Below are 115101 nucleotides of genomic sequence, written 5' to 3' on the forward strand. Positions count from 1 at the left end.
AAGACCCTGGGCAGCAGCGCCGCCTGACGCCCGCTGCCGGCACCGCTCCGCAACCGGAGCGGCGCCGCGGCAGTCCCGTCGGCGTTCATCGCCGGCGGCTGAATCGCCCACAAACGCCTGCTTGCCGTGCTTGCGTGGCGGTGATAGTGTCGATGCATCCGGTGGCATTCGCACACCGCACCCCCTCTGGAAGATTCTCTCCCAGACCTCCTCCCAACCCCGTATGCCCCCACGCTGGGCGCTCGCACTCTTAGCGAGGAACACCACTTGTCCGATCACACCATGTCCGAACCCGGGAGCGCCGACGCCCCCGCCGAGAAGCGCGTGCGCAAGCCGCGCGTCAGCAAGGCCGCAAGCGGCGCGGAAGGCGCCGCCGAGCACGGCGCGCCGGCGCAGCCGAACTTGCCGCTGAACCCCGCGCCCGTCCAGGCCGAAGCACCGCGTCCCGCAGCGCCGGAGTCGGCCCCGGCCGCGAGCGGCGGCCAGAGCCACGGCGGCGGCGACGCGCCGGCCCATCAGGGCGGCGGCCAGGCGTCCGAAGGCGGCGAACCGCGCGAAGGCCGTGAGCCGCGCGACGGCGGCGGCAACCGCTTCAACAACCAGAATCAGAACCAGAACAACCAGAACAACCAGCAGGGCAACCGCCGCGATCGCTTCCGCAATCGCCGCGACCGCGACCGCAACCAGCGCGGCGGCGACCGCTTCCAGGACAACGGCCTGCCCAGCGACAACGGCGCCAACGAGCCGTTCGTGCCGCGCCCGCACGCCAACGTGCCGGAAGGCTTCCCGATCTACTCGCTGAGCGACCTGAAGAAGATGCCGGCGCAGAAGCTGCTGGACATCGCCGAGCAGCTCAACATCCAGGACGGCGTGGCCCGCGCGCGCAAGCAGGACGTGATCTTCGCCCTGCTGAAGGTGCTGACCCGCCACGGCGAAGGCGTCGCCGCCGATGGCGTGCTGGAAATCCTGCCGGACGGTTTCGGCTTCCTGCGCGCGGCCGAGGCCAGCTACCTGGCCGGTCCGGACGATACCTACATCTCGCCCAGCCAGATCCGCCGCTTCAACCTGCGCACCGGCGACCACCTGTCCGGCCGCATCCGCTTCCCGAAGGACGGCGAGCGCTACTTCGCGCTGTCGATCGTCGACACCATCAACGGCGAGCCGCTGGAAGCGAGCAAGAACAAGGTCCTGTTCGAGAACCTGACCGCGCTGTTCCCGCGCAAGCGCTTCACCCTGGAGCGCGGCAACGGCTCCTCGGAAGACATCTCCGGCCGCATCCTCGACCTGATGGCGCCGCAGGGCAAGGGCCAGCGTGCGCTGATCGTTTCCCCGCCCAAGGCCGGCAAGACCATGCTGATGCAGCAGGTGGCCACGGCGATCACCACCAACCATCCGGACGTGCACCTGATCGTGCTGCTGATCGACGAGCGCCCGGAAGAAGTGACCGAAATGCAGCGCACCGTGCGCGGCGAGGTCATCTCCTCGACCTTCGACGAGCCGGCCGCGCGCCACGTGCAGGTCGCCGAAATGGTGATCGAGCGTGCCAAGCGCCTGGTCGAACACAAGAAGGACGTGGTGATCCTGCTCGACTCGATCACCCGCCTGGCCCGCGCCTACAACAACGTGGTGCCGTCCTCCGGCAAGGTGCTCAGCGGCGGCGTCGACGCCAACGCCCTGCACCGCCCGAAGCGCTTCTTCGGCGCGGCGCGCAACGTCGAGGAAGGCGGCTCGCTGACCATCATCGCCACCGCGCTGGTGGAAACCGGCAGCAAGATGGACGAGGTGATCTACGAAGAGTTCAAGGGCACCGGCAACAGCGAAGTGCACCTGAACCGCCGTATCGCCGAGAAGCGCGTGTACCCGGCCATCGACATCAACCGTTCCGGCACCCGCCGCGAGGACCTGCTGATCGAGCCGGAACTGCTGCAGAAGATCTGGATCCTGCGCAAGCTGCTGCATCCGATGGACGAGATCGCGGCGATGGAGTTCCTGCTGGACAAGATGAAGAACACCAAGTCCAACGACGAGTTCTTCGGTTCGATGAAGCGCTGAGTCCAGGCGCCGGTTCGACCGCAACGCCCCGCTTCGGCGGGGCGTTCGCGTTTGTGGCGCCGGCACTGCGCCGCCCCGCGCCTGACGGGCGCGGGGTCCGACGGTCTTTCGACGTGGGCGCGGGTGAGATGGGCGTCATTCGCCCCGCCGCGTCCGCCGCCATGCCCACCACTGCCAATAGCGCCGTCAGCAAGGTCGCCCCGGTCACCCTCGGCTTCTGGGTGATGAAGAGTTGCGCCACCACCCTGGGCGAGACCGGCGGCGACCTGCTGTCGATGACCCTGGACATCGGCTATGCGCTTAGCAGCGTGCTGCTGCTGGCGGTGTTCCTGGTCTCGCTGTGGGCGCAGCTGCGCGCACGCCGGTTCCAGCCGTGGCGGTACTGGTGGGTGATCCTGACCACCAGCACCGCCGGCACCACGCTGTCGGATTACATGGACCGCAGCCTGGGCCTGGGCTACGCGCAGGGCGCGCTGCTGCTGGTCAGCCTGCTGGTCGCGGTACTGGCGAGCTGGTGGCTGTGCGAACGCAGCCTGTCGGTCGAGCGGATCGGCAGCGGCCGCGCCGAGGTCTTCTACTGGCTGGCGATCCTGGTCTCCAACACGCTGGGCACCGCGCTGGGCGACTACCTGGCCGACAGCTCGGGGCTGGGCTTCGCCGGCGGCGCATCGCTGATCGCCGCGCTGTTGGCGGCGATCGCCCTCGCCTATGCGTTCACCCGCGTCTCGCGCACGGCGTTGTTCTGGGCGGCGTTCGTGCTGACCCGTCCGTTCGGCGCCACCCTCGGCGACTTGCTGAGCAAGCCGGCCGGCAAGGGCGGTCTGGATCTGGGCACGGTCGGCGCGTCGCTGCTGCTGGCCGGGCTGTTGCTGGCGGTGCTGGTCGTGTCGACCCGTCGCCGCGACGGCGATCGCCGCGCGGCGCGCTAGCGTCGGCCGGTCGTTGCCGACGCGGCCAGCTTGGCCGTGCCTGCTTCCAGGCGCACCTGGCCGCCGCTCAGCCGCCCTGCAGCGGCTGCAGCGGCGTCAGCAGGCGCGGGCCGGTGCCGTCGGCCATGTACACGCCGCCGGCCGGCAGCAGGTCCGGCGAGAAGCCGGCCGCATCCTGGCTGGTGATCCACGGCGCACGCTGGCGCGGGCCGGGCACGTAGCTCGTCCAGCGGCCGTAGGACGACGACGCGTCGCGGCGAGTATCGCTCAGCGCGTAGTTGACCGGCACGCGCACGGTCCAATAGGGCGCATCCACGTCCTTGCCTTCGCTCGGCGGCCGGAAGGTCCATTTATGGGCCGCGCCCAGCGCGCTCTTGCCCAGCACATCGCGCAGTCGCTGCATTTGCTGCTCGGACGCCACCACGCGCAGATTGACCTGCTCCACCGCGGCATCGACGACGCGGCCATCCCGGCCCACCTTGAGCACCAGGTAGGCATCGCCCGCGGCGCCGACGCTGAAGGCCGCTTCCGGATAGGCCGGCGGCTTCATCTGAATTCCGGTCACCACGCTGCGATCGTTGGAATCGTAGCGAGTGAAATCGGCGCCGCGGATCTCGACTTGGTAGTCGTCTCCGCCCTCCAGCCGCTTGGCGACCAAACGCAGGGTCATCGGCGTGCGCGCCGGCACCGGCTTGCCGTCGCGCATCCCCGGCTCGAACTTCCACTGCATCACGCTGTTGCGGACGAAGCCGACCACGCCCTTGGGCAGGCGCTCCTGCTGGTCCAACGCCAGCGCCGACACCTTGCCGCTGGGCTCGATGTCGATCGTGCCGCTCACCAGCATGCTGCTTTCGATCTGCTTGCGTACCGCGCCGGGCCCGACCCCGTCGGCGGCGACGGCGACGGCGGCGAACGCCAGCAGCAGCGAGACCATGGCGCTCCAGCGCCACCACGAACGGAGGGATCGGCGGTGCATCGTGCATTCCTTGCTTGAGATGAGGCGCCGATTACAGCGCACTGGCGGCTGGGCGGCAACTCAGGCCAGGCGCAGCGCGTCCGGGTAGGGCGGCGCGTCCGGATAGTCGTCCTCGCGCAGCCGCGTCTGCAGGTCACGCCACCACTGCGGATCGAACAGTTCGCCATGGGCATGGCGCACCGCCTCCAGCGAGGCCGCGGGCAGGCCCATGAACATCGCGAAGCGCTCCGGGAACACGTCGCGCGGGGCGACATGGAACCAGGGTTCGGCGGCCATCGCCTCTTCCTCGTTGCGCGGCTGCGGCCAGTCGCGGAAGTTGCAGTCGGTGACCAGGCACAGCTCGTCGTAGTCGTAGAACACCGCGCGGCCCTGCCGCGACACGCCGAAGTTCTTCAGCAGCATGTCGCCGGGGAAGATGTTGTTGCGGGCCATGTCCTTGATCGCCTGCGCGTAGTCCAGCGCGGCCTCGCGCGCGGCCTCGGCACCCTGCTCGCGCAGGTACAGGTTCAGCGGGCGCAGGCGCCGCTGCACGTAGCACAACTCGACGATCAGGTCGTCGCCGTCCTCGCGCAGGCTGCGTGCGCAACCCTCCATCAGTTCCTGCAGCAGCGCCGGCGCGAAGCGCGCACGCGGGAAGCGCAGCGAACGGTACGGCTGCGCGTCGAGCAGGCGGCCGACGCGATCGAGGTTGAACACCAGCGCGTATTTCTCTTCGACCTCTTCGCGGCTCATCGTCTTCGGATAGGCGAAGCGGTCGCGGATCAGCTTGAACACCAGCGGATAGCTGGGCAGGGTGAACACCGCCATGACCATGCCCGGCGTGCCCTCGGCATGCACCAGTTGTTCGTTGGGATGCGCCTGGAAGTGCCGGAAGAAGGTGCGGAAGCGTTCGGTCTTGCCCTGCTTGGCGCGGCCGAGCATGGTGTACAGCTCGTCGATCGGCTTGTGCGGCAGCAGGCTGCGCAGGAACACCACCGCATCGCCGACAGTGGACAGATCGGCCTGGAAATAGCTGCGCGAGATGCCGAACAGCTGCGCCACGTCGTTGCGCTTGGTCAGCACCGCTTCGGCGCGGAGGCCCTGCGCGTCGTTGACCAGGGCGATCACGCACGGCGAGAAGCGGTGCTCGCCGAACACGCGGCCGATCAGGTAGGCGCGGCGTTCGCGGTAGAACACGGTCTCCAGCAGTTCGATGCCGCGCACCGGGTTCTCGCCCCAATGCGCCAGATCGTCCTGCAGCCGCACCGCGATGGCCGCCGCGCAGCGCGTGCGGTGCGCGTACGGCACATCGAACCGGTAGTCGCCGAGCACGCGCACGAACGCGTCCACCGGCCGCGCCTCGGACACCACGTAGTTGTGCCGCGCCACCGGGTGGGTGATGGCGTCGGTGGGCTCGATGTCCAGCGCCACGAACTCGATCTGCGCATCCACGCCCTGGGTACGGAAGAAGCGCCGGGTCAGGGTGTTGTAGAAGGTCTTGTACAGCTCCTGGTCGATCAACCCATGCAGTTGCGCGGCGAAGCTGTCGCGAACCTGCGCCCACAGCGTGCGGTCGTGGGCCTGGCCGAGCAGCAGCGCGCGCAGGCGCAGCATGCACTCGCCGATGCACTGGTCGTACAGGGCGATGCGTTCGACCGCATCGTTGCGCGCAGCGTTCCAGTCGCGCGTCTCGAAGCGGCGCCGCGCGCGCCGGGTGATCTCGGCGAAACGCGCATGGTAGTCCTCGAATGCGTCGTGGATGCCGCGTGCCACCGCGATAGCGGCGGGTTGGGGGCATGGGGAGACGGGCGCGTCGTGGGTCTCGGTCATGGGCCGCAGTCTACCCGCAGCGCCCCACCGCGCCCCGGCGCGCACGGCGCTGCCGCGCCCGCGGTGCCAGCACGATCTGTCGCACGAACCGTCATCGGCACGCAACACACGCGTCAATGGCACGTCGTCATCGGCCGCCAGACTATGCCGATTTCGTCATCCCGGCCGCTCGCCGACCCGGCTCCCATCGCCCCCTCTTTCGTCCGGAGTTCCTTTGAATCGCCTCACTCACCGCCACCTGGCGACCGCCATTCTGGCCCTTTGCGCCGGCAAAGCCGCCGCCGCGACGTCCATGCCGGCGGAACCTGCCGACACCCCCAGCACGACCCTGGACAGCGTGGTGGTGACCGGCACCCGCGGCGCCAACCGTACCCAGTTCGGCACGCTGGCGCCGGTGGACGTGATCGACGCGCAGGAGATCCGCGCGGTCGGCAGCGCCGACCTCAACACCGTGCTGGCGGCGCTGGTTCCGTCCTTCGTGGTGCAGCGCCTGCCGCTGGCCGACGGCCAGATCTTCGTGCGTCCGGCCACATTGCGCGGGCTCTCGCCGGACCAGACCCTGGTGCTGGTCAACGGCCACCGTTTCCACCGGTCGGCCCTGCTCGGCGCACGCGGCGCGCAGGCGCCGGACCTGGCGCAGATCCCGGTCACGGCGATCAAGCGCATCGAAGTGCTGCGCGACGGCGCCGCCGCACAATACGGCTCGGACGCCATCGCTGGCGTCATCAACATCATCCTCGACGATCGCATCGGCACCGAGATGGGCGCGGACATCTCCAGGTACAGCGCAGGCGATGGCCTCGCCCGCACCTATTCGCTCAAACGCGGCTGGGATCTCCGCGATGGCAGCCTGGTGGCGTTCGCCGAACACAGCGCCTCCGATCCCACCGACCGCGGCGTGCAGCGCGCCGACGCGATCGCGTTCCAGGCCGCACACCCGGGCGTTGCCGTCCCCGACCCGGTGCAGCGCTGGGGCAAGCCGGAACAGCACAGCACGCATCTGGGGATGAACCTGGATGTGGCGCTCGACGACAGCGTCAACCTCTACGGCTATGCGTTGTTCAACGACGGCAGCGGCGTTTCCGACTTCAACTGGCGCAACCCCGATACCAACGCATCCATCTACAAGACCACCCCGGCGTTTCCCGGTTTCGACCTGCGCCGCGTGTATCCGGCCGGTTTCACCCCGCGTTACGGCAGCGACTACCGCGACGCGCAGACGCTGGGCGGCCTCAAGGGCGCCTTCAACGAGCGTTTCAGCTGGGACGTCAGCGCCGCCTACGGCATGAACCGGATCGCCTATTCGCTGGGCGATTCGATCAACGCCTCGATGGGACCGGGCAGCCCGACCGCCTTCCACCTTGGCTCCCTGCAGCAGCGCGAGGTCAACCTCAACGCCGACTTCGTCTATGCGCTGCCGCTGGCGATGCTGCAGGACCCGGTGAACATCGCCTTCGGCGCCGAGCGCCGCAACGAAGCCTATTCCATCGGCGCAGGCGATCCCGCCTCCTACGCCATCGGCGCCGGTGCGCGCTACGGGCTGGCGCCGAACGCCAATGGCGCCCCCGGCTTCAGCCCCCAGCAATCGGGCAGCTGGGACCAGACCAGCTACGCCGCCTACGTGGACGTGGAAGCGCCGCTGACCGCGCGCCTGAGCGTCGGTGGTGCGGTGCGCTATGAAGACTTCTCCAGCTTCGGCAGCACCCTCAACGGCAAGCTGTCCGCGCGCATGGAACTCACCTCGTGGCTGGCGCTGCGCGGCGCCTGGTCCAACGGTTTCCGCGCGCCCACGCCGGCGCAGTTGTACAGCACCCAGATCACCCAGGGCCTGGATACGGTGAGTCTGCAGGTCTTCAATGCGGGCCGGCTGTCGCCGCAGGACCCGATCGCCGTCGCGCTGGGCGCAAAGCCGCTGAAGCCCGAGGAATCCGATTCGCTGAGCCTGGGGCTGGCCTGGCAGGCGCCGATCGGGCTGTACGGATCGCTGGATCTCTACCGGATCGCGGTCAACGACCGCTTCAGCACCTCGGCCAGCTTCGCGGTGCCGGCCAATCTGCCCAACCCGATGCACTACACGTCGGTCAACTATTTCACCAACGACTTCGACACCACCACCGAAGGCGCGGACCTGGTGTTCGGCTACCAGCATGCGCTCGGGCCCGGTCGCCTCGGCGCCACTGTGGCCTACAACTACAACCGCACCAAGGTCGACGGCGGCAACACCGCCGTGGCGGCCAATCCGACTCAGCGCATCCTGTTCGAGCAGCTGTTGCCGCAGCACAAGGGCAGCGTCGGCCTGACCTGGGACCAGGGACCGCTGCAAGGCCTGTTGCGGGTTCGCTACTACGGCGCCTGGACCGACAGCAGCGGCAACAGCACCGGCGACATCTTCCAGCGCTTCGGCGCGATCGCCCTGCTCGACCTCTCGGCCACCTATGCGCTGAGCGAACGTCTGTCGCTGCGGATCGGTGCGGACAACGTGCTCGACACGTATCCGGACAAGGCCACCTTCCAGGCCAGCCGCGGCCTGGTGTATTCGCGCAACGCGCCCTACGACACCGACGGACGCAACGTCTATGCACAACTCCGCCTGCGCTTCTGATCGGCCCGACCCGCGGCGGCGCGCCCTGCTCGCCGCCGCGCCGATGCTGCCGCTGCAGGACATGCTGCGCCAGGTCGGCAGCCAGGCGCTCGCTGCGCCGGGCGCGATACCGGCAGCACCGACAGGCATCGCGCCGCGGCGCCTGGCGCAGGACGAGGGCTACTGGGCGCAGGTCGCCGCCGCCTACGACGTGGACCGGAACGTCGTCGCGCTGGAGAACGGCTATTGGGGCGCGATGTCGCAACCGGTGCTGCGCACCTACCTGCAGCGCGTGCAACAGGTGAACCGCGACAACGCGCATTACGCGCGCCTGCAGTTCCCCGACGACTACCGAGCCTTGCGCGGGCGCGCCGCCACGGTGCTGGGGGTGGCGCCGGGCGAGCTGGCGCTGACCCGCAACGCCACCGAATCGCTGCAACTGCTGATCGGCGGCTACAACCGCCTGCGGCAGGGCGATGCGGTGCTGTTCGCCGACCTGGACTACGACGCGATGATTGCGGCGATGAAGTGGCTGCGGCAGCGCCGCGGCGTCGAGGCGATCGGCATCGACCTGCCGGAACCGGCCACCCGCCAGAACCTGATCGACGCCTATGCGCAGGCGCTGCAACGCCATCCGCAGGTGCGGTTGATGCTCGTCACCTGCATCAGCCATCGCACCGGCCTGGCGCTGCCGGTCGCCGAGATCGTCGCCATGGCACGGCAGCGCGGCGTGGATTGCATCGTCGATGCCACCCAGGCAGTCGGCCAACGCGATCTGCGCCTGCCGGACCTCGGCGCGGACTTCGTCGGCTTCAATTTCCACAAGTGGATCGGCGCGCCGCTCGGCGTCGGCGGGTTCTACATTCGCCACGACCGCATCCCCGACATCGACCCGCAGATGGGCCAGGAGGGCCCGGCCGACAGCATCGACACCCGGGTGCATACCGGCACCGTGGATTTCGCGGCCCTGCTCGCCCTGCCGGCAGCGCTGGATGTGCACGAGCGCATCGGCGCGGCCAACAAGCAGGCACGGCTGCAATTCCTGCGCGACCGCTGGGTGCATCGCGTGGCCGACCTTCCCGGCCTGCAGATCCTCACCCCCGAGGATCCGCAACTGTACGGGGCGATGACCTCGTTTCGCCTGCGCGGGCAGAACAGCGAACAGCAGAACGCCGCCCTCGCACAGCGCCTGCTGCAGCAGTTCGGGATCATGACCACGATGCGCAGCGGCGCGGCCAGCGGTGCCTGCGTGCGGGCCACACCGGCCCTGTTCACCCGTGTGGAGGAACTGGACCGCTTCGCGCAAGCCCTGCGCCGCATCGCCGGCTGAAGCGGCCGCGGCGCGACCCGGCGCCATGCACCCGCCACCGCGCGCGGCGGTGGCGGGTGCGATCCGGGAGCGTCAGGCCGTCAACGTCGCCAGCGCGTCGTTGAGCGTCTTGCTCGGCCGCATCGCCTTGCCGACCAGTTCCAGGTTCGGGCGGTAGTAGCCCTGGATGTCGACCGGCTGGCCCTGCACGCCGTTGAGCTCGGCGACGATGGTCGCTTCCTGCTCGGCCAGCTGCTTGGCCAGCGGGGCGAAGCGCGCCTTCAGCGTGGCGTCCTCGTCCTGCGCAGCCAGCGCCTGCGCCCAGTACAGGGCCAGGTAGAAGTGGCTGCCGCGGTTGTCCAGCCCGCCGACCTTGCGCGAAGGCGACTTGTCGTTGTCCAGGAACTGGCCATTGGCCTGGTCCAGGGTGCGCGCCAGCACGCCGATGGCGGCGTTGTGGTGGCGCTGGCCCAGGTGCTCCAGCGACGCGGCCAGGGCCAGGAACTCGCCCAGCGAATCCCAGCGCAGGTAGTTCTCTTCGACGAACTGCTGCACGTGCTTGGGCGCCGAGCCGCCGGCGCCGGTCTCGAACAGGCCGCCGCCGGCCATCAGCGGCACGATCGACAGCATCTTGGCGCTGGTGCCCAGCTCCATGATCGGGAACAGGTCGGTGAGGTAGTCGCGCAGCACGTTGCCGGTGACCGAGATGGTGTCCTCGCCCTTGCGGATGCGCTGCAGCGAGAACGCGGTGGCTTCCACCGGCGGCAGGATGCGGATGTCCAGGCCGTTGAGGTCGTGGTCCTGCAGGTAGCGCTCCACCTTCTGGATCATCAGCGCATCGTGGGCGCGCTGCGGATCCAGCCAGAACACCGCCGGGGTGCTGCTCAGGCGCGCGCGCTCGACCGCCAGCTTGACCCAGTCCTGGATCGGCGCGTCCTTGGTCTGGCACATGCGCCAGATGTCGCCGGCTTCCACCGCGTGCTCCAGCAGCACCGTGCCACCGGCATCGGTGACGCGCACGGTGCCGTCGCTGGCGATCTGGAAGGTCTTGTCGTGGGAACCGTATTCCTCGGCCTTCTGCGCCATCAGGCCGACGTTGGGCACGCTGCCCATGGTCGCCGGGTCGAACGCACCGTGCAGTTTGCAGTCCTCGATCACCGCCTGGTACACGCCGGCGTAGCAGCGGTCCGGGATCACCGCCTTGGTGTCCTGCAGCTTGCCTTCGGCGTTCCACATCTTGCCGGAGTCGCGGATCATCGCCGGCATCGACGCATCGACGATCACGTCGCTGGGCACGTGCAGGTTGGTGATGCCCTTGTCGGAGTTGACCATCGCCAGCGCCGGGCGCTGCGCGTACAGCGCCTGCAGGTCGGCCTCGATCGGCGCGCGCTGCGCCTCGGGCAGGCTGGCGATGCGCGCGTACAGGTCGCCGATGCCGTTGTTGGCATCGAAGCCCACCTGCTTGAGCGTGGCGGCGTGCTTGTCCAGCACGTCGCGGTAGAACGCCTCGACCACCACGCCGAACATGATGGGGTCGGAGACCTTCATCATCGTCGCCTTCAGGTGCAGCGAGAACAGCACGCCCTGCTGCTTGGCATCGGCGATCTGCGCCTGCACGAAGGCGGCCAGCGCGCGCTTGCTCATCACCGCCGCGTCGATCAGCTCACCGGCCTGCACCGCGGTCTTTTCCTTCAGCACCGTCACCGCACCGTCCTTGCCGACCAGCTCGATCTTGACGCTGCCGGCCTGCGCGATCAGCGCCGAGCGCTCGCTGCCGTAGAAATCGCCGGCGTCCATGTGCGCCACGTGCGACTTGGAGTCGGCACTCCACGCGCCCATGCGGTGCGGGTGCTTGCGTGCGTAGTGCTTCACCGAGGCCGGCGCGCGGCGATCGGAATTGCCCTCGCGCAGCACCGGATTGACCGCGCTGCCCTTGACCTTGTCGTAGCGCGCCTTGGCGTCCTTCTCTTTCTCGTCCTTCGGTTCGTCCACGTAGTCCGGCAGCGCGTACCCCTGCTGCTGCAGTTCCTTGATCGCGGCCTTGAGTTGCGGCACCGAGGCGCTGATGTTGGGCAGCTTGATGATGTTGGCTTCCGGCGTGGTCGCCAGCTGGCCCAGTTCGGCCAGGTCGTCGGCGATGCGCTGGTCCTCGCGCAGGTAGTCGGGGAACTGCGAGATCAGGCGGCCGGCCAGCGAAATGTCGCGGGTCTCCACGGCGATGCCAGCGGTGCCGGCGAACGCGGAAACGATCGGCAGCAGCGACTGCGTCGCCAGGTACGGGGCTTCATCGGTGAGCGTGTACAGGATCTTGGGCGTATTCGACATGACGCGACGGATGACCTCTGGCAGGGGGAAATAGGCAGCACCGACAGTACGGCGGCGTATGTTTTCTTGTAGGTTTCGCGATGCCGCCAAACGCGGACATCGGCCGTCCATTGTCGCGTGTCTGCCGGCTGCGGGCAAAGCGCGGGGTGTGATGTGCTGTCGGCAAGCGCTACGCAACTTCGGCATCCGTCGGGCGTCCGATCTGGCGCAGAATCCGCGCGGGCGTGCATGCCCGATGGCTGTCCTGCGCGACAGCACAGGACATCGCGCAACACACCGTGCTGTACACGACATCAGCCAAGCCGCTATGCAGCGGTCACGCACCCCTCTCCGCACGGGATGCGTGTCTTCCCGTGGCACGCCGATAGGCGGCCTGCGCTGGGACGCTCCCATCGCACCATGCATAAAAAAGGCGCAGCCTCGCGGCTGCGCCAGCGTGCCGCACGTGCCGGGAGAGAGGCGGCGCGTGCGACGCGTGACCGGGACTCAGCCCAAGATCACTTCACCTGGAACGTCTGCGGCGTTCCCGCCGCCTGGCCGTTCACGGTGACCTCGGCCTTGTACTGGCCGGCCGGCCAGCCCTTGGGATTGGTGAACTCGAAGTTGGTGGTGTCCGCACCGCTGGTATTGAGCGTTTCGGTGCGCTCGCCGGCGGTCTGGCCGTCCTGGAACACCAGCTTGGCGCCGACATTGGCATTGGTGGCCGAGCCCTCGGTCTTCACCGAGACGATGATCTTGTCCTTGCTGGCGAGCGTGGTCAGCGGCGCGACCGACTTGTCCGCGGCGGCGGTGTTGCCGACCGCGACGGCAGCGACATTCACCGCATTGGCACCCGCAGCGGCCGGCGCCGGCTGTTCCGCCGGGGCCGCGGCCGGACCCGGCATCTGCTCGGTGGGCGCGGACGAGGTGGGATCGGACGACACGTGCTGTTCCTGCTCCTGCTTCTTGCAGCCGGCCAGCGCCAGTGCACCCACCAGGGCGATCAGCAGCGGCGAGAACGAGGACATCGAACGGGTTTTCATCGGGACGGGACTCCTGTCGGAAGAGCGGGAATTGGCAATGAGGGCGGGTCAGGCGCCGGCGGGCAGCTTGAGCGTCTGACCGGGATAGATCTTGTCGGGGTCGACGAGCACGTCGCGGTTGGCCTCGAAGATGCGCGTCCAGGCATTGCCGTCGCCGTAATGCAATTTGGCGATCTTGGACAGCGAATCGCCGGGCTTGACCACATACACCTGCTGCACCTGCTCGGCCGTGCTGTCCACCTTGCTCTGCACGTCGGAGAAATCCGCCTTCTGCACGACGTCGGCGGTGGTATCCACCTTGGCGGTGACTGCCGAGAAGTCGGCGCGCTTGTCGCTGTTCATCGCGTGGCTCCCTGCGTGATAGGACGCTGCCACGGTGTCACAGGATTTGTTAAAAAAAGATAGCGCGGCCGTGAACCGCGCGGACGCGGTTCAGGCGCGTAGCGCGCAGCGCATGTGGCGACACGTATTGTCATTCGAGCGATTCGGGACACATGCGCGGGGCGCGCGTCGCAGGCACGCTCAGCAATCCGATCGCATGCGGACCGCAGGCACAGCATGAGCCGTGCCATGCGGCGAGTACGTCGCCGCGCCTGCCTACTGGCGCAGATCGCGCAGGAAGCTCAGCGGTTCGGCCACATCCGGAGTGGCGCGCCAGGGATTGATGTCCAGGCCGCCGCGGCGGGTATAGCGCGCCTCCACCTGCAGCGACTGCGGGCGGCAGCGCGCCATCAGGTCGTGGAAGATGCGCTCGACGCACTGCTCGTGGAAGCCGGCATGCTCGCGGAAACTGATCAGGTAGCGCAGCAGGCCTTCGCGATCGATGCGGCCGCCGCGATAGCGCAGATGCAGCGAAGCCCAGTCCGGCTGGCCGGTGACCGGGCAATTGGACTTGAGCAAGGCGCTGGTGAGGGTTTCCTCGACCACGTCGCCGGCGGTAGCGGACAGGAAGTCCGGACGCGGCGGGCCGTAGCAATCGATGGCGATGTCCAGCGCGTCCAGCGACTCGCCCTCGCCCAGCGTGTCCATCGGCGGCAGGCCGAACTCCATCGCCACGTCGGCGCCGGCGCGCGCCGACAGGTCGGTGACGATGCAACTGCGCAGCGCTTCGGCGCTGTTGAAGCGCATCGCGTTGAGCGAGTTGAGATAGAGCTTGAGCGACTTGGATTCGATCAGGTTCGGCGAGGCGCACGGCACCTGCAGGGTCGCGGTGGCGACACAGGGCTTGCCCTGCGCATCGAGCCAGCTCAGTTCGTAGGCATGCCAGCGGTCCACGCCGAAAAACGGCAGCGCCGCGGGGTCGAGACCGATCTCGCTGCGTGCCGCGGCACGCGGGATGGGAAACAGCAACGCGGGATCGTACTGCGACGGGTAGGCGACCTCGCGGCCGAGGCTGGAATCCTGGGGGGTGTTCATGCGCTGCAGTGTAGCGGGGGCGTTCTGGCTGGGAGGTGTATGGGGCGGGGATTTGGGAGTGGGGATTCGGGGTTGGCGAAAGCAAAATCGGGCTTGCTTGCGTCGACTTGTTTGCGTCGATTCGATGCTTCGCGCGTCGCGGCTGAAGCCGCTCCTACAGCTGCAGGGCTCGCAGCAGGCGCGATGAGCGTTGTGGGAGGGGCTTCAGTCCCGACTGCTGCCGAAGCAGCACCTCGGTTCAGGGCTTCATGCGTCGCGACTGAAGTCGCTCCTACGGGGAGCGATCGAGCACGGCTCTTGTAGGAGCGGCTTCAGCCGCGACAGCCTTCCCGGTAAAGCCTGTCGCGGCTGAAGCCGCTCCTACGGGTGTCCATCCATGCCGGACATGTGAGCGATTCCGCCTACGCCGCTGCACCCACGCCCTTGCGAATCCCCACTCCCCACTCCCCAATCACTGCTTCAAGTAATCCAACGTCACCTGCAGCATGGCGCGCAGGCCGACGTCCAGGGCGGTCTCGTCGAGCAGGAACTGCGGCGAGTGGTTGCTGGACGCGGTCGCGGGGTCGATGCCGGGGGCGGTGGCGCCGACGAAGAAGAACATCGACGGCACCTGCTGCGCGTAGTACGAGAAATCCTCCGCGCCCATCTGCAGCGGCGGTTCGTAGACGTTGCCGGCGCCCACCACCGCCTGCAGGCTGGGCAGCATGCGCGCGGTCAGTGCCGGGTCGTTGACCGTGGCCGGGTTGCCGTCCTGGTCGGGCACGTGCGCTTCGGCCTTGGCGCCGTGCGCGGCGGCGGTGTGCTCGGCCACGGTCTTCAGGTCGGCGAAGATCTGCTGGCGCATGCCTTCGTCGAAGGTGCGGATGGTGCCGACCATCTCCACGTCGTCGGGAATGATGTTGTAGCGGATGCCGCCCTTGATCGCGCCGAAGCTGAGCACCGCCGGTTGCTTGGACAGGTTGGCGCGGCGGCTGATCACCGTCTGCGCGGCGCCGATCAGGTCGGCGCTGGTCACGATCGGGTCGATGCCGTTCCACGGCGCCGAGCCGTGGGTCTGGCGGCCGATCACCTTGATGCTGAAGCGATCCGAGGCGGCCATCAGCGGGCCGCCGCGCACCGCGATCTTGCCGGCCTGGACGCTGGAGAACACGTGCAGGCCGAACATCGCCTGCGGCTTGAAGTCACGGAACAGGCCTTCCTTGAGCATCAGCGAGGCGCCGCCCTCCTCGTTGCCCGGCGCGCCCTCCTCCGAGGGCTGGAACACCAGCATGACCTCGCCCGGCAGCTGCGCGCGCATCGCCACCAGCGCCTCGGCGACGCCGAGCAGGATCGCGGTATGCGCGTCGTGGCCGCAGGCGTGCATCACCCCCACGGTCTCGCCGCGGTACTCGCCAGTGGCCTTGGAGGCGAACGGCAGGCCGGTCTGCTCGGTCACCGGCAGCGCGTCCATGTCCGCACGCAGGGCGATCTTCGGCCCGGGCAGCGCGCCTTTGACGATCGCCACCACGCCGTGGTGGGCGATGCCGGTCTGCGGCTTCAGGCCGAGCGCGCGCAGCCGCTCGGCGACCTTGGCGGCGGTGCGCTCCTCGCGGTTGGACAGCTCCGGGTGCTGGTGGAAGTCGCGCCGCCACTCCACCACCTTGGCCTGCAACTTGGCCGCGGCGGCCGTCACCTCCGGGCGCTCGGCGCTCTGCGCCCAGGCCAGGGCGGGGACGGCGAACAGCATCGCGGACAGCAGGCGGGACAGGCGCGGCATGGCAGGGCTCCAGGTCGGGACGCAACGGGCGTTCAGTCAATGTAGTGCATCGGCGGCCGGCCGGGGGCGGCCGTGGATCCCGCCGCGGGGAAAAAACCCTTGCGAATCCGTGTCAACCGATGCACCGCCGGTGCGTTGCGAGAGCGGACGACCAGCCTTGCCCACCCGCGGGGCCTGTCCCTTCAGTCATGGTCCAATCGCAACGCGCCGGCGATATGCTTCCTCGCTCGTCACCAGCCACTGCGGGAGGGCCCTCCACCCCGCCTCGCCACAGGAGTTTCCCCGGATGTCGCGTTTCTGGAAGATTGCGCTGCTGATCCTCGCAGCGGTGGCCCTGGTGGTGGTGGGCACGCGCTTCATGCGCGGCGGTGGGCATCACAAGGGCGGCGGCGCCGGCGACGGCATGGGCGACGACAGCGATGCCACGCCGGTCCCGGTAACGGTGGTGGCCGCGACCAGCCAGACGGTGCCGATCTACGCCACCGCCACCGGCACGGTGACCGCGCTGAGCACCGTCACCGTCAACCCGCAGGTCAGCGGCCAGCTGATGAGCCTGAATTTCCGCGAAGGCCAGGAAGTGAAGAAGGGCGAGCTGCTCGCGCAGATCGACCCGCGCTCGCTGCAGGCCAGCTACGACCAGGCCGCGGCGAGCAAGCGCCAGAACCAGGCGCTGCTGGCCACCGCGCGTTCCACCTTCCAGCGCTCCGACTCGCCGGCCTACCGCCAGTACGTGGCCAAGACCGACCTGGACACCCAGCGCAACCAGGTGGCGCAGTACGAAGCAGCGGTCGCCGCCAACGACGCGCAGATGCGCGCGGCGCAGGTGGAGCTGCAGTACACCCGCATCCTCGCCCCCAGCGACGGCATCGCCGGCATCCGCGGGGTGGACGTGGGCAACATCGTCAGCACCAGCAGCAGCATCGTCACCATCACCCAGGTGCATCCGATCTACGTGATCTTCAACCTGCCGGAGATCCAGCTGCAGGACGTGCGCCAGGCGCAGGCGGCGGCGCCGCTGCCGGTGGCCGCGCTGGACCGCACCGACGCGCATCCGATCGCCAGCGACGGCCAGGTCGACGTGATCGACAACCAGATCAGCGCCGACACCGGCACCTTCAAGGTCCGCGCGGTGTTCCCGAACGACGACCGCGCGCTGTGGCCGGGCCAGTTCGTCAACGTGCGCCTGACCCTGCGCACCGTGGCCGACGGCGTGGTGGTGCCGACCCAGGCGGTGCAGCGCGGCCCCAACGGCGACTACGTGTACGTGGTGCAGGCCGACAACACGGTCAAGATGCAGACGGTCAAGCAGGGCGCGGAAGTGGGAGACAGCCAGGTGCAGCTCACCGAAGGCCTGAAGGCCGGCGAGCGGGTGGTCACCGAGGGCCAGTTCCGGCTCAAGCCCGGCACCAAGGTGACCGCGCTGAAGCCGGGCGAGGCGCCGCCGGAGCCGACCGAGGCCGAGCTGAAGGCCGCCGAAGGCAAGCAGCAGCAGCGCGGCGGCGGACGCCGCGGCGGCGGCGGGCCGCGCTGAGCGCATCGCGCCAGCAGGCGACGGTAGCCGTGCCGAGCCCGCGTGGCCGGCACGCGCCGGGTCGCCCGCTGGCGGCGGCGTTCCCGTCTCACGTCGCGATCGCGGCACGGGGTCACGGCCGCCGCTGATTCCGCCGTCTTTCCCGGCGCCGGCACGGCCGCGCCGGACTCTCACCAGCAAGGATCTTCCCCGTGGGCTTTTCGACGATCTTCATCCGCCGCCCGATCGCCACCACCTTGCTGATGGCAGGCGTGCTGCTGCTCGGCATCCTCGGCTACCGGCAGCTGCCGGTGTCGGCGCTGCCGGAAATCGACGCGCCCAGCCTGGTGGTGACCACGCAGTACCCCGGCGCCAACGCCAGCACCATGGCCTCGCTGGTGACCACGCCGCTGGAGCGGCAGCTCGGGCAGATCTCCGGGCTGCAGATGATGACCTCCGACTCGTCGGCCGGCCTGTCCACGATCGTGCTGCAGTTCGCCATGGACCGCGACATCGACATCGCCGCGCAGGACGTGCAGGCGGCGATCCGCCAGTCCACCCTGCCCTCCTCGCTGCCCTACCAGCCGGTCTACAACCGGGTGAACCCGGCCGACGCCGCGATCCTCACCCTCAAGCTCAGCTCCGACACGCTGCCGCTGCGCGACGTCAACAACTACGCCGACTCGATCCTGGCCCAGCGCCTGTCGCAGGTGCCGGGCGTGGGCCTGGTGTCGATCGCCGGCAACGTGCGCCCGGCGGTGCGCATCCAGGTCAACCCGGCGCAGCTGTCGAACATGGGCCTGACCATGGAGGCGCTGCGCAGCGCGCTGACCCAGACCAACGTCAACGCGCCGAAGGGCTCGCTCAACGGCAAGACCCAGTCCTACAGCATCGGCACCAACGACCAGCTGTCCAGCGCCGCCGAGTACCGCGACACCGTCATCAGCTACAAGAACGGCGCACCGGTGCGGCTGTCGGACGTGGCCAAGGTGGTGGACGGGGTGGAGAACGACCAGCTCGCCGCCTGGGCCGACGGCAAGCCGGCGGTGCTGTTGGAAGTGCGCCGCCAGCCCGGCGCCAACATCGTGCAGACGGTCGAGCAGATCCGCGCGATCCTGCCGCAGCTACAAGGCGTGTTGCCGGCCGGCGTGCACCTGGACGTGTTCTCCGACCGCACCGAGACCATCCGCGCCTCGGTGCACGAGGTCAAGTTCACCCTGATCCTGACCATCGGCCTGGTGGTGGCGGTGATCTTCGTGTTCCTGCGCCGGCTGTGGGCCACGGTGATCCCGTCGGTGGCGGTGCCGCTGTCGCTGGCCGGCACCTTCGCGGTGATGGCCTTCGCCGGCATGTCGCTGGACAACCTGTCGCTGATGGCGCTGGTGGTGGCCACCGGCTTCGTGGTCGACGATGCGATCGTGATGATCGAGAACATCGTGCGCTACATCGAACAGGGCAAGAGCGGCCGCGAGGCCGCGGAGATCGGCGCACGCCAGATCGGCTTCACCGTGCTGTCGCTGACCGTGTCGCTGGTGGCGGTGTTCCTGCCGCTGATCCTGATGCCCGGCGTCACCGGCCGCCTGTTCCACGAGTTCGCCTGGGTGCTGAGCATCGCGGTGGTGATCTCGATGCTGGTGTCGCTGACGCTCACGCCGATGATGTGCGCCTACCTGCTCAAGCCCGACGCTCTGCCCGAGGGCGAGGACGCGCACGAGCGGGCGGCGGCGGCCGGCAAGACCACGCTGTGGTCGCGCACCGTGGCGCTGTACGAGCGCAGCCTGGACTGGGTGCTGGGCCACCAGAAGCTGACCCTGCTGGTGGCGCTGGCGACCATGGTGCTGACCGTGCTGCTGTACGTGGTGATCCCCAAGGGCCTGCTGCCCGAGCAGGACACCGGGCTGATCACCGGCGTGGTCCAGGCCGACCAGAACGTGGCGTTCCCGCAGATGGAGCAGCGCACCCAGGCGGTGGCCGAGGCGCTGCGCCGCGACCCGGCGGTGACCGGCGTGGCCGCCTTCATCGGCGCCGGCTCGATGAACCCCACCCTCAACCTGGGCCAGCTCAGCATCGTGCTGAAGCCGCGCAGCGACCGCGACAGCCTGGAAGACGTGATGCCGCGGCTGCAGAAGGCGGTGGCCGGGCTGCCCGGCGTGGCGCTGTACCTGAAGCCGGTGCAGGACGTGACTCTGGACACCCGCGTGGCCGCCACCGAGTACCAGTACTCGCTCTCGGACGTGGACAGCGCCGAACTGGCGACCCAGGCCACGCGCCTGACCGAGGCGCTGCGCAAGCGCCCGGAACTGGCCGACGTGGACAACAACCTGGCCAACCAGGGCCGCGCGCTGGAACTGCGCGTGGACCGCGACAAGGCCAGCGCCCTCGGCGTGCCGATGCAGACCATCGACGACACGCTGTACGACGCTTTCGGCCAGCGCCAGATCTCCACCATCTTCACCCAGCTCAACCAGTACCGCGTGGTGCTGGAAGTGGCGCCGGAATTCCGCACCAGCACCGCGCTGCTGAACCAGCTGGCGGTGGCCAGCAACGGCAGCGGCGCGCTGACCGCCAGCAACGCCACCAGCTTCGGCCAGACAACCTCCAGCAACTCCTCCACCGCCACCGGCATCGGCGCGCAGAACACCGGCATCACCGTCGGCAGCGGCGGCACGGTACCGCTGGCGGCGGTGGCCGAGGCCAAGCAGTCGACCACGCCGCTGGTGGTCAGCCACCAGCAGCAGCTGCCGGCGGTGACGGTGTCGTTCAACCTGGCGCCGGGCTACTCGCTGTCGCAGGCGGTGTCGGCGATCGAGGAGACCCGCGCGCAGTTGCAGCTGCCGCCGCAGCTGCATGCCGAGTTCATCGGCAAGGCCGCCGAGTTCACCGGCAGCCAGACCGACGTGGTGTGGCTGCTGCTGGCCTCGGTGGTGCTGATCTACATCGTGCTGGGCGTGCTCTACGAGAGCTACATCCACCCGCTGACGATCATCTCCACGTTGCCGCCGGCCGGCGTCGGCGCGCTGCTGGCGCTGATGCTGTGCGGACTGAGCCTGTCGGTGGACGGCATCGTCGGCATCGTGCTGCTGATCGGCATCGTCAAGAAGAACGCGATCATGATGATCGACTTCGCGATCGACGCGCGCCGCGAGGGCGCCAGCGCCCACGACGCGATCCGCCGCGCCTGCCTGCTGCGCTTCCGCCCGATCATGATGACCACCGCCGCGGCCATGCTCGGCGCACTGCCACTGGCGCTGGGCGACGGCATCGGCTCGGAACTGCGCCGCCCGCTGGGCATCTCCATCGTCGGCGGCCTGCTGCTGTCGCAGTTGGTCACCCTGTACACCACGCCGGTGATCTACCTGTACATGGAACGCGCCTCCGAGCGCGTGCGCGCCTGGCGCGAACGCCGCGCGGCGCGGCATGCGACGGCGGCGGAGGGGCGGGCGTGAAAAGCCGGGATTGGGGAGTGGGGAGTGGCGCATCGTGGCGCGCGCGCGGCGTCGGGTTTCCGGGCATCCCACATGGAGTCACTGAGCCAGTAGCGCGCGGGAATGCCGCTTCCCGAATCCCCAATCCCGAATCCCCAATCCCGGCCCCATGAACATCTCCGCGCCCTTCATCCGCCGCCCCATCGGCACCGCGCTGCTGGCCATCGGCCTGTTCGTGATCGGCATGATGTGCTACCTGCGCCTGGGCGTGGCGGCGCTGCCGAACATCTCGATCCCGGTGATCTTCGTACAGGCCAGCCAGGCCGGCGCCGACGCCGCGACCATGGCGTCCACGGTCACCGCGCCGCTGGAACGGCACCTGGGCCAGGTGCCCGGCATCGACACCATGCGTTCCTCCAGTTCGGAGGGGAACAGCCAGGTGTTCATGGTGTTCCAGAGCAACCGCAACATCGACTCGGCGGCACAGGACGTGGAGAGCGCGATCAACGCCGCGCAGGCCGACCTGCCCTCCGGCCTGGCCACGCCGCGCTACCAGAAGGCCAATCCCAACGACGATCCGGTCATCGCCATCGCCCTGACCTCCGAGACGCAATCGGCCGACGAGCTGTACAACGTCGCCGATTCGCTGCTGGCGCAGCGCCTGCGGCAGATCAGCGGCGTGGCCTCGGTGGACATCGGCGGCGCCTCCACGCCGGCGGTGCGGGTGGACGTGAACCTGCGCGCGCTCAACGCCATGGGCCTGACCCCGGACGACCTGCGCAATGCGGTGCGCGCGGCCAACGTCACCTCGCCCACCGGCTTCCTCAGCGACGGCGCCACCACCACCGCCATCGTCGCCAACGATGCGGTGGCCAAGGCCGCCGACTTCGGCCAGGTGGTGATCAGCCAGCAGCAGGGCCGCACGGTGCGGCTGCGCGACATCGCCAACGTCTACGACGGCCAGCAGGACGCCTACCAGGCGGCCTGGTTCGGCGGCAAGCCGGCGGTGGTGATGTACGTGTTCACCCGTGCCGGCGCCAACATCGTGGAGACGGTGGACCGGGTCAAGGCCGAGATCCCGATGCTGCGCACCTATCTGCAGCCCGGCGCCAAGATGACGGCGTACTTCGACCGCACCCCGACCATCCGCGCCTCGCTCAACGAGGTGCAGGCCACGCTGATGATCAGCCTGGCGATGGTGGTGCTGACCATGGCGCTGTTCCTGCGCCGCCTGGCGCCCACGCTGATCGCCGCGGCCACCGTGCCGCTGTCGCTGGCCGGCGCGGCGCTGGCGATGCACGTGATGGGCTTCACCCTCAACAACCTGAGCCTGCTGGCGCTGGTGATCGCGATCGGCTTCGTCGTCGACGATGCGATCGTAGTCATCGAGAACATCATGCGCCACCTCGACGAGGGCATGTCGCGGCTGGATGCGGCGCTGGCCGGCGCGCGCGAGATCGGCTTCACCATCGTCTCGATCACCGCCTCGCTGGTGGCGGTGTTCATTCCGATCCTGTTCGCCAGCGGCATGATCGGGGTGTTCTTCCGCGAGTTCACCGTCACCCTGGTCGCGGCGATCTGCGTCTCGGCGGTGGTCTCGCTCACACTGACCCCGGCGTTGTGCAGCCGCTTCCTGTCCGCGCACGCCGAGCCGGAACAACCGGGCCGCTTCGGCGCCTGGCTGGAGCGCATGCACGAGCGCATGCTGCGCGTGTACACCGTGGCCCTGGACTTCTCGCTGCGCCACGCGCTGCTGCTGGCGCTGACCCCGCTGCTGCTGATCGTGGCCACGGTGTTCCTGGCCGGCGCGGTCAAGAAGGGCTCGTTCCCGGCGCAGGACACCGGCCTGATCTGGGGCCGCGCCACCTCCAGCGCCACCGTGTCCTTCGCCGACATGGTCAGTCGCCAGCGCCGCATCACCGACATGCTGATGTCCGACCCGGCGGTGAAGATCGTCGGCGCGCGCCTGGGCAGCAGCCGCCAGGGCTCCAGCGCCAGCTTCAACATCGAACTCAAGCGCCGCGACGAAGGCCGCACCGAGACCACCGCCGAGGTCCTGGCGCGGCTCAGCGCCAAGGCCGACCGCTACCCGGACCTGCAACTGCGCCTGCGCGCGATCCAGGACCTGCCCAGCGACGGCGGCGGCGGCACCAGCCAGGGCGCGCAGTACCGCGTCTCGCTGCAGGGCAACGACAACGCGCAATTGCAGGAGTGGCTGCCCAAGCTGCAGGCCGCGCTGAAGCAGAACCCGAAGCTGCGCGATGTCGGCACCGACGTGGACAACGCCGGCCTGCGCCAGAACATCGTCATCGACCGCGCTCTGGCCGCACGCCTGGGCGTATCGGTCGGCGCCATCGACGGCGCGCTGTACGGTGCGTTCGGCCAGCGCCAGATCTCCACCATCTACTCCGATCTCAACCAGTACAGCGTGGTGGTCAACGCGCTGCCGGACCAGACCGCCACGCCGGCGGCGCTGGACCGCATCTACGTGCCCACCCGCAACGGCACGATGATCCCGCTGACCGCGGTGGCGCACCAGGTGCCGGGCCTGGCGCCGTCGCAGATCACGCACATGAACCAATACACGACGATGGATCTGAGCTACAACCTGGCGCCGGGCGTGAGCACCGGCGAGGGCGATGCGATCATCAAGGCCACGGTCGACGGGCTGCGCATGCCCGGCGACATCCGCATCGCCGACGGCGGCGGCTTCGGTGTGCAGCTGCAGCCGAACTCCATGCTGGTGCTGGTGCTGGCCGCGATCGTGGTGGTCTACATCGTGCTGGGCATGCTCTACGAGAGCCTGGTGCACCCGGTGACCATCCTGTCCACGCTACCGGCGGCGGGCATGGGCGCGTTGCTGGCGCTGTGGGTCACCGGCACCGAGCTGTCGGTGATCTCGATGATCGCGCTGGTGCTGCTGATCGGCATCGTCAAGAAGAACGCGATCATGATGATCGACTTCGCCCTGGTCGCCGAGCGCGAGCACGGCAAGACCCCGCTGGAGGCTGCGCGCGAAGCCTGCATCGTGCGCTTCCGCCCGATCATGATGACCACCATGGTGGCGATCCTGGCCGCGGTCCCGCTGGCGGTGGGCCTGGGCGAAGGCTCGGAACTGCGCCGCCCGCTCGGCATCGCGATGATCGGCGGCCTGCTGATCTCGCAGAGCCTGACCCTGCTCAGCACCCCGGCGCTGTACGTGATCTTCTCCTGCCTGCGCGAACGCTGGTACGCGCGCCGTGCACGCCGGCGCGAGCGGCGGCAGCTTGCTGCGGGGATTCGGAATTAGGGATTTGGGATTCGCAAAAGCGGGTGTCCGTACGGCGTTAGGGCTGGCGTGATCCGCTGTGCCTCAAGCGCTCGATAGAGCCGCCTTTACGAATCCCCAATCCCGACTCCCCAATCCCCGCACCTCAGCCACACCCCTCCACGTAATCCACCTGCGGCGGCAGGCCCACGCGCCAGGCGACGGCCTTGCCGGCCGCGTCGGTCTCGAACACCAGCACACCGGGCTGGCCGGCCTCGCCGCGCACGCGCAGCACCTTGGCGCCCTCCACGTACTTGTGCGGCTGCTCCTGCAGGCGGCCGGCGTACAGCGCGCGCAGTTGCGCCAGGTCCATGCCGACCTTGCCGCCACCCGGTGCGGTTTCCTTGGCGGTGCGCACGTCGTAGCGCACCAGCTTGTCGCCTTCGACCATCAGGCCGAACTGGTTGTTGTCCTTGGCCCAGCGCGGACGCAGCACGTAGCAACTGCTGCCGGCACTGGGCTGGCCATCGAGTTCGCCGCCCCAGGCGGCGCGCGCCTGCGCCACTGGCATGCCCAGGCGCAGATCGCCGTAGCCGTCGATGCGCGCCAGTTGCCGGTCGCCCGCGGCCAGGTCCGGCGGAAGCGCCGAGGCCGGCGCCTGCGCCGGCGGCACGTCGCCGTCGGGCTGGTCGATGTCCGGCGGCGGCAAGGCGCCATCGTCGGCCGCGGCGGGCGCCGGCGCGGATGGTGCAGGAGGCGTGGCCGGCGGCGCGGGCGGCTGCCGGTCGCAGGCCACGAGCGCGAGCAGCAACACCGCCACGCCTGGTTGAATCGGCTTCATCGCACTTCCTCGCTGGACCAGCGCATAGGCTAGCGTGCATGCCATCGCGCTGCACGGCATCACTGCCGCGATGCGCTACCGCGCAGGCGCAGCATCCCGGAAAAAGCGTTCGATCAAGTCGATGGCAAGGCGGCTACCGGGACCGACACGCCAGCGCATCGCACCTGTCATCGGCATTTCACCGCCGCGAGCCAAACTGCGCGCCTACCGACCCCGCCGCCATGCATCCGCGCAAGACCGCCCTCGCCCTTGCGGCACTGCAATCGCACGATGCGCCGCTGGACATGCGCCAGCGACGCGTGCTGATCCTGGCCGACGGCCAGCGCAGCATCGAGGAACTGGCCACGCTGGGCGGACGCGGTGCCGATGCGATCGTGCAAGCGCTGCTGCAGCAGGGCTACCTGGACGACGGCCGCAGCGTCGCCGCCGCGCCGGTGGCGGCAAGCGCGCCGCCCCCACCCGCCGACCCTCGCCGCGCGCTGCTCAATGCGCGCATGTATCTGCTGGACCTGCTGCAACTGCAGCGCCATCCGGCCTCGCCTGCCCTGCAGTCGCAATTGCGCGCCGCGCGCGAGGAACACGACACCCTGCGCGCGATCGCGCTGGTGCTGCGCACGATGCCGGAGATGACCTCCGAGCGCTACGCGCAGCGCATCCGCGAGCGCGTGGTGGAGATCCTGCCGGCATCGCTGCACGGCGCGCTGACGGCCGCGGCGGAGGCCGCCTGAACGCAGCGCCGCCGTCCATGGCGGTGCCAGCGTCGGCAACGGCAACAGCCTGAGCGGCGCGGCCGCGCCGGCGCGTGCTCAGGGCGCGCGGAAGTGCCGGCGCAGGCCCTGCCAGCACTGCTGGTAGTCGCGCTGGCGGTGCGCGGCGTCCAGCGCCTGCGCGGTCGGGCGCAGCACCGCGCGCGTCTCGAACATGAAGGCCATGGTGTCGGCGATGACATCCGGGCGCGACAGGTCGGCCTGCGAGGCCTTGTCGAAGGTGGCCGCGTCCGGCCCGTGTCCGCTCATGCAGTTGTGCAGCGACGCGCCGCCCGGGGCGAAGCCGTCGGCCTTGGCATCGTAGACGCCGTGCACCAGGCCCATGAACTCGCTGGCCACGTTGCGGTGGAACCACGGCGGCCGGAAGGTGTGCTGCGCCACCAGCCAGCGCGGCGGGAAGATCGCGAAATCCATGTTGGCGGTCCCGGGCGTGTCGCTGGGCGCGGTCAGCACGGTGAAGATGCTCGGATCGGGATGGTCGAAACTGATCGAGCCGATGGTGTTGAAGCGGCGCAGGTCGTACTTGTACGGGGCGTAGTTGCCGTGCCAGGCGACCACGTCCAGCGGCGAATGCCCGATCGGCGCGCGCCACAGGTGGCCCTGGAACTTGGCGATCATTTCGAATTCGCCCTCGTCTTCCTCGTAGGCGGCCACCGGGGTCAGGAAGTCGCGCGGGTTGGCCAGGCCGTTGGCGCCGATCGGCCCCAGGTCCGGCAGCCGCAGCAGGCCACCGAAGTTCTCGCACACGTAGCCGCGCGCGTTGCCGTCGGGCAGCTCCACGCGGAAGCGCACGCCGCGCGGGATCACCGCGATCTCCTGCGGCGCGACCTCCAGCGTGCCCAGTTCGGTGCACAGGCGCAGTTGGCCGAGCTGCGGCACAAACAGCATTTCCGCGTCGGCGTTGTAAAAGAAACGTCCCTGCATCGAGGCGTTGGCCGCATACAGGTGCACCGCCACGCCGTGCTGCGCTTCGGCCGAGCCGTTGCCGGCCATGGCGTACAGACCATCGACGAAGTCCACCGGCGTTTCCGGCAGCGGCAACGGGCTCCAGCGCAACTGGTCCGGCGGCACCGGCCCGCGCTGGAAATCGTTGTGGAACGCGCCGGCGCGCTCGTAGGCGACGAAGCCGCCATGCAGTACCGCCGGGCGGATGCGATACAGCCAGCTGCGGCGGTTGACCCCGCGCGGCGCGGTGAACGCAGTGCCCGACAACTGCTCGGCGTACAGGCCGTGGGCCACGCGCTGCGGCGAGTTCTGCCCGACCGGCAACGCGCCGGGCACCGCCTCGGTGGCGAATTCGTTGCCGAAGCCGGACATGTAGCGATGATGGTCATGCATATGCTTGAGCCTTGGGTATCAAGCCCCTCTCCCACCGGGAGAGGGGTTGGGGTGAGGGTACGGCGCCCCGGTCGCGTCACAAATCGCCTGGATCACGGCATCTCTCGAAAGCAGCACATCGTTGTTCCAGAAGCGAACGATCCGCCAGCCTCGCGATTCGAGCCAACGCCTTCTTGTGACATCGCGTGGTTCGGTGTGTTGCGCACCATCGATTTCGACAATCAGCTTTGCTGACACACAGCAGAAATCAGCGATGTAGGGAGGGATCGGGTACTGCCGCCGGAACTTGAAACCTTGCAACTGCCCACTTCTCAGAGACCTCCACAGTGCGCGCTCGGCATCGGTCATGGTGCGACGTAGCTGGCGTGCGTGTGTCAGCGTGGCTGTGGGTAAAGGCGGCTTGATCGTCATGATCTTTACCGTACCCTCACCCCAACCCCTCTCCCGGTGGGAGAGGGGCTACACCGGCTGTCGGAAGTCTCCGCGATGCGCTGTCAGCGTCCGCTCGCTGTCAAAACCTGTTGTCAAAACCCGAAGTCAGAGCACGCCGCGCTTCATCTGGTCGCGCTCGATGCTCTCGAACAGCGCCTTGAAGTTGCCTTCGCCGAAGCCTTCGTTGCCCTTGCGCTGGATGATCTCGAAGAAGATCGGGCCGATGCAGTTCTGGGTGAAGATCTGCAGCAGCTTGCGCTGCTTGGTCTCCGTGTCGGCGTCGATCAGGATCTTGTTGCGCGCCAGCCGCGGCACGTCCTCGCCATGGTTGGGAATGCGCTGGTCGATCACCTCGAAATAGGTGTCCGGCGTATCCAGGAACGCGACGCCGGCCGCGCGCATGCGCTCGACCGTTTCGTAGATGTCGTCGGTAAAGCAGGCGATGTGCTGGATGCCTTCGCCGCGATAGGCGTCCAGGTACTCGTTGATCTGGCTCTTCGGATCCGACGATTCGTTGAGCGGGATGCGTACCACGCCGTCCGGCGCGGTCATCGCCTTGGACACCAGCCCGGTCTTGGCGCCCTTGATGTCGAAGTAGCGGATCTCGCGGAAGTTGAACAGGCGCTCGTAGTAATCCGACCAGCGCTGCATGTTGCCGAAGTACAGGTTGTGGGTCAGGTGGTCGATGAAGGTCAGGCCGAAGCCGGCCGGGTGCTGGTCGGCGCCGGGCACCGGCTCGAACTCGGTATACACCGAGCCCTTCTCGCCGTACTGGTCGACCAGGTACAGCATGCAGTCGCCGATGCCCTTGACCACCGGTGCCGGCACCGCGCGGGTGTCGGCCTTGTCGGCGATGGCTTCGCCACCGTTCTCCAGCACCTTGGCGAACACTTCGTCGGCCGGGTGTTGGAAGCGGATCGCGAAGCCGCAGGCACAGGGGCCATGCGCGGCGGCGAAATCGGCAGCGAACGAATCCGGATCCTCGTTGACCAGGAAGTTGACCCCGCCCTGGCGGTACACGGTGATCGCACGCTGGCGATGGCGCAGCACCGCGGTGAAACCCATGCTGCGGAAGTACGCGTGCAACTGCTCGCCCTGCCCGGCCGGCGCGGCGAATTCCACGAACTCGAAACCGTCGATGCCCATCGGGTTCTCGAAGGTGGTGACCTGCATGCCGAGGTTGGCGGGCTGCGACGGATGTTGCGGTTGTGCACTCATGACGCGTCTCCTGGAGGACGGGGGTCGCGGCGGCCGGCCGAAATTTCGGGTGCGGACGGACGCCAGACTCGCGAGAATGGCCGTAGTATCCTCCGTTGTAGTTACAAGTGAAACCACCAGCAAGGTGCAATGCAGCATGACGATCGCCACGCCCGCTCCCACGCCCGACTCGCCCTCCCTGGATCTGGAACGGTTCCTGCCGTACCGGATCAGCGTGCTGTCCAACCGGATCAGCAGCAACATCGCCCGCGTCTACGGCGAGCGCTACGGCATGGCGGTGACCGAGTGGCGGGTGATGGCGGTGCTGGCGCTGTACCCGGGGCTGTCGGCCGGTGAGGTCTCCGAGCGCACCGCGATGGACAAGGTGGCGGTGAGCCGGGCGGTGGCGCGGCAGCTGGAGCGCGGATTCATCCAGCGCGAGACCCATGGCGACGACCGCCGCCGCTCGGTGCTGCACCTGACCTCGGCCGGGGTGGAGGTGTACCAGGTGGTGGCGCCGATGGTGCTGGAGTGCGAACGGCGCCTGCTGGCACCCTTCAGCGAGGACGAGCAGCGGTTGCTGAACCGGCTGATCGACCGCCTGGCGGCCGAGGGCCTGCCGAGCATGACCGGGCGCTGAGGCGCCGGGGCGCGCGGACTGCGCGCCTTTAAACGCTGTAGGAGCGGCTTCTAGCCGCGACTTGGCATTACTGGGAAAGCCCGGTCGCGGCTGAAGCCGCTCCTACGAAAAGCGCGCGCCGCCGCCGCTCAGGGCTTCGGCGGCGCCCACTGCTTGAGGAAGTCCGAGAACTTCTTGCGGTCGTAGCCCTTGTCCTTCTGCAGGTCGCCGACCACCTGCGAATGCAGCAGCTTGCCGTCGGCATCGAGCACCAACAGGTGCGGGAAGTCGACGATCTTCGGGTACTGCGCCATGAACGCCTCGTTCTTGTTGGCGTCGCTGACGTTGACCTTGACCCAGACGAAGTTGGCGTCGCGGAAGCTGCGCAGTTCCGCATCGCCCTCGATGAAGGTGTCCAGGGTGTGGCACCAGTCGCAGGCCTCGTTGCCCACGTCGAGCAGGATGCGCTTGCCGCCGCGCTTGGCCTCGACCATGGCGGTGTCCAGGTCGTCGGCCGGGTTGCGCTGCGGATCGAACTGCGCGCCCAGCGCCTTGGCCGCGGCGATGTCGGCGGCGGCCGGCGTATTGCCCGAGGCCACCGGCTGGTTGGGATCGGCCACCGGCGGCTTCTGCACCGAGGTATCCAGCGGCTTGGCCGGCGCCGGCGCATCGGGCGGTGCCGCCGTCTGGCCACAACCGCTCAGCGCCAGCACCGCCACCAGGGCAGCGCACATCGTCTTGTTCATCAGCATTGCCACGTCCTCACTTCACACCATGCATCAGCTTGCTGATCAACGGCGCGATCAGGAACAGCACCACGCCGGCGCCCAGCAGCGCCCAGAATCCGAAGGTATACCCGCCCAGCGCGGAAGACACGGTCATGCCGCCTTCGCCGCTGACATGGCTGGCGAAGATGCCGGACAGGTTGTTGCCGATGCCGGTGGACAGGAACCAGCCGCCCATGCCGAAACCGACCAGCCGCAGCGGCGCCAGCTTGGTCACCATCGACAACCCGATCGGCGACAGGCACAGCTCGCCCACCGACTGGATGACGTAGACCATGAACAGCGTCCAGAACGGGATCTTGCCGGCGTCGTTGACCAGGCTCGACAGCGCGAACATCAGCAACAGGAAGGCCAGGCCGTTGAACATCAGGCCGAGCGCGAACTTGCGCGAGATCGACGGATTGAAGCGGCCGGCCTTGACCCAGATCCAGGCGATGAGCGGCGCCAGGGTGATGATCGCCAGCGAGTTGACCGATTGGAACCACGCGGTCGGGAAGGTCCAGTCGCCGAACTGGCGGTTGACGATCTCGTCGGCGAGGAAGGTGAAGGAGCTGCCGGCCTGCTCGAAGAACATCCAGAACAGCACGTTGAAGGCGAAGATGATCAGCATCGCGATGACCTTGTCGCGCGCCACCTTGCCGTTGCGGATGCCCTCCACCAGCAGCATGACCGCCAGGGCCACGAACATGGTGCTGAGGATCCACTGCAGCACTTCGGCGCCGGCGGCCAGCGCCAGGTACACCGCCGGGATCGCCACCAGCATGCCCAGCAGCACGTAGACCACGCGCATGCCGCCGGCACCGCCCGGCAACGGCGCGCCGATGCCCTTGAGCTGGCGGCGGCCGAACCAGAACCACACCAGGCTGATCAGCATGCCGATGCCCGAGGCGATGAACACCATCTTGTAGGACGGCATCGCTTCGGTGCCGAACACCTTCTCGGCCAGCTGCTGGGTCAGCCACGGCGCGATCATCGCGCCCAGGTTGATGCCCATGTAGAAGATGGTGAACCCGCTGTCGCGGCGCGGATCGGCGACGCTGTACAGCTTGCCGACCATGGTCGAGATATTGGGTTTGAACAGGCCGTTGCCGACCACCACGGTGGCTAGGCCCAGTTCGAAGATCTGCGGGTTGGGCACGGAGATCAGGAACAGGCCGGCGGCCATGACCGCGGCGCCGACCAGGATCGAGCGCTGGTAGCCGAGCACCCGGTCGGCGATGTAGCCGCCGAAGATCGCCGCCGCGTACACCAGCGCCAGGTACGCGCCGTAGGTGGCGCTGGCCGAGGCCTGGCCCGAACCCTGGCCGCCATGGAACTGCGCCACGATGTACAGCACCAGCGCCCAGCGGATGCCGTAGAACGCGAAGCGCTCCCAGAACTCGGTCATGAACAGCATCCACAGGGGACGCGGATGACCCAGCAGGGTCTTGAATTCGGGCGGTTGCGCTGACGGCGGCTGCGGTGAGGCGGGGTGGTTCGACGCGACGACGTCAACGCTCATGCGGTGTTCCCTTGCGTATTCAGGATGGGCTGGGGCGGTGCGTCCGGCCAGGCCGGGCAACGGGCGAGGATCACCGAGCGACGCCGTGGCGTCAAATGCGTGGAGAAGCCGGGACTCGGGACCCGGGGCCCGGGACCCGGAAAAGCGGCCGCACGAGGACGGATGGATCGCGGCGATAGAGCGCCACACAAGCAACCGCTGTACGCCGGCATCTGCGTGGCGCACGGCAACGGCAACAGCGGCAATACGATGCAGCGCAGCAATGCAAAGCGGCGCCTGCCCTCTCGCTCCACTATGGAACTTGCGACGACGCCCCCGGGTCCCGGGTCCCCAGTCCCTGGTCCCGGCTCTCCAGCCCCACCGAGGTCCGCACCTCGAACAGTTCCGGGAAGAAGGTCAGCGCCAGCGCCTGTTGCAGGAAGCCGACGCCGCTGGAGCCGCCGGTGCCGCGCTTGAAGCCGATCACCCGCATCACCGTGCGCATGTGGCGGAAGCGCCACAGCTGGAACTGGGTTTCCAGATCCACCAGGTCCTCGCACAGCGCGTACTCGCGCCAGTAGCGGTCGGTGTTCTCGTAGATGCGCTCGAACACCGGGCGCAGCAGCGGGTCGCTGACATGCGGCTGGCGCCAGTCGCGGGCGTGGTACGGCGCCGGCACCGCATGGCCGAAGCGGGCCAGGTAGCGCAGGAACTCCTCGTACAGGCTGGGCGCTTCCAGCACCGCCTGCAGCGCCGCCTGGCCCTGCGGGTCGTGGTCGAACACCGGCAGCATCTGCACGTTCTTGTTGCCGAGCATGAATTCGATGGTGCGGTACTGCAGCGACTGGAACCCGGAGGACGGGCCGAGCACGTCGCGAAAGCCCATGTACTCGGACGGGGTCAGGGTCTCCAGCACCGACCACTGCTCGGTCAGCAGGCGCAGCACCTGCTTGCTGCGCGCCAGCACCTTGCGGCACTGCCAGACCTGATCGCGCTGCAGGTGCGCGATCGCCGCGCCCAGCTCGTGCGCCAGCAGCTTCAGCCACAGCTCGGAGGTCTGGTGCTGGACGATGAACAGCAGTTCGTCGTGGTGCGGCGGGTTCGACAGCGGTTGCTGCGCCGACAGCAGCCGGTCCAGGCGCAGATAGCCGCCGTAGGTCAGGCGGCCTTCCAGGTCGGTATGGATGCCGGCTTCGAGCGGGCGCTGGTTCTGTTCGACGGGCATGGGCGGCAGGGGCGTTCCGGGCCGGCAAGGGTACCGCAGCGACGAATGTCACACATTGGTCAGCACCCGTTGTCAAACTCCGGCACAATCATCGGCGGCGCTGGGGGCGCCGTCGGTTCATCTGCGTAAGAGCGGCTGACAAAAGGACTGCGCAGCCACCAGGCAGGCGCGGCCGGTGCTCGGAATCCTCATGTGCCACTTGCACACTGCGGTTCCTCCGCGCCGTCCGCACCCACCTGGCGACTGCTCGCGACGTTTCGTTAGCCACTCTTGAGTCCACGTCTTCAAGGATTGGGGAGATCTTGTTCATGCGAACCATGCTGCTTCGAGCTGCAGTGTTGTCGTGCGCGTTGGGGTGTGCCGGGTACGCCCAGGCGCAGGTGGTCATCAGCCAGGTCTATGGCGGTGGCGGCAACAGCGGCGCCACCTACAAGAGCGATTTCGTCGAATTGCACAACAACGGCAGCGAGGCGGTGAGCCTGGCCGGCTGGTCGGTGCAGTACGCCTCGGCCGCCGGCAGCAGCTGGCAGGTCACTACGCTGAGCGGCAGCATTGCGCCGGGCGGCTACTACCTGGTCAAGCAGGCCGACGGCAGCGGCGGCAGCGCCGCGCTGCCCACGCCCGATGCCACCGGCACCATCGCCATGAGCGGCACCGCCGGCAAGATCGCGCTGAGCAAGAGCAGCGCCGCGCTGAGCGGCGCCTGTCCGGCCAGCAACGCCGACTTCGTCGGCTACGGCAGCAGCGCCAGCTGCGCCGAAGGCAGCGCCCCGACCGCCGCGCCCAGCAACACCCTGGCGGTGCTGCGCGGCAACGGCGGCTGCAGCGACAGCGACAACAACAACGCCGACTTCGCCACCGGCGCGCCGACCCCGCGTAATAGCGCCGCGCCGGTCAGCCTGTGCGGCGGCGGCAACCAGCCGGTGGCCAGCGTGGCCAACGTCAGCCGCGCCGAGGGCGACAGCGGCAGCACCGCGTTCGTGTTCACGGTGACGCTGAGCCAGCCGGCCGGCAGCGCCGGCGTGAACTTCACCGTCGCCACCCGCGACGGCACCGCCACCGCCGGCAGCGACTACCAGGCGCTGGCCGCGACCCAGGTGACCATCCCGGCCGGCGAGAGCAGCGCCGAGGTGCGCGTGCTGGTCAACGGCGACACCAGCAACGAACCCGACGAGACCTTCTACCTGGACATCAGCGGGATCAGCGGCGCGCTGCCGTCCTCGCTGACCGCCAGCGGGGTGATCCTCAACGACGACTTCAACCTGGTGCCGATCCACAGCATCCAGGGCAGCGGCGCGCGCTCGCCGCTGGTCGGCCAGGTGGTCGCCACCAGCGGCGTCGTCACCGCGCGGCGCAGCGCCGGCTTCTTCCTGCAGACGCCCGACGCCCAGGCCGACGCCGACCCGCTGACCTCCGAAGGCATCTACGTCTACACCGGCAGCGCGCCGCCGGCCGAGGCCGCGGTGGGCAACGCGGTGCGGGTGCAGGCCACGGTGGTCGAATACGTGCCCAGCACCGACCCCAGCCAGCCGCCGCTGACCGAACTGAGCGCGCCGACGGTGCTGCTGCAGTCCACCGGCAATCCGCTGCCGGCCGCGGTCGAGCTGACCACCCGCTTCCCCGACCCGAACGGCGCCTACGACCAACTCGAGCGCCTGGAAGGCATGCGCGTCAGCGTGCCCAGCCTGACCGTCAACACGCCGACCCTGGGCAACGTCAACGAGACCAACGCAAGCGCCACCAGCAACGGCGTGTTCCATGCCGTGGTCACCGGCCTACCGCGCGCCTGGCGCACCGCCGGCGTGCAGCAGCCCGACGCACTGCCGGCCGGCTCGCCAAGCGACGTGCCGCGCTGGAATACCAGCCCGCAGGTGATCGCGGTCGGCAGCGCCGGCCTCGGCGGCGAGCGTATCGACGTGGCCGCCGGCTGCACCGTGCTCGGCGTCAGCGGCCCGCTGGACTACAGCTTCCGCCGCTACACGATCTACCCGGAAACCGCGCCCAGCGTGCAGTGCGACGGCGCCGACCAGCCCAAGCCGGCCCCGGCGCCGCAGGCCGACGACGTCAACATCGCCACCTACAACATGGAGCGCTTCTTCGACGACCAGAACGATCCGGCGATCGGCGAACCGGTGCTGACCGCGGCCGCCTACCAGGCGCGCCTCAACAAGGCCTCGCTGGCGATCCGCAACTACCTCAACACGCCCGACATCCTCGGCACCGTGGAGATCGAGAACCTGAGCGTGCTGCAGACCCTGGCCGAGCGCGTCAACCGCGACGCGGTGGCCGCCGGCCAGCCCGATCCGCAGTACGTGGCCTACCTGCAGGAAGGCAACGACGTGGGCGGCATCGACGTCGGCTTCCTGGTCAAGACCGCGCAGGTCGGCGCCGGCATCGCCCGCGTCGAGGTGGTCTCGGTGAGCCAGGAAGGCAAGGCCGCCACCTGGACCGAGCCCGGCGGCACGGTCAGCCTGCTCAACGACCGTCCGCCGCTGCTGCTGAAGGCGGTGGTGCATTTCGCCGACGGCCGCGCGCTGCCGCTGACCGTGGTCGAGGTGCACCAGCGTTCGCTCAACGGCGCCGAAACCGACGACGCCAGCGGCCAGCGCATCCGCGCCAAGCGCCAGGCGCAGGCGGTGTTCCTGGCCAACCTGCTGCAGGCGCGCCAGGCCGCCGATCCCAGCGAGCAGTTGCTGGTGATGGGCGATTTCAACGCCTTCGAGTTCAACGACGGCTACGTCGATGCGATGGGCACCGTCACCGGCCTGCCGGCGCCCGACGCGCAGACCGTGGTCGGCGGCGACGGCGCTACCCTGGTCGATCCGGCGCTGTACAACCTCACCCTGCTGTCGACGCCGGACCAGAGCTACTCCTACGCCTACAACGGCAATGTGCAGTCGCTGGACCACATCCTGGCCAACCGCGCGCTGATGCGCTCGGCGCAGATCGCCGGCCTCAGCGAGGCGCATGCGCGGCTCAATGCCGACTTCCCAGCCGTGGCCCGCAACGACGCCAACTCGCCGGCGCGGCTGTCCGACCACGACCCGGCGGTGGTGCTGATCAAGCTCAAGCCGCTGGAGCGCGCCGACCTGAGCCTGCGTGTGAGCGCCGCCAACGCCTCGGTCTACGCCGGCGACACCATCCGCTACAGCATCACCCTGGCCAATGCCGGTCCGGACGCGGCGCGCGCCGCCGCGGTCGCCTTCGCCCTGGATGCAGCAGTGGTCCCGAGCGTCACCGCCGCCCCGGGCTGGGACTGCGCCGCGCCGGAGGTGGCCGCGCAGACCGTGGTGACCTGCAGCACCGCGCAGTTCGCTGCCGGCACTACGCCGCGCTTCGACGTGGCGGTGCCGGCCGGCGCCGCCCTGGTCGGGCGCAGCCTGAGCCTGGCCGCGTCGGTGGCCTCGCAGACCGAGGACCCCAACCCCGGCGACAACGGCGGCAGCGCCACGGTGGCGGTGCAGGCGCGTCCGGCCGGCGACCTGGCGGTGTCGATCGACGGCCCGACCACCCTGCCGTTCCTGGCCTTCTTCGCCGACTACCGCATCAACGTACGCAACCACGGCAATGCGCCGGTGCAGGGCGCCAGCCTGGAGATCGACGGCAGCACCCTGTCCGCCCTGACCGCGCTGGTGCCGCCGCGCGGCTGGCAGTGCGTGCGGCAGAACCACGGCCTGCGCAGCGCGCGCTTCCAGTGCCGCAGCGGCGCCGACCTGGCGCCGGGCGCCAGCGCCGCGTTCCGCCTGAGCCTGGCGACGCGGCCGCTGCCGGCCGACCGCCAGATCGTGATCGGCGCCAGCGCCGGCTCGACCTCGGCCGATGCCAATCCCAGCGACAACAGCGCGCGCTTCAGCACGCGCGTGGAGGGGCTGCGCCTGTTCGGCCGTTGATCGCGGCGGCGGGTGTGCACCAGGAAGGGCGTGGCCTCGCGGCCACGCCCTTTTTTTTTGTTGTAGGAGCGGCTTCAGCCGCGACGGCGTTCCCGGTAAAGCCCGTCGCGGCTGAAGCCGCTCCTACGAGATGACGGCGTAAAGCGATGGGAGGCGCCCTCGCGCCGCGCGTACACGTGTGCGCTTTCCGTATGGTCTCCTCGCCGACACGCGCAGCGCACCGCGGGCATTGACCACCGCCACCGGTGGACACCCACGCGCACATGAACGGCATGCATCGCAGTGCAACATCCTCGATACCCAACGCCATCAATCCGCAACGCGGCGCGACCACGCTTTTCTTGTGCGGCACGGCATTACCACGTGCTGCGGTGCACGACGGCTTTTGTGCACGGCTTCCTTAACATGCCGACTCATATCATTTGAAACTTGTTGTCGAGAGCGCCATCGCCATGAGCATCGCCGCCCAGTTCGAAATTGAGTTCCTGCAGTACCTCGACGCGGGCGGCCAGCCGGTCCGCGACGCGCTTCCGGCCGATTCGGCCAACCCGCAGACGCTGCTGGCGCTGTTCAAGCAGATGCTCTGCGTGCGCACCTTCGACAGCAAGGCGGTGGCCCTGCAGCGCACCGGCAAGCTTGGCACCTACGCCTCCTGCCTTGGCCACGAGGCCACCCACATCGGCATCGGTGCGTCGATGCGCCGCGGCGACGTGCTGGCGCCCAGCTACCGCGAGTACGGCGCCATGTTCATGCGCGGCGTGCGCCCGCGCGAGATCCTGCTGTACTGGGGCGGCGACGAGCGCGGCAGCGACTTCCAGCGCGATTCCGACGCCGCCCGCGACTTCCCGATCTGCGTGCCGATCTCCACCCAGTGCCTGCACGCCGCCGGCGCCGCGCTGGCGTTCAAGCTGCGCGGCGAGGCGCAGGTGGCGGTGGCCACCTGCGGCGACGGCGGCTCGTCCAAGACCGATTTCTATGCCGCGCTCAACTCCGCCGGTGCCTACCAACTGCCGCTGATCCTGTGCGTGATCAACAACGGCTGGGCGATCTCGGTGCCGCGCAACGCGCAGACCGGCGCGCAGACCCTTGCGCAGAAGGGACTGGCCGGCGGCCTGCACTGCCTGCAGGTGGACGGCAACGACCTGATCGCGGTGCTGGAGGCGATGCGCCAGGCGCGCGAGCGCGCGCTGGCCGGCCAGGGCGGCACGGTGATCGAGTTCATGACCTACCGCCTGTCCGACCACACCACCGCCGACGACGCGCGCCGCTACCGCGACGACGCCGAGGTCAAGCAGGCCTGGGAACGCGAACCGCTGCTGCGCCTGCGCGCCTGGCTGAGCGCGCAGGGCCTGTGGAGCGAGGAAGAAGAAGCCGCGTGGAAGCAGGAATGCGCGCGCCTGGCCGACATCGAACTCAACGCCTACCTGGAGACCCCGGTGCAGCCGGTGGAAGCCATGTTCGACTACCTGTACGCCGACCCGCCACCGGACCTGCTCGCACAGCGCGCCGAGGCCATCGCCCTGGAGCAGCGCCATGGATGAGCTGAGCCCCCGCCTCGCCGACCACACGGCCGCGCCCGCGGCCGGCACCGCCCACAGCGCCGCCACCGCGCGCGGAGACAGCCCGATGACCAGCACGCCCATTACCTTGATCGAAGCGGTGACCCAGGCGCTGGCCTGGGAACTGCAGCACGACCCGTCGGTGCTGGTGCTGGGCGAGGACGTGGGCGTCAACGGCGGCGTGTTCCGCGCCACCGCCGGCCTGCAGCAGCGCTTCGGCGCGCAGCGCGTGCTCGACACCCCGCTGGACGAGACCACCATCGCCGGGCTCAGCGTCGGCCTCGCCGCGCAGGGCATGAAGCCGGTGGCCGAGGCGCAGTTCGACGGCTTCGTCTACCCGATGGTCGACCACCTGATCTGCCACGCCGCGCGCCTGCGCACCCGCACCCGCGGCCGCCTGCACTGCCCGATGGTGCTGCGCGTGCCGTGGGGCGGCGGCATCCGCGCGCCGGAACACCACAGCGAAGCCAACGAATCCATCTTCACTAATGTGCCGGGCCTGCGCGTGGTGCTGCCGTCCTCGCCGCAGCGCGCCTACGGCCTGCTGCTGGCGGCGATCCGCGAACCGGATCCGGTGATCTACATGGAGCCCAAGCGCATCTACCGGCAGTACAAGGAAGTGGTCGCCGACGACGGCGAGGCGCTGCCGCTGGACGTGTGCTTCGTGCTGCGCGACGGCACCGACGTGACCCTCGTCGCCTGGGGCGCGCAGGTCAAGGAAGCGCTGGAAGCCGCCGACCGCCTTGCCGCCGACGGCATCAGCGCCGAAGTGATCGACGTGGCCACGCTGCGCCCGCTGGACTTCGATACCATCGCCGAATCGGTGGCGCGCACCGGCCGCTGCGTGATCGTGCAGGAAGCCCCCCGCAGCGCCGGCTTCGGCGCCGAAATCGCCGCGCGCCTGGCCGAGCAGTCCATGTACGACCTGGTCGCGCCGGTGCAGCGCGTGACCGGCTACGACACCCACATCCCGCTGTTCCGGCTGGAGATGAAGTACCTGCCGAGCACCGACAAGATCGTCGCCGCGGCCAAGCGGGCGATGGCCGCGGGTTGATATGCAGGCACGTCTGATCAGCGATTACCGCGCCGCCTATCCGCATCCGATCCGCATCGCCGCCGGCGAGCGGGTCGCGCTGGGCGTGCGCGACGAGGAGTGGCCGGCGTTCGTCTGGATCACCGGCGCCGCCGGCACGGCCGGCTGGGCACCGCTGGCCTGGCTGCAGCCGACCGGCGACGGCCATGCCGTGGCGCTGCGCGACTACGACGCACGCGAACTCGATGCCGCGCAGGGCGACACCGTCGTCCTGCATCACGAATACGGCGACTGGTGGTGGGCCGAGCGCGCCGACGGCGCGCAGGGCTGGCTGCCGGCACGCGACCTGGAACTGCTGGAAGAGACCACATGAGCCAAACCAAGAATTTCAATCTGCCCGACCTGGGCGAAGGCCTGCCCGACGCCACCATCGTCGAGTGGTTCGTCAAGGAAGGCGACACCATCCGGCTGGACGAGCCGCTGGTGTCGATGGAAACCGCCAAGGCGGTGGTCGAAGTGCCCTCGCCGGTGTCCGGCAAGGTGCTGAAGCTGGCCGGCGCGCCGGGCGACATCGTCGTCACCGGCAGCATGCTGGCGCAGTTCGCGCCCGACCCCAACCTGCCGCAGCGCGCCGAAGGCCAGGACACCGGCCATCACCACGGCGGCGCGGCGCCGGCCGCATCCGGCAAGGGTGCCGGCGCGGACACCGCCGCAGCCGACGATCGCGTGGTCGCCTCCGACGACGGCGGCGAACTGCACGACGCCGACAACGCACAGGCCACCGGCGAGCGCGACGATGCCGGCACCGTGGTCGGCGCGATGCAAAGCTCCAACACCGTGCACAGCGAGCGCACCGTGTCGGTCGGCGGCGTGCGCGCGATGCCGGCGGTGCGCGCCCTGGCCAAGAAGCTGGGCGTGGACCTCGGCCGCGTACGCGCCAGCGGCGCCGACGGCGCGGTCACCCTGGCCGACGTCAAGCAGGCCGCGACCGATGGGTCGGCCAAGGCGGATGCGAAGGCGGGGGCGGCTATCGCCGCGACTACACGGCGTCCTGCCGTCGCGGCTGAAGCCGCTCCTACGAACGCCCACACGTCACCCGCCCCCTCCGCGCGCACCCCGCTCTCCGCCGCCGGCAAGCCGATGCGCACGCAGCCGCCGGGCGTGGCCGTGCAGGGCCAGCCCGAGCCGCTCAAGGGCGTGCGCCGCAACATGGCGCGGGTGATGGCCGAGGCGCAGCGCCAGGTGGTGCTGACCACGCTCAACGACGATGCCGACCTGCACGCGTGGACGCCGGGCAACGACACCACCGGGCGCCTGGTGCGCGCGATCGTCGCCGCCTGCCAGGCGGTGCCGGCGCTCAATGCCTGGTTCGACGGCGAGGCGTTGACCCGCACCCTGCACGCGCACGTGGACATCGGCATCGCCGTGGACACCGACGATGGCCTGTTCGTGCCCGCCCTGCGCAACGCCGACATGCTCGATGCGCGCGGCGTGCGCGAAGGCATCAACCGCCTGCGCCAGCAGGTGGAGGCACGCAGCATCCCGGCCTCGGAACTGAGCGGCTACACCATCTCGCTGTCCAACTTCGGCATGTTCGCCGGCCGCTACGCCACGCCGATCGTGGTGCCGCCGTGCGTGGCCATCGTTGCCGCCGGCCGCGCCCGCCATCAGCTGGTGCCGGTGATGGGCGGCGTGGAAACGCACAAGATCCTGCCGCTATCGCTGAGCTTCGACCACCGCGCCTGCACCGGCGGCGAAGCGGCGCGCTTCCTGCGCGCGATGATCGACGACCTGGCGCTGCCGGCCTGAGCGCGACGGCCACCTTGCATATCCGCCGACTTGCCTGACACCAGGCGGTGCATCTGCTGCGCCCAGAGCAGCAGATGCACCACCAGTGTGGGAGGGCCTTCAATACCGACGCGATCAACAAAACGGCGTCGCGGCTCAAGCCTTTCCGCGGCGGATCGCTCAAGGCCTCGTGGAGGCGCGCGTATTTCCTGCGGGCTTCTACACATCGCGGGGCGATAGCCGATGAGCAACTCCAGCACAGCGCGTCGGGGCTGAAGCCCCTCCCACAGTGCAATGACCAGGCGCTACGACGCAGTCCGGGATCGGCGCTGCCGGTTGCTTCAGCGTGCACGGCAGCCGACCTGTCTGACAGCAGGCTGCGTCTCTGCGTCAGGCGCAGCAGATGCGCAGTCAGTGTGGGAGGGACTTCAGTCCCGACGCGACGAGCGGAAAGATGTCGGGGTTCAAGTTCTTCTAGCGTGGATGGCTCGGGGGCCGCCTAAACCCATCCCTGTATTGCTACGGTCTCCGACAATCGCTGTCCGATCCATCGAGCGATTCGTGCACGGCACGTCGCGGCCGACACCGCTCTCCCAGCACGCGTTCGAACGTACCGCGACGGGCTCGCTGCACGGAACGGCATCGCATCGCACGCAGGTCGACGTCCGGGTTTCAGGCGGCATGCTGTGATGGCGCGCCGGTCTGCCGCAACGGCGCATCACGCGCCACGCCAGTGTGCAGAGCACATTCGGCAGTCTTGGAAGACTGAACGCAACCTGTCTACCACGCGACGCGGCGGCGCCGTTATGGTCGTTGCACAGGGGGAGGCACTGCGCCGATCGGCCGCATTGCCCCAGTCGTCATGCCACGTCACCGCTACGGCCGCTCCGCTGCCGCGTCGGCGTGTCCTTCCTTCTCGCGTTCGAGGATTCCGCTCATGTCCCTGTCGCTTCGTCATCGTCCGTCGGCACTGGTCTCGTCCCTGCTGCTCGCGCTCGCCGCCACTTCCGCCAGCGCCGCGCAGCGCGTGGACCTGCACGCCAAGAACCCGGATACGCTCAGCACCCAGTACCGCAGCGCCGCAGCGCGCGTCGGTGGCATTCCGGCCGCGGCCGCGGTGCGCCATGCCGAACTGATCGGGCTGGATGCCGAATCCGCGCTCACCCTGCTCGGCAGCAGCGAAGATGCCGACGGCACCGTGCACCGCCGCTACCAGCAGACCTTCCGCGGCATTCCGGTGTGGGGCGAACAGGTGATCGTCAGCGAGCGCGCCGACGGCAGCGTGCGCAGCCTGTTCGGCCGCTCGGTGGCCGGGCTGGCCAGCGAACTGCCGGCCACCGCCGCCAATGCCGCCAGCGCGTCGCTGAGCCCCGATGCCGCGCTGACGCTGGCCCGGCGCGTCGCGCTGGGCGCGGCCCAGGCCGAGCGTCGCATCGAACGCGCGCAGGCGCCGCAGATGATCTATCTCGACGACAGCGACCGCGCACACCTGGCCTACGTGGTGTCGTTCTTCGCCGATGCGCCGCAGGGCGGCGCGCCGAGCCGGCCGTTCGTGATCGTGGATGCGCGCAGCGGCGCCATCCTGAAACAGTGGGACGCCCTGACCACGCGCGACGCCACCGGCCCCGGCGGCAACGCCAAGACCGGCCAGTACGAGTACGGCAGCGACAGCATCCACGGTTTCCTGGAGGTGGACGACAGCTGCCGCATGCAGAACAGCAACGTCAAGTCGGTGAACCTCAACGGCGGCAGCTCCGGCACCACCGCGTACCAGTTCACCTGCCCGCGCAACACCTACAAGGCCATCAACGGCGCCTACTCGCCGATCAACGACGCGCACTACTTCGGCGGCGTCATCGAGAAGATGTACCGCAGCTACGTCGGCGTGGCGCCGCTGACCTTCCAACTGGTGATGCGCGTGCATTACGGCACGCGCTACGAGAACGCGTTCTGGAACGGCTCGACGATGAACTTCGGCGACGGCAACACGCGGTTCTATCCGCTGGTCAGCGCGGATGTCGCCGGCCACGAGGTCTCGCACGGCTTCACCGAGCAGCATTCCAACCTCACCTACTCCGGCCAGTCCGGCGGTATCAACGAGGCGTTCTCGGACATGGCCGGCGAGGCCACCGAGTACTACCTCAAGGGCACGAACGACTTCAAGGTCGGCACCGAGATCTTCAAGGCCAACGGTGCGCTGCGCTACATGGCTAACCCGACGCAGGACGGCAGTTCGATCGACAACGCCGCCAACTACCGCAGCGGCCTGGACGTGCATTACTCCTCGGGCGTCTACAACAAGGCGTTCTACAACCTGGCTACCACCTCGGGCTGGAACACGCGCTTGGCGTTCGAGGTGTTCGCCCGCGCCAACCAGCTGTACTGGACGCCCAGCACCACCTTCAACAGCGGCGCCTGCGGCGTGCGCACCGCCGCCAGCGACCTGGGCCGCTCGGTGACCGCGGTCAACAACGCCTTCGCCGCCGTCGGCGTGAGCTGCACGCAGTAGCCCCAGCAGTCCTGCGGGCCCGGCCATCGACAGCGATGGCCGGGCCCGCGGCGATGGAGATCCACAAGGCCGTGCGTTGCGCCGACCCGCGCTGGCACAGCGCTACCGACGGCACGGTGTCGGTGATGGTCACGCGAGTGTCGCGCGCAGCACCGACACGCGGCACGTACGTTCGCAAGTGTTGTCCGCACGGCATGGCATGCACCCTCGGAAGCGGCAGCGATCGGCGCATGGGCCGCGCCCGCGTGACCACGGCGATGACGCTATGCCCACGACGGTGCGCTAACGACGCTGCCCTATACTGCGCACCCCACTCGACGCCCCATGTCCGCATGCCGGCCGTCTGCATTGCGACGCCGCGCGTGCGATCCGCGACGTCAGACGGCGAGGCCCGCCTGTTCCGTGCCCGTTTTCGTCTTCCCTTCCCTGCGCCCAATGCCGCATTCACCGCCAGCCGCCACCGCGGACGGCGCGGCGCCTGCGTGCAAGCGGATCCTCGGCGCGCAACGACGGCGCCGTCTGCGAGCGCATAGTGCTCCGCACCTGCGCCTGCGCCTGCGCCGCCACGCGCGCGGGTACCGGAGCGGGCCGTGCCGCCATCGGCGCGCTGCCGACGCGATCCGCCGTGGCGATACGGCATGCCTGCATCACCCGCGTGGGCAGCCCGTTTGCGCCGCGACGGCAGCGCATCCGCTTATCACTTCCCTTCCGATCCGAGACGTCCCATGCATCCCGCCATGTCCGTCGCGCAAGCCGCGCGCGCCGAGCTGACCCCGTTCCAACACGACCTGCTCGCCCAGCGATTCGACGCGGTGGACGCGCAGTTGCGGACGCTGCTCGCCGCCACTGACGCAGCCGGCGAGGCGAGGCTGTACGCGCGGGTCGTGGATGAGACCGGTGCACTGGCCGCCACCCGCCCCGATGCGCTGGCAGCCGTGCTGGACGCATGGCAGCGACAGTCTCCGGACAGCCTGGCACCGCGGCTCCTGCGCTGCGCCTTCTGGGAGCGACGGGCGCTGCAGGCGCGCGGCACCGGTTGGGCCGACGGCGTCGACGAAACGCAGTGGCGGGCGGTGCGCCTCGCGCAGTGGCGCTTGTTTGCAGACGCGCTGCAGTTGATGGTGCGGTTTCCGCTGCCGTGGATCCTCGGCACGCTGCTCACCCGCAGCGTGCAGGCCTTCGGCGAACCGGACTGGTTGACGCACTGGCGGTGCGAGGGCGTGCATCCCAACGACAACGCCACGTTCGATGCGGCGGACGCGCGGGACATCGCGTCCCTGGGCCTGCCGGCGATGCTGCCCGCGCCATTGCACGCGCCGGACGGGAGGCCAGACCCCAGCGACCCCGTGCCGCCGGCGTGGTTCTGGCTGTCGCTGACCCTGGGCCACAGCGGCCATGGACTGGCAGCCTTGCTGTCCTACGCCACGCTGCAGACCCCACGCTGGGGCGGCAGCCGCGAAGAGATCCTGGCGCTGGCCGAAGGGCCCCTGGCCGCCCGCCTCGACCAAGGCGAACGCCACCGTCTGCGCCTGGTCGCCTGGCTCGACGCGATCGACGTGGACAGCATCGAGACCGACGACGCCGAGGCGGTCGCGCAGGCGGTGCAACAAGGGCATGCCTTGTTGCACCGCACGCACGACGACGGTGACCGTGCGCAGGTGCATCTGCAGTTGGCGGAGCTGTACAGCTTCGCCGAACGGCCGGACCAGGCCGTTCCCCATCTGGCGGCCGTCGCCGCGTTGCCGGCGCCGTTGCGCCTGGACGATCACCAACTGTTGCGGGCGTTACATGCCGCGGTGCAGAGCGGACAGCTGCAGGCCGACTGGTTGGGCGCGCTGGCCGCGCGCAGCTGCGCGCAGACGGCGCATGCGGCCGTGCTCTACGGCCTGCTGTGCGATACCGGCTGGGGAGGCGTGCAGCGCGATCCGGCCATCGCCGAGGCGTGGTACCGGCACGCCGCCACGCTTGCACCGTTGCCCGCGCCGGAAGAGGTGTGCCCGTTCAACGACGTCTACTACGCCTTCGACGAGCAAGTGCAGCACGGTCCACTGCAACACATGGCCCGCTGCGGCGCCGAGCTCGGCTATCCGGAAATGCAGTTCGCCCTGGGCTATCGCTATTTCGAGGATGAGGACAGCTACGACCCGACGCTGGCGATCCACTGGTACCGGCGTGCGGCCGAACACGGATTTCCGCGGGCCGCGTACAACCTCAGCGTGGTGTACGACCGCGGCATCGAACAAGGCGGTATCGCCGGGCTGGCACCGGATGAACTGGTGCGCCTGTCCAACGACTGCGAGATCGCCTGCCTGGAGGCCACCGCGGCGCTGCCGACGCTGTCCGAACGCGCGAGCCGCCGCGCCAACGCCTGTCTGCACGGCCTGCGCCACTTCCTCGCCCACCACGACGACGACCCGGCGCGGATCGAGCGCGTCCTGGGCGTGCTCACCCGGTTCGCGCATGCCGGCTGGGTGGAGGCCATGCGCGGCCTCGGCCACTTCCACGGCACGACCTCCAATCCAGCCTGGCAGGACTTCGACCGTGCGGTGCGCTGGTGCGAGGCGGCCTGCCGGCTGGTGCCGGACGATGCCGACACCCTGGCGCTACGGCAGACCCTGCAGGGCGACGGCTGGCTGGCGAAGCGGCGCTACGCGCGGGCGGCGGCGCGTGCCGCCGAGCGGGCGACCGACCTGCCGCACTGAGCGCGCCTTCGCCAGTCCGCGCGCGGTCGGCGATACTGCACGCCCGCCGTGACCCGCATGGCCTCGCTGCCCGTCTCCCGATGCCGTTCGCTTCCCTCGGTCTGTCGCCCGCGCTGTATCCCGCCTTCGCCGCTGCGCTCGCGCGCGCCGGCTGGCAGACGCCCACGCCGATCCAGCAACAGGCGGTGCCGCTGATCGTCGCCGGCCACGACCTGCTGGCCATGGCCCAGACCGGTTCCGGCAAGACCGCGGCGTTCGCCCTGCCGCTGCTGCAGGCCTGCGCGCAGGCGGCCAGGCCGGCGCGTTCCACCCGCGTACTGGTGCTGGTACCGACCCGCGAACTGGCGGTGCAGGTCGCCGACACCTTCGTCGCACTCGGCCTGGAACTGCCGCGGCGGCCCCGGGTGGTGGTGGCGGTCGGCGGCGTCTCGATCAATCCGCAGATGCTGGCGCTGCGCGGCGGCGCCGATGTGGTGGTGGCCACGCCCGGGCGCCTGCTGGACCTGCTGGAGCAGCGCGCGCTGCAACTGGACGCGGTGGCGCACCTGGTGCTGGACGAGGCCGATCGCCTGCTCGACCTGGGCTTCGGCGCCGAACTGGAGCGGCTGCTGCAGCGGCTGCCGCCGACGCGGCAGACCCTGCTGTTCTACGCCACCATGCCGGCACCGATCGCCGCGCTGGCCACGCGCCTGCTGCGCGCGCCGCGGCGGATTGGCGAAAACGCCGACGCCGCGCCCATCCCGGCGACGCTGCGCCAGCGCGCGATCGAGGTCGACGACGGCCGTCGCCTGGCGTTGCTGCAGCATCTCCTGGAACAGGAAGCGTGGCCGCGCGCACTGGTGTTCGTGGCCAGCCGGCGCGATGCCGAACGGGTTGCCACGGCGCTGGCCAAGGCCGGCATCGCCGCGCAGCCGCTGCATGGCGAGCTGGCCCAGGGCCGGCGCCAGCGCACCCTGGACGCGTTCCGCCAACAGCAGCTAAGGGTGCTGGTGACCACGGACCTGGCAGCGCGCGGCATCGACATCGCCGCGCTGCCGGTGGTGGTGAACTACGACCTGCCGCGTTCCACCGCGGACTACACCCACCGCATCGGCCGCAGCGCGCGCGCCGGCGCCGAGGGCCAGGCGCTCAGCTTCGTCGACGCGGCCAGCGCGGCGCACCTGCGCCTGATCGAGAAACGCCAGGGCGTACGCGTGCTGCGCGAACGCATTCCCGGTTTCGAGCCGACGCAGGCGCCGACCCCGGCCGCCACGCCGGCCACCGAGGCGGCCGCCTCCACCGGTGGCATCAAGGGCAAGCGACCGAGCAAGAAGGACAGACTGCGCGCGGCGCGTGCGCAGGACGGGGAGCCGCCCGCGAGCGGCTGAGCTGCGCCGCGTGGGTCCCCACGCTGCGGGCGCGCCGAGTCGCGCTCAGTCCTCGAACGGATCGTGCTCGCGCTCGTCCTGGCCGCCCGTGGCCCGCGGCGGCCGCGTGCACGCGCGGCTGCGGATTTCCACATAGAACTGATCGCCGCCGGCGGCGACCAGCGCGTCGACCGCACGCAGCAGCTCGGCCGGCGGCAGCACCGCGGCGGTGGCTTCTTCGGTGCCGAACAGGGTGTCGAAATCCCAGTAGTCGGTGCCGGCCGGCAGGGTCTTGCGGCGCTCGCGGCGGATGTACTTGCGGATGTCGTGCTTGGCGGCGTCGAGCAGGCGGTCGGGATGCTTGCCTTCGATGCGGAGCCGGTAGGTCTTCTTCACTGCGGGAAATCCTGGAAAGGGAATGCGGCCATCGCAAGGCGGCGGCGCGGCGGGCGCACCATGGCGGCACGTGCGACGGCCGCCATGGTGCCAGAAGCGGCCGCGTGCTGCGGATTGCGCGGATAATCGGCGCACGCCCCACGGCCACGCAGGAGCCACCGATGACCGATCCATCCACCTTCGCGGGATACCGCGTGCTCGTCGCCGGCGCCAGCCGCGGCATCGGCCTTGCCATCGCCGACGCCTTCGCCCGGCACGGCGCGGCGGTGGCGATCTGCGCACGCAGTCCCGCGCCGCTGGCCGACGCCGCCACGCAATTGCAGCGCCACGGCCACCCGGTCGCGTCGCAGTGCTGCGATCTGGCCGACGCCGCACAGATCGAGGGCTGGGTGGCGCAGGCCGCCGACGCGCTCGGCGGCATCGACGTGATGGTCAACAACGCCTCCGGCTACGGCCATGGCGACGACGATGCGAGCTGGCAGGCCGGCTTCGACATCGACCTGATGGCCGCGGTGCGCTGCAACCGCGCCGCGCTGCCGCATCTGCGCGGCAGCGGCCGTGGCTGCATCCTCAACATCAGCTCGATCAACGGCCTGCGGCCGACGCCACGGGTGCCGGCGTACTCGGCAGCGAAGGCGGCACTGAACTACTACACGACGACACTGGCGACACAGCTGGCGCGCGAACGGATCCGGGTCAATGCGATCGCGCCCGGGTCCATCGAGTTTCCCGGCGGGCTGTGGGAGCAACGCCGCCAGCAGCAGCCGGAGCTGTACCGGCAGATCCGCGCCAGCATTCCGTTCGGCGCCTTCGGCGCGATCGACGACGTCGCCAACGCGGCGCTGTTCCTGGCCTCGCCGCAGGCGCGCTGGATCACCGGCCAGGTGCTGGCGGTGGACGGCGGGCAGTCGCTGGGCGCCTGAGGCAGGTCGCGTGTGCGGCCACGGCCAGTGCGCGCGAGCGCATTGCGGCGAGCGTGGGCTGCACGCGATACGGTGTTGATGTGGCCTGGCGCCAGCGTCGCGCCGCAGACGACCGCTCCTAGGCCGGGCTGCCGCTATTTGCATCGCACACGCAATGCTGCGACCTCGCGCACCCTCTCCAATCCCGAATCCCCACTCCCCAATCCCGGCTCCTAAACCAACTGCGCCGCATCGATCACCTGCACGCCCGGTCGCGGCTGCAGCGCGGCCGCGACCAGCGCCGCGGCGATGCGTTCGGCCGGATTGATCCGGTAGCGCCGCGGCAGCAGCGGCCCGAGCGCCCGCAGCACCACGCTGGCCGCATGTTCGCCGCGGCGCCGTTGCGCGCGCTCGCCGCCGATCAGGCCCGGCCGCACCAGGGTCAGCGATGGAAAGCCGAGCGCGCGCAGGTCGTTTTCCAGGTCACCCTTGACCCGGTTGTAGAACGCCCAGGACTGCGGATCCGCTCCCAGCGCCGAGTTGAGCGCGAACGCCTCGGCGCCGTGCTGGCGGAGCCGCCGCGCGATCGCCAGCGGGTAGTCGTGATCGACCCGACGGAACGCCTCGCGGGAACCCGCCTGGCGCATCGTGGTGCCGAGCGCGCAGATCGCCGCCTGCACCTGCCACCACGACGCCTGCGCCGGCAGCGCGTCGAAGTCGAGCACCGGGTTGTGCAGCTTGGGATGGTCCAGCTCCAGCGCGCGCCGGGTCGGTGCGATCACTGCGCTGCAGGCCGGGTCGGCCAGCAACTGGGTCAGCGCGTGGCCGCCGACCAGGCCGGTGGCGCCGGCGAGCAGGATCTTCATGGGGATGTCCTTGGAGGCTGGCGGGGGAAGTTCCCACTATCGCAGGCGGAGCGGGAAGGTACTGTCGGGGGATGGTTGTGTGGCGGGCGTGGGTCCACGAGGCGCTGCGCGCCCTACCCTCACCCCAACCCCTCTCCCGGGGGGAGAGGGGCTATGGCGCGCGGCTGTTCCTTCTCCCCTCGGGAGAAGGTGCCCCGAAGGGGCGGATGAGGGTACGGCCGCAAGCCAGGCATCCTCCCTAGATAAGGGTACGGCCGCCAGTCAGGCTTCCTCCCTAAATGACGGTACGAGCGCCATCCAGGCGGCCACCCTACACGGCAGCCCAGCAGCCCGCTCCCGCACGGTCGCCGCGCCGCAGCAGGTACGCCACAATAGCCGCCCCATCGCGCCGGCCGGCGCGCTGCAACCTGACGAGGAGCGGTTCGATGTTCGTGGTGTGCGGAGAGGCCTTGTACGACATCTTCATCGACGGCTACGCCGGCACCTCGGTCGGGATGACCGCACGCCAGGGCGGTTCGCCTTTCAACGTGGCGATCGGCCTGGCCCGCCTGGGTGCGCCGTCGGCGCTGTTCACCGGCCTGTCCACCGACCCGCTCGGCCGCCAGTTGCGCGCCACTCTCGAACGCGAAGGCGTGGCCCTGGACTACTGCATCGACAAGCGCGAGGCGACCACCCTGGTGATGGTCGCACTCGACGGCGGCGGCGTGCCCAATTACGCGTTCTACGGCACCGGCTGCGCCGACCGCGCACTGACCGAGTCCGACCTGCCGACGCTGGACGCGCGCATCGGCGGCCTGCATTTCGGCTCCTACACGCTGGTCGCCGAGACCACCGCCAGCACCTTCCAGGCGCTGGCCGAGCGCGAGCGCGGGCAGCGGCTGATCTCGCTGGACCCGAACGTGCGGCCGACGGTGGAACCGGACATGGCGGTATGGCGCGCGCGGCTGGCGCGCTGGATCGCGCTGGCGCACGTGGTCAAGGTCAGCCAGGAAGACATCGAGTTGCTGTATCCGCAGCAGGATCCGTTCGCCATCGCCCGCAGCTGGCTGCAGCAGGGGCCGTCGCTAGTGGTGATGACCCTGGGCAGCGACGGCGCGGTGGCCTGGCGCGGCGACAGCGAGGCGCGCGTGCCCGGTCGCGTGGTGCAGGTGGCCGATACGGTCGGCGCCGGCGACAGCTTCCAGGCGGCGCTGCTGCAGCAGTTGCCCGACCCGGCCGCGCTGGCGGCGCTGGGCAGCGAGCCGGCCGCGCTGGAGCGCCTGCTGCAGTTCTGCGTGGCCGCCGCGGCGATCAACTGCACCCGCGCCGGCGCCAACCCACCGAGCCTGGACGAGGTCCGCGCCGCGCTCTGAAGCCGACCCACGGCACACACGACATGCGCGCGGCCGGGTTTCCTATGATGGGCCGGCCGCCCACGGCGCCACATCCACCAGGAGACCTGCCTTGATCGAGCTGTCCGACATCGCCGTGCGCCTGGGAATCGCCGCCCTCGCCGGCGCGGCGATCGGGTTGAACCGCGACCTGCACGGCAAGCCGATCGGAGTCCGCACGCTGGGACTGGTCGGACTGGCCACCGCGATGGTGGTGCTGCTGGCCGACCCGCTCGGCAAGGGCGGCTTCACCGACGCCGGCAGCCGCGTCATCCAGGGCATCCTGACCGGCATCGGCTTCCTCGGTGCCGGCGTCATCTATCACACCCAGAAACACGTCCGGGTGCATGGCCTGACCAGCGCCGCCTGCGTCTGGCTCACCGCCTGCATCGGCATCATGTGCGGCGCCGGCCAATGGCAGATCGTGGCAGTCTCCCTGGCCATCGCCTTCGTCATCCTGTTGGTTGGCGGCCGCGTCGAACGCGCCTTGCACGGGCTCCTGGGCGGCAAGCCGCACCATGCCGCGGCCACCGATCAGTCGTCGGACGACGGCCCGCACCAGCCGGGCAAGTAGCTCGCCTCCCTGCTCTTGGCGAGCGCAAGCGCGGTCTCCATGGCGCGTGCGAAGTCGCCCTTGATGTCGCGGCGCCGCAGCCGGCGGCGGAACAGGTCGGCCCACAGGAATTCGCTGAACGGCGTGGTGTCCTTGGCGTAGCCGCCCGCGCGGCGCACCTCGCCGGCAAGGCTGCGGTAGGGATCGTCCTTCAGGTCGGCGATCGACGTCGGCATGTCCTTGAACGGGCGGCGCTCGCCCTTGGCGTCGTAGGGATAGGCCCAGCGGCGATGATCCAGCACGCTCCACAGCGCGGCCTTGTCGACGACGCTGAGGTCGGCGATCACCGTGACCAGGATGTCCTTCACCCCTTCGTCGTGCAGCGCCCGCGCCAGGTGGTGATGGTCCACCACGTAGTACTTGCCGTCCGGCCCCAGTACCACCGGGATCATGTGCTTGCCAAGCAGCTCGGCCTGCTTGTGCCTGGAGGCGTGCGCGCGCCAGCGCTTGCGCTTCTCCTTCACCTCGCGCATGCCCACGGTCATCTGCGTCGGGCGCAAGGACAGGATCGGGACAGGGTGCAGCAGCGGTTCGCGGGAATCGGCCATGCTCGGTCTCGGTGGAGGTGGGGCGCGTGTAGCGCTGTCGACGCTGCGGCAGGCACGGCCGCCAGAGTGCCAGTGCCGTGCGCGTCTTGCACGGCGTCCGGACACGCGGCGATCTTTCGGCAAGCCAGGCTTGCTCCCCTCTCCCTCCGGGACCACGGCCCCCTTTTCGGGGGAGGGGCCGGGGGTGAGGGTGCGACAGCTAGGGAACCTCTTCCCCAGACGCCTCCCTAGCCACCCGACCCTCATCCGCCCCTTCGGGGCACCTTCTCCCGAAGGGAGAAGGGACGGGCGACCACGCCGCCTGAGCACATACTCCCCTCTCCCCCCGGGAGAGGGGCTGGGGGTGAGGGTACGACCGCAATGGAGTCTTCTTCACAGACCCACCACCCGCCCGCTCAAGCGCGCGCCGCCGGCGCCGATATCCAGAGCCTGAGCGCCAGCATGGGCGGCGCATTGACTGGGGAGGAGCCGGCCGGCATGTCGGACCAACGCGACGAGCCGCCCATCAGCGGACTGCGCAAACTGCTGTCGCCACGTCGGCGCGAGCCGGCGTCGACGGCGGCCGCGACGCTGCCGGCGCGCGCGCATGGCCATGGGCACAAGCACGGCCACGCGATGGCGCCTGTGGCGGGCGCAACCGACCCGGCCGCCGCCACCGCCGCGCTGATCCGCCTGTTCCAGCAGGCGCACGAGCCGCAAGGCCTGCTCGGCGCCTTCGCCGATGGCATGGCCTCGTTGCATGGCGAACTGGGCGACATGGGCCGGCGCCTGCAATCGGCAGCGAGCAGCGGCGACTGGCCCAGCTATGGCCGCGCGCTGCGCCAGCTGATCGACAAGTACATTCGCACCATCGACATCGAAGACCCGCTGGCCGGGCCCAGCGACAGCGAGCGCCTGCGCGACCTGCTGCGGCAGACCGTGGCCGGCGCGCTGGCGGCGCTGCTGCACACCCTGCCCGAGCTGGCCGGCGAGGCCGAGGCCAGCGGCGAGGCGCTGCGCCAGTGGCGCCCCGGGCAACCGCTGGAACCGGTGGCGCAGCAGGTACGCGAGTTGTGCCACCAGATCGCGTTGCGCGCCAACGACGGCCAGGAGCAACAGGCGCTGTTGCTGAGCCTGTTCGACCTGCTGCTGGAGAATGTCGGCGAACTGCTCGAAGACACCAGTTGGCTGCAGGGCCAGATCGCGGTGGTGCGCGACCTGATCGCCGGGCCGCTGGACCGCTACTCGATCGAGGAGGCACGCGGCAGCCTGCGCGAGGTGATCTACAAGCAGGGGCTGCTCAAGCAGGGCATCGCCGAGTCCAAGAACGCCATGAAGGAGTTGATGCTGACCTTCGTCGCGGACCTGGACGGCATGGCCGCCAGCACCGGCGAATTCCACGACCGCATCGCCGACTACTCGCAGACCATCCGCGACGCGCGCAGCATCGCCGACCTCAACCGCCTGCTGCAGGAAGTGCTGCAGGACACCGGCCACGTGCAGGAGCAGGCGCTGCGCGCGCGCGACCACCTGATCGCCGCGCGCCAGGAAGTGGACGCGGCCGAACAGCGCATCCTGCGCCTGGAGCAGGAACTGCAGGACGTCAGCGGCCTGGTGCGCGTCGACCAGCTCACCGGCGCGCTCAACCGCCGCGGCCTGGAGGACCTGTTCGCGCGCGAACTGGTGCGCACCGAGCGCAGCGCGCAACCGTTGTGCGTGGCGATGCTGGACCTGGACGATTTCCGCCAGCTCAACGCGACCTACGGCCACCCCGGCGGCGACAGCGCGCTGCGCCACGTGGTGGAAGTGGCACGCACCACGTTGCGCGCCAGCGACGCCATCGCCCGCTTCGGCGGCGAGGAATTCCTGCTGCTGATGCCGGACTGCACGATCTTCGAGGCCAGCGCGGCGGTGACCCGGGTGCAGCGCGCCCTGGCCCAGCGCGCGGTAGTGCACGAGGACCAGCGCGTGTTCGTCAGCTTCAGCGCCGGCGTCGCCCTGCGCCAGCCCGGCGAAGCGCAGGACGCGCTGATCCGCCGCGCCGACCGTGCGCTGTACGAGGCCAAGAAGGCCGGCAAGAACCGGGTGGTTTCGGCCGACTAGCGCCGGCGGTGCCGGCGCGGGATTCGGGAGTCGGGATTGGGGATTCGCAAAGGCAGCAATGCGCGCCGCTGTTGCGAATCCCGAATCTCCAATCCCTAATCCCTATCCCGTACCTTCTTGACGCCCAACACCACCGCCAGCACCACGGCGCCGGCCACGATTCCCACCACGGCATTGCCCAACGCAAGCACCAGGCTGCCCAGGCCGCCGCTCGGGGCGATGCCCTCGATGGCGTGATGCAGCGGGCCGATGCTGTGCACCAGGATGCCGCCGCCGACCAGGAACATCGCCGCGGTGCCGGCGACCGACAGGGTGCGCATCAACCACGGCGCCAGCCACAGGATGCCGCGGCCGATGGTCGCGGCGGCGGCGCCCTTGCGGCTCAGGTACAGGCCCAGGTCGTCGAGCTTGACGATGCCGGCGACCAGTCCGTAGACGCCGGCGGTCATCGCCAGCGCGATCGCCACCAGCACCGCGAGCTGCTGCACGAACGGCACGCCGGCAACCACGCCCAGCGACAGCACGATGATCTCCGCCGAGAGGATGAAGTCGGTGCGGATCGCGCCCTTGACCTTGTCCTTCTCCAGCGCCACCACGTCCACCTGCTGGTCGGCCAGCGCCTGCACCTTTTGCGCGTGACGTTCCGCATCCTCTTCCTTCGAATGCAGGAAGCGGTGCGCCAGCTTCTCCACGCCCTCGAAGCACAGGAACGCGCCGCCGATCATCATCAGCGGGGTGATCGCCCACGGCAGCCACGCGCTGATCGCCAGCGCCGCCGGCACCAGGATCGCCTTGTTGAGCAGCGAACCCTTGGCCACCGCCCACACCACCGGCAGTTCGCGGTCGGCGTTCACCCCGGTGACCTGCTGCGCGTTCAGCGCCAGGTCGTCGCCGAGCACACCGGCAGTCTTCTTGGCCGCGACCTTGGTCAGCAGCGACACGTCGTCGAGCAGGGTGGCGATGTCGTCGAGCAGGGTGAACAGGCTGGCGCCGGCCATGCGGGGATTCCATTCGGGATGAGCGGCGATTCTCGCCGATTCCGGCACGCGGTGGGCTGCCGGCCGCATCGGTCTCCGCCCGGGTGTATCCCATTACCGGCCCCGCGCGCTGCACAACCTGACGTAACGCTACTTGATGAGGCCTTCCGGCGAGGACGGGAAGATCAATGCGTGTGTCGCGCCGATCGCCGACGCCGCGCCGAGCACGAGCGACACAACCAAAGCGAGCAGCGACAGGCCACGCAACAGCCGCGGCGCCAGCGCCAACAGGACGCGCCCGAGCGCCGCGATGCGACCGCCCGCACCGTGCACGCGCAGGCCCAGGTCGGCGAGCAGGACGAGCGCGGCGACCGGTGTGTACATGGCCAGTGCCAGCGCAACGGCCATCAGCGCCACGCCGAGCGCGGAAAACGCAAACGGCAGCATGGACAGCACCAGGCTGGTCACGACGATGCACTGGATCGACACGACGACATCGGTCCGCATCGCGCCCTTGAGCAGCCCGGCGATCCGGGCGTCGTCTTCGGCACCAGGGTCGACCGCCGGGCGGCGCCAGGAGCGCGCCAGCCACTCCAGGCTTTCGTAGCTCTGGTACAGCCCGCACAAGCACAACAGCCCCAGCGTCAGCCGATCCGTGACGTTGTCGTGCGTCCCGAACACCGAGAGTGGCGGCAGCATGGCGTAGAGCGCCAGCAACGCCGGCACCAGCGCCAGCTTGCCCAACAGCGCGCGCCCGAACGCCTTGCCCAGTAGCCACCAGGCGCGCCCGATCGGCGCCGCGGCCACCGCCCGCGCTTGTGCCGGGGCCCGGCGCGCAGTCTCGTCCAGCGCGGACGCCAGCGCACCAAGCAAGGTGAACAGGCTGGTGCGAGCCATGCGCGTTCCTGCTGGAAAGGTCGGCGCCATTCTCACCGAGATCGCGGGCCGGCGCCGCGCGCCACGGCATCACCCGCACTCGGCTACCCTGCGGCCCAGCCCCGCACCGCCAAGGAGACGCCATGGACCAGTTCCTCACCGCGCCCCGCGCCATCGTCGACGACGTGCTCGCGGCCGCCGCCATGCTGCAACCGCTGCTGCTCTCCGAGGCCGACAGCGGCACCCGCATCGTGCTGCAGGCTGCGCGCGATCCGCGCCAGGTCGCGGTGCTGTCCGGCGGCGGTGCCGGGCACGAACCGGCGCATGCCGGCTTCGTCGGCCCGGGCATGCTCAGCGGCGCCATCGCCGGCGACCTGTTCGCCTCGCCCGGCGTGGAGGCGGTCCTGGCGGCGATCCGCGCCTGCGCCGACGCGCCCGGCGTGCTGCTGGTGATCAAGAACTACACCGGCGACCGGCTCAACTTCGGCCTGGCCGCCGAGCGCGCCCGCGCCGAGGGCATCGACGTGGCCAGCGTGCTGGTCGCCGACGACATCGCCCTGCCCGACGCCGCGCAGCCGCGCGGCATCGCCGGCACGGTGCTGGTGCACAAGTACGTGGGCCACCTGGCGCGCGAGGGCGTGCCGCTGGCCGAACTGGCGCAGCGCGGCCAGGCCTTCGCCGACCGCCTGCTGTCGCTGGGCATGGCGTTGTCCAGTTGCAGCGTGCCCGGCCAGCACGTGGGCCGTCGCGCACCGGAACTGGGGCTGGGCATCCACAACGAGCCGGGGGCGCGGCCGGTACAGCCGGGCGCGGTGGAAGAGGCGCTGGCGCTGGTCCTGGACCCGCTGCTGGCACAGGCCGATGCCCGCCTCGGTGCCGACGCGCCGCTGGTGCTGATGCTCAACGACCTCGGCGGCTGCTCGACGCAGGAACTGGGTGTGCTGACGCGGCTGGCGCTGCAGCGCATCGGCGTCGACCGCATCGCGCTGATGCCGTTGCCGGCGGCGCTGATGACCTCGATGGACATGCACGGTTTCTCGATCACCCTGGCGCCGGCCGATGCCGACGTGCTGGCCGCGCTGCAGGCGCCGGTGCAGACCCTGGGCTGGCCCGGCGTGCGCGTGCCGCACGCGGCGCAGACCTTTGCTCCGGTGCTGAAGCGCGACGACAGCCACCGCCATGGCGCGCGCGATGCGCAGTGCGCCGCAGCCCTGGCCCGCGTGGCGCAGGCGCTGATCGCCGCGCAGGCGGAACTGGACGCGCTGGACGCGCGCAGCGGCGACGGCGACGCCGGCAGCACCTTCGCCGCCGGCGCGCGCGCCCTGCAGCAGGCATTGGACACCGATGCGCTGGCGACCGGCGACGCCGCCGCACTGGCGCGCGGCCTGGCGGCGACGATCGAACACAGCATGGGCGGTTCCAGCGGCGTGCTGCTGTCGATCCTGTTCACCACCGCCGCCGGCGCACTGGCGGACGGCCGCGACTGGGTGCAGGCCCTGCAGGCCGGCGTGGCACGGATGCAGCACTACGGCGGCGCGCAACGCGGCGACCGCACCCTGCTAGACGCGCTGCTGCCGGCGCTGGACGTCCTGGCGCAGGGCGCCGACGTGGCCGCCGCCGCGCGCGCCGCACGTGCTGGCGCCGATGCCACCGCACACCTCACGCGTGCTGGCGCCGGCCGCGCTGCCGCGGTGCCCGCGGACGCACTGCGTGGCGTGATCGACCCCGGCGCCGAAGCGGTGGCGCGGGCGTTCGCGGCGTGGGGGTGAAGCGACCGGTCGGGTCGGCCAACGCGGCGCAAGGCAGGTATGGGTAACGAGGGCAGCAGGCATCGTCGGGAACGGCTGTCGCGGCTGAAGCCGCTCCTACGACGAACCCCACATGCGTGGCGTCATCACCGCACACGCACGCAGATTCGCATGCAGTTCAAGGACCATCGCCGGCTGCAGCCTTTGTAGGAGCGGCTTCAGCCGCGACAGGCTTCACCGGGAACGCCCGTCGCGGCTGAAGCCGCTCCTACAGATGGCGCCATCGAGGCTGCAATGCGCTGTCCGGGTGCACTGCGGGAGGGACTTCCGTCCCGACGCGCACAGGCCGGAATCGCCAGCGTCTTGGGAGCAACGCCCCGTCACCCCTACTCCGCCGACGCAGCCTCCAGCACCTGCGCTACCGCCTGCAGCGAGCCGCGTACCGAACCGGGCTGAAGCGTCAGCGGCTGCACCTTGCCGCGTACCACCACCTCCATGCGCTGCGGCACCCCCTGCGCATTGCCAACGATGCGGTAGGCGGTGTCGCCGCGCTCGAAGCTGAGCACGTGCCGGTCCGCGTCGTAGTCCATGGCCTCGCGTTCGGCATCCGGATACAGCAGGTCCACCCGCTGCTGTGCGCCGATCGCCGCATAGAACGGCTTGCTGCTGGCCCCGTCGCCGACATTGGCGAACACCACGATGCGCTTTCCGGCCGGCGCCAGGCGGAACTCGAGCAGGATCTTGCGCTGGCCCACCGCAGTCTCGCCTTCCTCGTCCCACACGTAGTGCATGTCGGGCACGCGCTTGCCGCCACGGTCGCGATACACCGTCTCCTGCTCCAGTCCCGGCCCGTCGCCGCGCGCGTCAAAGACCGTTTCGCTCTCCAGCAGCGGCGCGCCATCGCGGATCGAGTACGTCGCGTACTGATGCCAGCAGCAGCCGTCCTTGGTCATGGTGTGGATCTCACGCGCCTCGGCATCCACCTGGAACAGGCCACAGTTGCTCTGCGCCAGCTCGGTGAAGCCGGGACTGGCCTCGAAGCCATCGGCGGTCCCCAGATACACCTGGTAGGACGGGCCGTGATAGCAGCTGTTCTGGCCGTCCATCACCGCCAGGTCCTTGATGCCGTCGAAGTTGAAATCGTCGTAGATCAGCACGCTCTGCTCGCCGTACGGCAACTCGTGTACGTTGGCCTTGACCTTGGTGCCCTTGGCATCGGTGTCCACCACCAACTCTGGCGAGGCCACTTCGAGCAGCGGCGTGGCGTTGCCGCGGGCGAACACGCGCACGATTCCGGGCCGGAACACCTCGTCGTTGTCCTCGACCTCCAGCGTCGCGCGGTAGCGGTCGGAAAAGTCCTGCAGCTCGTAGCTGCGGCGCTTGCTGGCAGCAAAGGCCTTGGCGTCGAAATCCTCGCCGGCATAGCGCTGGAGCGCGGCCGCGGCGGTCGCGTTCGCCGACAGCAGCACGGCCAGCAGCGCGCACGCGACGAGGACAGCGGCACGGCGGACGGCAGGGAAAACGACGACGGGCATGGCAGCGCTCCTGGCAGGTGACAGCGAGCTCCCAGAGTAAGCCCGGCCGTGGCACTGGAACAGAGGCAGCCGACCGCCTGTGACGTCAGAACAAGGCATGCGCGAAGGCGCGCAGGGCGCTGCGCACCTCGGTGGCGACACCGGCGCCGTCGTCGCCCAGCAAGACCATGACCAGCAGCGCCAGGACCACCGCCGCCACCAGCAGCGCGAGCCGACGTCGGCTCATCGGGCGGCAGCCATGCCGACACCGCGTGCCTGTGCGCGCATCGCGCCGTCGGGCGGTGCGGTCTCCGGCGCATCGCACCGCTGGCCGCGCCGCAAGCGGGAGCAGCGACGCGCTCCGCGCGATATCGCCTGTTCACTCCACCGCATTCCGCTTCCGATCCTCGCTATCGCAACGCGGCAGGATACGACGCATCACCATGACGAGGACGCCATCGCAAGCGCCGGGGATAGCGCCGACGGCGGCAGACCATGCGCAAGGCCGGGATCGCGCCTGTCGTATGACAGCGACCATCGCCCCCTTCCCGGCAGCGAATGCAGGCACCTCCCGGCAGCGGCGCCCAGCCGACGCGCGCGGCGGGATTCACCGCGCAACGACCGGGCCATCGCCACACTCGACCGCGCCTACCCTTGCCCGGAGCCCACCTTGAGCGCGACGCCCGACGCGGCCGACACCCCGCACGTGATCGGCGGCCTCAGCCGCCGTACCCAGATCCTGCGCCTGCTGCTGCGCTACCGCAGCTCCGGGGTGTTTTCCGGCATGGACATGGAGACCGCCCAGGGCGAGCACGAGCTGCCGCCGGAAGGCACGCCGGAACAGTTCGTCACCGACCTGGAAGCGCTGGGCCCGACCTTCGTCAAGCTCGGGCAGATGCTGTCTACGCGCCCGGACGTGGTGCCGCCGGAGTTCGCCACCGCCCTGGAGCGGATGCAGGAGAACACCGCGCCGATTCCGAGCGAGCGCATCCGCGAGATCGTCGAGGCCGAACTCGGCGTCGGCATCAACAAGGCCTTCTCCGCCTTCGACGACACCCCCCTGGGCAGCGCCTCGCTGGCGCAGGTGCACCGCGCCGCGCTGCGCGACGGCACCCCGGTGGCGATCAAGGTGCAGAAGCCCGAGGTCGCCGCGCAGGTGCGCTCGGACCTGGAGGTGCTGCGCAGCTTCGCCAACGCCGCCGACAAGCTCACCGGCCTGGGCCGGCGCATCCGCTTCGCCGACTGGCTGGCCGAGTTCGGCAAGGCGCTGCTGGCCGAACTGAACTACGAGGCCGAAGCCGAGAACCTGGCGCGCTTCGGCGAGCACCTGCGGCCGTTCCCGCAGCTGTGGGTGCCGCAACCGGTGTGGGACCTGTGCAGCCGCCGCGTGCTGACCATGCAGCTGGCCGAAGGCGTGCGCGTGGACAAGATCTCCGGGCTGCGTCGCACCGAGCAGCCGATGGACGACCTGGCCGCGGCACTGGTGCGCGGCTACCTGGACCAGATGTTCGTGCATGGCGAGATCCATGCCGACCCGCATCCGGGCAACCTGCGCGTGCTCGCCGACGGGCGCCTGGCGATCTTCGACCTGGGCATGGTCGCGCACGTGCCGCCGAAGCTGCGCGAGCGCCTGCTCAAGTTGCTGTTCGCGGCGGTCGACGGCCGCGGCGAGGAAGTGGCCGAGGAGACCATCGCGCTGAGCACGCGGCTGGAGGACTTCGACGAGGAGCGCTACCAGCGCGAGACCGGGCAGATGATCGCCCGCTACGCGGCGCACGACGCCATGTCCGAAGGCCGGGTGGTGCTGGACCTGGTGCGCATCGCCACCACCTACGGGCTGCGCACGCCGCCCGAACTGAGCCTGCTCGGCAAGACCCTGCTGAACCTGGAAGCGGTATGCCGCGCGCTGTCGCCGCATCTGGACACGCGCGTGGTGGTCGAGGACCAGTTGCAGCACGTGATGCGCGCGCGGTTGAAGAAATCGCTGTCGGCGGCCAACCTGGCCAGCGAGGCGATGGAACTGCAGGCGCTGCTGCGCGAAGGCCCGCGCCGGCTCTCGGACATCCTCACCCTGGCCGCGGAGAACCGCCTGCAGGTGCGCGTGGCCGGCCTGGAGGAATCGCGACTGATGGAAAGCCTGCAGAAGATCGCCAACCGCGTCGCCGCAGGCATCGTCACCGCCGCGCTGATCCTGGCCTCCACGCAGATGATGCGCATCGACACCGGCACCAAGCTGTTCGGCTACCCGGCGATCGCGATGGTGCTGTTCCTGCTCGGCGTGGTGCTGGGCCTGGGCATCGTGGTCAGCGCGGTGCTGTTCGACCGGCGCATCCGCGCCCGCGAGGAGCGCGGCAGGCGCTAAAGGCCGGGATTGGGGAATCGGGATTGGGGATTCGTAGGAGCGGCTCAGCCGCGACCTGCAGCGCCGGCAGCTGGCGGCCAAAGCCGCTTGGCGCTCTACCAATCCCGAATCCCCAATCCCTAATCCCGGCGCTCCCGCGGCTCACGCAACAGCTTCACTTCCTGCGGCGACTCCAGGGCGATGCCTTCCTCAGCCAGGCGCTCCAGCAGGGCGAAGAACAGTTCGCTGCGGGTGCCGTAGGTGAGCCGCGGCGAGGCCACGTAGGCGAAGCTGTTGAGGGTGACGTGGCCGTTGGCGATGGAGTCGATGAACACCGACGGCGCCGGGTCGTCCAGCACGCCCGGATGCGCCGCGTACAGCTCCAGCAGCAGCGCGCGCAGCTTGGTCACGTCGGTGCCCAGCGACACTGCGAACTGGATCTGCACCCGGCCCAGCGGCCCGGCCAGGGTCATGTTGCGCAGGGTCTTGGTGATCAGCTCGGAGTTGGGCACGATCAGGGTGGAGCGATCGCCGACCTGGATCTCGGTGGCGCGCACGCTGATCCGGCGCACGTCGCCCTCCTGGTCGCCGATCTTGATCCAGTCGCCGATCTTGACCGGGCGCTCGGCGAGCAGGATCAGGCCGGACACGAAGTTCTGGGTGATCGACTGCAGGCCGAAACCGATACCGACCGACAGCGCGCTGACCACCAGCGCGATCCGCTCCAGGCCGATGCCCAGCGCGGCCAGCGCCCACAACGCCGCCAGGATGATGCCGACATAGCGCGCCACGGTGCTGATCGAATTGCGCGAGCCGTCGTCCAGTTCGGTCTTGGGCAGATAGGTCTGGGTCAGCCAGCGATGCAGGTACTGCATGACGCCCAGGCCGAGCAGCAACACCAGCACCGAGCGGACGATCGCGCCCGGGTACAGCACCACCTTGTCGCTGACGCGGATGCCGTCGGACAGCAGCGAGAACCAGTCCGAGACGATCGAGACGTTGGTGCCGAACGGCATCAGCAGCGCGCCGATGCCGATCAGCAACAGCACCACCCGCAGCAGCGCCGAGGTCAGCACTCCGGCCTGCTCCAGCCTGCTCGAGCGCACTCCGAAGGCACCATTGGCGGCGCGGCCGATGCGGCCTTCGCTGGCGAACAGCCACAGCGCGAAGTCGTCGGCGAAGGTCATCAGCAGCCGCACCGCGCCGACGATCATGGTGATCCAGATGATCTGCCGAGTGATGAACAGGCCCAGGTGCAGATAGCCCAGCAGCGCCGCGAGCAGCGCCACCACCACCGCGACCTTGACCAGCACGCCGATCAGCGCCAGGGCGCCGCCGTGCTGGCCGGGCGGCGGCGGTTGCGCGTTGGCCAGGGCCTGCTCCGCCGCTTCGGCGTACTGGCGCCGGCGCAGCCGCGACAGACTGGTCAGGGTGGCCAGGATCAGCACGCCGTAGACCAGCGCGATCACCCCGTCGGCGGCGACGGTGGCCGAATCGCTGGTGCGCGCGGCCTGGTTGATCACCAGCAGCATGCTGCTGAGCCAGGCCAGCGCGGCGGTGGCCCAGGTGTACTTGCGCAGGCGCCGTGCGGTGGCGTCGTCGATCGGGAACAGCCGCCAGCTCGGCTGGTTCGGCAGCAGCACGCTGGCGCCGAGCGAACCCATGAACGCCGCGGCGAAGCTGACCACCACGAAGCCATTGAGCACTGCGTCCAGGCGCTCCGGCACCGCATCGATGCTGCGCAGCGCTTCGGCCAGGGCCAGCGCGGCCAGGCCCGGGGTCAACGTGCCCAGCAGCAGGAACCAGATCGCCAGGCCCGACCGGCGCAGGCGGCTGCCCGGCGCGCGCGACACCGCATAGCGCTTGCCCAGCCAGCGCAGCAGGTAGCGCAGCGGGAACAGCAGGATCACCGCGATGGCGATGCCGAAACCGAGCGCGCCGCTGCCATGCTCGGCGATCGCGTCCTGCAGCGACTGCATGCCGAGGGTGTACAGCGCCAGCAGCTTGGCCTGGTCGTCGGGAAAGTCGTCGGCGATCTGCTTCCACAGCGCCGGCGACAGCGGCGACGGGGAGCGCAGCGACAGCTCCTGGCTGAAATGCTCGGCGCGCACGCGTTCGATCTCGTCGGCCAGTTGCCGTGCTTCCACCACCATCAGCTTGCCGCGCTTGACCCCCGAGTCCAGGCTGTCGCGCTGTTTGGTCAGCGCCTTGCGTTGCGCGGTGATGTCGGGCGAGTCCCCGGTGGCGGCCGGGCCGAGTTGTTGCAGGCGTGCCTCCACCTGCGCCAGTTGCGGCGCAAGGGCGTCCACCGCGGTCTGCGCATCGCTGGCGGCGTCGGAGACCTGCGCGACCAGGTCCTGGAAGGCGGTCTGGTTGCCCGCATCCACTTCCTTGCCGCGCGCATCCTTCAGCGACTTGGCGGCGTTGTCCAGCAGGGTCTGCGGATCCGGCGGCGCATCGTCGGTGTCCTGCGGCTGGGCCGAGGCCACCGCCGCACACAACCACAACAGCAGCAGGACCCAACGCAACAGGGACGACGAGGACGCGGAACGGGGCAGCAGGCGCACGCAGGGACCGGCACGGGCAAGCGCGGACCACCGCGCGTGCGGCGCACTATACGGTGCGGTGGTTGAACCGGGCCAGGGGTGGGCGCGGCGACTGGTGCGGGCACGCGTGTCGCCTGGGCGCACGGGTGCCTGCCGGCCGCCTGTCGCAACCGAAGCGCGCCGCTCATCACGACGGAAGCCTGGCGTAGGAGCGGCTTCAGCCGCGACGGGCGTTACCGGGAACGTTCATCGCGGCTGAAGCCGCTCCTACGGCGGCAGGCGGGTCGTCGCGACCTGTGCCCGGGCTCACCGCGCGTCCGTCGTCAGCACGATCTTGCCGATATGCGCGCTGGACTCCATCAGCGCATGCGCCTGCGCCGCCTCCTGCAGCGGGAAGCAGCGGTCCACCTGCGGCTTGATCCGGCCCTGCGCCAGCAGCGGCCACACCTGCTGCTCCAGCTCGCGCGCGATCGCCGCCTTCTCCATCACCGAACGCGGGCGCAGGGTCGAGCCGGTGTGGGTCAGCCGCTTGGCCAGCAGCGGCATCAGGTCCAGCTCGCGCACCTTGCCCTGCTGGATGCCGATCTGCACGATGCGCCCGTCCAGCGCCGCGGCCTGGTAGTTGCGCGCCAGGTAGTCGCCGCCGATCAGGTCCACGATCACATCGGCGCCACGGCCCTCGGTCAGGCGCATTGTCTCGGCGACGAAGTCCTCCTCGCGGTACAGGATCGCCGCCTCCGCGCCCAGCGCCAGGCTGGCCGCGCGCTTGTCGGCCGAGCCGACGGTGCTGATCACCCGTGCGCCGAAGGCCCGCCCCAGCAGCGTGGCGACGCTGCCGATACCGGAGGTGCCGCCGTGCACCAGCAGGGTCTCGCCGGACTGCAGGCGGCCGCGCTGGAACACGTTGGTCCACACGGTGAAGAAGGTTTCCGGCACCGCCGCGGCCTCGGTCAGGCTCAGCGCCGCCGGCACCGGCAGGGCATTGCGCTCGTGCACCACCGCGTACTCGGCATAGCCGCCGCCAGCGACCAGCGCGCAGACCTGATCGCCCAGCCGGTAGCGCTCCACGCCCTCGCCCAGGCCGACCACCTCGCCGGCGAACTCCAGCCCCGGCAGCGGCGACGCACCCGGCGGCGGCGGATAGCTGCCCTGGCGCTGCATCACGTCGGGCCGATTGACGCCGGCCGCGGCCACCCGCACCAGCAGTTCGCCACGCCCGGGGTGCGGCAGCGGCACGCGCACCGGCACCAGCACCTCGGGCGCCCCGGGCTGGCGGATCTCGATCGCGGTCATGGTGTCGGGCAGCGCGGCGGCGTGGGTCGGGGACATGGCGGGGTCCTGGCAAGGAGCGCGGCGCACGCAGGCGCAGACGCATGGGGGAACCGCGATGATCGACCTTCCGCGCTGAGTGGTCCGTGACGGCGGGCGGTGTTCCCGGACCCGGTGGCACTCGTAGGAGCGGCTTCAGCCGCGACAGGCACGACGTAGGAACGCCCGGTCGCGGCTGAAGCCGCTCCTACGGTGCCGCCAAGCTAATCGCCCACCGGCGCCGCCTGTGCCGGCCACTCGGTCATCGGCGGCATCGCAGCCTCGACCCGCTGCGGATCCAGCCGCGCCTGCAACGCCGGCAAGGCGATCGCCAGCGGGCAGCGCAGGCGGCCGCCGCAGCCGGGCAGCGGCCAGCGCCGCTCGCGCAGGCCGCGGCCATCGAAGCGGTTGGCACGCAGCGCCTGCAACGTCGGCACCACGCTGCGCAGTTGCAGGAAGTCGTGGCCGTCCTGCCGCACCAGTTCCAGCAGCAGCGCGCCGCCGGGCGGATACGCGTCCGGCTGACCGTGCACCAGCGGATCGATGCCGAACAAGCCGGCCAGATGCGCCAAATTGGTGTCGTGCCCCAGCAGCACCAGCGCACGCGTGTCCGCCGGCGCCAGCGCCGCCACCGCCGGCGGTTGCCCGGCCGCCGCCTGCAGCGTCGCCAGCAGGTGCGCGAGCAGGTTGGAGCCGCCGGCGCGTGCCGCCGGCAGCGCACGCTTGCTGTAGCCGAAGGAGGCATTGTGCAGACCGATCAGCCGCTGCAGCGCCGCGGCATCGGCGCGTCCCCAGGCCACCTGCGTCAACGGCAGGCCCTGCGCGTATTCCAGCATCAGGTTCTCGGCTAGGCTGCCGGCGGTCTTCAACGCCTTGGCCGCCTGCGCCGGATCCTGCAGACGCTGCGGATCGTCCAGGCGCTGTGTCCCCTGCGCGGCGCAGGTCGGGGTGGCGCAGCCGGACAGCACCCGCTGCAACGCGCGCAGGCGCCCGCGGGTGGCCGCGTCCAGGTGCAGCGGTGCCGCAGGCGCATCGTCGTCCTTGTCCTCATCCTTGCCGAAATGGAACAGCGGGTTGTTCTGCGTCGTCGGCAACGCCAGGTAGTGCGCCCGACACCCCGGCAGCAACCCCTCGGTAAACGCGGCCGCGCTGTCGTGGTTGCGCGGCGTGCTGTCGGCGATCACCACCGCGCCGGACGTGGCGCAGTCCGGCGCCAGCGCCGCCGTGGTCAGCCAGCGCTGCCGGTAGCGCGCGCCCAGCGCCTGCATGCCGGCGGCGCCGTGCGCCGTGAGTTGGCCCGGTGCCACCGGCCAGTGTGGCCAGGGCTGTGCGGCGTACTTGGCCAGGTCCTGTGGCGATTGCGTCGGTGCGCGCACGCCGTGGCGCATCACCACGATCGTCAGGCGCACCTCCGCGGCGGTCGATGCCGCGTCCGCCTTGGGCGATGCGGCCGCCGGCCAGGCGACGCTGGCGACGCATAGCCACGCGGCCAGGCGCCATGCGCTGCGCACGCGTGCGAATCGGGAAGCGGACATGGCGGGCCTCAGAACTTCAGCGACAGGTCGAGGAACACGCCGCGCCCGGCCAGGCCGAAGTACAGCGGCTGGTTGTCCGAGGACCGGGTGCCGGCATAGCCGATCAGCGCATGCCGGTTCAGCAGGTTGTTGACGTCCATGCTGATCGAGTATCCCTTGAGACCGTAGGGCCCGTGCGTGCTGCGGTAACCCAGCGCCGCGTCCAGGCTGGCGTAGCCGCCCAGGCGCTGGTCGTTGCCGAACACGGTGGCACCGCTGGGCATGGTGGTGTTGTCCACGCCGTACTGCGCGCCCACCACCTTTTCCATCAGCGAGCCGAAGTAGCCGGTGCCGCTGTTGTACAGCAGGCCCATCGCTGCGGTCACCCGCGGCGTGCCGGCCACCTGGGTGCTGCTGTGCTTGTAGGTGGCCTCGTTGTAGCTGGCGTTGGCGTACAGGCTCAGCATCGGCGTGAGCGCGTAGGTGGCCTCGGCCTCGGCGCCGCGGTACACCGCACCGCCACCATTGACGAAGGCGCTCTCGGTGCCGTTGTCGGTCGTGACCAGGGTCTGGCTGATGTAGTTGCTGAAGTCGATGTAGTAGACGTCGGCGCCGAAGGTCAGGCCGCGCGCGGCATAACTGGTGCCGAGCTGGTAGTTGCTGGTCAGTTCCGGGCGCAGGCCGCGCGTCCCGTTGAGTTCGATCACGTCGATCGGCGGCGCCAGGAAGCCGCGCGCAGCCTGCACGTAACCACTCCAGTGTTCGTTGAAGGCCTGGTGCAGGCTCAGCGACGGCAGCGTGGCGTCGTAGCTGGCGGTGCTGTGCGCAGGCGCCGGCGGCGTGCTCTTGTTGAGCTCGGCATCGAGCTGGCGCTGCACCCGCGCGTAGCGCAGGCCCGGGCTGAGAGTGAGGCTGTCGCTGAGCTTCCAGTCGTACTGCAGGTACGGCTGCAAGGTGTCGGTGCGGTCGTGCAGGTTGTAGTTGTACAGCGGCCCGTACTTGGTGCCGCTGGCCGCGCCGGTGCTCATGTCCACCGGCAACTGCTGGCGCTCGTCGAGGTTGCGCTCCACCCACACGCCGGTCTGCAACTGGCCCGGGCCAAGATCGCGCGCCAGCCGCAGCACGTCGCCGAAGGCGCGGAAGTCGTTGTCCGAGAGCTTGCCCGGCACGTCCTTGGCGGCCTTGGACAGCTTCTTGCCGGTGGCGCCGTAGAAGGTCACGCCGTTGTCGGCGGCGCTCTCGCTGGTGGGGATGCTGGTCTTGGACGCGGTGTGGTCGAAGCTGTTGTAGTAGACCTTGTTGTCCAGGTCCCAGTCGCCCAGGCGCGTGCTCAGGCCCAGGTAGGTGAAGCTGGAGTAGTAGGCGGCAGCGTTGTAGCCGGTGTAGTTCTGCAGGGTCGGATCGTCGCCCAGGCCGTAGCGCCAGCCGTGCTGCGCGATCTGCGCGCGGGTGGCGCCCTGCACGGTGTTCTGGTGCTCCTGGTTGTAGCTGCTGACGAAGGTCAGCGTGGTGGCCTCGCCGAGGTCGCTGACGGTCTTGAGGAAGGCGTGCTCGCGGCGGTCGTCGGTGCCTTTGAGGTAGGTATCGCTGGCCTCCTTGGACAGGTCGGCGAACAGGCGCGTGTTGCCGATGTGCTCGTCGGCGCTGACGCCGCCGGCCCAGGTGTTCCAGCTGCCGCCGGTGCCGTACACGGTAACGCCGTCCACCTCGCTGGGGTTGCGCGTGCGCAGCGCCAGGGTGCCGCCGAAGGTGGCGTTGCCGATGGTGGCGCCGCCGCCGGGACCGCGGTCGATCTCGGCCTGGCCGAGCACGTGGTTGTTGAAGTAGGCCGAGGTGGTGTGGTGCAGATCGCTGGCATCGCCGAACGGGATGCCGTCGAAGGTGATGTTGAACTGGCCATCCTGAAAGCCGCGAATGCTGATGCCTTCGTTCTTGCCCAGGCCCGGGCCTTCCGGCGAGGTGGTGACCACGCTGGGCGCGTACTTGATGATGTCGTCGTAGTTCGAATTCAGGCGCAGGCCGTCGCGGATGAAGCGCTCGTCGATCACCGAGGTTGGCTGGCTCGCCTCCAGCGGCGCGGCGCTGGGCGCCAGTGTGTCGACACTGTTGGCGGTGACGTTGATCGGCGCCAGTTCACGCGGGCCGTCGTGCTCGCCGTCGGCCTCGCCGCGCGCCGGCGCGGCACTGCGCGGCGCCCGTGGCGCGGCAGCAGGCGCGGCGGCGGCGACGCTGCTTCGCACGATGGCGACCGAGCCGGGCGTCAACATGCGGTAGTCCAGGCCGGTGCCGGCGAGCAAGGCATGCAGTTGCTGCGGCGGCGCCAGGCCGGCCGGCGCGCCGCTGCTGCGCAGCCCCGTGGCCAGCGCCGGGTCGTACATCAATTGCAGGCCGCTGCTGCGCGCGAACTGGTCCAGCGCCTGCGCCAGCGGCATGGGCGCGATGGCCGACGCGATGACGGCGGGCGCCGACCAAGCCGGCAGCGAGGACGCACTGCCGAGCAGCAGGGCGATGGAGACGACGAGAGGCTTGCGCATGACGATCACACCGGAGGGGAGGAAGGGCGGGCCCGCGCGTACTGCGCGACGGCCATGCTTCCTAGGAGTGCCCAGGTGCGCCGTGCGGCTACCGTCGATTTCGTGAATTTTTTCTTACAGCGGTGCCGGCGCGCGGCGGATGGTCACCGCGTGCGCATCGCGCTGTACCTGCACGTCCGGCAGGCTGCCCAGATACGCGACGAAGGCCTCCGGATCGCGCAGGTGGAACACGCCGCTGACCCGCCGCGCCGCCAGCGCCGGGTCGGCGATGTGCAGCGGCTGCGTGGTGTAGGCGTTGAACAGCCGCGCCAACTCGCCCAGGCTGCGATCCTGCACGCCGACCTGCGCCGGCAGCCAGGCGGTGGCGTCGGCGATGTCGGCATGGTCGCGCAGCGCTAGCACGCGGCCCTGCGCATCCACCCGCGCCTGCTGGCCGCCGCCCAGGTCCGCCAGCGTCGGTCCTTCCGACGGCAGGTCGCTGCGATGCCACCACGCCGGGGTATCGCGCGACACCTGCACCCGTCCCTGCAACACGGTGACCCGCGCACCGCCGGCCTGCGGGTCGACCCCGAACACGGTGCCGACATCGCGCAGCACCAGCGTCCCGACGCTGACCCGCAGCGGCCGCGCCGGATCGTGGCCGAGATCGAACACCGCCTTGCCGCGCAGCAGGGCGATGTCGCGGCGCTGCGTGCCGTAGCGCACCGCGATCGCGCCACCGCGGTCCAGGTGCACCACGCTGCCGTCGTCCAGGGCGACGTTGCGCGCCGCGTCTGCCGGCGCTTGGTACACCGTCGCTTGCATCGGGTCCGGCGCGCTCAGGCGCAGCGCCAGGCCCGCAGCGGCCAGCGCCAGCGCGGCCGCCACCGCCAACGTCCAGCGTTTGCGCCGGGGCGCCATCCGCTGCGGATGCGGCGTCGCCACAGGTGAGTCCACGTCCGGGCGCAGCGGCACCACCACCGCCCCGCTGCGCAAGGCATGCGCGCGTAGCTGCGCACTGCTGGCCTGCTGCGCCTGCGCCGCGGACGGCAGGTCGCCGTGCATCCGCGCGATGTCGAGATACGCGGCCACATGCGCCGGCGAGTGCCGCAGCCAGGCCAGGAACTCGGCCTGCCGCGCCGGCGACAACGTGGTCTCGCGCTGCGCCAGGTACCAGTCCGCGGCCGCTTCGGCGACGCGCTGCGACTCCTCACGCATAGCGCGCCATGCCCTGCCGGCACACCGCCAGGCCCTTGATGATGTACTTCTTGACCATGTGGCTGGAGATCTGCAGTTGCTCGGCGATCTCCTGGTAGCCCAGTTCGTCGCGATAGCGCAGCACCATCGCCGCGCGGCACTTGGGCGGCAGCCGCGCCATCAGCTCGGCCAGGCGCTGCCGGCGCTGCGCGCGGTGCACCTGCGCATCGGCCTCGCACGGCACCGCCAGCCGGTCCAGCACGTCGTCCAGGCAGGTGTCGCGCTGGCTGCTGCGCTGGTGCAGCAGCGCGTGCTCGCGCATCAGGTTGGCGGCGATGGTGAACAGGTAGGCTTCGGGATTGGCGATCTCCGGCGCGTGCGCCTCGCTGCGCTGCAGGCGCAGCCACACTTCCTGCAACAGGTCGTCGGCATCCCAGGCCTCGGCGCGGCGCTTGCGGAAGTAGCGGCTCAGCGACGGCCGCCATTGCAGGAACAGCCGCGACAACGCCGGCAGGGGTTCGGAACGCACCAGCCACTCGCAGTGCCGGCGCCATCGGCAGCCGGCGATTCGGAAAGGCGCGATGCTCGTCGCCGGCGATGACAGTCCGATGACGCATGGGTCGTGCGGGCACAGAGGAGCGGTTGCGCCCCAGCAAGCATTCAGTTCACGCCGCTGACTGCCGGGTTCGCTCGATCGGCGCACCCACCGGGGCCGGTCACCGCGCCTGCGCCATCGCCATGGAAGCGGCAGGTGCGCATCCCAGCGTTTCCCGTGCGGGACAGGATGTCCTTCGGACCGGCCTTCCGTTCCCTCGGCACCGCCCCATATCGTGAAGATTGCCGCACCCATCCTCGGGCGGCGTTCGCACGAAGGATCTTTCCATGACCGACCCCATCGTCCAGATCAAGCCGCTTGGCTTCCCTTGGGACACGATCGACCCGTTCCTGTTCTGCGTCTACCACGACGATGCCTACCCCGCCGGCAACGGCGCGATGGGGCCGGCGGCGTCCCTGCACGGCCGCGCCATCGGCCAGGACTTCAGCCGCAAGGACGGCTGGAGCATGTATCACGGCGAGGAGATTCCCGGCTTTCCCGGTCATCCGCACCGCGGCTTCGAGACCGTGACCATCGTGCGCAAGGGCCTGATCGACCATGCCGACTCGCTCGGTGCGGCGGCGCGCTTCGGCGCTGGCGACGTGCAATGGGTGACGGCCGGCGCGGGCATCGTCCATTCGGAGATGTTCCCGCTGCTGGACACGGCGGCGCCCAACCCGCTGGAACTGTTCCAGATCTGGCTCAACCTGCCGGCGCGCAACAAGCTGGCCGCGCCGCACTTCACCATGTTCTGGTCGGAAGACCTGCCGCGCTTCACTGCCACCGACGACGCCGGCCGCACCACCGAGGTGGCCTGCGTGGCCGGTCGCATCGGTCCGGTCGACGCCGCGCCCGGCAGCGCCGGCGGCCCGCTCGCGCCGCCACCGGATTCGTGGGCCGCGCAGGACGATGCCGATGTGGCCATCTGGACGATCCGCATGGCACCCGGCGCACGCTGGATCCTGCCCGCCGCGCAAGGCCGCGGCACGCGCCGCAGTCTGTATTTCTTCAAGGGCACAGCGGTGACGGTGGGCGGACGCCCGGTGACCCGCCACGCGGCGATCGAGTTGCACGCCGATCAGGCGGTCGAGTTGGTCAGTGGCGACGGCGAGGCGAGCGAGTTCCTGGTGCTGCAAGGCCGACCGATCGCCGAACCGGTGGCGCAACACGGTCCGTTCGTGATGAATACCCAGGCCGAGATCGCCCAGGCCATGGCCGACTATCGCCGCACCCAGTTCGGCGGCTGGCCATGGCAGGACGAGGCGCCGGTGCACGGCAGCGACCCGACCCGCTTCGCGCGACATCCGGATGGGCGCGAGGAGCGGCCGGCGCCGCACGCGGTCGCCGCCAACGGCTAGGGCGTGTCACCGATTCCCGAGGCCCCAACGCTGCTCGTCGCTTCGCGCCGCACCCTCACCCCAACCCCCGCCCCGCGCCCCGGCCCGCGCTTGCGGCGCGGGCGCTCCAGGGTGCGCGCGCCAGTGGCGCGCAGGCCGCACCCTGTCGCCCCAACGGGAGAGAGGCGATGCGCTCAGTAGCGGGCCGAGGCCAGCGCCTGCGCGCGCTCCAGTTGCTCGGCGATGCGCTTGCGCGCCTGCTGCAGTTCCTGGCGTGTGGCGTCTTCCTTGGCCGCCGGCACCAGTTCGGCATCGATCACCGACAGCGCGTCGGAGTACTGCCGCACCACGGCCGCCGCGTAGGCATTCATGTAGGCGGAGTTGTCCTTCTCGTCGCCCAGCGCCTGCAACTGCGCGCGGCCCTTGGCCACCTGCGCGGCGATCTTCTCGGCATCGCCGGGGCCGCCCTTGCCGGCCGTGGCCGGGTCGGCGTCGTGATGCACGGCGATGGTCTCGCGGGCGAAGTCGGCCACGGTCTTGCTGACGTTGCGCGCCAGCGCCTGCTTCGACAGCGCCACCACGTTGCCCTCCAGCACCTGCAGCATCGCCTTGGCCGAAGCGTCCCCGCCGATCGGTGCGCGACCGCTTTCGCCGCCGACCGGCGCGGCGGTGGGCTCCGGCGAGGTGGCCGGTGCAGTACGCGAGGCCTGGTCGCCGGGCTTGCCGCAACCGCTCAGCGCGATGGTGGTGAGGGCTGCAAGCAGTGACAGGCGGACGGGGTGAAAAGGTGAGGTCATGGAACGCTCCTGGTTGGTCTGCGTTCCACCATGCCCAGCCGCCGCGCAAACCTGCGTGAATCGTCGGAAGCTGGCGGTGACGCAGGGCGCGATCGCACGCACCAGGCGTGCCGTGCAGGTCGGCAGGGTGATGACGGCGTCGCAACGCGGCCGACGCTCACTGCGCTCCGTGATCGCCGCCATCGCATCCCCGATTCCGGAGCCGGCCTGACGCGACCGGCTCCGGGATTGCTCAGCCGCAGCAGTAGCAGACCAACGGCTTTCCGGGTCCGCCCGGCCCCAGTTCGCCACCGAACGGTGCGCACTCCTGCTGGCAGGCCCAGGCGCTGCAGGCCGCCTCCTTCTCGATGCCCTCGCCGGCGGTCGCCTGCACCGCGCCGAAGCCCATGCTGGCCAGGAACACGGCCGCAAGCATCCCGTTGCGTAACGCTGTCCAACGCTGTTTCATAGCTTACTCCTCGATGGTTGCCAAGGCCGGCGGCACATCCGTGCTGCGCACTGCGGCCATCAGGTCCTGCATCCGCTCCGTGGTATCGAAGACGCCGACACGCGCGTAGCGCACGCGTCCCTCGCGGTCCAGCGCCAGCAGCGTCGGCACGTTGCGCGCGCGGAACAGCATCAGCGCGCGGCGATCGGTCAACGTGGTCACCGGAAACGTGAAACCGTGTTCGGCGGCGTAGCGCCGCGCCTGCTCAGGGCTGCAGTGGCACACGCCCAGTACCTGCACGCCCGGTTGCTGCGTGGCCAGACGCTGCGCCGCCTGCACCACGTGCGGCGCCGAGCGCTTGCAGTACGGGCAGGTGGTGGTGAAAAAGAACAGCACCTGACGCTCGACGGTCGGCACGCCGAGCGTCAGCGGCGTGCCATCGACCGCGGCGACATCGATGCGCGGCACGTACATGCCCAGATACGGCTCGGTGGTGCGGGTGACGAACCAGCGCCGTTCCTCGCGCAAGCCGCGGTTCTGCCAAGCCAGCACCAGCACCAACGCGCAGGCCGCCAGCAGCGCCAACCAACTCCAGGGAAACCGCCGCGCCATGCCGTGTGCCCGTGTCGCCGTGTTCCGTGCAGGCTGCGCAGCCGCGGCGCGATGGTCAACGCTTTGCGCCCGCGAGCGGCGAGTGCGTGATCAGGCTGGGGATCGCGTCACGCGCACCATGGGCGCGCATTCCAGCGGAGTGCTGCACATGCGGGCGTACAGCGCAGCCTTGGGCTTTGCCAGGCACGCGCGGCACGAAAACAGCGGCATGAGCACGCATCGCATGGTCAACACACGGGTGGCGATACGTCAGTCAGAACGCTTCCTGCGCGCCGCACGTCGCAGACAGCTCAGCGGTCGAGAGCAGGATCATCCCGGACGTCCACATCAGAAGCACTCGCCAACACGGCGCAAGGTACGCACGTCCACTTTGAACGAATTGCTAGAGATTGTGCGCTCGACGCCAGCGTCTAGCCAGTGCGAATGCTCGATGGCGAACACTTTGCGAGAAGGGTCTCTTGACTGTGGCATCGAGCACCTGAGCTATTTCACTGTCGATTGGCGCCCCTTGTTCAAGCCAACCTATAGCGAGTCCTGCCCAGTAATCAGAAGGCCAGATTGTACTCAAGCCAGCAAGAACGACATCTCGCGGTGGTGCGAGAGTCGCGTCATACGCAGCAAACGGAGCCTCAAGGTATAAAACGAGCTTCCGTTGATCCATGTTGATGTCTAACGCTTGAATCGAGCGGCCTCATCAACGGGTCCGCTTGGATGAACTGTTAGGCGCCAGTGCTGCCAGCGCCGCTGATGACCAAGATGCCGTAGTGCCCACAGTAACCCCTTGCTTCAAAATACTCACCGGCAACGCGAGTGGTACAGACAAGATCGCAGGCCGTGGTTTGCCCCCAAAGTGGGGCATTTCAAAGCCCGCCATTTCAGTGTCAATACGCTTGCCGTCGGAGGTGGATAGATCGCAAGGAGCGCGACGCCTACGCCAACGCCGCACTGATCTGCGCCGCGGCATCGCAGACCGCGCGCATCGCCGCCTGCGCGTCGATCGGTTGCGGGCGGCGTTCGATGAAGGGCACGGTCAGGGTGTAGCGGGCGATGCCGTGTTGCAGGATCGGTGCGGTCAGGTCGATCACCCCGACCACCGCCTCGCTGGGATGGATGCTGTAGCCCAGGGCGCGTACCTCCTGCGCCGCGGCCAGGAACGCGGCGCGGTCGTACGCCACCTCGCTGGCGTCCAGGCGTTGCAGCAACTGCGCCTGCGCGTCGGCCGGCTGGAACGCGAACAGCACCAGGCCGGAGGTGGAGTGCGCGAACGGACGGCGGTGGCCGGGACGCACCACCAATCCCAGGTCGCTGGGCACGTCCATCTGCGCGATGACCACGATCTGGTCGTCCGACGGCGCCACCAGGTGGCAGGGCTGGCGGATCGCGTCGGCCAGCGCGCGCATCACCGGCAGCGCCACTTCGGTGACGTTCTGCACCCGCGGCTGCTGCATGCCGAGCATGAACAGGCGGTTGGTCAGCGTGTAGCCGCCCTCGCCCGCAGCCCGGGTCAGGTAGCCGCGCTCTTCCAGCACCTGCAGCATGCGGAAGATCTCGCCGCGCGAACGGCCGATGCCCTGCGAGATCTCGCCCATGCTCATCGGCCGCGCATCGCGCGCCAGCAGCTCCAGGATGTCCAGTCCCTTGTCCAGGGCGGGCGCACGGTACTTGGGCAAAGGGGTGGTCATTCCGTCGAGGACCCGGTAGCTGGTGAAGAGGACTAGGGTACAGGGACGCCGCACTGGCTCGCACCGCTGGCGCCGCGCTGCTTCGGTCGGCGGCCGCACCATGCAAATATGAACTCAAATTTTATATTTGCATGGCACTCGCCGGCGCAGTACGCTCCGCCGACAATCCGAACGCGACGCGGCACACCTTGGGAGGGGTAGGCGGCAATGCACTACAGCAGCGAACGCGCCACGCCGGCGCCCGCCAGTCTCACCCGGACCGCGCTCGCGCCGTTGGTCCTGATCGTCAGCCTGTTCTTTCTGTGGGGCATGGCGAACAACCTCAACGACATCCTGATCAAGCAGTTCAAAAAAGCCTTCGAACTGACCGACCTGCAGGCCGGGCTGGTGCAGAGCGCGTTCTACCTGGGCTACTTCGTGTTCGCGATCCCGGCGGCGATGTTCATGCGCCGCTACAGCTACAAGGCCGCGGTGGTGCTGGGCCTGCTGCTGTACGCGGTCGGCGCGTTCCTGTTCTACCCCGCCGCGCAGGTGCACACCTACTGGCTGTTCCTGCTGGCGCTGTTCGTCATCGCCAGCGGCCTGGCGTTCCTGGAAACCACCGCCAACCCGCTGGTCACCGTGCTCGGCCCTGCCGAGGGCGCGGCGCGGCGGCTGAACCTGGCGCAGGCGTTCAATCCGCTGGGCTCGATCACCGGCATTCTGGTCGGCCAGCACTTCATCCTGTCCGGCGTGGAGCACACCCCGCAGGAACTGGCCGCGATGGCGCCGGCCGCGCGCGAGGCCTTTTTCTCTGCCGAGTCGCTGGCGGTGCAGACGCCGTATCTGATCATCGGCGCGGTGGTGCTGCTGTGGGCGCTGCTGATCGGGCTGACCCGCTTCCCGGCCACCCGCGCCGGGGGCGACGGCGCCCACGCCGGCGGCTTCGGCCAGTTGCGGCGCAACCGCCGCTTCGTGTTCGCGGTGATCGCGCAGTTCTTCTACGTCGGCGCCCAGGTCGGCATCTGGAGCTACCTGATCCGCTATCTGCAGGACGGCGTGCCCGGCACTCCGGAGAAGACCGCCGCCGATTTCCTCACCGTCTCGCTGGTGCTGTTCATGGCCGGCCGCTTCATCGGCACCGCGCTGCTGCGCTTCCTGCCGCCAGCGCGGCTGCTCGGCGTGTTCGCCCTGCTCAACCTGCTGCTGTGCGCGGTGGCGGTGGCGCTACCGGGCTGGATCGGCCTGTATGCACTGGTCGCCAGCAGCCTGTTCATGTCGGTGATGTTCCCGACCATCTTCGCCCTGGGCCTGGACGGGCTGGACGACGACGCGCGCAAGCTGGGCGCCTCGCTGATCGTCATGGCGATCATCGGCGGCGCCGCGCTGACCGCGGTGATGGGTGCGGTGTCCGACCATGCCGGCATCCACTGGGCGATCACGGTGCCGGCGCTCGGCTTCGCGGTGATCCTCGGTTTCGCGCTGCATGCGGCGCGACACCGCGTGGCGTCCCTCCCCTCTGCCCGCGGAGCCTGAGCCATGCCGCGCCACTGCTACCTGCTGGACCTGCACGACGACCCGGCGCTGATCGCCGAATACGAACGCTGGCACCGTCCCGACACCGTCTGGCCGGAGATCGTCGCCTCGCTGCGTGCCGCCGGTATCCGCGAGCTGGACATCCACCGCTGCGGCGACCGCCTGGTGATGCTGATGGAAGTGGACGAGGACTATTCGCCCGCAGCCAAGGCCGCCGCCGACGCGGCCAACCCGCGCGTGCAGGCCTGGGAAGCGCTGATGTGGCGCTTCCAGAAACCCTTGCCCGGGTCGGCGCCCGGCGAGAAATGGCGCGAGGCGCTGCAGATCTTTTCGTTGCAGGCGGCGTTGGCGGAACAGGAGCGCAAGAGCACGGGCTGAGGCGTTTGCGAGAGGGACGTCCGTCCCGACGGCTGCTGCGGCCGGTGGGTTGGTCGGCTTCGCTCGTCGCGGCTGAAGCCGCTCCTACGAGAGCGCCGGCGCAGCGCGGATCGCACACGTAGGAGCGGCTTCAGCCGCGACCGCTTCAACGCAGCCGGTGCGCTTCCGTCAGCGGAAACGCACCTACACCGCAAAACTCAGGCGCCCTGCGCCGCCAGATCCGCACTCCAGAACGGGCCATCCGGATACAGGAACTCGCTGACCGAAGTGGCATGCATCTCGGCCGAGAAGCCCGGCGCCGTCGGCGCCAGGTAGCGGCCGTGCACGATCCGCACGGGGTCGACGAAGTGCTGGTGCAGGTGGTCGACGAACTCGATCGCGCGGTCTTCCATCTTGCCGGTGATGGCGACGAAATCGGCCATCGCCAGGTGCTGCACCAGTTCGCACAAGCCCACGCCGCCGGCATGCGGGAACACGCGCACGCCGAACTTGGCTGCCAGCAGCAGGATCGCCAGGTTCTCGTTGACGCCGCCCACGCGCGCGGCATCGATCTGGATCAGGTCCACCGCGCCGGCCTGCAGCAACTGCTTGAACACCACGCGGTTCTGGGTGTGCTCGCCGGTGGAGACCGGCACCGGCGCGATGCCGCGGCGGATCGCGGCATGGCCGAGCACATCGTCGGGGCTGGTCGGCTCCTCGATCCAGGCGATGCCGAACTCGGCCAGCTGGCGCATCCAGGCGATCGCCGGGCCCACGTCCCAGCGCTGGTTGGCGTCCACCGCCATGGCGATGTCCGGGCCGATCGCTGCGCGCGCCAGGCGGCAACGGCGGATGTCGTCCTCCACGTTGGCGCCGACCTTGAGCTTGATCGTGCGAAAGCCGTCGGCCACCGCTTCCTTGGCCAGGCGCACCAGCTTCTCGTCGGAATAGCCGAGCCAGCCGGGCGAGGTGGTGTAGGCCGGATAGCCCTGGTCGAGCAGGGTCTGGATGCGCTCGGCGCGCAGCGGTTCGGCGTCGCGCAACATGGCCAGCGCCTCGTCCGGGGTCAGCGCGTCGCTGAGGTAGCGGAAGTCGATCGCGTCCACCAGTTGCTCCGGCGACAGCTCGGCGATGAAGCGCCACAGCGGCTTGCCGGCGCGGCGCGCGGCCATGTCCCAGGCGGCGTTGACCACGGCGCCGATGGCCATGTGCATCACACCCTTTTCCGGGCCCAGCCAGCGCAGTTGCGAGTCGTCGGTGAGGCTGCGCGCGAAACCGCCCAGGTCGCCGATCACCGCCTCCACGTCGCGGTCGACCACGTGGTGCGCCAGTGCCGCCACCGCCGCGCTCTGCACGTCGTTGCCGCGGCCGATGGTGAAGGCCAGGCCGTAGCCGGCGAGACCATCGTCGGCATCGGTGCGCAGGCGCAGATAGGCGGCCGAATAATCCGGATCCGGATTCATCGCATCGGAACCGTCGAGTTCGCGCGAGGTGGGGAAACGGACGTCGAAGGTCTCGAGCGCGACGATTTTGCTCATGGGGATCCTGGTCGGTGAGGCGGTGGGAAAGTCAAAAAAGCGGTGAAACAGCCCCTCTCCCCCCGGGAGAGGGGTTGGGGTGAGGGTGCGGGAGTGCACAACTGCAGCCGCCCCAGCAAAACAAGAACGAAGCTAGGAGCAAGCAGCGGGACCGCTCACGCGCGAGCGAAAGCCACACCGGGATGCATGGCGAGGTGGCTTCGCCCCTACCCTCACCCCAACCCCTCTCCCGGAGGGAGAGGGGCTTTTTCTCTCGCGTCGTGCAGCTACTGCGCGTCGCGCGGATGCGCGACCACGGCCTGGCGTTGCTCGCCCAGGCCTTCGATGCCCAGCCGCATCACGTCGCCCGGCTTCAGGTACACCTGCGGCTTCTGCCCCAGGCCCACGCCCGGCGGCGTGCCGGTGCTGATCACGTCGCCCGGCAGCAGGGTCATGTAGCGGCTGATGTGGCTGACCAACTCGGCCACGCCGAACACCATCGTGCGGGTGCTGCCGTTCTGGTAGCGATGGCCATTGACCTCCAGCCACATCGACAGGTTCTGCGGATCCGGCACCTCGTCGGCGGTGACCAGCCATGGGCCGATCGGGCCGAAGCCGTCGCAGCTCTTGCCCTTCACCCACTGCCCGCCATGCTCGAGCTGGAACGCGCGCTCGGACAGATCGTTGATCACCGCATAGCCGGCGACGTGCGACAGCGCGTCCTCCACCGACACGTCGCGCGCGGTATCGCCGATCACCACGCCCAGCTCCACTTCCCAGTCGGTCTTGAGCGAACCGCGCGGGATCGTCACCGTGTCGTTGGGGCCGCTGATCGCGCTGGTGGCCTTCATGAACAACACCGGCATCTCCGGCACCGCCATGCCCGACTCGGCGGCGTGGTCGGCATAGTTCAGCCCGACGCAGATGAACTTGCCGACGCGGCCCACGGCCGCGCCGTAGCGCACCTCGCCGTCCACCTGCGGCAGCGTGGCCGGATCGAGCGCGCGCAGCCTAGCCAGGCCGGCAGCGGTGAGGTGTTCGCCGGCGACGTCGTCGATCACCGCCGAGAGATCGCGCAGGTGGCCGTCGGCATCGAGCAGGGCCGGGCGTTCGTGGCCAGGTTCGCCGTAACGCAGCAGTTTCATGGGGGAAATCCTCTGTCGGAAATGGGATGGCGCGGTCAGTTCGACCAGCCGCCGTCGATGATGTGGGTCTGGCCGGTGGTGAACGAGGATTCGTCCGAAGCCAGGTACACCACCAGCTGCGCGATCTCGCGCGGGTCGCCGAGGCGGCCCATCGGCTGGCGGTCGGTGAAGCTCTTCCACACCGCCTGCTCGTCGCCGCCCAGCGCCTTGACTCGCTCGCCCAGCGACGGCGTCTTGATCGTGCCGGGGCAGATCGCGTTGCAGCGGATGCCCTTGGCCACGTAGTCGGCAGCGATGGCCTTGCTCAGGCCGATCACCGCCGCCTTGGTCACGCCATAGGCGAAGCGGTTGGGCACGCCCTTGATGCTGGACGCCACCGAGGACATGTTGACGATGCTGCCGCGGCCCTGCGCGAGCATGCCCGGCAGCACCGCCTGGCACAGGTAGTACATCGCATCGACGTTGATCGCGAACGAGCGCTTCCAGGCCGGCGTGTCGCAGTCGAGGATGCTGCCCTGGTGCACGTAACCGGCGCAGTTGAACAGCACGTCGAAGGTCGGCTGCGCCGCCACCAGCGCCTGGATCGCGGCGGCATCGGTGACATCCAGGGTCTGCGTGACGATGCCATCGGACTCGGCGGCCAGGGCCTGCAGCGCGGCGGCGTCGATGTCGGTCGCCAGCACCTGCGCGCCTTCGCGCGCGCAGGCCAGTGCGCTCTCGCGGCCGATGCCGGCGCCGGCGGCGGTGATCAGGCAGCGCTTGCCTTGCAGACGGCCGCTCATGCGCGGCTCCCGGAAATGGACACGAACGTGGTCATGGGGCGGAACTCCAGGTCGGGGGGAAAGCAATCGGATCGGACAGGCGATAGACGCGCCGCGCATTGCCGGCGAACACCGCCTCGGCGGCGCCGGCGGCATGCTGCGCGACCCAGGCCTGCGCCAGCGCCATCCAGGCGGCGTAGTCGGTACGCTGGGTGAGCACCGGCCAGTCGCTGCCCCACAGCAGCCGCTGCGCGCCGAAGCAGGCGAACAGGTGCGCCACGTAGGGGGCAAGCGCGGGATCGTCGATGGCGGCGTCGGCCGGCAGTTCGGTGAGCAGGCCGGACAGCTTGCACACCACGTTGGGGTACTGCGCCAGGTGCGCGAGGCCGTCGGCCCAGGCCTGGAAGCCGGCAGCGCCGATGGCCGGCTTGCCGGCGTGATCCAGCACCACGCGCAACTGCGGATGACGCTGCAACCGCGCCAGCAACGCCGGCAGGTGCAGCGGCCGCACCAGCGCGTCGAAGACCAGGTCGTGCTGCAGCAGCGCATCGAAGGCCGCGTCCAGCTGCGAACGCGCCAGCCACTGCGGATCGGCCAGATCCTGCACCATCGGCCGCAGCCCCTTGAGCAGGCCTGCGCCTTCGGCGCACAGCGCGGCGATGCGCGCGGCGACGTCGGCCGCCTCGAAATCCAGCCAGCCGACCACGCCAGCGATGCGCGGCTCGGCGCGCGCCAGCTGCAGCAGGTAGCGCGTTTCCGCCTCGCTCTGCGCTGCCTGCACCGCCACCAGCGCGGTCACGCCCTGCGCGTCCAGCGTCGCGGCCAGGTCCTCGGGCAGGTAGTCGCGGTACAGCAAGCCCAGGTCAGGGGTCAGCCAGGCATAGTCGCCACGCGCCAGGCGCCAGAAATGCACATGGGCGTCGATCGCGTTCACGGCGTCGGCACCGGCGCGCGCAGCAGGCCGTCGTCGCGGAACTGTTGCCACAACGCAGCGGGAATCGACGCGCGCAGACGTGTGGCGGCGCTGGCCACTTCCGCCGGCGTGCGCATGCCGGCGACCACCGTGCTCACCGCCGGATGGGCCAGCGGAAACTGCAGCGCCGCCGCGCCCACGTCGACACCGTGCGCCGCGCAGGCCGCGAACAGGCGCTGCGCGTGCTGCAGCGTGGCCGGATCCACCGGCGCGTAGTTGTAGGTATCGCCCGGTCCGCGCGCGTCGCTCAGCAGCCCGGAGCTGTACGGCCCGGCGACCAGGATGCCGACCTGCCGCTGCAGCGCCTGCGCCATGATCCGCTGCGCGGCATGCTGTTCGAGCAGGGTGTAGCGGCCGGCGAGCATCACGCAGTCGAGCGGGAACAGCGGCATCAGTTCCACCGCCACGTCCTCCTCGTTGACACCGATGCCGATCGCCCGGCACGCGCCCTGCGCCTTGAGCGCGGCCATCGTCGGCAAGGCCTCGTCCAGCGCCTGCCGCAGCATCGCCGGATGGCGCTCGGCGTGGGTCAGGCGGCCGATGTCGTGCAGCAGCAGCACGTCGATGTGATCGGTGCCGAGCCGCTGCAGGCTGCTCTCGAAGGCACGCAGCACGCCGTCGCGGCTGTAGTCGAATTCGGCGCGGCGCCCGGCCACGGCGAAGCCCTCGCGCCCCGGCGCCGCCGCGGCATCGTCGTAGACGCAGCGCCCGACCTTGGTCGAGAGCGTGTAGCTGGCGCGCGGCAGCCCGCGTAGGCCCTGCCCCAGGCGCTGCTCGCTCAGCCCATAGCCGTAGTACGGCGCGGTATCGAAATGGCGGATGCCGGCGGCATAGGCGTCGGCCACCGCGGCCAGCGCCACCGTGTCGTCCACCTCGGCGTACAGATTGCCGATCGGCGCGGCACCGAAGCCCAGCGTGGACAGGTGCACGCCGCTGGTGCCCAGCGGGCGCGGCGCCAAGGCGTCGGCGGCGGCAGCGTTCAGCGCCATGCGCGCACGCCCGGCATGACAGCCACAGCGGATCGCCCACGGACGCGCGAGGGACGGTAGCTGCTGGGGTTGCGCATGGCACGCCTCTGCCCGGGATCGGGCGCGATGAGTTAAGGCCGCAGCATGCACGCCCAGGATGGCAACGGGCGCCGCGACTGTTCGCCTATGAATATAGCAATCACAAGTGAACAATCAACCTGCAGCGCAGCAATCACCCTCTCGGCGTTCGGACGACAGCACCAGCGCCGACAGCGCGTCCGGCCGCTGCAGCAAGGGCAGCGGCGTCTGCGGTTGCAAGGCGGCCGGCAAGGTATAGCCCCAGGCGACGCCGGCGAAGGCGATGCCGGCCTGCCGCGCGGCCTCGGCATCGCGGATCTCGTCGCCCACGCACAGCGCCCGCGCGGCGGGAACGCCGCAGGCGCGCAGGCTGGCGCGCAGTTTGCGCCGCTTGCCCAGCACCGCCGCACCGCAGCGCACGTCGCGGAACTGCGCGAGCAGCGTGGGACCGAGCACGCGCTCGACGTTGGCGCGGCTGTTGGACGTGACCAGCGCCAGCTGCACGCCGGCCTGCGCCAACTGCGCGAGCAGGTCGGCCACGCCATCGAACAGCGCGATGCGCTCGATCTGTTCGCTCATCAGGGTGCGCATGCGCCGCGCCACCGCCGGCACCCGCCACCAGCGCAGGCCGCTGCGCGCCATCAGTTCGCGCGCGCTCAGGCTGCGGATTTCCTCCAGCCGCTCGACGTCGAAGCGGCGGAAGCCGAATTCGTCGGCAACGCCGTTGATGGTCGCCAGGAACCAGGGGAAGGAGTCGGCCAGGGTGCCGTCGAAGTCGAAGATGACCAGGTCGTAGCGGTGCATCGGCATCAGCATGCCGGAGCGCCGGAGTCCGCGCCAGCGGCGTGCGTTGCCTACCGCGATCATCGGGCGCGCGGATCGGCCCGCCCTTCATCCGCCGTTGCCCTGCGCTTCACCCGCACGCGTCGGCGCAGCGCGCACGCTGGCGACTCATCGCAAGGAGACGCCCATGCATATGCAGAGTCCCAATCCCGGCCAGGATCCGCAGCAGCCACCGAACGAGGTGCCGGGCCAGGTACCGAACCCCGGCGTGGACCCGACCCCGGACCGCCCGATCGACCCGATCCCCGACAAGCCGACCGATCCGACCATCCCGCCGATCCAGGACCCGGTCGGCGGCGTGGATTCCCCGGTGCCGGGCCCGCGCGGACCGACGCAGTACGTTTGAACCGTCGCCGCGCGGATTGCAATGCGAGAGACGGTTGCGGGAATGGCGACCCTCGCGATTGACGGACGGCGACCCGGCTTTCGCGGGAACGCGCGTCGCGGCTGAAGCCGCTCCTACAAAATGCATGCAGCGGCTGCCACGTTAGCGACAGCACGAACGATGACGCGGCCTTGCTGCCGACGGACGCAAGAGAATCCACCGCGTAGGAGCGGCTTCAGCCGCGACCAGGCCTTCCCAGGAACGCCCGGTCGCGGTTGAAACCGCTCCTACGTGTTTCGCGCGGCGATCGCCTCAGCGAACCCGGAACCCCATCGTCGCCTCCACTGCCTGCTGCCAGCCGGCGTACAGGGCTTCGCGGCGCTCGGCCGGCATGTCCGGCTCGAAACGGCGGTCCACCGCCCACTGCTGGGCGATCTCGGCACGGTTCTTCCAGAAGCCGGTGGCCAGGCCGGCCAGGTAGGCCGCCCCCAACGCGGTGGTCTCGGCCACCTCCGGGCGCAGCACCGGCACGTCCAGGATGTCGCTCTGGAACTGCGCCATGAAGTCGTTGGCGATGGCGCCGCCGTCGGCGCGCAGTTCCTTCAGTTCGATGCCCGAATCGACCTGCATCGCGGTCAGCACGTCGCGGGTTTGGTACGCCATCGATTCGAGTGCAGCGCGGATGAAGTGTTCCTTGGTGGTGCCGCGGGTCAGGCCGAACACCGCACCGCGGATGTCGCTGCGCCAGTACGGCGCGCCCAGGCCGACGAAGGCCGGCACGATGTACACGCCGTCGTTGTCGCCGGCACGTTCGGCATAGGCCTGCGAATCGCTGGCCTTGCCGAGCATGCGCAGGCCGTCGCGCAGCCACTGCACCACCGAGCCGGCGACGAAGATCGCGCCTTCCAGCGCATACTCGACCTTGCCGTCCACGCCCCAGGCGATGGTGGTGAGCAGGCCACTCTTCGAGGCCACCGCTTTCTCGCCGGTGTTCATCAGCATGAAACAGCCGGTGCCGTAGGTGTTCTTGGCCATGCCCGGTTCGAAGCAGGCCTGGCCGAACAGCGCCGCCTGCTGGTCGCCGGCGATGCCCGCGATCGGCACCGCGTGGCCGTAGAAATACTGACCCTGGGTGTTGCCGTAGATCTCGCTGGACGAGCGCACCTCCGGCAGCATCGAGGCGGGGATGTCGAGCATCTGCAGCAGCTCTTCGTCCCAACGCAGTTCGTGGATGTTGTACAGCAGCGTGCGCGAGGCGTTGGTGTAGTCGGTGACATGCACCTTGCCACCGGTGAGGTTCCAGATCAGCCAGCTGTCGATGGTGCCGAAGGCCAGTTCGCCACGCTGCGCGCGCTCGCGCGCGCCCTCGACGTGGTCGAGGATCCACTTGACCTTGGTCCCGGAGAAATACGCATCGATCAGCAGGCCGGTCTTGGCTCGCACCATGTCCTCGTGGCCATCGGCCTTGAGCTGGTCGCAGATGTCCTTGGTCTGCCGCGACTGCCAGACGATCGCGTTGTAGATCGGCTGGCCGGTGGCGCGGTCCCACACCACCGCGGTCTCGCGCTGGTTGGTGATGCCGATGCCGGCGATCGCGCTGGCGTCCACCTGGTGGTTGTTGAGCAGCTCGGTGATCGTGGTGTAGACGCTGGTCATGATCTCGCGCGGGTTGTGCTCGACCCAGCCCGGCTGCGGGAAGATCTGCGAGAACTCGCGCTGGGCCATGCCGACGCTGCGGCCGGCGCGGTCGAACAGGATCGCGCGCGAACTGGTGGTGCCCTGGTCGATGGCCAGGATGAACTGCTTTTCCATCGGAGACTCCTGCGGGATGCACGCCGCGCGCACGGGCGCGGCGCCAACGGGGAAGAGGGAGGCGCGCACGCCGCGCGCGGAAACGAACGTGCAGCCGGCGCTAGCCGCGGCGCGCGGCGGCCTGTTCTTCTTCCAGCGCCTTCACCCGTGCCGGCAGGAACGGATAGATCAACAGCTGGTAGGCGGCGCCACCGATCACACCGCCGATCAACGGGCCGACGATCGGGATCCACCAGTAGTTGTCGGCCGACGGCAGCGCCGAGGAGCCCCAGCCGGCGACGTAGGCGAACAGGCGCGGACCGAAGTCGCGGGCCGGATTGATCGCCCAGGCCTCCAGGTAGCCCATCGAGGCGCCGATGGTGGCCACCAGCAGGCCGATGATCAACGCACCGGAGTTGGCGGTGGGCGCGGCCTCGTTGTAGCGCTCGGTGATGGCGAAGATGCCGAAGATCAGGAACGCGGTCAGGATCACCTGGTCGCGCAGCGCGTGCATCGGCGTGATCGCCAGGCCCGGCGCGGTGAAGAACACCCCGGCCGCGCCGCCACCGGCGCGGGTGAGATGCTGGGCCTGGTTGTAGTGGTCGATCACCGGCGCGAACAGCAGGTAGACGATCCACGCGCCGAGGAATGCGCCGATCACCTGCGCGACCCAGTACGGCAGCACCTTGGGCCAGGGAAAGCCGCGGTACAGCGCCAATGCAAGCGTCACCGCCGGATTGGCGTGGGTGCCGGACACCGAGCCGGTGACGTAGATGGCGATGGTCACCGCCAGGCCCCAGGCGATGCACACGCCCCAATAGGCGTGCTGGTAGGGGCTGGGGTCGTAGAGCACGTACATGCACGCCACCGAGCAGCCGAAGGCGATGATGATCAGCATCGCGATCGCCTCGGAAATCAGTTCGCCTATCAGTTGCCGGTTCATGCCCGTGCCTCCCGGCCTGCCGTCGTTGCCGCTGTCGATCCACCCATGCCTGCCACCCTCCACGGTTGCGTCCAGGTTCGTGCGCCGCGGCGGGGGCCGGGCGCAGCGCGATTGTGCACGCGCCGCCGCGACCCGAACCGGGCCGGCGGCAGCGTTTTCGTCAAGCCGGTGCCGCGGCCAGCGTGGCCGGGGCCTGTTGCAGATAGGCGACCAGGCGCTGGCGGTCGGCGTTGTCCACGCGCAGGCCGAGCTTGCTGCGCCGCCACAGCAGGTCCTCGGCGTCCACCACCCACTCGTGCTGGCGCAGGTAGTCGACCTCGGCCTGGTACAGGTCGGCGCCGAAGTGCTGGCCCAGGTCCTGCAGCGAAGCGGCGTCGCCCAGCAGCGTTTCCGCGCGGGTGCCGTAATTGCGCGCCAACCGCTGTGCGGTGGCCTCGGCCAACCACGGCCGCGCCGCGCGCAGTTCGCGTGCCAGCGTGGCGATGTCGTTGCGCTCGCCGCCGGGCAGCGGCGCGCCATGTGCGGTCCAGGCCGGCGCCTTGCGCCCGGCATGCGCGGTCAGCCGGTCCACCGCCTCCTCGGCCAGCTTGCGGTAGGTGGTGAGCTTGCCGCCGAACACGTTGAGCAGCGCCGCGCCGTCGCGCGTGTCCAGTTCCAGCAGGTAGTCGCGGGTGACCTCGGCGGCGTTGTCCTCCTCGTCGTCGAGCAGCGGGCGCACGCCGCTGTAGCTCCACACCACGTCCTCGGGAACGATCTGCTTGCGGAAGTAGCGGTTGGCCGCCTCGCACAGATAGCGCGTCTCCTCGCCGTCGATGCGCGGCGCGGCCGGATCGGCACGGTAGTCGACGTCGGTGGTGCCGATCAGGGTGTAGTCCTGCTCGTAGGGAATGGCGAAGACGATGCGCCGGTCCGGCTGCTGGAAGATGTAGGCGTGGTCGTGCTCGAACAGCCGCGGCACCACGATGTGGCTGCCCTTGACCAGGCGCAGCGCGTGGTCGTGGCCGACGTGCGCCACCTCGTCCAGGAACTGCACCGCCCACGGCCCGGCGGCATTGACCAGCGAACGCGCGCGCAGTTCCTCGCGGCGGCCGTCGGCGTGCTGCAGCTGGACCTGCCACAGGCCGTCGACGCGGCGCGCGCCGACGCAGCGGGTGCGGGTGAGGATGCGCGCGCCGCGCTGCGCGGCGTCCATCGCATTGAGCACCACCAGCCGCGCGTCCTGCACCCAGGCATCGGAATAGACGAAGCCGGTACGGAACTCCTCGCGCAGCGGCGCGCCCACCGGATGCGTGCGCAGCGCCAGGCGCCGCGAACCCGGCAGGGTGCGGCGGCCGCGGCCGAGGTGGTCGTACAGGAACAGGCCGGTGCGGATCATCCACGCCGGGCGCAGGTGCGGCTGGTGCGGCAGCAGGAAGCGCAGCGGCCAGATGATGTGCGGGGCCAGCCGCAGCAGCACCTCGCGCTCGGCCAGGGCCTTGCCGACCAGGGCGAACTCGTACTGCTCCAGGTAGCGCAGGCCGCCGTGGATCAGCTTGGTGCTGGCGCTGGAGGTATGCGCGGCTAGGTCGTCGCGCTCGCACAGGCACACCGACAGGCCGCGGCCCACCGCGTCGCGGGCGATGCCCACGCCGTTGATGCCGCCACCGACCACCAGCACATCGTAGGTCTCACGCATAGCCGACTCCGGAAGTGTCGTGTCCGGCTCGGCGACAGGGGCCGAGCGCAGGACTGAGGGCGAAAAGATCGTAAACGAACATTTCCGAACATATCACGCTGCAGTGCAGCGTGACGTCAACCGCGCTCTAGAAACCGGCTAGAAGCCCCTGCGGCTCAGGCTTGAGACAGCCAGCCAGGCATACGGCACCGCCGTGGCGTGCCGAACCCGCCACATCACGCAACATTAACGAAACAATTCGAACACCGACTCCAACCTGCCATCCTGACGTTGGAGCCAGGGTCGGCCCCACTCAATCCGCAGCCGTGTCCAGCGCCGGCGCACCCGGATCGGCGGCAGTGCCGTCGGCGACGAACACGCGGGTGCCGGCCGCGTCCAGCACCGCGGCCAGTTCGGCCGGCGGCGCGCGGTCGGTGAACCAGGCATGCACCCGCCCGATCGGCCCCAGCCGCACCATCGCGTTGCGGCCCAGCTTGCTGTGGTCGGCGGCCAGGAACACCTGCCGCGAGTGCTCGATGATCGCCTGCGCCACCCGTACCTCGTGGAAGTCGAAATCCAGCAGGGTGCCGTCGGGATCGATGCCGGAAATGCCGATCACGCCGAAGTCCACCTTGAACTGGCGGATCAGTTCGATGGTCGCCTCGCCGGTGACGCCCTGGTCGCGGCCGCGCACGCGCCCGCCGGCCACCATCACCTCGAAGCTGGGATTGGCGCTCATCATCACCGCGACGTTGAGGTTGTTGGTGATCACGCGCAGGCCGCTGTGGCCCATCAGCGCGCGCGCCACGTCCTCGTTGGTGGTGCCGATGTTGATGAACAGCGAGGCGTCGTCGGGAATGTGCTGCGCCAGCAGCGTGGCGATGCGCCGCTTCTCCTGCGCCTGCAGCGACTTGCGCGCCGCATAGGCGAGGTTCTCCACGCTCGACGGCAGGCTCACCCCCCCGTGGTAGCGGCGCAGCACGCCGGCCTCGCATAGCAGGGTCAGGTCGCGGCGGATGGTCTGCGGCGTCACCTCGAAACGCGCCGCCAGCCCTTCCACCTCGGCATAGCCCTGCTGGCGCACCAGCGCCACCAACTGCTCCTGGCGCGGATTGAGCGCGGCCACCGCGCTCGGCTTGGGAATCGAATGGTCCATGCGCCGATGATGGCGCATGCGCGAACGGATGCAACCGCGTCGCGTGCACACCCTCGGTGAACCGCAGCCATGGCCTGGGGCTGCGCGGTCTACGCGCCGATGCGGGCCAGCGCCTAGACTAGCGCCCCTCGCCGGGCCTCCCGGCACTCCCGCACCTGCCATGCTCAACAACGACATCCTGCGTTCCATCCGCTACATGCTCGACCTGAGCGACCAGAAGATCATCGATCTGGCGCACCTCGCCGATCCCGCGTTCCCGATCGACAAGGCGCAGATCCCGGCGTGGCTGAAGAAGGAGGACGAAGAGGGCTTCGTCGAATGCAGCGACGCGGTGCTGGCGCATGTGCTGGACGGACTGGTGTTCCACTACCGCGGCCGCGACGAGAGCCTGCCGCCGCGCCCGGTGGAAGCGCGCATCACCAACAACGTGGTGCTGAAGAAGCTGCGCGTGGCGTTCCAGCTCAAGGACGTGGACATGCACCAGATCTTCGACGCGGCGGGTTTCCCGGTCTCCAAGCCGGAACTGTCGGCGCTGTTCCGGCAGCCGGAGCACAAGAATTTCCGCCTGTGCGGCGACCAGTTGCTGCGCAACTTCCTCAAGGGCCTGACCCTGCGCGTGCGCGCCGGCGGCTGAGCCGGCGCCGGCCTCGGGCGTGGCGCCGAGTGCCGCGCACCACACCGTGGCGCATGGACACGGCCACCGCCGCAGCGCCTGCAGTCCACACGCCGTGCATCGCGAATCGGTAGGATGCGCGCATTCCGCCACCGTGGCGGCACGACCGGCTACCGGCCCTGCCCGCCCCCCGTTCCATTCCGAGGGTCCCCCATGAAGCTAGAGGCGCTGTTCGACCAGTTGCACACCCTGCCGACCATTCCCCAGGTGGCGCAGGACCTGATCCTGCAGTTCGATGCGCCGGGCACCAGCCTGGACGCGGTGGCGCGCAACATCGAACGGGACCCGGTGATCGCGGCCAAGGTACTGCGGCTGGCCAACTCGGCGCGCTTCCGCGGCGCGCGCGACTCCACCACGGTGGAAGACGCGGCGCTGCGCCTGGGCTTCAACACCTTGCGCACCCTGGTGCTGGCCTCCTCGGTGACCGGCGCGTTCCATGCGCCGGCGCATTTCGACCTGCGCGCGTTCTGGCTGCACAGCTTCGAAGTGGCCGGCGTGTGCCGGCTGCTGGCGCGGCAGAAGGGCCTGGACGCGGAGACCGCCTTCACCTGCGGGATGATGCACAACATCGGCGAACTGCTGATCCAGACCGGCGCGCCCGACTACGCCGCGCAACTGCATCCGGACGCCTCCTCCAGCGGCCGCGCTGCCGACGAGACCGTGCAACTGGGCTTCGGCTACCCGGAAGTGGGCGCCGAGCTGGCGCGGCGCTGGCAGTTGCCGCAGGTGATCCAGACCGCCATCGCCTTCCAGGCGCGGCCGCTGCAGGCGCCGGAAGGCGAGCCGATGCCGAAGCTCGTCGCCCAGGCGGCGCTGGTCGCCGACGCGCTGGAGCGCCATGGCGGCGCCAATGACCAGGCGCGGCAGGCGGTGACCGGCCCGCTGATGGACGACGTGGACCTGGACGCGCTGTTCGCCGCGCTGCCGGACGTGATCGAGGCCGATCGCGCGTTTACCGAGATGTTGAAGTAAGACAAGCCAGCGGGGACGCGGCGACAGCAAGGGATCAGCCTCTTCCCCGCTTCGCCGCACCCTCATCCGGCGCTACGCGCCACCTTCTCCCGGCGGGAGAAGGGAGGGTTTGCGGCGTTTGCCACCGCGCGAGGACGTCGGCGGCACCGGGGGGCTAGCGCGCGGCGTGCGCGCTTTCGGGGTCTTCGCGGTTGTCGTCTTTGTTGCGCGTGTCTTCTTTGTTGCCTGCGCTGGCGTCGTCGACTTCGCCTTGGTCCTGGCCGTCGTCTTGTCCTTGGTTCTCGCTGCTGCCTTCTTCGGCAACGACGTCGTGCCAGATGCGGAGGTGCGGGTGGTCTTCGTCGCCTTGCCGCCCTTCGTGCTTCCTTCAGCGCCCGCGTCACCGCGCCTCGGCTTGGCCGACGCCACGGCTGCACTGCGGGCCGATGCTGCGCCCAGCGTGACCCAGGTCGGCGCATGGTCGCTGGCGTGCGGCAGGTCGCGCACCCAGCGGTCCACGCCGGCGTCGCGCAGGCGTGCGGCCAGCGGCGGATTCAGCAGCAGGTGATCGATGCGCAGCCCGGCATCGCGCTGCCAGTGCTGGCGAAAATAATCCCAGAACGTGTACACGCGGCGCTCGCCGTGCACCTCGCGCAGACTGTCGGTCCAGCCCTGCGCCAGCAGCTCGGCATAGGCCTGGCGGCTTTCCGGTTGCAGCAGCGCATCGCGTCGCCAGGACGCCGGGTTGTAGATGTCCGCATCGGTGGGCACCACGTTGAAGTCGCCGATCAGGGCCACCGGATGCGGCAGCGCCACCAACTGCTGTGCATGCCGCCGCAGCCGCGCGAACCAGTCCAGCTTGTAGTCGAACTTCGGGCCGGGGCGCGGATTGCCGTTGGGCAGGTACAGGCAGCCGACCAGCACGCCGTGCGCCATCGCCTCGATGTAGCGGCTTTGGGTATCACGCGGATCGCCGGGCAGCCCGCGCCGGCTCTCCACCGGGTCGCAGCCCTTGGCCAGCAGCGCGACGCCGTTCCAGCTCGACTGGCCCATCCACACCGCGCCGTAGCCGGCGGCATGCAGCTCGGCGAGGGGAAAGCCCGCATCCACGCTCTTGAGCTCCTGCAGCCCGACGATGTCCGGCGCCTCGCGCTGCAGCCACTGCAGCAGCTGCGGCAAGCGGCTGCGGATGCCGTTGACGTTGTAGGTGGCGATCTTGAGCGTTTTCATCCGGCGCGCCTGCAGAACCTGCCATCACCTTCGCCCGGCTACCCTCGCCGCATCGTGAAAACGGGAGCCGCCGCATGACCCCGCTCGAAAAACCTTGCGCCGCGAACTGGACATCGACGGCGTTCAATACACCCTGACCGTGGACCCGGACGGCCTGAAGCTCACCGAAAAGGGCCGGCGCAAAGGCCTGGAATTGCGCTGGAGCGCGCTGGTCAGCGGCGACGCCGCCTTGGCCACCGCGCTGCAAGCGTCATTGACCGATCAACCAGGCAAGCGCTGAGCGCAAGCGCGGCCGGCACGCCCCGCGCAACGCGCAGACAGGGCCGCCGATGGTGCTATCGTCGCGCCATCGGCAACCAGCAAGGAGCGGGCGGATGCACAGGCGCAACGGTGGTCCTGTCGGGAACAGTCGGAGACACGCCCGGAGCGCCGGATGGGTCATGGGCCCGCTGCTGCTCGCCCTGCTGCCGCTGGCGGTGCACGCCGCGCCGGACGTGCCGGACAGCCTGCGCGTGTCCAGTACCAGCACCTACGCCCCGGGCACGCCCGAGTGGCGGCAGGTGCGCGACTGGCTGGCGCAGCAAAGGACACGCAAAGACGTGATGAGCATGGGGAATCTTGACCGTCTCGGCCCCATCGTCCTGACCTACGCGAGGACGCTGCACGGCGTTCAGACCCGCGCGCCCGAACCGCTGCCGCTACCCGACCAGGGCACGCCAGACGACAGCATCGCCATCGCCAGTTGCATCGGCGGCGTGAGGCAATCCTGGCTCTACAGCGTCGAGACACGCCCCGCCGGTGCGTGGATCCTCACGTCCTTCGCGACGTCGCAGACTGCGGATTGCAAGCAGGCCGACAGCACGCACTGAGCTTGCAAGCTGCACCGGTCCCGGCCGCTGCGTCAGGTCGCATCGCGTCACTCGCTCTTGCTACGACGTGGCGAGGCATGCCGCGACGGACGCTCTCGGTAACGCCTCGTCGCGGCTCACGCAGCGCACATCAGATCGCGCGCGCGTCGGCGGGTTGCGCATTGGAGCTGGGGCCGTAGGACAGCCGGTAGTGCTGCGGGTTGTTGTCCCCCGTCTCGGTCGCCGCCGCGGCGACGATGTCGACCTTGAATTGGGTTTCCTCCGCATGGCTATGCAGATAGCGGGTGTAAGTCCGCGCCCAGTTGGTTGGATCGTCGAGACGTTCGGCGCGGATCTTCTTCCAGACGGGATACGACATGGCATGAACTCCTGAGGTTGGTGGAAGGACCTGCATCTGCCAGCGCGGTGCCGGCGTGCGGTGCCATGGTTGTGCGTACCGCGACCAGGACCAATCGGCACACGCCTGATCTTCGTGGCGCCACGATGCGACGGCTCGACCCACGCCCAGCGCATCTGCAGCGAGGCCGGTGGCGCAGCGAGCAATCGGAGCCTAGCCAACGGGACTTGAGGACAGTCGCTTGCAGCGCTGCCGAAGACGCCAGGCTCGGCTACCATCGCCGCGGGCGCGCGAGCGCGCGCCGACCATCTTCCCCAGCCACTGCCGCCCATGCCCGCCGCCGCTCCGCCCCGCCCCGCCGCAGGCGCCCTCGTCGGCCGCCTGCGCAGCATCGTCCGCATCGCCATCTGCGTGGTCGCCAGCCTGCTGCTGATACCGCCGCAGTGGCTGTTGATGCGCCTCACCCGCGGCCGCGGTGCGTTCGTGCTGCCGCGGCTGTGGTTCGGCTGCCTGCGGCGCGCCCTGGGCATCCGCGTCGAGGTGGTGGGCGCGCCGCGCGATACAGGCGGGACGCTGTTCGTCGGCAACCACGTCTCCCACTTCGACATCGTGGTGCTGGGCAGCCTGCTGCGCGCGCGCTTCATCGCCAAGAACGACATGGAGCGCTGGCCTGGCATGCGCCATATCGGCGCGCTGGCGCAGACCGTGTTCATCAGCCGGCGCCGCCAGGATGCGGCCGCGGTGGCCGCCGCCGTGGCCGCGCAGCTGCGCCCGGATCACGACGTGGTGCTGTTCGCCGAAGGCACCACCTCCTCCGGCGAACGGGTGGCACCGTTCAAGTCCAGCCTGTTCTCGCTGTTCCTCAGCGCCGAACCCGGCGCCCGGCAATGGACCCTGCAGCCGTTCACCCTGGAGGTGCGCAGCGTCGACGGGCAGCCCATCGCGCAGGGCGGCGATCGCGATGCCTATGCCTTCTACGGCGAGATGCAGGCCGGTGCGCACGTCGCGCACTTCCTGCGCCTGTCCGGCGCCGTGGTCCGTGTGACCTTCCACGCCCCGATCGCGGTGGCGCCGGGCAGCGACCGCAAGGCGCTGGCCGCGCAGTTGCATGGCATCGTGGCGTCGGCGCTGCCTGCCTCCACGCCGGCGGATACCGCTGCGGCCTAGGCCGGCGAAGCACGGCCGCGGGCGCGCGCGCGCAATGCCCGATGACGCGTCAGTGCGTCGTGTCCTGCACCACCGGCTCCGGCAGGCGCACCACGGCGTACTGCTTGCGGAACTCCATGGCGCCCAGCGCCGGCCAGGTTTCGGCATAGCGGCGCAGGCACGCCACGCCTTCGGGAAAGTCCTCGCCGTTGACTCGGCAGTCGGCCGCGACTTCGCCGTCGGCATCGCGCGAGGCGAACAGGCGGATCCCGAGCATGCGCTGGTCCCGCTGCAGCAGCGGCATCAAGGCGTCCAGGCTGTTGGTGAACAGGCAGCACGGGCAGAACCCATGTTCCGTGTCGTCGCCCGCCGCGGCCCTGGCCGCGTCGCCATTCATGTGCGCCACCGGCCCCAGCACCACCGTGCGCCGCACCGCCGCCTCGGCTGCGGCCGAGGCAGCAAACTCCATCTGCAGCGTCATGCAGCGGGCATCGGCCGGCGCCGTCACCGCCTCCGACAGCGCCACCAGATCGGTCCGCGCCCAGGTCGTGAAGCCAGACGCCAAGCTCGCTTCGGTGTCCTCGCCGATGGAATGCTGGAACTCGACGATGCCATCGGGAAACAGGCTGCGGTGATGCACGCGGATGCAGCTCGCGGTCCGCACGCCGTTGCGCAGTTCGGCCATGTCCACCAGTTCGGTGAGCAGTTGCAGACCGTTGTCGAGCACCACCACATCGTCGTGCAAGGTCGCCGCATGTCCCTCGCGCTGCAGTATCTGCAGCAACAGCTGCTGCAGTGTGTGGCCCGCTTGCGCGTCGGGCGCGACCTCCGCCCCTGCAGCATCGTGGGTGGCATCGGCCCCGCGCGGCGAGGTGCGGGACAACAGGCGTCGCAGTCGGTCGATCATCCTTGCTCCAGGGCTTCCAACGCACAGTCGGTCGTCGGAAGTATGCGCAGTCGCCCGCGGCGACGGCAACCGGCGCCACGCGCGTCACGGCCGCCGACGCACGCATGGTGGATGCCAACGTGCGGCGCCCGTTGCGCTGCCGCGTCGGTCGCAGGCGCATCAATGCCAGCGCGCCGCGTCCCGCGTCGACTCACGCAGCGCGCGGCGCCGCACGCAGGCGGCGCCATGGCAGCGCGTGCCTGCACGGCACCCGGCGCCAGCGCGGGCTCAGTCCCGGGCCGCCTCGCACAGCTTGCGGTTGAACCAGGTGGACTTGGCGATCGGCAGATAGGCGTCCCAGTCGCTGGGCGGCAGCATGGTGCTCTGCTTGTCCAGTTCCGCCTGGAACGAGGCCTCGTCGCGGCTGCGGCCGGCCATGGTGCCATCCAGCGCCGCCAGGCACTCCTTCGGCCTGCCCAGGCGCAGCAGGGTGATGGCGCGGTCGTTGGCGAAGCGGTCGCGATCGAGCCAGTTGAAGAAGCCACCGCACTCGCCTTCGAACGCCTGCATGCCGGCCAGCGCCTCGGCATAGCGCTTGCCGCGATAATCCTTCAGATACGCCTCGCGCCGCCGGCTGCTGGCCGCGGCGGTGCAGCCGGCAGGCAAGCGCAGGTAGTCGCCCTCGAAGCTGGCGCGCATGCCGCAGTAGTCGCGGCAGCTTTCCTGGGTCAACGCGGCCACATCGAACCCACCCGGCACCGGCTTGAACGCGAGCTTGCACGGCACGTCGCCGGCATCGTTCACCTCCGCCTTTTCGCCCTGCAGGGTGCCCGACAGCGAGCAGGTATGTCCGTTGGCGCCGACCGACAACAGGTCGAACTGGCGTGCTCCGCCCTTGTCGGTGACACGCATGCTGCCCCAGCCTTCCTTGGTGGCGTACTCGCCGGGCGTCGGGCCGGCCGCCGCCGCGCCGAACGTCACCAGCCACACCAGCATCGCGCTCCATCCGTATCGCCGTGTCATCGCCTGTTCCCGCCTTCGATCAGAGCCGGCAAGTGTGCGGCATCGCTGCGGCAGCGGGCCAGTGCCGAGGTCGCATCGCATCCCTGCAGCGACGACCTGTGCGATCGGCCGGATCAGCGCAGCGGCATCCGCGCACGGAACTCGGCCAGCACCAACGCACGCAGCCAACGGTGCGCCGCGTCGTGCTCCAGGCGCGGATGCCACAGCATCGACACCGTGATCGGCTGAGTGACCACCGGCAGCGCGAACGTGTGCGCGGGCTCGCGCAGCGTGTCGGGCTGCGCTGCCATGAACGAGGCCGGCACCAACGCGATCAGGTCCGAACCGCGTGCCACCGCCAGCGCGGCGGAAAAACTGGGCACCACGGTGGCGACATGGCGGACCAGGCCCAGTTGCTGCAGCGCCTCGTCCACCGGCCCCTGCGCCCGGCCCCGCCGCGAAGCCACGACATGGCCGAACGCCACGTAGCGCTGCGCGCTCACCTCCCCGTCGCCGGCCAGCGGGTGTCCGCCGCGCACCGCGCCGACGAAGCGATCGCGAAACAGGCCCTGCACGCGTACCTCCGGCCCCATCGCGCCCAGCACCCCGATTTCCAGATCGGCCAGGCCCTCGCGCAGCGGCCCGGCGGTCTTCTGCGCCTTGGCGACGAACTGCAGGCGGACCTGCGGCGCCGACGCCGCCACCGCGGCAACCAGCATGGCCGCGAACGCCTCCACGAAGGCGTCATTGGCGCGCACGGTGAAGGTGCGCTGCAGCGTCGCCAGGTCCAGGTCGGCCGGTGCCGGGCGCAGCACGGCGCGTGCGGCTTCCACCGCATCGCGGGCGCGCTCGCGCAGCTGCAGGGCATGCGGCGTTGCCACCATCGTGCCGCCCGCGCGGACCAGCAGCGCATCGCCGGTCGCCTCGCGTAGCCGGGTCAGCGTCCGGCTCATCGCCGACGCGCTCAACCCCAGCCGCCGCGCGGCACCGGCGACGCTGGCTTCCGCCAGCAAGGCGTCGAGGGCGATCAACAGATTCAGATCCGGTTCCGGCATACGCGCTTCCCGACAGTGGCGATGGACACAGGCGTCCGACGCAAGGCGTCAATGCATCCGGCGCGCGTTCCGCAGGGCGACACGCACGCCTAGAGTGCGCAGACCGCCGGTAGGCCTCGCATGCCGAGGCCGCGCCGGCCACGAGGAGACACACCATGATCCACACCCCTGCACACAAAACCGTCCTGCTGATCGGCGCCTCGCGCGGCCTGGGCCTGGCGATGGCCGAAGGCTACCTGAGACGCGGCTGGCGCGTCATCGCCACCGAGCGCGCCGGCACGCCCAGCGCGCTGCACCACCTGGCCGTGGCGCATCCGCAAACGCTGCGCATCGAGTTCATCGATATCACCGACCCGGCGCAGCTGGCCGCGCTGCGTGCACGCCTGGAGGGCGAGGTTCTGGACCTGCTGTTCGTCAACGCCGGCGTCAAGAACGACGACCGCGAGACCGTCGCCGATGTCGCCACCGAAGAATTCGTCCGGGTCATGGTCACCAACGCGCTGAGCCCCATGCGCACCATCGAAACCTTGCGCGACCTGGTGCGCGACACCGGCACCATCGGCGTGATGTCGTCCGGGCAAGGCAGCATCGCCAACAACAGCAACGGCCAGTACGAGATCTACCGCAGCAGCAAAGCGGCACTGAACATGCTGATGCGCAGCTTCGCCGCCCGCCACCGCGACAGCGCCCGCACCTTGCTGCTGATGGCGCCCGGCTGGGTGCGGACCGACATGGGCGGACCAGAGGCGCGCCTGTCCATCGACGACAGCATTCCGCCCCTGCTCGACACCATCGACGCCGCTTGCGGCCGCGGCGGGCTGAACTACCTGGACTACCTGGGCCGCGTGGTGCCCTGGTAAACGGCGCCACGCGTACCGGTGGCGAGCCGTCGCCGCAGCGGCACGCCATCGTGCCGCATCGCGTCTACCACCTCGAGCGACGGCGTACCGCCACTCAGCCAACCTCCCGCGACGCCAGGGCCAGCGCGGCATCCTCCGACAGCGGCCGCGACAGGAAATAGCCCTGGGCCAGGTCGACCTGCAGCTCGCGCAAGGCGTCCAGCTCCTGCGCCGTCTCCACGCCTTCGGCCACCACCTGGGTGCCGATCTCATGGGCGAAGTTGGTCAGCCCTTTGGCCAGCGCGCGACGGCTGCGGTCGGAATGGATGCACTCGGTGATGCTCATGTCGAGCTTGATGACGTCCGGCTGCAACTGCAGGATGTGGCGCATGCTGGCGTAGCCGGCACCGGCATCGTCCAACGCCACCTGCGCGCCGCGCTCGCGCAGCGGCGCCAACGCCTGCGCCAGCAGGCGGGCGCGCTTTCGGTCGGGCGACACCAGCGTACGCAATCACCGCAGCGCACATCGCACGCCGGCCCACTCAGCGCATCAGGTGTAGGCCATCAGCCCCAACAGATCCAGCCCGGCATGCGCCACGATTGCCGGCCACAGCCGCCCAGTCCGCGCCACCCACCAGCCCAGGATCAGCCCCACCACCAGGATGCCGATGGTGCCGACCGGTCCCTGGTACAGGTGGTACGACGCGCGGATCGCCACGCTGACGTTCACCGCGAACGCCGGGCTGTGCCGCCGCTCCAGCGCGCGGATTACGTAGGCGCAGACGAACACCTCTTCGAAGATCGGATTGAGCAGCGAGATCAGCACCACCATGCCCGCCGACAGCGGCCCGGCCACCATCGCGTCCATCGACGGATTCAGCTCCGCCGCCACGCTGTCCTTCAACAGGTGCAACGGATAGGTCGCCACCAGGCAGGCGGCCAGCAGCGCCAGGCCAACACCGAGATCCCGCGTCTGCCATTGCAGCCCCAACGCCTGCGGCGTCCAGCCGCGGAACCACAACGTCGGCAGCAACACCGCCAGCACCAGCAACTCGTAGAACACCGTGCCCCACAGGCTGGCGTCGGAAAGAGACGGCTCCACCACCGGCGCCAGCACCGCCAGCGCACTCCAATAGATCGGCAACCCGAACGCCACCGCTACCACCAGCAGCAACTCGCCCCATCCGCCTGACGGCTCCTCAAGTCCCCGCATCCAAGCTCCCCTGCCGTTTGCTGCGCCCCGGAAAGGGCGTCGCCGCCGCTTTCCACCAGGGGCGCACCCTAGCAGGGCGGCATGACCGGGGAAATCGGTGGCCGAATCGACCGACGGCATGCAGCTCCCCACCGCGAGGCGCTGCGCACGCGTCGCCCGCACATCCGCTCCAGTCGCGTTAGTACAACGAGTCCCGGGTGCGCTGCGGCAATTCCCGATCGTAGGTGTCGGCGTCGAATGCGCCATCGGCCAGATGCGCGTGCATGGTGCCAGGGCTGGGCAAACGATCCCGCGGCAGGTGCCGCGTCGGATCCCACAGCTGCGACCGCACGATCGCCCTGGCGCAGTGGAAGTACACCGCCTCGATGTGCACCACGATCACGCTGCGCGGCAAGCGCTCGCCGACCGCGAACCGCGCCAGCAGGTCCGGATCGACCCGGATCTCGGCGCGGCCGTTCACCCGCAAGGTTTCGCCGATGCCGGGAATCAGGAACAACAGCGACAGCCGCGGATCCTGCAATAGATTGCGCAGCGTATCGACGCGGTTGTTGCCCGGCCGGTCCGGCAACGCCAGCGTGCGCGCATCCAGCACCTGCACGAACCCCGGCGCATCGCCGCGCGGCGAACAGTCCAGTCCTTCGTCGCCGGCCGAAGCCAGCACCACGAACGGCGAGGCGTGCACGAACGCCTGGTAGTCGGCGTTCAGATGGTCGATTTGTTTGCGTACGGCGCGCTCGACAGGTTGGCCGTAGAGGGCTTCCAGGGCGACGAGAGTGGTGATGCGGCAATCCATATGGCGTCTAAACCCTATGTGCATGCGCGGCATGACGTAGACACTGCATCGAACAGCACCTACGTTAAGAATGGCAATCGGCACTCAAAAATCTACTCTGATCCCAGTATCTCCGCTAGCTAGGTTTGACTACTGCGACAGCGCCAGGCGCATTGATCTTTAGGCTCTTTCTCAATGCTGCAAGAAGCAGCTCTTCAAATTGAGATACGTCAAAATCATGCGTTAAGGTTTTTTCTATCGGCGTCCTATAGCGAGCCAAAGCATAGGCCCTGTAAATTGGATCAGAGAACGAATAAAGGCCTGAATTTGGATCAAACCTAAGAATTGTTCCGTAGGACGACTCACAAAGCTTGCCCAGATTAAACTTCAATCTGTGGTCAGGATAGCTGACTCTGGTTCGTTTAATTCTATTCAATAAATCGAATCGGGCCGCGCCTTCTTCGCCCATCAGACAAAGCGCTTCAAGGATGATTTCCGCGTTATTTTCTCCATTTCGACGCGGCTTGAGAGCTTTAGCAAAAGCGCTTTTAATACTATCCGAGGCTTCATCCACATATGTTTTAACCGCCGCCTCACAATCTTCGTTCGTCAACTCTAGAGGCTTGCCAGCCACCGTCGTCGAAATTCCTGCAGCGTCGCACATATTTAGACAAAGATGGTGGCATACAGAAGCCAATCCGTTTGAATGACGAGCCACAACTCCAACAATTTTTTGAGAAAATTTAACATTAAGGGCTTGCTCGCCCTTTTTGATAATTTCCTTAATTTCATCAGCGGTCATAAGCGGAACGGGAATTTCGGCAACGCGATTCTTCATCTCATCGTCATATTCGACAACTTGGCGAGCCGTATCAACCGCGCCGATAGCTACAATTTTCAAATCTGAATAGTCATCAGCCATGTCGACGAAAACTTTCATCAATTGTGCGAGCCGCTGCTTCTCTGAAGCATCTATTTTGTGAAAGTCTTCCAATACCCAGCACGCATTAGCCGCGCCCAAAAACTTACCAAGGGTCTGAGGTGTCAACTGAGGAGGAATAACACGAACACTTTTTTCAGTCTTTTCGTAAGTGATGCCGGAAGAAATTTTTGCGCTCAAAATTTTGTAACTAGATGCAAGCTCAACGCTTACTGTCTTTTTATTAGAGGCAGTTGACTCAGAAACATAGTAAGGACCAAGCTGATCAAATGCGTCAAGAATAAGCTGATCAAAGGTCAACCCCTTCATACACCGCGTGGTTATGTGCCAATCATATGTTTCATGGAGCTTATTCACAAGTAAAGTCGTCTTTCCTGTACCGGAATGCCCATAAACCACGATCTGCTTTCCTGGAGTACGAAGCGCATTAACCAGTCGATCATTAACTGCCACTCGATTAACGAATGCAATCCGAGCAGGCTTTGTCGGAGTAAACACTTCCCTGATGCTATAACCTTTCATTTCCATGCGTCGCCACCCGCCTTTCTATCTTATTTAGCAAAGAAATTATTTTCCAACCTATATCAAATCACCCACACTTCGAATACCCACAATTCAAACACGTCGCACACCCATCCATGATGACGAGCGCCTTGGTATTGCACTTGTGGCACATCGTGGCCGACGGCGGGAAACTCGCGCCGTCGCCGGTGACGGCGATGTCCTCTTCGTGGTCGGCGGTGGAGTAGGCGGACACCGTCCCCTCATCCGCCCTGCGGGCACCTTCTCCCGCAGGAGAAGGAACAGCCGGCTTCACTTCACTGTTTTTTTTTGAGCGCTCTTCGTACTGCTTGCGCTTCTCGGCGATCAGCGCGCGCTGGTGGTCGCTCATTTCCGGGTCGTGCAGCAGGCCGATCGACTTCATGTGCTCTTCGACGATGCTGCCCAGTTCGGCGACCAGCGACGGCATGTACACGCCGCCGGCCTTGAAATAGCCGCCCTTGGGGTCGAACACGGCCTTCATCTCGTCGACCAGGAAGGTGACGTCGCCGCCCTTGCGGAACACGGCGGACATGATGCGGGTCAGCGCCACGATCCACTGGAAATGCTCCATGGACTTGGAGTTGACGAAGATTTCGAACGGGCGGCGCAGTTCGTGCTCGGTGCCGGCGTTGAGCACGATGTCGTTGAGGGTCACGTACATGGCGTGTTCCACCAACGGCGATTTGATCTTGTAGGTGCTGCCGATCAGCACGTCCGGGCGCTCGATGCGCTCGTGCATGTGGATGATGTTGTCGGCAGGCGCTTCGGCCTCGGCGGTGGCACGGTCGATCGACGAGGCGGGCATCGCGGCGGCGGCATCGCGCGCCTTGTCCTCGGGGGTGACGACGGCGTAGCCCTTGATTTTCTGGTCGATCTTGATGGCCATGAGGCGTGCGTTCCTGGAATGCGGATCGGGACGGGCGTAGGCCCGGCCTCTCTCCCGCGCACGGGAGAGAGGATGCTGCTGGACGGCTTACTTCCGGGCGCGGGTGGCCGCGGCCTTCTTGCCGGCGGCCTTGCGCACGGCGGTCTTCTTCACTGCGGCGCTCTTCTTGGCGACCTTGGCGGTGCTCTTCCTGACCGCCTTGGCGGCCTTGCCCACGGCCTTCTTGGCCACGGCCTTGCGCGCGCCTACGGCCTTCTTCACCGCGCTCTTCTTGGCGACCACCGACTTCTTGGTCACGGCCTTCTTGGCGGCGACCTTCTTGACCGCCTTCTTCGGCGCGGCCTTCTTGGCGGTCACTTTCTTGGCCGGAGCCTTCTTGGCGACGGCCTTTTTAGCAACGGCCTTCTTGGCAGCGGCCTTCTTCGCCGGCGCCTTCTTCGCAGCCGCCTTCTTGGCGGTCTTCTTGCCGGCCTTGGTCAGGGACGCCGCTTCGGCCTGGGCGCTGGCCTTGGCCGCTTCCAGCTTCTTGCGCGCGCTGGCGACGGTCTTCTTGACCGCCTTGCCGGCCTTCTCGGCGCGCTTGGCCACGGCCTTCTCGGCCTGCTTCACCACCTTGCGGGTCTTGGCGACTTGGTCCTGCACGCGCTTCTGCACGTTCTCGGCGGTCTGCTTGACGCTGGCGACGGCTTCGCTGGCGGTGGCGGCGATGCTCTCGCCCATGTTGGTGGCGGTTTCTTTCACGTTCTCGGCGACCTGCGTCAGCGTCGCCGTTACTCCGTTGCCATTGCTCATAAAACCCTCCTCAGGGTGTCAGTGTTTATGTAACGCGGGCGATGCTATACCGATTGCAGCGAAGCGGGGAGCCGGAAACGGCGACACGCGGCGGACGGTGGGGAAGTGTTCGGGAAGGGCGGCGCACCGCCCTTCCGAGGCTCCCACCGCCACCCTCCCCTCCGCCGGCGCGAAAGGGGAAACGGGACGGCGTCAGAACTTGCCGTAATACCCTTCTTTCAGCGCATCGAACAGGTTGGCGGCGGTGTGCATCTCGCCGTCGTATTCGATCTGTTCGTTGCCCTTGACCTCGACCACGCTGCCGTCTTCCAGCTCGAAGCGGTAGGTGGTGTTCTCCAGGTCCGCTTCCTTGACCAGCACGCCCTGGAAGGCGGCCGGGTTGAAGCGGAACGTGGTGCAGCCCTTCAGGCCCTGCTGGTGGGCGTAGCGGTAGATGTCCTTGAACTGCTCGTAGGGGTAGTCGGTGGGGACGTTGGCGGTCTTGGAGATGGAGCTGTCCACCCACTTCTGCGCGGCGGCCTGCACGTCCACGTGTTCCTTGGGGTGGATGTCGTCGGCGGCGATGAAGTAGTCCGGCAGGCGCGCGGCGGCGTCCTCGGCGAACGGCATCGCCTTGGGGTTGACCAGGTGGCGGTAGGCCAGCAGCTCGAAGGAGAACACGTCCACCTTCTCCTTGCTCTTCTTGCCCTCGCGGATCACGTTGCGGCTGTAGTGGTGGGCGAAGCTCGGCTCGATACCGTTGGAGGCGTTGTTGGCCAGGCTCAGCGAGATGGTGCCGGTGGGGGCGATGGAGCTGTGGTGGGTGAAGCGCGCGCCCACTTCGGCCAGTTCCTCGACCAGCGCCGGCGCCACCTCGGCGATGCGCTGCATGTAGCGGCTGTACTTGGCGTGCAACAGACGGCCTTCGATGCGCTCACCCACGCGCCAGCCGTCGCGGACCATCTCAGGACGCTGCCGCAGCATCGTCGCGGTGACCTCGAAGGTCTCCTGCATGATCGGCGCCGGGCCCTTTTCCTTGGCCAGCGACAGCGCGGTCTCCCAGCCGGCCACGGCCATCTCGCGGGCGATGGACTCGGTGAACTCGCAGGACTCGGCGCTGCCGTACTTCATCCGCAGCATGGTCATGGTCGAGCCCAGGCCGAGGAAGCCCATGCCGTGGCGGCGCTTGCGCATGATCTCGTCGCGCTGCTGCTGCAGCGGCAGGCCGTTGACCTCGACCACGTTGTCGAGCATGCGGGTGAACACCCGCACCACTTCCTTGTATTCCTCCCAGTCGAAGCGGGCGCGCTCGGTGAACGGCTCGCGCACGAAATTGGTGAGGTTGATCGAGCCGAGCAGGCAGGCGCCGTAGGGCGGCAGTGGTTGCTCGCCGCAATTGTGGGCGTGCAGGCCGTTGCCGTCGAAGGTGTTGATGCCAGGGACCTGCACGTCGTAGACGTCTTCGATGCCATCGGCGGCCACCGACTGCACCGTCGCCACGAAGCGCTCGCGGTTCAACTGGCGACGGTAGCCGGACAGCAGCGCCTTGAGGCGGTTGGCCTTGGCGGTGTCGGCAAAGCCCACCCGCTGGGCGAAGGCATCGAGGTTGTCGCCGCTGACGATCAGTTCGTGCTGCGCCTTGGTGGCGTAGGCACGCGTGCCGCCGTGCCCGTCAGGGAGCAACGCCGTGCCGGCGGGACGCCGGTCGCGGTAGATCTGCGAGGCGATGCCCAGCCGCAGCAGCATGCGCTGTGCTGCCTCCAGCCGCGCCAGGTCGGACTGTGCCAGGCGCACGCTGACGCCCTTCTCCTGGCTGCCCTGCACCGAGCCGTCGGTGTCGAACAGGCCACGCAGGAAGCCGCGGTGGAAATCGCTGGAGGTCTTCTCGACGGCCGGCGTAATCGCCTTGTCGCCCGGACGCAGGCCCAGTTCCAGGGCCAGATCGCGCAATGCGGCCGACTTCAGGCGGTACTCGCCACGGTCGCGCACCTCGCTCCAGCCGGCGAAGTCGGCACGGTGCGGCAGGCTGCGCGCGCAGCGCAGGGCTTCGTCCATCAGCGCCACCGGTGCCAACGGCGCTGCGTTGACGGCGGCGGCCTGCGACCAGACAGACAACACGGCGGCTTCGTGCTTGAGCGTACCGTCGCCCACCAGCATGCCGAGGAGGAAACCTTCCTCATAGGTACGTGCGCCGCCCCACTCCGCACCGGCACGGTGATTGTTGAGCAGCACCCGGTCGCCTGCGACCAGTTGGTCCGCCTGGCACCATTCGGTGTCCAGCGACCAACGGGTCTGGCGCACCACGCGCCGCACGCGGTGGTCCGCGGTCAGGCGCAGTGCGTAACCTTCCTGCGTCTGCAGTCGCACCACCTGCTTGTGCGCGGTCTTGAAGAAGCCCTCCGCACCGGTGGCATGGTCGCCACCATCCACCCGCGCCAGGAACTGCGTTCCCAGCAGATCGGCGACCTGACGCGGCCCCTCGGCGGTCTGCACCCAGGTATCGGCAGTCACGCAAGGATTGGTCGCGCGGATGGTCTCGCACCACCAGTTGTTGTTCATTTCGTTGACGCGGTCGATCAGGATGAAGCCTGGCTCGGCGTAGTCGTAGGTGGAGACCATGATCATGTCCCACAGGTGGCGGGCGCGGATGTGCCCGTACACCTTGCACGCGACCAGGCCGTCGTCGCGCACGATGTAGTCCTTGTGCGTGGGCCAGTCGCGCCAGACCACGGCACTGGCGTCGGCCAGGTCGACGTCGGCCTCTTCCTTGCGGTTCACCGGGAACACCAGCGGCCAGTCGGCGTCCTGCTCCACCGCCTGCATGAAGCCGTCGGTGATCAGCAGCGACAGGTTGAACTGGCGCAGGCGCCCGTCCTCGCGCTTGGCGCGGATGAAGTCCTTCACGTCCGGGTGGGACACGTCGAAGGTGCCCATCTGCGCGCCACGGCGGCCGCCGGCCGAGGACACGGTGAAGCACATCTTGTCGAAGATATCCATGAACGACATCGGCCCGGAGGTGTAGGCGCCGGCGCCGGCCACGAACGCGCCGCGCGGGCGCAGCGTGCTGAACTCGTAGCCGATGCCGCAGCCGGCCTTGAGGGTCAGGCCGGCCTCATGGACCTTCTCCAGGATGCCGTCCATCGAGTCGGTGATGGTGCCCGACACGGTGCAGTTGATCGTGCTGGTGGCCGGCTTGTGTTCCTGCGCACCGGCATTGGAGGTGATGCGCCCGGCCGGGATCGCGCCGCGGCGCAGCGCCCAGGCGAAACGCTCGAACCAGTAGGCGCGCTGCTCCTCGCCGGCCTCGGCGTCGGCCAGCGCACGGGCCACGCGCAGGTAGGTGCCGTCGATGTCGGCATCCAGCGGTTCGCCCTGCTTGGTCTTGAGCCGATACTTCTTGTCCCAGATGTCCTGCGACGCCGGCTGCATCGGGATGGGGTCGTGCTTGGATCCGGTCTGGACGACTTCCAGGCGCACCGTACTCATTCTGCTGTGTTCTCCTCGAACCTGTCCCGATGGGGCGGATGGATGGTCATCCGCCGTGTGTCTTGTCTATATCGCACTTGCGCTGCACGGCAGAGACGGCCGCGGCAGCGCACGCGGCGGCTGCCCTCGACCGATCGAAATTCCCCGAATCCGCGACCCTCCCTGTCACCGTCCCGTCATGCACCGCCGAGCGCGCCCCCGGATGTGAAATCCTGGTGAAGAAAACCCTACGTCTAGTGCCGTATCGACGCGATACCGCTACATGTAGTGGCTATTGCACGCGTGAACGCTAACCCCGGGCAGGCCGACTGTCAACGTCGTCGCGCGCCGATCACATGCCGTCAAGTTGCTGTGCACGCGGAGCGCCGGCCTGGCCTTGCGCGGACCGCGCTGGTGCGCTTTCACTGGCGGTTAAACGCCGCGCGTTCATCTTGATTTACGCGCACGCGCGCCCATCTGGCCCCACGTCTCCCGCGTTCCCCGGAAAACCCACCCATGCGACCGCTGCCTACGCTGCTGACCCTGACCGCCGCCGCTGCCTTCGGCGGTTTCGCCGCCACCGCGATCAATGCGCAACTGGACAACCGCGCCGAGGCCGCGCCGGTCGCGGCGGCGCCGCCGCTGTCCGGGGCCGCGCGCCTGCCGTCGGCGGTGGCCGGCGAGCCGCTGCCTTCGCTGGCGCCGATGCTGCAGAAGGTGATGCCCGCGGTGGTGAGCATCAACACCAAACAGGTCGTGCGGGTCCGCAATCCGTTCTTCAACGATCCGATCCTGCGCCGCCTGTTCCCGGACATCCCGCAGGAGCGCATCAACGAGTCGCTGGGCTCGGGCGTGATCATCGATGCGAAGAACGGCTACGTGCTGACCAACCACCACGTGGTGGAGAACGCCGACGACGTGCAGGTGACCCTGGCCGACGGGCGCAGCTTCAAGGCCGAGTTCATGGGCTCGGACGCGGACACCGACATCGCGCTGATCCGGATCAAGGCCGACAACCTCACCGAGATCCGCCTGGGCGACAGCGACAAGCTGCGCGTGGGCGATTTCGTCGCGGCCATCGGCAACCCGTTCGGCTTCACCCAGACCGTCACCTCCGGCATCGTCTCGGCGATGGGCCGCAACGGCATCCGCGGCCTGGGCTACCAGAACTTCATCCAGACCGACGCCTCGATCAACCCCGGCAACTCCGGCGGCGCGCTGGTGGACCTGCGCGGCGAACTGGTCGGCATCAACACCGCCAGCTTCAACCCGCAGGGCAGCATGGCCGGCAACATCGGCCTGGGCCTGGCGATCCCGTCGAACCTGGCGCGCGCGGTGGTCGACCAGTTGATCAAGAACAACGGGGTGATGATCCGCGGCACCTTCGGCATCGAGACGCAGAACCTGACCACGCAGATGGCGCAGGGCCTGGGCCTGTCGGCGCCGCGCGGCGCGCTGGTGACGCGGGTGCTGGCCGGGTCGGCGGCCGCCGCCGCCGGGCTGCAGCCGGGCGATGTGATCACCGGCGCCAACGGCGAGCGCCTGGACAGCGCCGAGGCGCTGCACAACTACGAGGGCCTGCAGCCGGTCGGCAGCACCGTGACCCTGGACGTGCGCCGCGACGGCAAGCCGCTGCAGCTCAAGGCCACGCTCAAGGAACAGCCGCGCGCGATCAGCGGCGAGTCGCTGGACCCACGGCTCAGCGGCGCCACCTTCACCGACCTGCCCGAATCGCTGCGCCAGTCCGGCATTTCCGGCGTGCTGATCGGCAACGTGGCGCGCGGCAGCCGCGCGGCGCGCAACGGCCTGGCCGGCGGCGACATCGTGGTGGCCGCCTCGGTCGGCGAGTTCGCCGACTTGGCCAGCTACCGCGCCAACTTCGCGCGCAAGCCGGCGCAGTTGGTGCTGCGTGTGGTCCGCGGCGGCGCGCAGGCCGACTTGGTCATGCAGTGAGCCGCCGCGCTCAGGCCAGGCGCGCGGCGTAGTCGTCGCGCACGTGCTGGTTGAGATAGGTAGTGAGGCCGCGCCCGGCCGCGGCCAGGCGCTGCATCTCCACGACGTGGAGCAGGCCGGGATGATGGCCGTCGTAGCGGTAGGTGGCGCCGTCGGCGAAGCGCAGCACGATCCAGTCCGGGCCGCTGTCGTAGGCGACCACTCCCGCGTGGCCGCTCCGATTGCCGTAGGCGTGCATCGCGATTCCTCCGGGACATTAGGATGGCCAACAAAACGTGGCGAGCAGCTGCCCGTCTGGTGGCCGCGCAGTCGTTTTGCTGGCCGCTCTTGGCCGCTCGCCGGCGAGCGCCGACACTATGGCGCATCGCCTGCGGCGGCGAGCTAACACCCCGTACACCCCGCCGATGGTATTTGTGTCGCCCCCGTTCTGCGCAGCGTCCGCATTGGCGGACGGCAGGCCCCCAAACCCCAGAGGAGACATGCCCATGAATGCCAGCCCGACCAATACCGAGAACCTCAAGGACAACCTGAGCGAAGCCGGTTCGCACCTGAAGTCCGCGGCCAGCTACGCCGGCGAGGCGATCAAGGGCGCTGCCGGTGCCGCCGGCGAGGAACTGAAGCTGGGCAAGGCCAACGTCAAGGCCGAGCTGTCCGACAGCGCCCTGTCCGGGCTGGCGGCCGCCGAGTTCGGCGGCGCGGCGGCGAAGGAGCAGGTGGACGTGCTGCTGGACAAGGGCCGCGACCTGATCGACAGCGCCGCCGAGCTGATCCGCGAGCGCCCGCTGGCCTCGTTCGGCGTGGCCTTCGCCACCGGCTGGATCATCGCCAAGCTGGCGCGCAGCGGCGGCGACAAGTAAGCCGCGCGTGAGCGAAGAGCAGGCCCGCGCCGACGGCGCCGCGGCAGACGCCGCGGCGGCACCGTCGTTGGAGGAATCCTTCCGCGCGTTCGGCGCCGCCGGGCGCGAAGGACTCAACGCCACCCTGGACACCGGCCGCGCGTTGCGCAAGCTGGTGGCCGCGGATCTGGCCCTGGCCCGCGCCGCACTGGCGCGGGCGCTGGTGTGGCTGACCGTGTCGGTGGCGTTCGGCGCCTCGGCGTGGATGCTGCTGATGGGCGCGATGATCGCCCTGCTGCAGCGCATGGGCTGGTCGTGGCTGGCGTCGATCTCGGCGACCGCCGCCTTCAGCCTGGTGGTCACCGCGCTCGGTGCGTGGCAGGCGCTGCGCTACTTCGACATGAGCAAGCTCGACGCCACCCGCCGCCAGCTGGCCAAGCTGGGCATCGGCGGCGACGACGAGGACGGCGACGAGGATGTCGCCAAGCGCGAGGCCAGGTCATGACCCTGCGGCAACTGCAGCACCGCATCGCCCGCGCCGAATCGGTGCTGGAAGGACGCCAGGAGCAGGTGCGCACGCATTGGGCGACCCTCCAGCAGGTCTGGCGCGAAGGCTGGACGCCGTGGCGGATCGTGATCGTCGGTCTGGGCACCGGCTTCCTGGTCGGGCGCGCCGAACCGGCCGCCGTGGTCGGCAAGCTCGGCGGCGCACGCTGGCTGCAGATGCTCAGCGCTGTCTCTAGCCTGATCAATGCGACGACGGCCAAGAGCGCATCCGATAACGCCGAACGCGCCTCCGACGATGCCGAGGAGGCCGCAGACACCGCGCAGGACGCGGCCGTGGACGCCGCCACCCAGGCACCGCCCCCCGCCGCACCCGTTCCCCCGCCCGCTGCCCGCCCGCAGCCACCGCGGCCGCCGATGGCCTCGCGCCCCGGGCAGCCCGCCGCCGCCGAAGCGGCCACCGACCTGTCCGAGCGCCAGGGCCGGCCCTGAGTTTCCCGCGGATGCGCGCGGGTGATGGCATTCGGCCGCCACGCCGCACGCACGCGGCGGCCACGCGGCCTTGATATCGCGCCGGCCACGATCCGGCCTACACTTCGTTTCCTTTTCGACGCCGTTCGGCGCGTGCCCTGCCGCGCGCGCCGAGGCCACTGCATCGCAGGTCCGATGAGTACAGTTCCCGATCCCACGGCCGTCGCCGACGACGCGCCGCACGGCGCCCTGCCGCCGCCGCCCGCCCCGCGCCCGCGCGGACCGGTCTCGCTGGTGGTGCTGGCGACGCTGGCGGTCTGCTACACGCTGTGGGCGGCGCAGGACGTGATCCTGCCGATTCTGCTCTCCGCCTTCTTCGCCCTGGTCGGCAATCCGATCCTGCGCGTGCTGCAACGGCTGTATCTGCCGCGCTTCCTGGCCGCGCTGCTGGTGCTGCTGTCGGGCATGGCGGGGGCGACGACACTGACCGTGCAACTGGCCGGGCCCGCCGCCGAGTGGGCGCAGCAGGCGCCGGCGCAGCTGCGCCACCTCGCCACCCAGGTGCGCGACCTGACCAAGCCGATGCAGCAGGCCAACCAGGCCGCGGAGAACTTCGCCCGCGCCGCCGGCGGCGAGAGCGGGCGCCGCGTGCAGGTGATCCGCACGCAGATGGACGACCCGTACAAGGCGCTGGTGCGAACCCCGCGGCTGGCCGCCTCGGCGCTGGCGGTGGTGCTGCTGACGTTCTTCTTCATGGTGTTCGGCGAGAACCTGCAACGCCACGCGATCGCGTTGCTGCCCAGTCGCCAGCAACAGAAGTTCACCACCGAGATCCTGCGCTCGATCGAACGCGAGGTCTCGCGCTACGTGCTGACCATCACCGTGATCAATACGCTGGTCGGCCTGGTCTTCGCCGGCATCCTGATCCTGCTGGGCATCGCGCCGCAGGAAGCGCTGCTGTGGGGCACGGTGGTGGCGCTGCTGAACTTCGCGCCATACGTGGGGCCGCTGATCGGCGCGATCCTGATGCTGCTGATGGGCTTCGTCGCCTTCCGCGATCCGCTGAGCGCGTCGCTGCCGGCGATCCTGTACCTGGGCCTGCACACCCTGGAAGGCCAGGTGGTGACGCCGATCGTGCTCGGCCGGCGCATGGCGATCTCGCCGCTGATGCTGATCCTGGCGCTGATGCTGTTCGGCTGGCTGTGGGGCATGATCGGCCTGCTGCTGGCGGTGCCGCTGCTGGTGTGCATCAAGATGGTGCTGGCGCGGGTGGAGGGCATGCAGCGCTGGGCGCGGTTGCTGGAGTGAGGCGGGGATTGGGGAGTCGGGATTGGGGATTAGCGCAAGCGCGCGTGCTGTCTACCGGGCGTGGGGCGCAGGGGTATCAGCGCTTGGCGTAAAATGCGCCGGTGACTTCCATGCCCTCCTTCCCCGTCCGCGCGATCACGCTGGATCTGGACGACACGCTATGGCCGTTCGCGCCGATCGGCGCGCGCATCGAACAGGTGCTGCACGATTGGCTGCTGCAGCATAGTCCGGCCACCGCCGCGCGCTTCCCGGTCGCGGCGATGCGGCAGTTGCGCGAAGAGGTGTTCGCCGCGCATCCGCACCTGCATCACGACCTCAGCGAACTGCGCCGGCTGACCCTGCGCCGCGCGCTGCACGAGAGCGGCGCCGACCCCGCATTGCTGGAACCGGCGTATGCGGTGTTCCATGCCGCGCGCAACCAGGTGGAGTGCTATCCGGACAGCATCGCCGCGCTGGAGCGCATCGCCGCGCGCGTGCCGGTGGTGGCGCTGAGCAACGGCAATGCCGACCTGGCCACGATCGGCCTGGACCGGCATTTCGCCTTCCAGCTCAGTGCCCGCGAGCACGGCGCGGCCAAGCCCGACCCAGGCATCTTCCACGCCGCCTGCGCACGCCTGGGCCTGCCCTGCGCGCAGGTGCTGCACGTGGGCGACCACATCGAGATCGACGTGGTCGGTGCGATGCAGGCCGGCCTGCGCGGTTGCTGGATCAACCGCGACGCGCAGGCCTGGCATCCGCAGATCCCGCCCGACCTGCACTTCGACACCCTCACCGGCCTGGCCAACTGGCTGGACGCGACCCAGCCGGCCTTCGCGCGCGCCTGACCCGCGCGTACTGGCCCGCCGGCCACCTCTCTCTTCCAAGGATCCGCTGATGTCCCTGCCGACCGGCTTCACCGACGCCTCTTCCCACGCGCTGCCGCTGTACGTGCTCGACCGCGAACACCTGGCCGAATGGCGCGCGGCACAATCGCCGGCCTGGGTGGCGTGGATGGACACCCAGCAATTCATGGCCGCGCCGGGCAGCGTGTTGCTGCTGCCGGGCGCCGACGGCGTGGCCGCTGCGGTGCTGGGCGTCGGCGATCGCGGCGATGCCTATGCCTATGCGCATGCGCCGTACGCGCTGCCGGCCGGCAGCACCTGGCGGTTGGAGACTGCGCTGGACACCGATGCGCTGGCGGCGCTGCACCTGGGCTGGGGCCTGGGCAGCTACCGCTTCGCCCGCTACAAACAACCGGCGCGGCTGCCGGCGCAGTTGCTGGCCACGCCGCAGGCGGAAGTGCGCGATCTGATCGCCGCCAGCCTGCGCGTGCGCGACTGGGTCAACACGCCGACCGAGCACATGGGGCCGGAGCAACTGGAAGACGCCGCGCGCGCGATCGCGCAGGAACACGGCGCGCAGTTCGAGAGCATCGTCGGCGACGCGCTGCTGGAGCAGAACTTCCCGGCGATCCACGCGGTCGGCCGCGCCTCGCACCGCGCGCCGCGGCTGCTGGTGCTGCGCTGGGGCGAAGAAGCGCATCCGCACGTGGCGCTGGTCGGCAAGGGCGTGTGCTTCGACACCGGCGGCCTGGACCTGAAGCCGGCCGACGGCATGCGCAACATGAAGAAGGACATGGGCGGCGCCGCGCACGCGCTGGCGCTGGCCGGGCTGGTGATGGCGCAGCGCCTGCCGCTGCGGCTGACCGTGCTGCTGCCGTCGGTGGAGAACGCGGTCGGCCCGAACGCGTTCCGCCCCGGCGAGGTCATCGCCACCCGCCAGGGCACCAGCGTGGAGATCGACAACACCGACGCCGA

The 115101-nt window shown here is 69.4% G+C and carries 95 protein-coding genes and 1 other RNA gene (2 of these 96 cut by a window edge); 42 read left to right on the forward strand and 54 right to left on the reverse strand.

Features of this window, described 5'->3' with window-relative positions; genetic code table 11:
* The 3 genes from trxA to GGR66_RS04140 form a co-directional block, all read left to right on the forward strand.
* On the forward strand, positions 1-27 hold the final stretch of the coding sequence (gene trxA, locus GGR66_RS04130) for a thioredoxin TrxA (protein ID WP_010341563.1). It extends 315 nt beyond the left edge of the window; the window shows 27 of its 342 coding nt (coding positions 316-342); its start codon lies off the left edge, out of view; its stop codon occupies positions 25-27.
* 240 nt (positions 28-267) lie between these two features.
* On the forward strand, positions 268-2052 hold the full coding sequence (rho, locus tag GGR66_RS04135) for a transcription termination factor Rho (RefSeq protein ID WP_184447303.1): 1785 nt from the start codon (positions 268-270) through the stop codon (positions 2050-2052).
* Between the two features lie 128 nt (positions 2053-2180).
* The gene (locus GGR66_RS04140) at positions 2181-2981 is read left to right on the forward strand and encodes a hypothetical protein (RefSeq protein ID WP_184447304.1); all 801 of its coding nucleotides are present in this window, start codon (positions 2181-2183) and stop codon (positions 2979-2981) included.
* Positions 2982-3048: 67 nt separating this feature from the next.
* Here GGR66_RS04140 and GGR66_RS04145 read toward each other — a convergent pair whose 3' ends face one another.
* Together GGR66_RS04145 and aceK are read right to left on the reverse strand one after the other, a co-directional pair.
* The gene (locus GGR66_RS04145; RefSeq protein ID WP_255421564.1) at positions 3049-3957 is read right to left on the reverse strand and encodes an energy transducer TonB; all 909 of its coding nucleotides are present in this window, start codon (positions 3955-3957) and stop codon (positions 3049-3051) included.
* Positions 3958-4017: 60 nt separating this feature from the next.
* Positions 4018-5766, reverse strand: a complete 1749-nt coding sequence (aceK, locus tag GGR66_RS04150; RefSeq protein WP_184447305.1) for a bifunctional isocitrate dehydrogenase kinase/phosphatase — start codon at positions 5764-5766, stop codon at positions 4018-4020.
* 292 nt (positions 5767-6058) lie between these two features.
* Between aceK and GGR66_RS04155 the strand changes: the two genes are divergently transcribed.
* Both GGR66_RS04155 and GGR66_RS04160 read left to right on the forward strand, forming a co-directional pair.
* Positions 6059-8368, forward strand: a complete 2310-nt coding sequence (locus GGR66_RS04155) for a TonB-dependent receptor (RefSeq protein ID WP_255421565.1) — start codon at positions 6059-6061, stop codon at positions 8366-8368.
* Complete coding sequence (locus tag GGR66_RS04160; protein WP_184447307.1) at positions 8343-9677, forward strand: aminotransferase class V-fold PLP-dependent enzyme; 1335 nt, start codon at positions 8343-8345, stop codon at positions 9675-9677. Before GGR66_RS04155 ends, GGR66_RS04160 begins: the two co-directional genes overlap by 26 nt.
* A 72-nt stretch (positions 9678-9749) precedes the next feature.
* Here the strand turns inward: GGR66_RS04160 and GGR66_RS04165 are convergent, their stop codons facing one another.
* From GGR66_RS04165 to GGR66_RS04185, 5 genes are all read right to left on the reverse strand, one after another.
* Positions 9750-11981, reverse strand: a complete 2232-nt coding sequence (locus GGR66_RS04165) for an NADP-dependent isocitrate dehydrogenase (protein ID WP_184447308.1) — start codon at positions 11979-11981, stop codon at positions 9750-9752.
* A 497-nt stretch (positions 11982-12478) separates the two neighbouring features.
* Positions 12479-13003 carry a hypothetical protein gene (locus GGR66_RS04170; protein WP_160965907.1) on the reverse strand — a complete coding sequence of 175 codons (525 nt, stop codon included), beginning with the start codon at positions 13001-13003 and terminating at the stop codon, positions 12479-12481.
* Positions 13004-13051: 48 nt separating this feature from the next.
* Positions 13052-13345 (reverse strand): LysM peptidoglycan-binding domain-containing protein, encoded by a 294-nt coding sequence (locus GGR66_RS04175; protein ID WP_160965905.1) that lies wholly within the window; start codon positions 13343-13345, stop codon positions 13052-13054.
* A gap of 255 nt (positions 13346-13600) precedes the next feature.
* On the reverse strand, positions 13601-14419 hold the full coding sequence (gene queF / locus GGR66_RS04180; RefSeq protein WP_184447309.1) for an NADPH-dependent 7-cyano-7-deazaguanine reductase QueF: 819 nt from the start codon (positions 14417-14419) through the stop codon (positions 13601-13603).
* A 451-nt stretch (positions 14420-14870) separates the two neighbouring features.
* Positions 14871-16175 carry a M20 family metallopeptidase gene (locus GGR66_RS04185; RefSeq protein ID WP_184447310.1) on the reverse strand — a complete coding sequence of 435 codons (1305 nt, stop codon included), beginning with the start codon at positions 16173-16175 and terminating at the stop codon, positions 14871-14873.
* A gap of 286 nt (positions 16176-16461) precedes the next feature.
* Between GGR66_RS04185 and GGR66_RS04190 the strand changes: the two genes are divergently transcribed.
* From GGR66_RS04190 to GGR66_RS04200, 3 genes are all read left to right on the forward strand, one after another.
* Positions 16462-17706 (forward strand): efflux RND transporter periplasmic adaptor subunit, encoded by a 1245-nt coding sequence (locus GGR66_RS04190; protein WP_184447311.1) that lies wholly within the window; start codon positions 16462-16464, stop codon positions 17704-17706.
* Between the two features lie 191 nt (positions 17707-17897).
* The gene (locus tag GGR66_RS04195) at positions 17898-21131 is read left to right on the forward strand and encodes an efflux RND transporter permease subunit (protein WP_184447312.1); all 3234 of its coding nucleotides are present in this window, start codon (positions 17898-17900) and stop codon (positions 21129-21131) included.
* Between the two features lie 148 nt (positions 21132-21279).
* Entirely contained in the window at positions 21280-24399 is a 3120-nt protein-coding gene (locus GGR66_RS04200) for an efflux RND transporter permease subunit (RefSeq protein ID WP_184447313.1), read from the forward strand.
* A gap of 124 nt (positions 24400-24523) precedes the next feature.
* On the opposite strand, the gene GGR66_RS04205 is transcribed toward GGR66_RS04200, so the two are convergent.
* Positions 24524-25198 (reverse strand): lectin, encoded by a 675-nt coding sequence (locus GGR66_RS04205; RefSeq protein WP_255421566.1) that lies wholly within the window; start codon positions 25196-25198, stop codon positions 24524-24526.
* A 221-nt stretch (positions 25199-25419) separates the two neighbouring features.
* On the opposite strand from GGR66_RS04205, the gene GGR66_RS04210 reads away from it, so the two are divergent.
* The gene (locus GGR66_RS04210) at positions 25420-25926 is read left to right on the forward strand and encodes a hypothetical protein (protein ID WP_184447314.1); all 507 of its coding nucleotides are present in this window, start codon (positions 25420-25422) and stop codon (positions 25924-25926) included.
* Between the two features lie 78 nt (positions 25927-26004).
* Here the strand turns inward: GGR66_RS04210 and hmgA are convergent, their stop codons facing one another.
* The 3 genes from hmgA to hppD form a co-directional block, all read right to left on the reverse strand.
* Positions 26005-27303 (reverse strand): homogentisate 1,2-dioxygenase, encoded by a 1299-nt coding sequence (gene hmgA, locus GGR66_RS04215; protein ID WP_184447315.1) that lies wholly within the window; start codon positions 27301-27303, stop codon positions 26005-26007.
* A gap of 18 nt (positions 27304-27321) precedes the next feature.
* Positions 27322-27714 carry a DUF559 domain-containing protein gene (locus GGR66_RS04220; protein ID WP_184447316.1) on the reverse strand — a complete coding sequence of 131 codons (393 nt, stop codon included), beginning with the start codon at positions 27712-27714 and terminating at the stop codon, positions 27322-27324.
* Positions 27715-27840: 126 nt separating this feature from the next.
* A complete protein-coding gene (hppD, locus tag GGR66_RS04225) occupies positions 27841-28908 on the reverse strand; it encodes a 4-hydroxyphenylpyruvate dioxygenase (protein ID WP_184447468.1) in 1068 nt (355 codons plus the stop codon).
* Positions 28909-29089: 181 nt separating this feature from the next.
* On the opposite strand from hppD, the gene GGR66_RS04230 reads away from it, so the two are divergent.
* Positions 29090-29572, forward strand: coding sequence for a MarR family winged helix-turn-helix transcriptional regulator (locus GGR66_RS04230; RefSeq protein WP_184447317.1), 483 nt, complete (start codon positions 29090-29092; stop codon positions 29570-29572).
* A gap of 128 nt (positions 29573-29700) precedes the next feature.
* Here GGR66_RS04230 and GGR66_RS04235 read toward each other — a convergent pair whose 3' ends face one another.
* The 3 genes from GGR66_RS04235 to GGR66_RS04245 form a co-directional block, all read right to left on the reverse strand.
* Positions 29701-30303, reverse strand: a complete 603-nt coding sequence (locus GGR66_RS04235) for a thioredoxin family protein (RefSeq protein WP_160969331.1) — start codon at positions 30301-30303, stop codon at positions 29701-29703.
* A 10-nt stretch (positions 30304-30313) separates the two neighbouring features.
* A complete protein-coding gene (locus GGR66_RS04240; RefSeq protein ID WP_184447318.1) occupies positions 30314-31837 on the reverse strand; it encodes an oligopeptide:H+ symporter in 1524 nt (507 codons plus the stop codon).
* Between the two features lie 292 nt (positions 31838-32129).
* Positions 32130-33041: a tryptophan 2,3-dioxygenase family protein gene (locus GGR66_RS04245; RefSeq protein ID WP_184447319.1), complete on the reverse strand. Its 912-nt coding sequence runs from the start codon at positions 33039-33041 to the stop codon at positions 32130-32132.
* 190 nt (positions 33042-33231) lie between these two features.
* Between GGR66_RS04245 and GGR66_RS04250 the strand changes: the two genes are divergently transcribed.
* From GGR66_RS04250 to GGR66_RS04290, 9 genes are all read left to right on the forward strand, one after another.
* A non-coding RNA gene (locus tag GGR66_RS04250) (sX9 sRNA) lies at positions 33232-33307 on the forward strand.
* A gap of 42 nt (positions 33308-33349) precedes the next feature.
* Positions 33350-36931 carry a lamin tail domain-containing protein gene (locus GGR66_RS04255; RefSeq protein ID WP_184447469.1) on the forward strand — a complete coding sequence of 1194 codons (3582 nt, stop codon included), beginning with the start codon at positions 33350-33352 and terminating at the stop codon, positions 36929-36931.
* A 452-nt stretch (positions 36932-37383) separates the two neighbouring features.
* Complete coding sequence (gene pdhA / locus GGR66_RS04260) at positions 37384-38472, forward strand: pyruvate dehydrogenase (acetyl-transferring) E1 component subunit alpha (protein ID WP_184447320.1); 1089 nt, start codon at positions 37384-37386, stop codon at positions 38470-38472.
* On the forward strand, positions 38465-39544 hold the full coding sequence (locus GGR66_RS04265) for an alpha-ketoacid dehydrogenase subunit beta (protein ID WP_043094489.1): 1080 nt from the start codon (positions 38465-38467) through the stop codon (positions 39542-39544). Before pdhA ends, GGR66_RS04265 begins: the two co-directional genes overlap by 8 nt.
* A 1-nt stretch (position 39545) precedes the next feature.
* Positions 39546-39896: an SH3 domain-containing protein gene (locus tag GGR66_RS04270; RefSeq protein WP_160969341.1), complete on the forward strand. Its 351-nt coding sequence runs from the start codon at positions 39546-39548 to the stop codon at positions 39894-39896.
* Positions 39893-41332 carry a dihydrolipoamide acetyltransferase family protein gene (locus GGR66_RS04275; RefSeq protein ID WP_184447321.1) on the forward strand — a complete coding sequence of 480 codons (1440 nt, stop codon included), beginning with the start codon at positions 39893-39895 and terminating at the stop codon, positions 41330-41332. The genes GGR66_RS04270 and GGR66_RS04275 overlap by 4 nt, the downstream gene beginning before the upstream one ends.
* A 916-nt stretch (positions 41333-42248) precedes the next feature.
* Complete coding sequence (locus GGR66_RS04280) at positions 42249-43820, forward strand: M4 family metallopeptidase (protein ID WP_184447322.1); 1572 nt, start codon at positions 42249-42251, stop codon at positions 43818-43820.
* A gap of 737 nt (positions 43821-44557) precedes the next feature.
* Positions 44558-46522, forward strand: coding sequence for a DUF4034 domain-containing protein (locus tag GGR66_RS04285; protein WP_184447323.1), 1965 nt, complete (start codon positions 44558-44560; stop codon positions 46520-46522).
* A gap of 80 nt (positions 46523-46602) precedes the next feature.
* Entirely contained in the window at positions 46603-47889 is a 1287-nt protein-coding gene (locus tag GGR66_RS04290) for a DEAD/DEAH box helicase (RefSeq protein ID WP_184447324.1), read from the forward strand.
* 45 nt (positions 47890-47934) lie between these two features.
* Here GGR66_RS04290 and GGR66_RS04295 read toward each other — a convergent pair whose 3' ends face one another.
* A complete protein-coding gene (locus GGR66_RS04295; protein ID WP_184447325.1) occupies positions 47935-48264 on the reverse strand; it encodes a DUF6172 family protein in 330 nt (109 codons plus the stop codon).
* Positions 48265-48425: 161 nt separating this feature from the next.
* Between GGR66_RS04295 and GGR66_RS04300 the strand changes: the two genes are divergently transcribed.
* Positions 48426-49187, forward strand: a complete 762-nt coding sequence (locus GGR66_RS04300) for an SDR family oxidoreductase (protein ID WP_184447326.1) — start codon at positions 48426-48428, stop codon at positions 49185-49187.
* Positions 49188-49399: 212 nt separating this feature from the next.
* On the opposite strand, the gene GGR66_RS04305 is transcribed toward GGR66_RS04300, so the two are convergent.
* Positions 49400-50032, reverse strand: a complete 633-nt coding sequence (locus tag GGR66_RS04305) for an NAD-dependent dehydratase (protein ID WP_184447327.1) — start codon at positions 50030-50032, stop codon at positions 49400-49402.
* A 425-nt stretch (positions 50033-50457) separates the two neighbouring features.
* Between GGR66_RS04305 and GGR66_RS04310 the strand changes: the two genes are divergently transcribed.
* Together GGR66_RS04310 and GGR66_RS04315 are read left to right on the forward strand one after the other, a co-directional pair.
* Positions 50458-51384: a carbohydrate kinase gene (locus GGR66_RS04310; protein WP_184447328.1), complete on the forward strand. Its 927-nt coding sequence runs from the start codon at positions 50458-50460 to the stop codon at positions 51382-51384.
* Positions 51385-51475: 91 nt separating this feature from the next.
* Positions 51476-51976, forward strand: a complete 501-nt coding sequence (locus GGR66_RS04315) for an MgtC/SapB family protein (RefSeq protein ID WP_184447329.1) — start codon at positions 51476-51478, stop codon at positions 51974-51976.
* Here GGR66_RS04315 and GGR66_RS04320 read toward each other — a convergent pair.
* Positions 51937-52563: a ParB-like protein gene (locus GGR66_RS04320; RefSeq protein WP_184447330.1), complete on the reverse strand. Its 627-nt coding sequence runs from the start codon at positions 52561-52563 to the stop codon at positions 51937-51939. The genes GGR66_RS04315 and GGR66_RS04320 overlap by 40 nt on opposite strands.
* A gap of 477 nt (positions 52564-53040) precedes the next feature.
* Here GGR66_RS04320 and GGR66_RS04325 point away from each other — a divergent pair, with 477 nt between their 5' ends.
* Positions 53041-54645 (forward strand): GGDEF domain-containing protein, encoded by a 1605-nt coding sequence (locus GGR66_RS04325; RefSeq protein ID WP_184447470.1) that lies wholly within the window; start codon positions 53041-53043, stop codon positions 54643-54645.
* 95 nt (positions 54646-54740) lie between these two features.
* Here the strand turns inward: GGR66_RS04325 and GGR66_RS04330 are convergent, their stop codons facing one another.
* Positions 54741-55643, reverse strand: coding sequence for a DUF808 domain-containing protein (locus tag GGR66_RS04330; RefSeq protein ID WP_184447331.1), 903 nt, complete (start codon positions 55641-55643; stop codon positions 54741-54743).
* Positions 55644-55772: 129 nt separating this feature from the next.
* The gene (locus GGR66_RS04335; RefSeq protein ID WP_184447332.1) at positions 55773-56519 is read right to left on the reverse strand and encodes a DUF808 family protein; all 747 of its coding nucleotides are present in this window, start codon (positions 56517-56519) and stop codon (positions 55773-55775) included.
* Positions 56520-56641: 122 nt separating this feature from the next.
* Here GGR66_RS04335 and GGR66_RS04340 point away from each other — a divergent pair, with 122 nt between their 5' ends.
* On the forward strand, positions 56642-58267 hold the full coding sequence (locus GGR66_RS04340; RefSeq protein ID WP_184447333.1) for a dihydroxyacetone kinase subunit DhaK: 1626 nt from the start codon (positions 56642-56644) through the stop codon (positions 58265-58267).
* 365 nt (positions 58268-58632) lie between these two features.
* Here GGR66_RS04340 and GGR66_RS04345 read toward each other — a convergent pair whose 3' ends face one another.
* Positions 58633-59781 carry a hypothetical protein gene (locus GGR66_RS04345; RefSeq protein WP_184447334.1) on the reverse strand — a complete coding sequence of 383 codons (1149 nt, stop codon included), beginning with the start codon at positions 59779-59781 and terminating at the stop codon, positions 58633-58635.
* Positions 59782-59866: 85 nt separating this feature from the next.
* Positions 59867-60007, reverse strand: a complete 141-nt coding sequence (locus GGR66_RS04350) for a hypothetical protein (protein ID WP_184447335.1) — start codon at positions 60005-60007, stop codon at positions 59867-59869.
* Positions 60008-60430: 423 nt separating this feature from the next.
* Here GGR66_RS04350 and GGR66_RS04355 point away from each other — a divergent pair, with 423 nt between their 5' ends.
* Entirely contained in the window at positions 60431-62122 is a 1692-nt protein-coding gene (locus tag GGR66_RS04355; RefSeq protein WP_167087842.1) for an AarF/UbiB family protein, read from the forward strand.
* Positions 62123-62241: 119 nt separating this feature from the next.
* On the opposite strand, the gene GGR66_RS04360 is transcribed toward GGR66_RS04355, so the two are convergent.
* From GGR66_RS04360 to GGR66_RS04385, 6 genes are all read right to left on the reverse strand, one after another.
* Positions 62242-64629, reverse strand: a complete 2388-nt coding sequence (locus tag GGR66_RS04360) for a DUF3772 domain-containing protein (RefSeq protein WP_184447471.1) — start codon at positions 64627-64629, stop codon at positions 62242-62244.
* A gap of 324 nt (positions 64630-64953) precedes the next feature.
* Positions 64954-65976 carry an NAD(P)H-quinone oxidoreductase gene (locus GGR66_RS04365; protein WP_184447336.1) on the reverse strand — a complete coding sequence of 341 codons (1023 nt, stop codon included), beginning with the start codon at positions 65974-65976 and terminating at the stop codon, positions 64954-64956.
* A gap of 203 nt (positions 65977-66179) precedes the next feature.
* On the reverse strand, positions 66180-67490 hold the full coding sequence (locus GGR66_RS04370; RefSeq protein WP_184447337.1) for a histidine-type phosphatase: 1311 nt from the start codon (positions 67488-67490) through the stop codon (positions 66180-66182).
* A gap of 8 nt (positions 67491-67498) precedes the next feature.
* Complete coding sequence (locus GGR66_RS04375) at positions 67499-70003, reverse strand: TonB-dependent receptor (protein ID WP_184447338.1); 2505 nt, start codon at positions 70001-70003, stop codon at positions 67499-67501.
* 114 nt (positions 70004-70117) lie between these two features.
* Positions 70118-71200: a FecR domain-containing protein gene (locus GGR66_RS04380; RefSeq protein WP_184447339.1), complete on the reverse strand. Its 1083-nt coding sequence runs from the start codon at positions 71198-71200 to the stop codon at positions 70118-70120.
* On the reverse strand, positions 71193-71708 hold the full coding sequence (locus GGR66_RS04385; RefSeq protein ID WP_184447340.1) for a sigma-70 family RNA polymerase sigma factor: 516 nt from the start codon (positions 71706-71708) through the stop codon (positions 71193-71195). Before GGR66_RS04385 ends, GGR66_RS04380 begins: the two co-directional genes overlap by 8 nt.
* A 353-nt stretch (positions 71709-72061) precedes the next feature.
* On the opposite strand from GGR66_RS04385, the gene GGR66_RS04390 reads away from it, so the two are divergent.
* Positions 72062-73132, forward strand: a complete 1071-nt coding sequence (locus GGR66_RS04390; RefSeq protein WP_184447341.1) for a pirin family protein — start codon at positions 72062-72064, stop codon at positions 73130-73132.
* Positions 73133-73305: 173 nt separating this feature from the next.
* On the opposite strand, the gene GGR66_RS04395 is transcribed toward GGR66_RS04390, so the two are convergent.
* The 4 genes from GGR66_RS04395 to GGR66_RS04410 all read right to left on the reverse strand — a co-directional run bounded on the left by GGR66_RS04395 (position 73306) and on the right by GGR66_RS04410 (position 76629).
* Positions 73306-73908 (reverse strand): hypothetical protein, encoded by a 603-nt coding sequence (locus GGR66_RS04395; protein WP_184447342.1) that lies wholly within the window; start codon positions 73906-73908, stop codon positions 73306-73308.
* A 232-nt stretch (positions 73909-74140) separates the two neighbouring features.
* Complete coding sequence (locus GGR66_RS04400) at positions 74141-74356, reverse strand: hypothetical protein (protein WP_184447343.1); 216 nt, start codon at positions 74354-74356, stop codon at positions 74141-74143.
* A gap of 3 nt (positions 74357-74359) precedes the next feature.
* Positions 74360-74920, reverse strand: a complete 561-nt coding sequence (locus tag GGR66_RS04405; RefSeq protein WP_184447472.1) for a TlpA disulfide reductase family protein — start codon at positions 74918-74920, stop codon at positions 74360-74362.
* A gap of 956 nt (positions 74921-75876) precedes the next feature.
* A complete protein-coding gene (locus GGR66_RS04410) occupies positions 75877-76629 on the reverse strand; it encodes an IclR family transcriptional regulator (protein ID WP_160970209.1) in 753 nt (250 codons plus the stop codon).
* Between the two features lie 207 nt (positions 76630-76836).
* Here GGR66_RS04410 and fucP point away from each other — a divergent pair, with 207 nt between their 5' ends.
* Both fucP and GGR66_RS04420 read left to right on the forward strand, forming a co-directional pair.
* Positions 76837-78144, forward strand: a complete 1308-nt coding sequence (fucP, locus tag GGR66_RS04415) for an L-fucose:H+ symporter permease (RefSeq protein ID WP_184447344.1) — start codon at positions 76837-76839, stop codon at positions 78142-78144.
* Between the two features lie 3 nt (positions 78145-78147).
* Complete coding sequence (locus GGR66_RS04420) at positions 78148-78522, forward strand: L-rhamnose mutarotase (RefSeq protein ID WP_184447345.1); 375 nt, start codon at positions 78148-78150, stop codon at positions 78520-78522.
* A 197-nt stretch (positions 78523-78719) separates the two neighbouring features.
* On the opposite strand, the gene GGR66_RS04425 is transcribed toward GGR66_RS04420, so the two are convergent.
* The 6 genes from GGR66_RS04425 to GGR66_RS04450 form a co-directional block, all read right to left on the reverse strand.
* Complete coding sequence (locus tag GGR66_RS04425) at positions 78720-80039, reverse strand: L-fuconate dehydratase (protein WP_184447346.1); 1320 nt, start codon at positions 80037-80039, stop codon at positions 78720-78722.
* Positions 80040-80305: 266 nt separating this feature from the next.
* Positions 80306-81163: a fumarylacetoacetate hydrolase family protein gene (locus GGR66_RS04430; RefSeq protein WP_160970205.1), complete on the reverse strand. Its 858-nt coding sequence runs from the start codon at positions 81161-81163 to the stop codon at positions 80306-80308.
* 35 nt (positions 81164-81198) lie between these two features.
* Positions 81199-81945, reverse strand: a complete 747-nt coding sequence (locus GGR66_RS04435) for an SDR family oxidoreductase (RefSeq protein ID WP_184447347.1) — start codon at positions 81943-81945, stop codon at positions 81199-81201.
* Positions 81946-81976: 31 nt separating this feature from the next.
* Positions 81977-82858 (reverse strand): amidohydrolase family protein, encoded by an 882-nt coding sequence (locus tag GGR66_RS04440; RefSeq protein WP_184447348.1) that lies wholly within the window; start codon positions 82856-82858, stop codon positions 81977-81979.
* Positions 82855-83886 (reverse strand): aldo/keto reductase, encoded by a 1032-nt coding sequence (locus GGR66_RS04445; RefSeq protein ID WP_184447349.1) that lies wholly within the window; start codon positions 83884-83886, stop codon positions 82855-82857. The genes GGR66_RS04440 and GGR66_RS04445 overlap by 4 nt, the downstream gene beginning before the upstream one ends.
* A 192-nt stretch (positions 83887-84078) precedes the next feature.
* On the reverse strand, positions 84079-84759 hold the full coding sequence (locus GGR66_RS04450; protein WP_255421567.1) for an HAD-IA family hydrolase: 681 nt from the start codon (positions 84757-84759) through the stop codon (positions 84079-84081).
* 154 nt (positions 84760-84913) lie between these two features.
* Between GGR66_RS04450 and GGR66_RS04455 the strand changes: the two genes are divergently transcribed.
* A complete protein-coding gene (locus GGR66_RS04455; RefSeq protein ID WP_160970199.1) occupies positions 84914-85132 on the forward strand; it encodes a hypothetical protein in 219 nt (72 codons plus the stop codon).
* A 291-nt stretch (positions 85133-85423) separates the two neighbouring features.
* On the opposite strand, the gene glpK is transcribed toward GGR66_RS04455, so the two are convergent.
* The 4 genes from glpK to GGR66_RS04475 all read right to left on the reverse strand — a co-directional run bounded on the left by glpK (position 85424) and on the right by GGR66_RS04475 (position 90673).
* Positions 85424-86923 (reverse strand): glycerol kinase GlpK, encoded by a 1500-nt coding sequence (gene glpK, locus GGR66_RS04460; protein WP_160970197.1) that lies wholly within the window; start codon positions 86921-86923, stop codon positions 85424-85426.
* Positions 86924-87023: 100 nt separating this feature from the next.
* The gene (locus GGR66_RS04465) at positions 87024-87845 is read right to left on the reverse strand and encodes an MIP/aquaporin family protein (protein WP_160970195.1); all 822 of its coding nucleotides are present in this window, start codon (positions 87843-87845) and stop codon (positions 87024-87026) included.
* 160 nt (positions 87846-88005) lie between these two features.
* On the reverse strand, positions 88006-89520 hold the full coding sequence (gene glpD, locus GGR66_RS04470) for a glycerol-3-phosphate dehydrogenase (RefSeq protein WP_184447350.1): 1515 nt from the start codon (positions 89518-89520) through the stop codon (positions 88006-88008).
* A gap of 292 nt (positions 89521-89812) precedes the next feature.
* Positions 89813-90673, reverse strand: a complete 861-nt coding sequence (locus GGR66_RS04475) for a DeoR family transcriptional regulator (protein WP_326520924.1) — start codon at positions 90671-90673, stop codon at positions 89813-89815.
* Between the two features lie 142 nt (positions 90674-90815).
* On the opposite strand from GGR66_RS04475, the gene GGR66_RS04480 reads away from it, so the two are divergent.
* Positions 90816-91289, forward strand: a complete 474-nt coding sequence (locus GGR66_RS04480) for a DUF1456 family protein (protein WP_184447352.1) — start codon at positions 90816-90818, stop codon at positions 91287-91289.
* Positions 91290-91481: 192 nt separating this feature from the next.
* Complete coding sequence (locus GGR66_RS04485; RefSeq protein ID WP_184447353.1) at positions 91482-92300, forward strand: HDOD domain-containing protein; 819 nt, start codon at positions 91482-91484, stop codon at positions 92298-92300.
* A gap of 72 nt (positions 92301-92372) precedes the next feature.
* Here GGR66_RS04485 and GGR66_RS04490 read toward each other — a convergent pair whose 3' ends face one another.
* On the reverse strand, positions 92373-93509 hold the full coding sequence (locus tag GGR66_RS04490; protein ID WP_184447354.1) for an exodeoxyribonuclease III: 1137 nt from the start codon (positions 93507-93509) through the stop codon (positions 92373-92375).
* 94 nt (positions 93510-93603) lie between these two features.
* Between GGR66_RS04490 and GGR66_RS04495 the strand changes: the two genes are divergently transcribed.
* Positions 93604-93789, forward strand: a complete 186-nt coding sequence (locus tag GGR66_RS04495) for a hypothetical protein (RefSeq protein WP_184447355.1) — start codon at positions 93604-93606, stop codon at positions 93787-93789.
* 160 nt (positions 93790-93949) lie between these two features.
* A complete protein-coding gene (locus GGR66_RS04500) occupies positions 93950-94378 on the forward strand; it encodes a hypothetical protein (protein WP_184447356.1) in 429 nt (142 codons plus the stop codon).
* 130 nt (positions 94379-94508) lie between these two features.
* Here the strand turns inward: GGR66_RS04500 and GGR66_RS04505 are convergent, their stop codons facing one another.
* Positions 94509-94736 (reverse strand): hypothetical protein, encoded by a 228-nt coding sequence (locus GGR66_RS04505; protein WP_160970180.1) that lies wholly within the window; start codon positions 94734-94736, stop codon positions 94509-94511.
* Positions 94737-95045: 309 nt separating this feature from the next.
* On the opposite strand from GGR66_RS04505, the gene GGR66_RS04510 reads away from it, so the two are divergent.
* Positions 95046-95882, forward strand: coding sequence for a lysophospholipid acyltransferase family protein (locus GGR66_RS04510; RefSeq protein ID WP_255421568.1), 837 nt, complete (start codon positions 95046-95048; stop codon positions 95880-95882).
* Between the two features lie 49 nt (positions 95883-95931).
* Here GGR66_RS04510 and GGR66_RS04515 read toward each other — a convergent pair whose 3' ends face one another.
* From GGR66_RS04515 to GGR66_RS04525, 3 genes are all read right to left on the reverse strand, one after another.
* Positions 95932-96768 carry a DUF6348 family protein gene (locus GGR66_RS04515; protein WP_184447357.1) on the reverse strand — a complete coding sequence of 279 codons (837 nt, stop codon included), beginning with the start codon at positions 96766-96768 and terminating at the stop codon, positions 95932-95934.
* 267 nt (positions 96769-97035) lie between these two features.
* Positions 97036-97770, reverse strand: coding sequence for a hypothetical protein (locus GGR66_RS04520; protein ID WP_184447358.1), 735 nt, complete (start codon positions 97768-97770; stop codon positions 97036-97038).
* 113 nt (positions 97771-97883) lie between these two features.
* Positions 97884-98804, reverse strand: coding sequence for a LysR family transcriptional regulator (locus GGR66_RS04525; RefSeq protein WP_160970176.1), 921 nt, complete (start codon positions 98802-98804; stop codon positions 97884-97886).
* A 155-nt stretch (positions 98805-98959) separates the two neighbouring features.
* Between GGR66_RS04525 and GGR66_RS04530 the strand changes: the two genes are divergently transcribed.
* The gene (locus GGR66_RS04530; protein ID WP_184447359.1) at positions 98960-99664 is read left to right on the forward strand and encodes an SDR family NAD(P)-dependent oxidoreductase; all 705 of its coding nucleotides are present in this window, start codon (positions 98960-98962) and stop codon (positions 99662-99664) included.
* A 94-nt stretch (positions 99665-99758) separates the two neighbouring features.
* Here the strand turns inward: GGR66_RS04530 and GGR66_RS04535 are convergent, their stop codons facing one another.
* The 7 genes from GGR66_RS04535 to GGR66_RS04565 all read right to left on the reverse strand — a co-directional run bounded on the left by GGR66_RS04535 (position 99759) and on the right by GGR66_RS04565 (position 108254).
* On the reverse strand, positions 99759-100142 hold the full coding sequence (locus tag GGR66_RS04535; protein WP_326520927.1) for an EAL domain-containing protein: 384 nt from the start codon (positions 100140-100142) through the stop codon (positions 99759-99761).
* 51 nt (positions 100143-100193) lie between these two features.
* Positions 100194-100856, reverse strand: a complete 663-nt coding sequence (locus GGR66_RS04540; protein ID WP_167087838.1) for a CPBP family intramembrane glutamic endopeptidase — start codon at positions 100854-100856, stop codon at positions 100194-100196.
* Between the two features lie 178 nt (positions 100857-101034).
* On the reverse strand, positions 101035-101649 hold the full coding sequence (locus GGR66_RS04545; RefSeq protein WP_184447360.1) for a pyridoxamine 5'-phosphate oxidase family protein: 615 nt from the start codon (positions 101647-101649) through the stop codon (positions 101035-101037).
* A gap of 115 nt (positions 101650-101764) precedes the next feature.
* Positions 101765-103096, reverse strand: coding sequence for an AAA family ATPase (locus tag GGR66_RS04550; RefSeq protein ID WP_184447361.1), 1332 nt, complete (start codon positions 103094-103096; stop codon positions 101765-101767).
* Positions 103097-103157: 61 nt separating this feature from the next.
* Positions 103158-103997 (reverse strand): NrdJb, encoded by an 840-nt coding sequence (locus GGR66_RS04555; RefSeq protein ID WP_184447362.1) that lies wholly within the window; start codon positions 103995-103997, stop codon positions 103158-103160.
* 87 nt (positions 103998-104084) lie between these two features.
* On the reverse strand, positions 104085-104789 hold the full coding sequence (locus GGR66_RS04560) for a hypothetical protein (protein ID WP_184447363.1): 705 nt from the start codon (positions 104787-104789) through the stop codon (positions 104085-104087).
* 192 nt (positions 104790-104981) lie between these two features.
* Positions 104982-108254: an LAGLIDADG family homing endonuclease gene (locus GGR66_RS04565; RefSeq protein WP_184447364.1), complete on the reverse strand. Its 3273-nt coding sequence runs from the start codon at positions 108252-108254 to the stop codon at positions 104982-104984.
* A 495-nt stretch (positions 108255-108749) separates the two neighbouring features.
* Here GGR66_RS04565 and GGR66_RS04570 point away from each other — a divergent pair, with 495 nt between their 5' ends.
* Positions 108750-110186 carry a Do family serine endopeptidase gene (locus tag GGR66_RS04570; RefSeq protein ID WP_160970164.1) on the forward strand — a complete coding sequence of 479 codons (1437 nt, stop codon included), beginning with the start codon at positions 108750-108752 and terminating at the stop codon, positions 110184-110186.
* A 10-nt stretch (positions 110187-110196) separates the two neighbouring features.
* Here the strand turns inward: GGR66_RS04570 and GGR66_RS04575 are convergent, their stop codons facing one another.
* Positions 110197-110424, reverse strand: coding sequence for a hypothetical protein (locus tag GGR66_RS04575; protein ID WP_184447365.1), 228 nt, complete (start codon positions 110422-110424; stop codon positions 110197-110199).
* Between the two features lie 247 nt (positions 110425-110671).
* On the opposite strand from GGR66_RS04575, the gene GGR66_RS04580 reads away from it, so the two are divergent.
* The 6 genes from GGR66_RS04580 to GGR66_RS04605 form a co-directional block, all read left to right on the forward strand.
* Positions 110672-111043, forward strand: coding sequence for a hypothetical protein (locus tag GGR66_RS04580; RefSeq protein WP_160970160.1), 372 nt, complete (start codon positions 110672-110674; stop codon positions 111041-111043).
* Positions 111044-111050: 7 nt separating this feature from the next.
* Entirely contained in the window at positions 111051-111527 is a 477-nt protein-coding gene (locus GGR66_RS04585; RefSeq protein WP_184447366.1) for a phage holin family protein, read from the forward strand.
* Entirely contained in the window at positions 111524-112018 is a 495-nt protein-coding gene (locus tag GGR66_RS04590; RefSeq protein ID WP_184447367.1) for a hypothetical protein, read from the forward strand. Before GGR66_RS04585 ends, GGR66_RS04590 begins: the two co-directional genes overlap by 4 nt.
* Before the next feature lie 174 nt (positions 112019-112192).
* Positions 112193-113305 carry an AI-2E family transporter gene (locus GGR66_RS04595; RefSeq protein ID WP_184447368.1) on the forward strand — a complete coding sequence of 371 codons (1113 nt, stop codon included), beginning with the start codon at positions 112193-112195 and terminating at the stop codon, positions 113303-113305.
* Between the two features lie 110 nt (positions 113306-113415).
* Positions 113416-114129, forward strand: coding sequence for an HAD-IA family hydrolase (locus GGR66_RS04600; protein WP_184447369.1), 714 nt, complete (start codon positions 113416-113418; stop codon positions 114127-114129).
* A gap of 49 nt (positions 114130-114178) precedes the next feature.
* A protein-coding gene (locus tag GGR66_RS04605) for a leucyl aminopeptidase family protein (RefSeq protein WP_184447370.1) crosses the window boundary here: on the forward strand, positions 114179-115101 show its 5' portion. 448 nt of this gene lie beyond the right edge of the window; only the first 923 of its 1371 coding nucleotides appear in the window; it begins with the start codon at positions 114179-114181; its stop codon lies beyond the right edge, outside the window.

Origin of the sequence: Xanthomonas sp. 3498, assembly GCF_014199795.1 — a bacterium.
GTDB classification, from domain to species: Bacteria; Pseudomonadota; Gammaproteobacteria; order Xanthomonadales; family Xanthomonadaceae; genus Xanthomonas_A; species Xanthomonas_A rydalmerensis.

Coding starts and splice junctions, on each gene's coding strand:
- GGR66_RS04140 (WP_184447304.1), top strand. CDS start 2,181: ATGGGCGTCATTCGCCCCGCCGCGTCCGCCGCCATGCCCACCACTGCC.
- GGR66_RS04145 (WP_255421564.1), bottom strand. CDS start 3,957: ATGCACCGCCGATCCCTCCGTTCGTGGTGGCGCTGGAGCGCCATGGTC.
- aceK (WP_184447305.1), bottom strand. CDS start 5,766: ATGACCGAGACCCACGACGCGCCCGTCTCCCCATGCCCCCAACCCGCC.
- GGR66_RS04155 (WP_255421565.1), top strand. CDS start 6,059: ATGCCGGCGGAACCTGCCGACACCCCCAGCACGACCCTGGACAGCGTG.
- GGR66_RS04160 (WP_184447307.1), top strand. CDS start 8,343: ATGCACAACTCCGCCTGCGCTTCTGATCGGCCCGACCCGCGGCGGCGC.
- GGR66_RS04165 (WP_184447308.1), bottom strand. CDS start 11,981: ATGTCGAATACGCCCAAGATCCTGTACACGCTCACCGATGAAGCCCCG.
- GGR66_RS04170 (WP_160965907.1), bottom strand. CDS start 13,003: ATGAAAACCCGTTCGATGTCCTCGTTCTCGCCGCTGCTGATCGCCCTG.
- GGR66_RS04175 (WP_160965905.1), bottom strand. CDS start 13,345: ATGAACAGCGACAAGCGCGCCGACTTCTCGGCAGTCACCGCCAAGGTG.
- queF (WP_184447309.1), bottom strand. CDS start 14,419: ATGAACACCCCCCAGGATTCCAGCCTCGGCCGCGAGGTCGCCTACCCG.
- GGR66_RS04185 (WP_184447310.1), bottom strand. CDS start 16,175: ATGCCGCGCCTGTCCCGCCTGCTGTCCGCGATGCTGTTCGCCGTCCCC.
- GGR66_RS04190 (WP_184447311.1), top strand. CDS start 16,462: ATGTCGCGTTTCTGGAAGATTGCGCTGCTGATCCTCGCAGCGGTGGCC.
- GGR66_RS04200 (WP_184447313.1), top strand. CDS start 21,280: ATGAACATCTCCGCGCCCTTCATCCGCCGCCCCATCGGCACCGCGCTG.
- GGR66_RS04205 (WP_255421566.1), bottom strand. CDS start 25,198: ATGAAGCCGATTCAACCAGGCGTGGCGGTGTTGCTGCTCGCGCTCGTG.
- GGR66_RS04210 (WP_184447314.1), top strand. CDS start 25,420: ATGCATCCGCGCAAGACCGCCCTCGCCCTTGCGGCACTGCAATCGCAC.
- hmgA (WP_184447315.1), bottom strand. CDS start 27,303: ATGCATGACCATCATCGCTACATGTCCGGCTTCGGCAACGAATTCGCC.
- GGR66_RS04220 (WP_184447316.1), bottom strand. CDS start 27,714: ATGACGATCAAGCCGCCTTTACCCACAGCCACGCTGACACACGCACGC.
- hppD (WP_184447468.1), bottom strand. CDS start 28,908: ATGCAGGTCACCACCTTCGAGAACCCGATGGGCATCGACGGTTTCGAG.
- GGR66_RS04230 (WP_184447317.1), top strand. CDS start 29,090: ATGACGATCGCCACGCCCGCTCCCACGCCCGACTCGCCCTCCCTGGAT.
- GGR66_RS04235 (WP_160969331.1), bottom strand. CDS start 30,303: ATGCTGATGAACAAGACGATGTGCGCTGCCCTGGTGGCGGTGCTGGCG.
- GGR66_RS04240 (WP_184447318.1), bottom strand. CDS start 31,837: ATGAGCGTTGACGTCGTCGCGTCGAACCACCCCGCCTCACCGCAGCCG.
- GGR66_RS04245 (WP_184447319.1), bottom strand. CDS start 33,041: ATGCCCGTCGAACAGAACCAGCGCCCGCTCGAAGCCGGCATCCATACC.
- GGR66_RS04255 (WP_184447469.1), top strand. CDS start 33,350: ATGCGAACCATGCTGCTTCGAGCTGCAGTGTTGTCGTGCGCGTTGGGG.
- pdhA (WP_184447320.1), top strand. CDS start 37,384: ATGAGCATCGCCGCCCAGTTCGAAATTGAGTTCCTGCAGTACCTCGAC.
- GGR66_RS04265 (WP_043094489.1), top strand. CDS start 38,465: ATGGATGAGCTGAGCCCCCGCCTCGCCGACCACACGGCCGCGCCCGCG.
- GGR66_RS04270 (WP_160969341.1), top strand. CDS start 39,546: ATGCAGGCACGTCTGATCAGCGATTACCGCGCCGCCTATCCGCATCCG.
- GGR66_RS04275 (WP_184447321.1), top strand. CDS start 39,893: ATGAGCCAAACCAAGAATTTCAATCTGCCCGACCTGGGCGAAGGCCTG.
- GGR66_RS04280 (WP_184447322.1), top strand. CDS start 42,249: ATGTCCCTGTCGCTTCGTCATCGTCCGTCGGCACTGGTCTCGTCCCTG.
- GGR66_RS04285 (WP_184447323.1), top strand. CDS start 44,558: ATGTCCGTCGCGCAAGCCGCGCGCGCCGAGCTGACCCCGTTCCAACAC.
- GGR66_RS04290 (WP_184447324.1), top strand. CDS start 46,603: ATGCCGTTCGCTTCCCTCGGTCTGTCGCCCGCGCTGTATCCCGCCTTC.
- GGR66_RS04300 (WP_184447326.1), top strand. CDS start 48,426: ATGACCGATCCATCCACCTTCGCGGGATACCGCGTGCTCGTCGCCGGC.
- GGR66_RS04305 (WP_184447327.1), bottom strand. CDS start 50,032: ATGAAGATCCTGCTCGCCGGCGCCACCGGCCTGGTCGGCGGCCACGCG.
- GGR66_RS04310 (WP_184447328.1), top strand. CDS start 50,458: ATGTTCGTGGTGTGCGGAGAGGCCTTGTACGACATCTTCATCGACGGC.
- GGR66_RS04320 (WP_184447330.1), bottom strand. CDS start 52,563: ATGGCCGATTCCCGCGAACCGCTGCTGCACCCTGTCCCGATCCTGTCC.
- GGR66_RS04325 (WP_184447470.1), top strand. CDS start 53,041: ATGTCGGACCAACGCGACGAGCCGCCCATCAGCGGACTGCGCAAACTG.
- GGR66_RS04330 (WP_184447331.1), bottom strand. CDS start 55,643: ATGGCCGGCGCCAGCCTGTTCACCCTGCTCGACGACATCGCCACCCTG.
- GGR66_RS04335 (WP_184447332.1), bottom strand. CDS start 56,519: ATGGCTCGCACCAGCCTGTTCACCTTGCTTGGTGCGCTGGCGTCCGCG.
- GGR66_RS04340 (WP_184447333.1), top strand. CDS start 56,642: ATGGACCAGTTCCTCACCGCGCCCCGCGCCATCGTCGACGACGTGCTC.
- GGR66_RS04345 (WP_184447334.1), bottom strand. CDS start 59,781: ATGCCCGTCGTCGTTTTCCCTGCCGTCCGCCGTGCCGCTGTCCTCGTC.
- GGR66_RS04350 (WP_184447335.1), bottom strand. CDS start 60,007: ATGAGCCGACGTCGGCTCGCGCTGCTGGTGGCGGCGGTGGTCCTGGCG.
- GGR66_RS04365 (WP_184447336.1), bottom strand. CDS start 65,976: ATGTCCCCGACCCACGCCGCCGCGCTGCCCGACACCATGACCGCGATC.
- GGR66_RS04370 (WP_184447337.1), bottom strand. CDS start 67,490: ATGTCCGCTTCCCGATTCGCACGCGTGCGCAGCGCATGGCGCCTGGCC.
- GGR66_RS04375 (WP_184447338.1), bottom strand. CDS start 70,003: ATGCGCAAGCCTCTCGTCGTCTCCATCGCCCTGCTGCTCGGCAGTGCG.
- GGR66_RS04380 (WP_184447339.1), bottom strand. CDS start 71,200: ATGCGTGAGGAGTCGCAGCGCGTCGCCGAAGCGGCCGCGGACTGGTAC.
- GGR66_RS04390 (WP_184447341.1), top strand. CDS start 72,062: ATGACCGACCCCATCGTCCAGATCAAGCCGCTTGGCTTCCCTTGGGAC.
- GGR66_RS04395 (WP_184447342.1), bottom strand. CDS start 73,908: ATGACCTCACCTTTTCACCCCGTCCGCCTGTCACTGCTTGCAGCCCTC.
- GGR66_RS04400 (WP_184447343.1), bottom strand. CDS start 74,356: ATGAAACAGCGTTGGACAGCGTTACGCAACGGGATGCTTGCGGCCGTG.
- GGR66_RS04410 (WP_160970209.1), bottom strand. CDS start 76,629: ATGACCACCCCTTTGCCCAAGTACCGTGCGCCCGCCCTGGACAAGGGA.
- fucP (WP_184447344.1), top strand. CDS start 76,837: ATGCACTACAGCAGCGAACGCGCCACGCCGGCGCCCGCCAGTCTCACC.
- GGR66_RS04420 (WP_184447345.1), top strand. CDS start 78,148: ATGCCGCGCCACTGCTACCTGCTGGACCTGCACGACGACCCGGCGCTG.
- GGR66_RS04425 (WP_184447346.1), bottom strand. CDS start 80,039: ATGAGCAAAATCGTCGCGCTCGAGACCTTCGACGTCCGTTTCCCCACC.
- GGR66_RS04430 (WP_160970205.1), bottom strand. CDS start 81,163: ATGAAACTGCTGCGTTACGGCGAACCTGGCCACGAACGCCCGGCCCTG.
- GGR66_RS04435 (WP_184447347.1), bottom strand. CDS start 81,945: ATGAGCGGCCGTCTGCAAGGCAAGCGCTGCCTGATCACCGCCGCCGGC.
- GGR66_RS04445 (WP_184447349.1), bottom strand. CDS start 83,886: ATGGCGCTGAACGCTGCCGCCGCCGACGCCTTGGCGCCGCGCCCGCTG.
- GGR66_RS04450 (WP_255421567.1), bottom strand. CDS start 84,759: ATGCTGATGCCGATGCACCGCTACGACCTGGTCATCTTCGACTTCGAC.
- GGR66_RS04455 (WP_160970199.1), top strand. CDS start 84,914: ATGCATATGCAGAGTCCCAATCCCGGCCAGGATCCGCAGCAGCCACCG.
- glpK (WP_160970197.1), bottom strand. CDS start 86,923: ATGGAAAAGCAGTTCATCCTGGCCATCGACCAGGGCACCACCAGTTCG.
- GGR66_RS04465 (WP_160970195.1), bottom strand. CDS start 87,845: ATGAACCGGCAACTGATAGGCGAACTGATTTCCGAGGCGATCGCGATG.
- glpD (WP_184447350.1), bottom strand. CDS start 89,520: ATGCGTGAGACCTACGATGTGCTGGTGGTCGGTGGCGGCATCAACGGC.
- GGR66_RS04475 (WP_326520924.1), bottom strand. CDS start 90,673: ATGCGCCATCATCGGCGCATGGACCATTCGATTCCCAAGCCGAGCGCG.
- GGR66_RS04480 (WP_184447352.1), top strand. CDS start 90,816: ATGCTCAACAACGACATCCTGCGTTCCATCCGCTACATGCTCGACCTG.
- GGR66_RS04485 (WP_184447353.1), top strand. CDS start 91,482: ATGAAGCTAGAGGCGCTGTTCGACCAGTTGCACACCCTGCCGACCATT.
- GGR66_RS04490 (WP_184447354.1), bottom strand. CDS start 93,509: ATGAAAACGCTCAAGATCGCCACCTACAACGTCAACGGCATCCGCAGC.
- GGR66_RS04500 (WP_184447356.1), top strand. CDS start 93,950: ATGGGCCCGCTGCTGCTCGCCCTGCTGCCGCTGGCGGTGCACGCCGCG.
- GGR66_RS04505 (WP_160970180.1), bottom strand. CDS start 94,736: ATGTCGTATCCCGTCTGGAAGAAGATCCGCGCCGAACGTCTCGACGAT.
- GGR66_RS04510 (WP_255421568.1), top strand. CDS start 95,046: ATGCCCGCCGCCGCTCCGCCCCGCCCCGCCGCAGGCGCCCTCGTCGGC.
- GGR66_RS04515 (WP_184447357.1), bottom strand. CDS start 96,768: ATGATCGACCGACTGCGACGCCTGTTGTCCCGCACCTCGCCGCGCGGG.
- GGR66_RS04520 (WP_184447358.1), bottom strand. CDS start 97,770: ATGACACGGCGATACGGATGGAGCGCGATGCTGGTGTGGCTGGTGACG.
- GGR66_RS04525 (WP_160970176.1), bottom strand. CDS start 98,804: ATGCCGGAACCGGATCTGAATCTGTTGATCGCCCTCGACGCCTTGCTG.
- GGR66_RS04530 (WP_184447359.1), top strand. CDS start 98,960: ATGATCCACACCCCTGCACACAAAACCGTCCTGCTGATCGGCGCCTCG.
- GGR66_RS04540 (WP_167087838.1), bottom strand. CDS start 100,856: ATGCGGGGACTTGAGGAGCCGTCAGGCGGATGGGGCGAGTTGCTGCTG.
- GGR66_RS04545 (WP_184447360.1), bottom strand. CDS start 101,649: ATGGATTGCCGCATCACCACTCTCGTCGCCCTGGAAGCCCTCTACGGC.
- GGR66_RS04550 (WP_184447361.1), bottom strand. CDS start 103,096: ATGGAAATGAAAGGTTATAGCATCAGGGAAGTGTTTACTCCGACAAAG.
- GGR66_RS04555 (WP_184447362.1), bottom strand. CDS start 103,997: ATGGCCATCAAGATCGACCAGAAAATCAAGGGCTACGCCGTCGTCACC.
- GGR66_RS04560 (WP_184447363.1), bottom strand. CDS start 104,789: ATGAGCAATGGCAACGGAGTAACGGCGACGCTGACGCAGGTCGCCGAG.
- GGR66_RS04565 (WP_184447364.1), bottom strand. CDS start 108,254: ATGAGTACGGTGCGCCTGGAAGTCGTCCAGACCGGATCCAAGCACGAC.
- GGR66_RS04570 (WP_160970164.1), top strand. CDS start 108,750: ATGCGACCGCTGCCTACGCTGCTGACCCTGACCGCCGCCGCTGCCTTC.
- GGR66_RS04575 (WP_184447365.1), bottom strand. CDS start 110,424: ATGCACGCCTACGGCAATCGGAGCGGCCACGCGGGAGTGGTCGCCTAC.
- GGR66_RS04580 (WP_160970160.1), top strand. CDS start 110,672: ATGAATGCCAGCCCGACCAATACCGAGAACCTCAAGGACAACCTGAGC.
- GGR66_RS04590 (WP_184447367.1), top strand. CDS start 111,524: ATGACCCTGCGGCAACTGCAGCACCGCATCGCCCGCGCCGAATCGGTG.
- GGR66_RS04595 (WP_184447368.1), top strand. CDS start 112,193: ATGAGTACAGTTCCCGATCCCACGGCCGTCGCCGACGACGCGCCGCAC.
- GGR66_RS04600 (WP_184447369.1), top strand. CDS start 113,416: ATGCCCTCCTTCCCCGTCCGCGCGATCACGCTGGATCTGGACGACACG.